The organism is Erwinia sp. MYb375 (assembly GCF_037479175.1).
In the GTDB taxonomy this organism is placed as follows: Bacteria; Pseudomonadota; Gammaproteobacteria; order Enterobacterales; family Enterobacteriaceae; genus Erwinia; species Erwinia rhapontici.
Genome location: NZ_JBBGZS010000024.1, coordinates 57,672 through 173,014, shown reverse-complemented (window position 1 = coordinate 173,014; position 115,343 = coordinate 57,672). Strand labels below are relative to the sequence as shown.

The 115,343-nt window shown below is 55.5% G+C and carries 96 protein-coding genes, 1 tRNA gene and 13 pseudogenes (2 of these 110 cut by a window edge); 62 read left to right on the top strand and 48 right to left on the bottom strand.

Annotated features, from left to right (window positions below):
• The 10 genes and pseudogenes from WH279_RS22605 to WH279_RS22595 form a co-directional block, all read left to right on the top strand.
• Nucleotides 1-73 (top strand): annotated as a pseudogene (locus WH279_RS22605) (ShlB/FhaC/HecB family hemolysin secretion/activation protein) (its annotated part extends 1,382 nt beyond the left edge of the window); the annotation flags it as partial.
• 70 nt (nt 74-143) lie between these two features.
• Nucleotides 144-889, top strand: a pseudogene (locus WH279_RS22840) (two-partner secretion domain-containing protein); the annotation flags it as partial.
• 88 nt (nt 890-977) lie between these two features.
• Nucleotides 978-1,124, top strand: coding sequence for a hypothetical protein (locus tag WH279_RS22835; RefSeq protein ID WP_445235280.1), 147 nt, complete (start codon nt 978-980; stop codon nt 1,122-1,124).
• Nucleotides 1,115-1,192, top strand: coding sequence for a hypothetical protein (locus tag WH279_RS22830; protein ID WP_445235282.1), 78 nt, complete (start codon nt 1,115-1,117; stop codon nt 1,190-1,192). The genes WH279_RS22835 and WH279_RS22830 overlap by 10 nt, the downstream gene beginning before the upstream one ends.
• Nucleotides 1,189-3,153, top strand: coding sequence for a hypothetical protein (locus WH279_RS22825; RefSeq protein ID WP_445235279.1), 1,965 nt, complete (start codon nt 1,189-1,191; stop codon nt 3,151-3,153). The genes WH279_RS22830 and WH279_RS22825 overlap by 4 nt, the downstream gene beginning before the upstream one ends.
• Nucleotides 3,150-3,650 (top strand): hypothetical protein, encoded by a 501-nt coding sequence (locus WH279_RS22820; protein WP_445235278.1) that lies wholly within the window; start codon nt 3,150-3,152, stop codon nt 3,648-3,650. The genes WH279_RS22825 and WH279_RS22820 overlap by 4 nt, the downstream gene beginning before the upstream one ends.
• Nucleotides 3,651-3,765: 115 nt before the next feature.
• Nucleotides 3,766-3,939, top strand: a complete 174-nt coding sequence (locus WH279_RS22815; RefSeq protein WP_445235277.1) for a hemagglutinin repeat-containing protein — start codon at nt 3,766-3,768, stop codon at nt 3,937-3,939.
• Nucleotides 3,940-4,155: 216 nt separating this feature from the next.
• Nucleotides 4,156-6,848: pseudogene (locus WH279_RS22810) on the top strand (VENN motif pre-toxin domain-containing protein); the annotation flags it as partial.
• Nucleotides 6,837-7,268: a DUF6862 domain-containing protein gene (locus WH279_RS22805; protein ID WP_445235281.1), complete on the top strand. Its 432-nt coding sequence runs from the start codon at nt 6,837-6,839 to the stop codon at nt 7,266-7,268. The pseudogene WH279_RS22810 and the gene WH279_RS22805, both read left to right, overlap by 12 nt.
• Nucleotides 7,205-7,591: a hypothetical protein gene (locus tag WH279_RS22595; RefSeq protein ID WP_339459063.1), complete on the top strand. Its 387-nt coding sequence runs from the start codon at nt 7,205-7,207 to the stop codon at nt 7,589-7,591. Before WH279_RS22805 ends, WH279_RS22595 begins: the two co-directional genes overlap by 64 nt.
• Nucleotides 7,592-7,774: 183 nt before the next feature.
• On the opposite strand, the gene WH279_RS22590 is transcribed toward WH279_RS22595, so the two are convergent.
• Together WH279_RS22590 and WH279_RS22585 are read right to left on the bottom strand one after the other, a co-directional pair.
• Entirely contained in the window at nt 7,775-8,044 is a 270-nt protein-coding gene (locus WH279_RS22590; protein ID WP_339459060.1) for a hypothetical protein, read from the bottom strand.
• 14 nt (nt 8,045-8,058) lie between these two features.
• On the bottom strand, nt 8,059-8,952 hold the full coding sequence (locus WH279_RS22585; RefSeq protein ID WP_445235276.1) for a lipid kinase: 894 nt from the start codon (nt 8,950-8,952) through the stop codon (nt 8,059-8,061).
• Nucleotides 8,953-9,006: 54 nt separating this feature from the next.
• Between WH279_RS22585 and gdhA the strand changes: the two genes are divergently transcribed.
• Nucleotides 9,007-10,293 carry an NADP-specific glutamate dehydrogenase gene (gdhA, locus tag WH279_RS22580; RefSeq protein WP_339459058.1) on the top strand — a complete coding sequence of 429 codons (1,287 nt, stop codon included), beginning with the start codon at nt 9,007-9,009 and terminating at the stop codon, nt 10,291-10,293.
• 64 nt (nt 10,294-10,357) lie between these two features.
• On the opposite strand, the pseudogene WH279_RS22575 reads toward gdhA, so the two are convergent.
• Nucleotides 10,358-11,471 (bottom strand): annotated as a pseudogene (locus tag WH279_RS22575) (amino acid permease); the annotation flags it as partial.
• A gap of 63 nt (nt 11,472-11,534) precedes the next feature.
• On the opposite strand from WH279_RS22575, the gene dld reads away from it, so the two are divergent.
• Both dld and WH279_RS22565 read left to right on the top strand, forming a co-directional pair.
• On the top strand, nt 11,535-13,124 hold the full coding sequence (gene dld, locus WH279_RS22570; protein ID WP_445235275.1) for a D-lactate dehydrogenase: 1,590 nt from the start codon (nt 11,535-11,537) through the stop codon (nt 13,122-13,124).
• Between the two features lie 191 nt (nt 13,125-13,315).
• The gene (locus WH279_RS22565; RefSeq protein WP_200643835.1) at nt 13,316-13,762 is read left to right on the top strand and encodes a DUF3828 domain-containing protein; all 447 of its coding nucleotides are present in this window, start codon (nt 13,316-13,318) and stop codon (nt 13,760-13,762) included.
• Nucleotides 13,763-13,768: 6 nt separating this feature from the next.
• On the opposite strand, the gene WH279_RS22560 is transcribed toward WH279_RS22565, so the two are convergent.
• On the bottom strand, nt 13,769-14,701 hold the full coding sequence (locus WH279_RS22560; RefSeq protein WP_339459056.1) for a VirK/YbjX family protein: 933 nt from the start codon (nt 14,699-14,701) through the stop codon (nt 13,769-13,771).
• Between the two features lie 214 nt (nt 14,702-14,915).
• On the opposite strand from WH279_RS22560, the gene gstA reads away from it, so the two are divergent.
• The 3 genes and pseudogenes from gstA to WH279_RS22545 all read left to right on the top strand — a co-directional run bounded on the left by gstA (nt 14,916) and on the right by WH279_RS22545 (nt 17,196).
• Nucleotides 14,916-15,521, top strand: coding sequence for a glutathione transferase GstA (gstA, locus tag WH279_RS22555; protein ID WP_133842660.1), 606 nt, complete (start codon nt 14,916-14,918; stop codon nt 15,519-15,521).
• Nucleotides 15,522-15,589: 68 nt separating this feature from the next.
• A pseudogene (locus WH279_RS22550) lies at nt 15,590-16,126 on the top strand (AraC family ligand binding domain-containing protein); the annotation flags it as partial.
• Nucleotides 16,127-16,240: 114 nt separating this feature from the next.
• Nucleotides 16,241-17,196: pseudogene (locus WH279_RS22545) on the top strand (DMT family transporter).
• Nucleotides 17,197-17,647: 451 nt separating this feature from the next.
• Here WH279_RS22545 and WH279_RS22540 read toward each other — a convergent pair.
• Nucleotides 17,648-17,812, bottom strand: a complete 165-nt coding sequence (locus WH279_RS22540; protein ID WP_339459052.1) for a hypothetical protein — start codon at nt 17,810-17,812, stop codon at nt 17,648-17,650.
• A gap of 88 nt (nt 17,813-17,900) precedes the next feature.
• On the opposite strand from WH279_RS22540, the pseudogene WH279_RS22535 reads away from it, so the two are divergent.
• From WH279_RS22535 to WH279_RS22525, 3 genes and pseudogenes are all read left to right on the top strand, one after another.
• Nucleotides 17,901-18,671, top strand: a pseudogene (locus tag WH279_RS22535) (polysaccharide biosynthesis protein); the annotation flags it as partial.
• 8 nt (nt 18,672-18,679) lie between these two features.
• Entirely contained in the window at nt 18,680-19,177 is a 498-nt protein-coding gene (locus WH279_RS22530; RefSeq protein ID WP_445235274.1) for an ATP-grasp fold amidoligase family protein, read from the top strand.
• Between the two features lie 444 nt (nt 19,178-19,621).
• On the top strand, nt 19,622-20,962 hold the full coding sequence (locus tag WH279_RS22525; RefSeq protein WP_339459049.1) for a diguanylate cyclase domain-containing protein: 1,341 nt from the start codon (nt 19,622-19,624) through the stop codon (nt 20,960-20,962).
• On the opposite strand, the pseudogene WH279_RS22520 reads toward WH279_RS22525, so the two are convergent.
• Nucleotides 20,931-21,194 (bottom strand): annotated as a pseudogene (locus WH279_RS22520) (helix-turn-helix domain-containing protein); the annotation flags it as partial. The gene WH279_RS22525 and the pseudogene WH279_RS22520 overlap by 32 nt on opposite strands.
• A 113-nt stretch (nt 21,195-21,307) precedes the next feature.
• On the opposite strand from WH279_RS22520, the pseudogene WH279_RS22515 reads away from it, so the two are divergent.
• The 4 pseudogenes from WH279_RS22515 to WH279_RS22500 all read left to right on the top strand — a co-directional run.
• A pseudogene (locus tag WH279_RS22515) lies at nt 21,308-21,525 on the top strand (redox-sensitive transcriptional activator SoxR); the annotation flags it as partial.
• Nucleotides 21,526-21,560: 35 nt separating this feature from the next.
• Nucleotides 21,561-21,755 (top strand): annotated as a pseudogene (locus tag WH279_RS22510) (glutathione binding-like protein); the annotation flags it as partial.
• 380 nt (nt 21,756-22,135) lie between these two features.
• Nucleotides 22,136-23,209: pseudogene (locus WH279_RS22505) on the top strand (NCS2 family permease); the annotation flags it as partial.
• Between the two features lie 5 nt (nt 23,210-23,214).
• Nucleotides 23,215-24,699 (top strand): annotated as a pseudogene (locus WH279_RS22500) (Na+/H+ antiporter); the annotation flags it as partial.
• Nucleotides 24,700-25,104: 405 nt separating this feature from the next.
• Here WH279_RS22500 and WH279_RS22495 read toward each other — a convergent pair.
• Complete coding sequence (locus WH279_RS22495; protein WP_133842639.1) at nt 25,105-26,007, bottom strand: LysR family transcriptional regulator; 903 nt, start codon at nt 26,005-26,007, stop codon at nt 25,105-25,107.
• A gap of 107 nt (nt 26,008-26,114) precedes the next feature.
• On the opposite strand from WH279_RS22495, the gene WH279_RS22490 reads away from it, so the two are divergent.
• From WH279_RS22490 to WH279_RS22480, 3 genes are all read left to right on the top strand, one after another.
• The gene (locus WH279_RS22490; RefSeq protein WP_167864298.1) at nt 26,115-26,543 is read left to right on the top strand and encodes a CidA/LrgA family protein; all 429 of its coding nucleotides are present in this window, start codon (nt 26,115-26,117) and stop codon (nt 26,541-26,543) included.
• Entirely contained in the window at nt 26,536-27,234 is a 699-nt protein-coding gene (locus tag WH279_RS22485) for an LrgB family protein (RefSeq protein ID WP_339459047.1), read from the top strand. Before WH279_RS22490 ends, WH279_RS22485 begins: the two co-directional genes overlap by 8 nt.
• A gap of 140 nt (nt 27,235-27,374) precedes the next feature.
• On the top strand, nt 27,375-27,920 hold the full coding sequence (locus WH279_RS22480; RefSeq protein WP_133842636.1) for a YfaZ family outer membrane protein: 546 nt from the start codon (nt 27,375-27,377) through the stop codon (nt 27,918-27,920).
• Between the two features lie 285 nt (nt 27,921-28,205).
• On the opposite strand, the gene actP is transcribed toward WH279_RS22480, so the two are convergent.
• From actP to acs, 3 genes are all read right to left on the bottom strand, one after another.
• A complete protein-coding gene (gene actP, locus WH279_RS22475) occupies nt 28,206-29,864 on the bottom strand; it encodes a cation/acetate symporter ActP (protein WP_133842635.1) in 1,659 nt (552 codons plus the stop codon).
• Entirely contained in the window at nt 29,861-30,172 is a 312-nt protein-coding gene (locus WH279_RS22470) for a DUF485 domain-containing protein (RefSeq protein ID WP_200644061.1), read from the bottom strand. Before WH279_RS22470 ends, actP begins: the two co-directional genes overlap by 4 nt.
• Before the next feature lie 182 nt (nt 30,173-30,354).
• Nucleotides 30,355-32,310 (bottom strand): acetate--CoA ligase, encoded by a 1,956-nt coding sequence (gene acs, locus WH279_RS22465; RefSeq protein WP_339459043.1) that lies wholly within the window; start codon nt 32,308-32,310, stop codon nt 30,355-30,357.
• Between the two features lie 521 nt (nt 32,311-32,831).
• Here acs and gltP point away from each other — a divergent pair.
• The 3 genes from gltP to WH279_RS22450 all read left to right on the top strand — a co-directional run bounded on the left by gltP (nt 32,832) and on the right by WH279_RS22450 (nt 36,908).
• The gene (gene gltP / locus WH279_RS22460) at nt 32,832-34,133 is read left to right on the top strand and encodes a glutamate/aspartate:proton symporter GltP (RefSeq protein WP_133842632.1); all 1,302 of its coding nucleotides are present in this window, start codon (nt 32,832-32,834) and stop codon (nt 34,131-34,133) included.
• Nucleotides 34,134-34,512: 379 nt separating this feature from the next.
• Nucleotides 34,513-36,057, top strand: a complete 1,545-nt coding sequence (locus tag WH279_RS22455) for a methyl-accepting chemotaxis protein (protein WP_339459040.1) — start codon at nt 34,513-34,515, stop codon at nt 36,055-36,057.
• A gap of 86 nt (nt 36,058-36,143) precedes the next feature.
• Complete coding sequence (locus WH279_RS22450) at nt 36,144-36,908, top strand: AraC family transcriptional regulator (RefSeq protein ID WP_200644065.1); 765 nt, start codon at nt 36,144-36,146, stop codon at nt 36,906-36,908.
• Here the strand turns inward: WH279_RS22450 and leuA are convergent.
• Entirely contained in the window at nt 36,890-38,557 is a 1,668-nt protein-coding gene (gene leuA / locus WH279_RS22445) for a 2-isopropylmalate synthase (protein WP_339459032.1), read from the bottom strand. The genes WH279_RS22450 and leuA overlap by 19 nt on opposite strands.
• 598 nt (nt 38,558-39,155) lie before the next feature.
• On the opposite strand from leuA, the gene WH279_RS22440 reads away from it, so the two are divergent.
• Entirely contained in the window at nt 39,156-40,796 is a 1,641-nt protein-coding gene (locus tag WH279_RS22440) for a dihydroxyacetone kinase subunit DhaK (protein WP_339459029.1), read from the top strand.
• Between the two features lie 41 nt (nt 40,797-40,837).
• Here the strand turns inward: WH279_RS22440 and sbmA are convergent, their stop codons facing one another.
• On the bottom strand, nt 40,838-42,037 hold the full coding sequence (gene sbmA / locus WH279_RS22435) for a peptide antibiotic transporter SbmA (RefSeq protein ID WP_200644068.1): 1,200 nt from the start codon (nt 42,035-42,037) through the stop codon (nt 40,838-40,840).
• 455 nt (nt 42,038-42,492) lie between these two features.
• On the opposite strand from sbmA, the gene WH279_RS22430 reads away from it, so the two are divergent.
• The 4 genes from WH279_RS22430 to WH279_RS22415 all read left to right on the top strand — a co-directional run bounded on the left by WH279_RS22430 (nt 42,493) and on the right by WH279_RS22415 (nt 49,524).
• Nucleotides 42,493-45,339 (top strand): EAL domain-containing protein, encoded by a 2,847-nt coding sequence (locus WH279_RS22430; protein WP_339459025.1) that lies wholly within the window; start codon nt 42,493-42,495, stop codon nt 45,337-45,339.
• A 333-nt stretch (nt 45,340-45,672) separates the two neighbouring features.
• A complete protein-coding gene (locus WH279_RS22425) occupies nt 45,673-46,410 on the top strand; it encodes a gluconate 2-dehydrogenase subunit 3 family protein (RefSeq protein WP_339459023.1) in 738 nt (245 codons plus the stop codon).
• A gap of 2 nt (nt 46,411-46,412) precedes the next feature.
• A complete protein-coding gene (locus WH279_RS22420) occupies nt 46,413-48,197 on the top strand; it encodes a GMC family oxidoreductase (protein WP_167864302.1) in 1,785 nt (594 codons plus the stop codon).
• A gap of 10 nt (nt 48,198-48,207) precedes the next feature.
• Nucleotides 48,208-49,524, top strand: coding sequence for a cytochrome c (locus WH279_RS22415; RefSeq protein WP_227535231.1), 1,317 nt, complete (start codon nt 48,208-48,210; stop codon nt 49,522-49,524).
• 239 nt (nt 49,525-49,763) lie between these two features.
• On the opposite strand, the gene araD is transcribed toward WH279_RS22415, so the two are convergent.
• From araD to WH279_RS22360, 11 genes are all read right to left on the bottom strand, one after another.
• Complete coding sequence (gene araD, locus WH279_RS22410; RefSeq protein WP_339459020.1) at nt 49,764-50,462, bottom strand: L-ribulose-5-phosphate 4-epimerase; 699 nt, start codon at nt 50,460-50,462, stop codon at nt 49,764-49,766.
• Nucleotides 50,459-51,316, bottom strand: a complete 858-nt coding sequence (locus WH279_RS22405; protein WP_133842621.1) for an L-ribulose-5-phosphate 3-epimerase — start codon at nt 51,314-51,316, stop codon at nt 50,459-50,461. Before WH279_RS22405 ends, araD begins: the two co-directional genes overlap by 4 nt.
• A 2-nt stretch (nt 51,317-51,318) precedes the next feature.
• Nucleotides 51,319-51,981 (bottom strand): 3-keto-L-gulonate-6-phosphate decarboxylase UlaD, encoded by a 663-nt coding sequence (gene ulaD, locus WH279_RS22400; RefSeq protein WP_200644074.1) that lies wholly within the window; start codon nt 51,979-51,981, stop codon nt 51,319-51,321.
• The gene (locus tag WH279_RS22395; protein WP_339459016.1) at nt 51,978-53,459 is read right to left on the bottom strand and encodes an FGGY-family carbohydrate kinase; all 1,482 of its coding nucleotides are present in this window, start codon (nt 53,457-53,459) and stop codon (nt 51,978-51,980) included. The genes ulaD and WH279_RS22395 overlap by 4 nt, the downstream gene beginning before the upstream one ends.
• A complete protein-coding gene (locus WH279_RS22390; RefSeq protein ID WP_133842618.1) occupies nt 53,456-54,751 on the bottom strand; it encodes an MFS transporter in 1,296 nt (431 codons plus the stop codon). Before WH279_RS22390 ends, WH279_RS22395 begins: the two co-directional genes overlap by 4 nt.
• Nucleotides 54,752-54,763: 12 nt before the next feature.
• The gene (locus WH279_RS22385; RefSeq protein WP_200644076.1) at nt 54,764-55,234 is read right to left on the bottom strand and encodes a YhcH/YjgK/YiaL family protein; all 471 of its coding nucleotides are present in this window, start codon (nt 55,232-55,234) and stop codon (nt 54,764-54,766) included.
• 13 nt (nt 55,235-55,247) lie between these two features.
• Nucleotides 55,248-56,246: a 3-dehydro-L-gulonate 2-dehydrogenase gene (gene yiaK, locus WH279_RS22380; RefSeq protein ID WP_339459014.1), complete on the bottom strand. Its 999-nt coding sequence runs from the start codon at nt 56,244-56,246 to the stop codon at nt 55,248-55,250.
• A 364-nt stretch (nt 56,247-56,610) separates the two neighbouring features.
• Nucleotides 56,611-57,456 carry an SMP-30/gluconolactonase/LRE family protein gene (locus WH279_RS22375; RefSeq protein ID WP_339459012.1) on the bottom strand — a complete coding sequence of 282 codons (846 nt, stop codon included), beginning with the start codon at nt 57,454-57,456 and terminating at the stop codon, nt 56,611-56,613.
• Nucleotides 57,457-57,466: 10 nt separating this feature from the next.
• A complete protein-coding gene (locus WH279_RS22370; RefSeq protein ID WP_339459011.1) occupies nt 57,467-58,567 on the bottom strand; it encodes an ABC transporter substrate-binding protein in 1,101 nt (366 codons plus the stop codon).
• Nucleotides 58,564-59,664, bottom strand: coding sequence for an ABC transporter permease (locus WH279_RS22365; RefSeq protein ID WP_133842613.1), 1,101 nt, complete (start codon nt 59,662-59,664; stop codon nt 58,564-58,566). Before WH279_RS22365 ends, WH279_RS22370 begins: the two co-directional genes overlap by 4 nt.
• Nucleotides 59,665-59,705: 41 nt before the next feature.
• Entirely contained in the window at nt 59,706-61,232 is a 1,527-nt protein-coding gene (locus tag WH279_RS22360; protein ID WP_339459008.1) for a sugar ABC transporter ATP-binding protein, read from the bottom strand.
• 336 nt (nt 61,233-61,568) lie between these two features.
• Here WH279_RS22360 and WH279_RS22355 point away from each other — a divergent pair, with 336 nt between their 5' ends.
• The 3 genes from WH279_RS22355 (at nt 61,569) to WH279_RS22345 (ending at nt 63,977) form a co-directional block, all read left to right on the top strand.
• On the top strand, nt 61,569-62,381 hold the full coding sequence (locus tag WH279_RS22355; RefSeq protein ID WP_212813367.1) for an IclR family transcriptional regulator: 813 nt from the start codon (nt 61,569-61,571) through the stop codon (nt 62,379-62,381).
• Nucleotides 62,382-62,867: 486 nt separating this feature from the next.
• Nucleotides 62,868-63,626, top strand: a complete 759-nt coding sequence (locus tag WH279_RS22350) for a DUF4225 domain-containing protein (protein ID WP_339459004.1) — start codon at nt 62,868-62,870, stop codon at nt 63,624-63,626.
• On the top strand, nt 63,627-63,977 hold the full coding sequence (locus WH279_RS22345; protein WP_227535224.1) for a hypothetical protein: 351 nt from the start codon (nt 63,627-63,629) through the stop codon (nt 63,975-63,977).
• Nucleotides 63,978-64,058: 81 nt separating this feature from the next.
• Here WH279_RS22345 and WH279_RS22340 read toward each other — a convergent pair whose 3' ends face one another.
• A complete protein-coding gene (locus WH279_RS22340; protein ID WP_339458990.1) occupies nt 64,059-64,967 on the bottom strand; it encodes a LysR family transcriptional regulator in 909 nt (302 codons plus the stop codon).
• Nucleotides 64,968-65,062: 95 nt separating this feature from the next.
• Here WH279_RS22340 and WH279_RS22335 point away from each other — a divergent pair, with 95 nt between their 5' ends.
• The 4 genes from WH279_RS22335 (at nt 65,063) to WH279_RS22320 (ending at nt 68,109) form a co-directional block, all read left to right on the top strand.
• On the top strand, nt 65,063-66,127 hold the full coding sequence (locus tag WH279_RS22335) for an SDR family oxidoreductase (RefSeq protein WP_339458987.1): 1,065 nt from the start codon (nt 65,063-65,065) through the stop codon (nt 66,125-66,127).
• Nucleotides 66,128-66,267: 140 nt separating this feature from the next.
• Entirely contained in the window at nt 66,268-67,047 is a 780-nt protein-coding gene (locus WH279_RS22330; protein WP_133842608.1) for an L-threonylcarbamoyladenylate synthase, read from the top strand.
• A 326-nt stretch (nt 67,048-67,373) separates the two neighbouring features.
• On the top strand, nt 67,374-67,916 hold the full coding sequence (locus WH279_RS22325) for a hypothetical protein (RefSeq protein WP_339458984.1): 543 nt from the start codon (nt 67,374-67,376) through the stop codon (nt 67,914-67,916).
• A complete protein-coding gene (locus tag WH279_RS22320; protein ID WP_339458981.1) occupies nt 67,882-68,109 on the top strand; it encodes a hypothetical protein in 228 nt (75 codons plus the stop codon). Before WH279_RS22325 ends, WH279_RS22320 begins: the two co-directional genes overlap by 35 nt.
• 21 nt (nt 68,110-68,130) lie before the next feature.
• Here the strand turns inward: WH279_RS22320 and WH279_RS22315 are convergent, their stop codons facing one another.
• Nucleotides 68,131-69,024: a LysR family transcriptional regulator gene (locus WH279_RS22315; protein ID WP_227535220.1), complete on the bottom strand. Its 894-nt coding sequence runs from the start codon at nt 69,022-69,024 to the stop codon at nt 68,131-68,133.
• A 137-nt stretch (nt 69,025-69,161) separates the two neighbouring features.
• Here WH279_RS22315 and WH279_RS22310 point away from each other — a divergent pair, with 137 nt between their 5' ends.
• Both WH279_RS22310 and WH279_RS22305 read left to right on the top strand, forming a co-directional pair.
• Nucleotides 69,162-70,463: a 3-isopropylmalate dehydratase large subunit gene (locus WH279_RS22310; protein ID WP_339458978.1), complete on the top strand. Its 1,302-nt coding sequence runs from the start codon at nt 69,162-69,164 to the stop codon at nt 70,461-70,463.
• A 2-nt stretch (nt 70,464-70,465) separates the two neighbouring features.
• Nucleotides 70,466-71,011 carry a LeuD/DmdB family oxidoreductase small subunit gene (locus WH279_RS22305; RefSeq protein ID WP_339458976.1) on the top strand — a complete coding sequence of 182 codons (546 nt, stop codon included), beginning with the start codon at nt 70,466-70,468 and terminating at the stop codon, nt 71,009-71,011.
• A 56-nt stretch (nt 71,012-71,067) separates the two neighbouring features.
• Here WH279_RS22305 and WH279_RS22300 read toward each other — a convergent pair whose 3' ends face one another.
• Nucleotides 71,068-71,694, bottom strand: coding sequence for a LysE family translocator (locus tag WH279_RS22300; protein WP_133842604.1), 627 nt, complete (start codon nt 71,692-71,694; stop codon nt 71,068-71,070).
• Nucleotides 71,695-72,442: 748 nt separating this feature from the next.
• Here WH279_RS22300 and treF point away from each other — a divergent pair.
• From treF to WH279_RS22285, 3 genes are all read left to right on the top strand, one after another.
• Entirely contained in the window at nt 72,443-74,077 is a 1,635-nt protein-coding gene (treF, locus tag WH279_RS22295) for an alpha,alpha-trehalase TreF (protein ID WP_325169036.1), read from the top strand.
• Between the two features lie 172 nt (nt 74,078-74,249).
• Nucleotides 74,250-75,029, top strand: coding sequence for an ABC transporter substrate-binding protein (locus tag WH279_RS22290; protein WP_133842602.1), 780 nt, complete (start codon nt 74,250-74,252; stop codon nt 75,027-75,029).
• A 3-nt stretch (nt 75,030-75,032) separates the two neighbouring features.
• Complete coding sequence (locus WH279_RS22285) at nt 75,033-76,127, top strand: DUF2817 domain-containing protein (protein ID WP_339458971.1); 1,095 nt, start codon at nt 75,033-75,035, stop codon at nt 76,125-76,127.
• A gap of 2 nt (nt 76,128-76,129) precedes the next feature.
• Here WH279_RS22285 and WH279_RS22280 read toward each other — a convergent pair whose 3' ends face one another.
• Nucleotides 76,130-76,909 (bottom strand): HalD/BesD family halogenase, encoded by a 780-nt coding sequence (locus tag WH279_RS22280; protein WP_339458969.1) that lies wholly within the window; start codon nt 76,907-76,909, stop codon nt 76,130-76,132.
• A gap of 185 nt (nt 76,910-77,094) precedes the next feature.
• On the opposite strand from WH279_RS22280, the gene WH279_RS22275 reads away from it, so the two are divergent.
• Complete coding sequence (locus WH279_RS22275) at nt 77,095-77,844, top strand: 6-phosphogluconolactonase (RefSeq protein WP_339458966.1); 750 nt, start codon at nt 77,095-77,097, stop codon at nt 77,842-77,844.
• Here WH279_RS22275 and WH279_RS22270 read toward each other — a convergent pair.
• From WH279_RS22270 to WH279_RS22260, 3 genes are all read right to left on the bottom strand, one after another.
• Nucleotides 77,841-78,257, bottom strand: coding sequence for a nucleotide triphosphate diphosphatase NUDT15 (locus WH279_RS22270; protein ID WP_339458964.1), 417 nt, complete (start codon nt 78,255-78,257; stop codon nt 77,841-77,843). The genes WH279_RS22275 and WH279_RS22270 overlap by 4 nt on opposite strands.
• A 103-nt stretch (nt 78,258-78,360) precedes the next feature.
• A complete protein-coding gene (locus WH279_RS22265) occupies nt 78,361-79,545 on the bottom strand; it encodes an alpha/beta hydrolase-fold protein (RefSeq protein WP_167864308.1) in 1,185 nt (394 codons plus the stop codon).
• A gap of 38 nt (nt 79,546-79,583) precedes the next feature.
• Nucleotides 79,584-81,161 (bottom strand): carbohydrate porin, encoded by a 1,578-nt coding sequence (locus WH279_RS22260; RefSeq protein WP_339458959.1) that lies wholly within the window; start codon nt 81,159-81,161, stop codon nt 79,584-79,586.
• Between the two features lie 483 nt (nt 81,162-81,644).
• Between WH279_RS22260 and hglS the strand changes: the two genes are divergently transcribed.
• Nucleotides 81,645-82,979, top strand: coding sequence for a 2-oxoadipate dioxygenase/decarboxylase HglS (gene hglS / locus WH279_RS22255; protein WP_339458957.1), 1,335 nt, complete (start codon nt 81,645-81,647; stop codon nt 82,977-82,979).
• 451 nt (nt 82,980-83,430) lie between these two features.
• Here hglS and WH279_RS22250 read toward each other — a convergent pair whose 3' ends face one another.
• Entirely contained in the window at nt 83,431-84,234 is an 804-nt protein-coding gene (locus tag WH279_RS22250) for a Cof-type HAD-IIB family hydrolase (RefSeq protein WP_339458954.1), read from the bottom strand.
• A 325-nt stretch (nt 84,235-84,559) separates the two neighbouring features.
• On the opposite strand from WH279_RS22250, the gene WH279_RS22245 reads away from it, so the two are divergent.
• The 3 genes and pseudogenes from WH279_RS22245 (at nt 84,560) to WH279_RS22235 (ending at nt 87,208) form a co-directional block, all read left to right on the top strand.
• Nucleotides 84,560-85,297: a DeoR/GlpR family DNA-binding transcription regulator gene (locus tag WH279_RS22245; RefSeq protein WP_339458952.1), complete on the top strand. Its 738-nt coding sequence runs from the start codon at nt 84,560-84,562 to the stop codon at nt 85,295-85,297.
• A gap of 258 nt (nt 85,298-85,555) precedes the next feature.
• Nucleotides 85,556-86,221 (top strand): annotated as a pseudogene (gene fsa, locus WH279_RS22240) (fructose-6-phosphate aldolase).
• A gap of 51 nt (nt 86,222-86,272) precedes the next feature.
• The gene (locus WH279_RS22235; RefSeq protein WP_339458950.1) at nt 86,273-87,208 is read left to right on the top strand and encodes a hypothetical protein; all 936 of its coding nucleotides are present in this window, start codon (nt 86,273-86,275) and stop codon (nt 87,206-87,208) included.
• Nucleotides 87,209-87,317: 109 nt separating this feature from the next.
• Here the strand turns inward: WH279_RS22235 and WH279_RS22230 are convergent, their stop codons facing one another.
• Nucleotides 87,318-88,541, bottom strand: a complete 1,224-nt coding sequence (locus tag WH279_RS22230) for an MFS transporter (RefSeq protein ID WP_234472269.1) — start codon at nt 88,539-88,541, stop codon at nt 87,318-87,320.
• A gap of 99 nt (nt 88,542-88,640) precedes the next feature.
• Between WH279_RS22230 and WH279_RS22225 the strand changes: the two genes are divergently transcribed.
• Complete coding sequence (locus tag WH279_RS22225; RefSeq protein ID WP_339458946.1) at nt 88,641-89,579, top strand: LysR family transcriptional regulator; 939 nt, start codon at nt 88,641-88,643, stop codon at nt 89,577-89,579.
• A gap of 45 nt (nt 89,580-89,624) precedes the next feature.
• Here WH279_RS22225 and WH279_RS22220 read toward each other — a convergent pair whose 3' ends face one another.
• Nucleotides 89,625-91,742: a TonB-dependent siderophore receptor gene (locus WH279_RS22220; protein WP_339458943.1), complete on the bottom strand. Its 2,118-nt coding sequence runs from the start codon at nt 91,740-91,742 to the stop codon at nt 89,625-89,627.
• Nucleotides 91,743-92,259: 517 nt separating this feature from the next.
• Here WH279_RS22220 and WH279_RS22215 point away from each other — a divergent pair.
• The 3 genes from WH279_RS22215 to WH279_RS22205 all read left to right on the top strand — a co-directional run bounded on the left by WH279_RS22215 (nt 92,260) and on the right by WH279_RS22205 (nt 95,316).
• A complete protein-coding gene (locus WH279_RS22215; RefSeq protein ID WP_339458940.1) occupies nt 92,260-93,117 on the top strand; it encodes a hypothetical protein in 858 nt (285 codons plus the stop codon).
• A gap of 31 nt (nt 93,118-93,148) precedes the next feature.
• A complete protein-coding gene (locus WH279_RS22210) occupies nt 93,149-93,490 on the top strand; it encodes a hypothetical protein (protein ID WP_339458937.1) in 342 nt (113 codons plus the stop codon).
• A 434-nt stretch (nt 93,491-93,924) separates the two neighbouring features.
• Nucleotides 93,925-95,316, top strand: a complete 1,392-nt coding sequence (locus tag WH279_RS22205; RefSeq protein ID WP_339458935.1) for a VasL domain-containing protein — start codon at nt 93,925-93,927, stop codon at nt 95,314-95,316.
• A 259-nt stretch (nt 95,317-95,575) separates the two neighbouring features.
• Here the strand turns inward: WH279_RS22205 and WH279_RS22200 are convergent.
• The 5 genes from WH279_RS22200 to aspA form a co-directional block, all read right to left on the bottom strand.
• Nucleotides 95,576-95,651 (bottom strand) — tRNA-Phe (locus WH279_RS22200).
• Between the two features lie 110 nt (nt 95,652-95,761).
• Nucleotides 95,762-96,340, bottom strand: a complete 579-nt coding sequence (dicD, locus tag WH279_RS22195; protein ID WP_339458933.1) for a division control transcriptional repressor DicD — start codon at nt 96,338-96,340, stop codon at nt 95,762-95,764.
• Nucleotides 96,341-96,379: 39 nt separating this feature from the next.
• Nucleotides 96,380-98,095 (bottom strand): protein-disulfide reductase DsbD, encoded by a 1,716-nt coding sequence (locus tag WH279_RS22190; RefSeq protein WP_339458931.1) that lies wholly within the window; start codon nt 98,093-98,095, stop codon nt 96,380-96,382.
• Nucleotides 98,096-98,244: 149 nt separating this feature from the next.
• Nucleotides 98,245-99,546, bottom strand: a complete 1,302-nt coding sequence (locus WH279_RS22185) for an anaerobic C4-dicarboxylate transporter (protein ID WP_339458929.1) — start codon at nt 99,544-99,546, stop codon at nt 98,245-98,247.
• Nucleotides 99,547-99,662: 116 nt separating this feature from the next.
• Nucleotides 99,663-101,099, bottom strand: a complete 1,437-nt coding sequence (aspA, locus tag WH279_RS22180; protein WP_339458926.1) for an aspartate ammonia-lyase — start codon at nt 101,097-101,099, stop codon at nt 99,663-99,665.
• A 368-nt stretch (nt 101,100-101,467) separates the two neighbouring features.
• Between aspA and WH279_RS22175 the strand changes: the two genes are divergently transcribed.
• The 3 genes from WH279_RS22175 to groL all read left to right on the top strand — a co-directional run bounded on the left by WH279_RS22175 (nt 101,468) and on the right by groL (nt 104,139).
• Nucleotides 101,468-101,929: an FxsA family protein gene (locus WH279_RS22175; protein ID WP_200641873.1), complete on the top strand. Its 462-nt coding sequence runs from the start codon at nt 101,468-101,470 to the stop codon at nt 101,927-101,929.
• Nucleotides 101,930-102,154: 225 nt separating this feature from the next.
• The gene (locus WH279_RS22170; protein ID WP_133842582.1) at nt 102,155-102,448 is read left to right on the top strand and encodes a co-chaperone GroES; all 294 of its coding nucleotides are present in this window, start codon (nt 102,155-102,157) and stop codon (nt 102,446-102,448) included.
• Between the two features lie 47 nt (nt 102,449-102,495).
• Nucleotides 102,496-104,139: a chaperonin GroEL gene (gene groL, locus WH279_RS22165; RefSeq protein ID WP_200641872.1), complete on the top strand. Its 1,644-nt coding sequence runs from the start codon at nt 102,496-102,498 to the stop codon at nt 104,137-104,139.
• A 74-nt stretch (nt 104,140-104,213) separates the two neighbouring features.
• Here groL and WH279_RS22160 read toward each other — a convergent pair whose 3' ends face one another.
• The 4 genes from WH279_RS22160 to WH279_RS22145 all read right to left on the bottom strand — a co-directional run bounded on the left by WH279_RS22160 (nt 104,214) and on the right by WH279_RS22145 (nt 109,055).
• On the bottom strand, nt 104,214-106,469 hold the full coding sequence (locus tag WH279_RS22160) for a fimbria/pilus outer membrane usher protein (RefSeq protein ID WP_339458922.1): 2,256 nt from the start codon (nt 106,467-106,469) through the stop codon (nt 104,214-104,216).
• 223 nt (nt 106,470-106,692) lie between these two features.
• Nucleotides 106,693-107,388: a fimbria/pilus chaperone family protein gene (locus WH279_RS22155; protein ID WP_339458920.1), complete on the bottom strand. Its 696-nt coding sequence runs from the start codon at nt 107,386-107,388 to the stop codon at nt 106,693-106,695.
• 71 nt (nt 107,389-107,459) lie between these two features.
• Nucleotides 107,460-108,164: a DUF1120 domain-containing protein gene (locus WH279_RS22150; RefSeq protein ID WP_339458918.1), complete on the bottom strand. Its 705-nt coding sequence runs from the start codon at nt 108,162-108,164 to the stop codon at nt 107,460-107,462.
• Between the two features lie 240 nt (nt 108,165-108,404).
• A complete protein-coding gene (locus WH279_RS22145; RefSeq protein ID WP_339458916.1) occupies nt 108,405-109,055 on the bottom strand; it encodes a hypothetical protein in 651 nt (216 codons plus the stop codon).
• Between the two features lie 359 nt (nt 109,056-109,414).
• Here WH279_RS22145 and WH279_RS22140 point away from each other — a divergent pair, with 359 nt between their 5' ends.
• On the top strand, nt 109,415-109,759 hold the full coding sequence (locus WH279_RS22140; RefSeq protein WP_133842576.1) for a DUF4156 domain-containing protein: 345 nt from the start codon (nt 109,415-109,417) through the stop codon (nt 109,757-109,759).
• Nucleotides 109,760-109,846: 87 nt separating this feature from the next.
• Here WH279_RS22140 and epmB read toward each other — a convergent pair whose 3' ends face one another.
• Entirely contained in the window at nt 109,847-110,875 is a 1,029-nt protein-coding gene (gene epmB / locus WH279_RS22135; RefSeq protein ID WP_339458913.1) for an EF-P beta-lysylation protein EpmB, read from the bottom strand.
• 41 nt (nt 110,876-110,916) lie between these two features.
• Between epmB and efp the strand changes: the two genes are divergently transcribed.
• The 3 genes from efp (at nt 110,917) to WH279_RS22120 (ending at nt 111,911) form a co-directional block, all read left to right on the top strand.
• Nucleotides 110,917-111,483, top strand: coding sequence for an elongation factor P (gene efp / locus WH279_RS22130; RefSeq protein ID WP_133842574.1), 567 nt, complete (start codon nt 110,917-110,919; stop codon nt 111,481-111,483).
• A 61-nt stretch (nt 111,484-111,544) separates the two neighbouring features.
• Complete coding sequence (locus tag WH279_RS22125; RefSeq protein WP_133842573.1) at nt 111,545-111,670, top strand: entericidin A/B family lipoprotein; 126 nt, start codon at nt 111,545-111,547, stop codon at nt 111,668-111,670.
• A gap of 109 nt (nt 111,671-111,779) precedes the next feature.
• Nucleotides 111,780-111,911: an entericidin A/B family lipoprotein gene (locus tag WH279_RS22120; protein ID WP_133842572.1), complete on the top strand. Its 132-nt coding sequence runs from the start codon at nt 111,780-111,782 to the stop codon at nt 111,909-111,911.
• A gap of 41 nt (nt 111,912-111,952) precedes the next feature.
• On the opposite strand, the gene WH279_RS22115 is transcribed toward WH279_RS22120, so the two are convergent.
• The 5 genes in view from WH279_RS22115 to frdA are tightly spaced (at most 44 nt apart) and all read right to left on the bottom strand, a layout consistent with a single transcriptional unit that may run on beyond the window.
• Nucleotides 111,953-112,477, bottom strand: a complete 525-nt coding sequence (locus tag WH279_RS22115) for a lipocalin family protein (protein ID WP_200641866.1) — start codon at nt 112,475-112,477, stop codon at nt 111,953-111,955.
• Nucleotides 112,478-112,521: 44 nt separating this feature from the next.
• Nucleotides 112,522-112,878 carry a fumarate reductase subunit FrdD gene (gene frdD / locus WH279_RS22110; RefSeq protein ID WP_445235198.1) on the bottom strand — a complete coding sequence of 119 codons (357 nt, stop codon included), beginning with the start codon at nt 112,876-112,878 and terminating at the stop codon, nt 112,522-112,524.
• Between the two features lie 9 nt (nt 112,879-112,887).
• On the bottom strand, nt 112,888-113,283 hold the full coding sequence (gene frdC / locus WH279_RS22105; RefSeq protein ID WP_339458909.1) for a fumarate reductase subunit FrdC: 396 nt from the start codon (nt 113,281-113,283) through the stop codon (nt 112,888-112,890).
• Nucleotides 113,284-113,294: 11 nt separating this feature from the next.
• A complete protein-coding gene (locus WH279_RS22100) occupies nt 113,295-114,029 on the bottom strand; it encodes a succinate dehydrogenase/fumarate reductase iron-sulfur subunit (protein ID WP_339458906.1) in 735 nt (244 codons plus the stop codon).
• On the bottom strand, nt 114,022-115,343 hold the 3' portion of the coding sequence (gene frdA / locus WH279_RS22095) for a fumarate reductase (quinol) flavoprotein subunit (RefSeq protein ID WP_339458904.1). The gene runs 469 nt beyond the window's last position; the window shows 1,322 of its 1,791 coding nt (coding positions 470-1,791); its start codon lies off the right edge, out of view; the stop codon is at nt 114,022-114,024. The genes WH279_RS22100 and frdA overlap by 8 nt, the downstream gene beginning before the upstream one ends.

Here is a 115,343-nt window from a genome sequence, read left to right as displayed (position 1 = left end):
ACCGCTGCAAAAACCCGAACAATTCCATACTTCAGGTGCGACGGCAGGTTTCAGCCTCAACCTGGATATTTAACGCGGCCTGCCGCCCTCGCTGCGGCTGCACTATGACGTGAACGGAAAGTGCTCTTTCAGGGACGACTTCTATGAACAAACATTGCTATCGACTTATCTTCAGCCGCACTCACGGGGAACTGCGCGTGGTGTCCGAACTGGCCCGCAGTTGCAGCAGTGAGCCCGGCCAGAGCCGTGGCATCGGCGCGCCGCGTCTGTGGGTGACGGTACGTCGGGTGGTCTGGATGCTCGGCCTGTCACTGTTTGCCGCGCCGACGATCGCCGCCGGAATTGTTGCCGACGGCTCGGCACCTGCGGGCCAGCGCCCGCAGGTGATCGCCACGCAGAACGGACTGCCACAGGTGAACATCGCCGCGCCGAACCGCTCCGGGGTATCGCATAACCAGTACCGCCAGCTTGACGTTGATAAACGCGGGGCGATCCTCAATAACTCCGCGTCGATGACCTCGACCCAACTGGCGGGGATGATCCAGGGTAACCCGAATCTCAAGCTGAATTCAGCCCCGGCGCGGGTGATTCTTAACGAAGTGAACAGCAGCAACCCCAGCGAACTGCGCGGCTTCCTTGAAGTCGCAGGCGGGCGTGCACAGGTCATCGTCGCCAACCCGGCAGGGATCGTCTGCAATGGCTGCGGCACCATCAACGCCGGGCGCATGACGCTGACGACCGGTAAAACCCAGTTGAACGCCGATGGCAGCCTGGCGGGTTATCAGGTGGAGCGCGCCGTACGCATTGAAGGCGGCGGGCTGAATGGCGATGCCCGGCATGATACGGAATACGTTGACTGGCGCGTGCAGTCGACGTGAATGCGGGCGTGGACCGAAGCGGGCGGGGTCAGCTGGCGGCCCGGGACAGCATTGAACCCGCGTCCCTGGCAGCGGCGGGCGACGTCAAAGCAAAACGCGGTGAATAACACCCATGGCACTCTGGGTGGCCTGGACCGCGGAGGCCTGATGGGCGGTACGGTGAGGAGCAGCGACGATCAGCGCATTGTGGCTAACCACATTAATAACCGCCAGGGGCTGTTCAGCGCGGCGCCGGGCTGGAACTGACCGCGCAGCAGCTGGATAACCCGGACGGCACGCTGATCAGCTATGGCAAGGGCGGGCGGATCGGTTGAATAACCGTGACGGTGGCCTGCTGCTGGGCACCACGGACACTGACGTGACGGCCCGTACGCTGGATAACCGCGCCGGGAGCGTACAGAGTGCAGGAACGCTCACCCTTTCACTGCTGGAGACGCTGGATAACCGCCAGGGACGTGTTGTGGCGAATCAGGCGCTGACGATCCAGGGCGGCAATCCGGGCGCACGCAGTGCCGGAGTTCCCGCGCTCGATCTGATCAATCAGGGCGGCGTGGTGCAAAGCGGCGCAACATTAAGCGTTCAGACCCACACTCTCAACAACCAGGGCGGTACGCTGCTCAGCCAGCAGGATCTGAATCTCGCGGTCCGCCAGGACTACACCCACCGTGCGGGCGATACCCTCAGCAGCAACGGCACTGTTACGCTTTCCGTGGCGGGCGTGCTGACCAACCTGACGGATTGGCTGCTGCCTGGCGGCCTGGTCGTTAACAGCCAGGATTTCACGAATCAGGGATCGCTGGTCGGTAAAACGCTACACCTGACGACCGGCCTGCTGCTCAACCGTGGTCGGCTGGAAGCCGACAGCATGACGCTGAACGTGGATACGCTGGACAACCCCGCGACCCTGATTGGCGATAACATCACCGTACGCGGCCGGGTGATCGACAACCACGGCAATGCCGCGGTGATCGCAGCCACCGACCGTCTGGATCTGCGTAGCGGGGAACGCCTGACGAACCGCGATGGCGGCCTGCTCTACAGCAGTGGCAGCCTCTTCCTGGGCAGTGATGATCTGATTGAAAATCGCGCCAGCAGCATCGAAGCGGACGGTGATGTGACGGTGGAGGCCAAACGCCTGAACAACCTGCGCGAAGGGCTGAATATCGCCCGTAATGCGGCCAGCAGTGACTACAGCTGGCATCGCTACAACTACTACTGGCGTTCTTATGGCGAAGATGTGAATACCAATAAAAGCACAGTCGCCTCCACTACCCAGCGGCTAACGTTTCAGAATAATGAAGCAGCGCAAAGCAACCGTTACGGCACCCTGCTGGCTATTGATGCTGGCACTAAACGTGCTCAGGTACGGGTGAAGAACAACCAGGGGATATTAATTGACCTGTGGGTGAATTATCTGGCTCTGAAACCTGCCAGTGACGGCAATTACGATCTCACGTTTTATGAAATGCGAGGCTGGAATCATGACGTGGTACCAACACCTTACCAGCATAGTTTCAGACGTGAACATGATATTGGCGAGCTCGTTCAATGGGATCCAAATCGTTTTATTGATATCGACACTGCTCCTTATGTTTCTGATTACAGTAACTTACGGGAGCGCTCGGTTACCGGCACGGTCACCCGTGACAAACTGGTGTCTGCGGGTGTCGGTGCACATATCCTGGCGGGCGGCAATATGGTGCTGCGCGTGGCCGGGCAGCTGCTTAATGATGCCAGCACCCTCAGCGCGAACGGGGATCTGAATATTGCGGGCGCGAAAAATATCGTTAATAAAGGCTATTCGGTTAACGAACGCCGCCAGGAACATATCGTCGATCACTACGACAGAGCTGAAAGTCACTGGTACCCCACCTTCAATCGTGATGAGACCACTGCGCTGACCACCATTGATGCCATCATGACGGGCAATGGCTCGGTGACGATCCAGGGCGCCAGTATTGAGAACGTGACGGTTAATCAGGCGCAAATCAGCAGCGTGGCGGCGGCGGAGAAAGCCGCGCAGGCCGGGCGCGAAGAGTGGGAACGTAACCCGCTGACGGCCAGTGAAGACGGCACGCAGCCGCTGACGCCGGGTGAACTGGCGCTGGCGAATCAACAGCAGCTTGATCGTGTAGCGACCTCCATTCCCAATAACGGTCTGTTCCGCCAGGATACGGCCAAAGGCAGTCCTTTCCTGGTGGTCACCGACGAGCGTTTTACCAGCCGCAGCAGGTTTATCAGCAGTGATTACTGGGATACGATCCGGCGCTGGTGATCAAGCGCCTGGGCGATGGCTTCTACGAGCAGCGTCTGGTCCGTGAGCAGATGCTGGCGCTGACCGGGCGGCCGTCGGAGAAGGGGGATGATGCCATGGCGCAGTATCAGAACCTGATGAACAACGGCAGCAAAGTGGCACAGGACTTCCACCTGGTGCCGGGCGTGGCGCTGACGCCGGCACAGATAGCCGCCTTACAACAGGACATCGTCTGGCTGGTAAGTGAAACGGTCGACAGCGCAGAAGGCCCGCAGACGGTCTGGGTGCCGAAAGTCTATCTGGCCAACAATACCGTTCGCCTGTCCGGTGACGGGGCGCTGATCGCCGGTGGCAACCTGCAACTCTCGGCCAACAGCCTCAGCAATGCCGGAAACCTGGTGGCTGACCAGGCGCTGAAGATTGATGCCGACCAGTTCCTGCACCAGGGCGGCGATATTCGTGCTGACAGTATTAACGTACAGGCTACTCACCCCTTCAGGACCAGAACCTCAGCCTGAGTGCGCAAAACAGCCTGGAGATTGGCGCGGCCCGCAGCAGCCACACCGGTCTTGAGGTGATTTCCGGGGCGATGGGCAACCGGACGCGCGTGAGCGCCTGAATGCCGGGCAGGACTTGACTCTGCAGGGCAGCCAGGTGAAAGCGGGCGGCACCACCCAACTGCAGGCGGGCGGTGAGATAAAACTGCTGGCAGAAACGACCACCAACACCACACATCTGACTGCCGACAGCAGAACTTCGTCAGTCAGTAACGGAAGATCGTCTGTTGCTCAGTACCCTGAGCGGTGATCAGGGCGTGACGCTGGTGGCCGGTAAAAACCTGCGGGTGGAAGGCGCGCAGGTGGACAGCGAGAAAGGCAGCATCGGCGTGAGCGCGCAGGACGTGATCATCAAAGAGCGCGCCAGGTTGTCATCGACCAGGACAGCGAAAAGAAACGCGAGGGTAAAACCAAAAGCCAGCGTGAGATGGAGACGGTGCGCGACAGCGGCATCGGCAGCACCTTCAGCGGCGAGAAAGGCGTAACGGTGATCGCCCGTGAAAATGATATTACGCTGGCGGGCAGTACCCTGCACAGCGAGGATGGCGCGATTGCGCTGCAGGCGAAACGGGACGTGGTGATTAACAGCGCCACCGATCGCGAATCGCAGTTCTCCGAAGAGCGCAGCGAGAAAAAAGGCTTCCTGTCAAAAAGCAGCAGCCACACGGTAAAAGACGATCGCTCCACCCTTGAACAGGGCTCGCTGCTCAGCGGGGAAAGCGTCAGCATCACTGCCGGACGCGACCTGGCGGTAGTGGGATCGGCCATCGCTGCTGATAATGATGTCACCCTCGCCGCGGGCAACAATGTGGATATCGTCGCGGCCACCGAGACACAGTCGCATTATCTGCTGGAAGAGAAGAAAAAGAGCGGCCTGATGAGCAGCGGCGGCATCGGCTTTACCGTCGGAAGCCAGTCAACGCGCCATGAGATTGACGAGAACGGCACCACGCAGAGCCAGAGCGTCAGCACCGTGGGCAGCAGCCAGGGCAATGTCAGCATCACCGCAGGCAACCGGGCGCATATCGGCGGTGCTGATGTGGTGGCGGGCAAAGATATTGCCATCACCGGCGACAGCGTGCAGATAGATCCGGGCTACGATAAACGCACCAGTACCGAAACCTTCGAATCGAAGCAGAGCGGCTTCACCCTGGCCCTCTCCGGGGCAGTCGGCAGCGCGCTGAATACCGCCGTCAGCACCGCGCAGCAGGCAGGAAAGAGGGCGATGGACGCCTGCAGGCACTCCAGGGAACGAAAGCGGTACTGTCCGGGGTGCAGGGGGCGCAGGCCTGGGATCATGACAATGCTGTAACGGAGCGGCCGATCAAAAAATGCAGAATTGGCGTGGAGAAAGGCGCCGATGGGGCAGAAAAAGGCGCCACCAATACGGTGGGGGTGAATCTCTCTTATGGCAGCCAGTCGTCAAAGAGTGAGACGACCATCAAAAGCAGCCAGTCGCAGGGTAGCCCCTGAACGCCGGGCAAAACCTGTCGATCACCGCCACTGGCAAAGGTAAAGGGCCTGACAGCGGCGATATCAACATTGCAGGTAGCCAGCTTAAGGCGGGTAAAGATCTGTCGCTGGACGCCAGTCGCGATATCCATCTGGTGTCGGCGCAGAATACCGAAAGCACCGACGGTAAAAACAGCAGTAAGGGCGGCAGCGTTGGCATCGGGATTGGAGTGGGCTCTGGCGGCTGGGGCATCAGCGTATCGGCGAGCGTCAATGCCGGTAAAGGCCATGAGAAAGGGAAGGGCCTGACGCATAGTGAAACCACCCTGGACGCGGGCAGCGTGGTCAGCCTGACCAGCGGGCGCGACACCACGCTGAAAGGCGCACAGGTCAGCGGTGAAACCGTGACCGCTGATGTCGGACGTAACCTGACGCTTGCCTCGCAGCAGGACAGTGACAGCTACGATGCAAAGCAGCAGAATGTCAGTGCGGGGGGGAGCTTCACCTTTGGATCCATGACCGGATCGGTGAATATCAACGCCAACCGCGACAAGATGAACAGTGATTTTGACTCGGTGAAGGAGCAGACGGGGCTGTTCGCAGGCAGCGGCGGCTATGCTATTAAAGTAGGTGAGCCGCAGCAACGGCCACGGCGGATAAAAACAGCCTTGATACCGGAACGCTGGGTTGGTCAGATATTCATAATCAGGCTGATTACAAAACCGAGCATCAGAGCGTGGGCTTTAACAGCGGTGGGCCAATAGGGGCCAACCTTTTAAGCAACGTCAGCGCCCTGCCGATATCCGGTTCGGGTAGCGAAGGGCACGCGGAGGGGACCACCAAAGCGGCGGTCAGCGAAGGCAGCATCACCGTGCGTGATACGGCGAAGCAGCAGCAGGACGTCAGCACCCTGAACCGCGATACGGAGCACGCCAACGACGGCAGCATTACCCCGATCTTTAACAAAGAGAAAGAGCAGAAGCGGCTACAGCAGGCGCAGCTGGTCAGCGATATCGCCGCGCAGGCGCTGGATATCTACAACACCCACGAGGCGACCAAAGCCACGCGTGAGGCCACGGCGGCACTGGGCGATAAATCGCGTCAGGCCGGGCTTGAGGAGCGGGCGAAAAAGGCGCTTTCGGAGGAGAAAAGAGTCAATCCGAAGGTGGATGACGGGCCGCAGGCGGTAGCCGGAAAAGCCTGGCAGCTGGCCTATGACGATGCGCTGGCGGCAAATGGCGCGCAGATGGGGGGCAGCGTGAGCACGGGCGTGAATGCGGTGGTGAGTGCGCTGCAGGGCCTGGCGGGAGGTGACATCAGGGCCGCGCTGGCGCGGGTGCGGCGCCGTATCTTGCGGGGGTGGTCAAGACCCTGACGACGCAGGATAAGCAGTACAGCGAACTGAGCGCGGCGGAGAAAGCGAATAATGCGCTGGCGCATGCGCTGCTGGGCGGGGTGGTTGCAGAGCTGAGCGGCGGCAACGCGGCGGCGGGAGCGACGGGAGCGGCCACAGGAGAGCTTGCGGCGCCGGCGATAGCGCTGGCGCTGTACGGTACGGCGGACAGCAGTAAGCTGACGTCGCAGCAGAAGGAAAACCTGAGCGCGCTGGCGACGCTGGCGTCAGGGATAGCGTCAGGCGTGAGCAGCGACAGTACGGCGGGAGCGGTGACGGGCGGGCTGGCGGGTAAGAATGCGGTGGAGAATAACTTCAGAGAGGAAAAGACAGAGCTTGAGATAGCGAAACAGACGCTCAAAAATAGTAAAAATCCGGCAGAGCTTGAGAAAGCGCAGCAGAAGTATGATGCACTGCTTGAGAAAGATATCAGCAGTGACAAGGCAGTTATAGCAGCGTGCAGTAATGGGCAGGCTGCTAGTGCGGCCTGTGCCGGTGAACGACTGAAAGTTATTGAAGCAAAAGAAGGATATGAAAGCTTTGGTAACTACAACTCAAAAGCCAGTCAGATGTATCCCGATGCTTACGGGCAAATAGTAAACCTGTTGAATATCACCAGTGTTGATGCTCAGAATCAGCAACAGGTGAAAGATGCGATGGTAATTATGCTATGGCGCAGCTTGGAGTTGATAAGGCGACAGCAGAACAATATGTGTCCACGTATGAGGGGATGAAGGTTGTTGCGGCTTCCATGACGCCTGCTGCGGCCAGTAAGATAGAGACGCTGGCAGGTAAACAACGACTGTCCAGTAACTTTGAAATAAACTCTTTGCCGGATGCTAACGGGAAAAATCATGTCACAGCCGTGAAAAATGATGCAACAATCCCAGTCGATAAGATTGAACTCTATATTGAAAAAAGAGTACAATTCCATTGTAGTATCTGGTTCGGGCGGAAATGTAAGGATCTATGCGTATGGAAAATTTTACCCGATGGTTCTAAAAGATTAGCTACTGTTAAAACAGGAGCTTACAGACCTTCCTTAGCGTCTGCATAATCTCCGGTTCGGGTGGTAATGCAGGATCCCGTGCGTGCCCAGGTGAGCGGCGAGAAGGTGGGGGTTAACCCACCAAAGCAGCAGTGAAAAACCACTGTATCGTCAAAGTAAAATCGCGAAGGAAATTCAGAGAAGGACAAGAATCAGTTATTCTCCGACTCCGCTTCCTCGCCTTCTTTCTCTTCAAATAAAGTCAGACAGCTTCATCTCACCCAGCTCATTCATTTTTTTCTTCGCCTCTTCTAATGGCTGCGCAGCGTTTAGTTCCGCCACTTTTGCATCGGCCAGATCCGTTGCCTGTTTACGGGTTTCATCCCACTGCGTTTGTGCCGATTCCACCAGGCTGCTTGTGCGTTTGTCGGCTTCTTCTTTAATATTTTCTTTGGTTGCATCATCACAGGCTGAAATTAAGGTGATCATGGCGGTTAATGCGAGAATGCCAAATTTGTTCATAGAAATAACCCTTATTAAACCGACGTCGCTTGCGACGGAGAAAAAACAGTAATGGCATGTGCCTTGATGGCAAACCGGGCAGGCGTCTGCCCAATCAGTTCACCGTCGGCGTTAATATCATGAGGACGCCGCGTACTCAGCGTCATGGCGGTGGTGGATAGCGTACGCACTTTACGCCAGCGCCCGTGTGTGCCGCGCCGCAGCGCGGGCAGCAGGGCGATCATCTCCCACCAGTGCGCCACTTCCAGGCTGTAAACATCCAGGCGACCATCGTCGGGTGCCGCACTCTGTTCCACCGTCATGCCGCCGCCGTAAAAGCGGCCGTTACCCACGGAAACCTGCACGGTTTTGACCTTCTCGGTGATGCCGTCATGCTCCAGCGTGGCGCTGAACGGGCGGCTCTGTTTCAGCAGTTTAAAGGCCGCCAGCGCGTAGCCAAAAGTCCCCCAGCGCTTCTTCGATTCAGCGGTCAAATGGTGGGCCAGCGTGGCGGAAAACCCGATGCTGGAGACGTTAAAAAACAAATGTCCGTTCACTTCACCCAGATCGATAGGGCGCTGGTGCCCGGCGGCGATCACCTTCACGGCCTGAGCCAAATCGTTGGTGATGCCGATGGTGCGGGCGAAATCATTGGCGGTGCCGAGTGGCAACACACCCAGCGGCAGGCCGCTGCGCATCAGCCCTTTCGCGGCAGCGTTCAGGCTGCCATCGCCCCCGCCAACAATCACCAAATCGATGCGGTCAGCGTAGTCGAGGATGATCTCGCTGCTGTCGCGACGGTCGCTGGCTTCAGGTTCAACCACCTGAATTCCCTCTGCGCTGAGCAGGGATAACGCTTCTGGAGGGTCGATGGAATCACAGCTGATTACGATGAGGCAACTCACATTTTTAAGTTTACATTTATACATAAATAATAACAATAACAACATCAGGGTCAGACCATTACGCACAAGGAATTCGTCATGACAGCTTTTCACTCTCTGGAGTCGTTTCACCCCGTCAGCAGCGCGATCCGCCCGCCGAATACGCAAGCGCAATATCAGGAACAGAGCCTGCTGGAACGCCTGGTGGAACCGGAACGTGTGATCCAGTTCCGCGTGGCCTGGACGGATGACAAAGGTCAGGTACAGGTGAATCGCGCATGGCGCGTGCAGTTCAGTTCATCGATTGGCCCGTATAAAGGCGGGATGCGTTTCCATCCGTCAGTCAACCTGTCGATCCTGAAATTCCTTGGGTTTGAGCAGACGTTTAAAAATGCGCTGACCACGTTGCCGATGGGCGGCGGGAAAGGCGGCTCTGACTTCAATCCGAAAGGGAAAAGCAACGCGGAAGTGATGCGTTTCTGCCAGGCGCTGATGACCGAACTGTATCGTCATCTTGGTCCGGATACCGATGTGCCTGCGGGCGATATCGGCGTGGGTGGCCGTGAAGTGGCCTTTATGTCCGGGATGATGAAGAAGCTGTCGAACAACACGGCCTGCGTGTTTACCGGTAAAGGCCTGTCGTTTGGCGGCAGCCTGATCCGCCCGGAAGCCACCGGCTACGGTCTGGTGTACTTCACCGATGCGATGTTAAAACGTCATGGTCTGGGCTTTGAAGGCAGCACGGTCTCGGTATCCGGTGCGGGCAACGTGGCGCAGTACGCCATTGAAAAAGCGATGGAGCTGGGCGCTCGCGTGCTGACGGCGTCTGACTCTCGCGGCACGGTAGTGGATGAAGCCGGGTTTACCCCTGAGAAGCTGGCTCATCTGGCTGAAATCAAAAACGTGCGTTACGGCAGCGTGGAAGACTATGCGCGCGAACGTCAGCTGGTTTACCTCGCCGGGCAGCAGCCGTGGAGCGTACCGGTAGATATCGCCTTACCTTGTGCTACACAGAACGAGCTGGATCTGCCTGCGGCGCGTCAGCTGATTGCTAATGGCGTGAAAGCCGTGGCCGAAGGCGCCAATATGCCGACCACGATCCAGGCGACCGATGCGTTCCTGGATGCGGGTGTATTATTTGCCCCGGGGAAAGCGGCGAATGCCGGCGGTGTGGCAACTTCCGGTCTGGAGATGGCACAGAACGCAGCGCGTCTGAGCTGGAAAGCCGAGAAGGTGGACATTCGTCTGCAACATATCATGCTGGATATCCATCACGCCTGCGTTGAACACGGCGGGGAAGGGAAGCAGACCCACTACGTGCACGGCGCGAATATCGCCGGGTTTGTAAAAGTGGCCGATGCGATGCTGGCACAGGGCGTGTTGTAACGTCCCGTCCCTGGTAGGGGTGACCCTTTTTTCGGTCGCCCCGAATCCTGCCCCTGCATAACCCTTATGCCAGTGCTGTCTGTTCCCGCCGTTGCTTCACCCGCCAGACCCACGCCAGCAAAATAAACCACAGCGGCATCGCACACAGCGCCATCAGCGTATCGCGGTCAAACACCATGACCACCAGTGAAAACAGAAAGAACAGCAGCGTGATCCAGCTCATCAGAACGCCTGCAGGCATCTTAAACGTCGACTGCTGGTGCAGTTCCGGGCAGCGTTTGCGGTACACCAGGTACGCCACCAGAATCATCCCCCAGGTATAAATCACCAGTATCGCTGCCAGCGTGGACACCACGGTGAACAGCGTCATCACGTTGGGCACCAGGAACAGCAGCAGCGTGCCGCTTAACATACAGAAGCAGGAGAACAGCAGGCTGCGAACCGGAATGCGCGTGGTGCGCGACAGAATGCGGAACTGCCAGTGGGCGTGCTGCTCCACTGACAGGCCGTACAGCATACGCGTGCTGGAATAGACGCCGCTGTTGGCGGAAGACATCGCCGACGTCAGCGCCACAAAGTTAATCACGGCCGCGGCGGCAGGCAGCCCGGCTTTAGCAAACAGCGTAACGAACGGGCTGGTATCCGGTGAGATATGCTGCCAGGAGGTGACGGCGATGATCACCACCATCGATAGCACATAGAAGATAATAATGCGCAGCGGGATTGCCCGGATGGCTTTCGGCAACACCTTTTCCGGCGATTTGGTTTCGGCACTCATGGTGCCCAACAGCTCAATGCCGGTATAAGAGAAAATGGCGATCTGAAAACCGGCAAAGAAGCCCACGATTCCGTGCGGCATAAACACCGCCGGGTCGCTGAGATTATGCAGTGAGGCGGTGACGCCATCCGGCGATGTCCAGCCGCTGCCAATCATCCAGATGCCGGTAACAATCAGCGCGATAATGGCGATCACCTTAATAATCGCAAACCAGAACTCGGCCTCGCCAAACATCTTCACCGACAGCAAATTAAACAGACACAGCAGTCCCAGGGTCAGCAGCGCCGGGATCCACGGCGACAGCTCGGGCAGCCAGAACTGCATATACCCGCCGCACACCACCACGTGCAATGCAGGTCAGGAAGAAGCTGGCTTTCGGGCCGAGGTAGTCGGAAACAAAGGGCGACCAGGTCGGCCCGGACAATCTGATCACCGACAGGCGTATTACTGCAAAGGCTTCCGCGTGGGCCAGGGTGATGCGCTGGCCGTTGTGCTGCCGGAAACGCTGCTACAACTGTGGCAGGTGCTCAAGGTGTGCCAGCAAAATGACATCATCATCCTGATGCAGGCTTCTAACACCGGGGTGACCGGTGGCTCCACGCCGCACGGTGATGACTATGACCGCCCGGTGGTGATTGTCAGCACCCGCAAAATCAAGGGCGTGCAGGTGATCGATAACGCACAGCAGATTATCGCGTTCCCCGGCAGCACGCTGACCGAGCTGGAAACCAGCCTGAAACCATGGAACAAAGAACCGCATTCCGTGATCGGTTCCTCCTGTATCGGCGCATCGGTGGTCGGTGGTATCTGTAATAACTCTGGGGGATCGCTGTTACAACGCGGCCCGGCGTTTACCGAAAAATCCCTGTTTGCGCAGATTAGCGACGACGGGCAGCTGCATCTGATCAACCATCTGGGCATTGAACTGGGGAATACCCCGGAAGAGATGATCACCCGACTGGAAGCCGGGGAGTACACCACCGGCACCGCACCGGACTGGGAAGGAAAAATCTGGGCCGATGACTACGCGGCGGTGATCAAAGATGTGGATGCCACCACGCCGACGCGTTTTAACGGCAATCCGCACTATCTGCATGACAGCGCGGGCTGCGCCGGAAAAGTGATCGTCTTTGCCGTGCGCCTTGCCACCTTCGACGCCACCCCGCAGGAAGATACCTTCTATATTGGCACCAACGATGAGCAGGTGCTGCTCGACCTGCGCCGCTATCTGATTGAAAACCTGGAGACGCTGCCGATTCAGGCGGAGTATATCCATCGCAACGCCTTCCGGCTGACCCTGCGCTATGCGCGTCATATGTTCCTGTCGATTAAGCGCCTCGGGCCCGCAGCGTTGCCGGGGCTGATGGCAAAAAAAGCGCGCTGGGACGCACGGCTAAGAAAACTCCGGCTGCTGCCGCACAACACCCTCGATCGGCTGATCCAGTGGGGTAACCGCATCACGCCTTCTACCGTGGCACCGCGTCTGCTCTCGTATCACCGCCGCTATGAACATCATCTGATGATCAAACTGGCCCATGACGAGGTTGCTGCGATGAGTCGCCTGCTGACCGCATTCTTCGCCACACGCAATGGGGAATGGTTCCACTGTACTGAAGAGGAACAGAAGGATGCCTTCCTGGTGCGTTTTGGCGTGGGGGCCTGCACGGTGTTCTACTGCGACTATGCGGGCATCAATACCAACGACAGGCTGATTGCCTTTGATGTGGCGTTGCGCCGTAATGACGATCAGTGGCTGATTCGCCTGCCGCCAGAGTTGCAGGCGCAGGTACTGGAAGACTCCTGCTGTGGCCACTTCTTCTGTCTGGTCAATCACCAGGACTATATTCTGAAACCTGGCGTCGATGGCGCGCAGTTTAAAGCGGCGGTGCTGGCGTATCTGGATCAGCGCGGGGCAAAATACCCGGCTGAGCACAATATTGGTCACCTCTATCACGCCTCCGACGAGCATCAGCATCACTTCCATCAGCTCGACCCGACCAACACCTGCAACCCGGGCATTGGTAAAACCAGTAAGAAGAAGCACTGGGCATGATAATGCCGCTGGCGGCCTGCCAGTATGGCAGGCTGAGTGCAAACGTATCACTGCGATAAACAGTTACTAAAAAAGCAGGCAAAGTGTGGGGGAAGACGCTGGCTTAGCCGGATAAATTCAATACAATCACTGGCGCCCTGTCAGCGTACAGGTGGCAGAAATGAATAGCGGTGTTATCCGGGATGGTTTGCATGAAAAAGTGGTTGCTGATGCTGGTGGTGTCTTTCGTTGCTTTTCAGGCAGCGGCGGCAGCGCATAACGACGATCCCCAGAGCACCAGCCTGGCCTTTTACAGCTGGTATCTGGCGGCGCTGAACAAAGAAGAAAGCCCGATTGATGAACACGACCCGTTATTAAATGAGTATGTTACTGAGCGGCTGCTGAAAAAAATCAATCTGCTGATCAAAAGCCCGGACGGTATGGACGATGATTATTTCCTCCAGGATCAAGACTACAGCGACAGCTGGGTCAACAATGTCAGCGTCAGCCGATTTACGCTAAACGGTAACCGGGCCTCTGGCGATGTCACCCTCGGGCGTGACCCTGCTGACCAGCAGCATCTGCTGGTCACGCTGGTGCAGGATCACGATGGTTGGAAGATTGACGACGTTGAACAGGAAGCCCCTTCTGCCCCCTGACCCCACTCAGTGCAGGCGCATAAACTGCTCGTTGAGGCTCTCCATTAGCCCATAGCGGCGGCGATACTCCGCACGTTTTTTACTGGGGATCTCTTCCATCGTTTTCTGGCTGAACGCCAGCGGCAGTTGCCAGAGGCGACGGCAAAGTGGCACGCCATCCAGTGACTGCCAGAACTCATCATAACTGGCGACAAACACGGCCTTCTTTTTAAAGCGGTAGCGCAGGCTGCGATACGTATGGCCGCGATCGCTGACGGCCTGAATGGCGCTGATACCCATGCCCCGTGCCAGCAGTGATACTCCTTCCAGCAGGACACGTTTCGGGAATAACCCATAACAGGACTTGGTTGCCGAGCGGATCAGCGCATGGGGCGTATCGCTGTGCGCGCCCTGTATTCCTCCGATCAACAGCACCGGCAAGCTGTCACGTTCAACGATGACGAACGTCAGTATCGCCAGCAGCGTTCCATCGCCATGCAGCATCATATTCACTTCACCCTCACGCTCGCAGCGGCCGTTGCAGGTCAGTGTGAGCTGAAAATGCTCGCCCTCTTTGCCACTGAAGCTGGCCAGTGGGGTGGGGTGGGGTGAGAGCAGGGCATGGCGTAATGCCTGGGAAGGGAGCTGTTGCACAAAATGGTAGTGCTGGCTCAGTACCTGTACCCGCTGGCCCGCAGACAGGCCGAGATGCAGATAAGGCCGGTGGATCTTATTGGGCAAGGTCGGCTGCAGATGCAGCGCATCCTGCATCACGGGCAGGGTGGCAATCTGCTGCATGTGCTGGAGAGTGGCCAGAGGAAAGGCCAGTGAGCGCAGTAAAAATTTGGTCCGCCAGGCGGTACTGTGCCAGATCGGGCCTGGGAGCATTCTGCCGTTAAGCAGGTGCTGGAACAGCGATAACCCGTTCTCCGGGCGCGTAAGCGTCAACGTTTCTGACATGATGTGTGATCCGACCTGGTGTAAGAAAAACGTATTCAACCACGGCGATAATCAATGGTGAGTCAATGCCTGTGGGATGCTTCAGGCAACCATGCGGCCGTTTGGCTGGCGTTTAATCTTCAGGATTTGTAAGCATGCGTGGCATCAACCGCTAAAGGCGGCGTAGACTGGCTCGCGTACTCTGACGCTCTCTAATCAACAAGGAATAAGTCTGATGAAATTGTTCTATACCCCCGGTGCCTGCTCGCTCTCCCCGCATATCGCGCTCGAAGAAGTTGGGGCAACGTTCACGCTGGAAAAGGTTGATCTTAAAACGAAAAAAACCGAAACCGGCGCTGACTTCACGACCATTAACAGCAAAGGCTACATTCCTGCACTGCTGCTGGATGATGGCAGCCTGCTGACAGAAGGTACGGTGATTGCGCAGTATGTGGCCGACCTGAAACCGGAAGCAGGCCTGATCCCGGCGGCGGGCACCGCAGAACGTTACAAAGTGCTTGAGTGGCTGAGCTTTATCTCAACGGAACTGCATAAGCCAATGGGTGCGTTGTTTAACCCGGCCCAGACCCCTGACTGGAAGCAGGCGACCGTGGCGACACTCAATAAACGCCTCGACTGGCTCTCTTCCGCACTGGCCGGGAAAACCTGGCTCCAGGGTGAGCAGTTCACCGTGGCAGATGGTTATCTGTTTACCGTGCTGGGCTGGAGCAAAGTGGTTGGCTTCTCGCTCGACAGCTGGCCTGAGCTGCAGGCGTTTGCAGGCCGCGTGGCAGCACGCCCTGCGGTACAGCGAGCACTGAAAGCCGAAGGCCTGATCTAAGGCGTCTGGATCGCTGCGGGTAAAGATCGTAAGCTGGCACCCTCATCATTTTCTTAACGGAGTCGGCTGTGGAAGGGGTTCCTGAGCAGTTCAGCTATGAGCAGGATCGTGCCAGCTTCCGCCATCTTTCCGGGCAGCAGGGCGTCGAACTGTATCGCGCCCATATCACCCGCTACGCGTTTGAACCTCACACGCATGAAGCGTTCGGCATCGGGACTATCGATCGGGGTGCCGAGCGTTTTCGTTATCGCGGGGTGCAGCATGTGGCGCCTGTCGACTCGCTGGTCTTGATGAATCCCGATGAGTTACACACGGGGGAATCCGCCACGGAGGGCGGATGGCAATACCGCATGATCTATATTGAACCTCAGCGCCTTGCTGCCTTAACCGGGGAAACGGGCTGGTGGTTTGAGCAGGCGGTCTGCCATGATCCGCAGCGCGCAGCACAGCTCTCAAGGTTGCTGGAAAACCTGTGGCAGACCGACGATCCGCTGACGACGGATGGCCTGCTGCTCACGCTGTGCGATCTGTTACGTCCTCATGCCCGCATTGCGCGGCCCTTAGCGGCTGAACCCCGCCATCGTTTCGATCAGGTCAAAGCACACTATCATGTGATGCTGATGGCGTTCCGGCTGTATGCGTTGCGCTGATCGCAATTTGCTACAATCTCCTGACCTCCGTTTTTCCCATAATGGTGTTTTCTCTGTCTGGAGTAGACGATGTTATCGGGTATTTTATTTGCACTGAGCGCCGGGTTGATGTGGGGGCTGATTTTTGTCGGGCCGCTGCTGGTGCCTGAGTATCCTGGGACGCTGCAGTCGATGGGCCGCTATCTGGCCTTTGGTCTGATTGCGCTGCCGCTGGCCTGGCAGGATCGCCATCGTCTGGCGGCGTTGACCCGCCGTGACTGGCGGGAGGCTTTTAAACTGACGTTTGTCGGTAACCTGCTCTATTACGCCTGCCTGGCAACGGCGATCCAGCGTACTGGCGCACCGATATCGACCATGATTATCGGTACGCTGCCGGTGGTGATCTCGGTCAGTGCCAATCTGTTTTACGGCGGCGATGAAGGGCATCTGCGCTGGGGTAAGTTCCGGCTCTGTTATTGATCGTCGTCGGGCTGGTGTGCGTGAATGTGGCGGAGCTGACGGGCACCACGCATCCGGTGGACATGTGGCGTTATGTGAGTGGGATGGCGCTGGCCTTTACGGCGGTAGTGTGCTGGACATGGTATCCGCTGCGCAATGCCCGCTGGCTACGCCAGCACGCGATTCGTCCTGCCACCTGGGCCACTGCGCAGGGGCTGGTGACGCTGCCGCTGGCGCTGGTCGGGTATTTGCTGGTTATGGGGCAACTGCATCTTAGCGATGTTTCGTTTGCGCTCCCGTTTGGCCCACGCCCGGCGGTCTTTATTGCGCTGATGCTGGCGATTGCGCTGTTCTGCTCCTGGCTGGGGACGCTGTGCTGGAATGAAGCGAGCCAGCGCTTACCCACAGTCTTAGTGGGCCCGCTGATTGTGTTTGAAATCCTCGCCGGGCTGGCTTACACCTTCCTGTTGCGCCAGTCATGGCCGCCACTGCTGACGCTATGTGGCATCTTGTGCCTGATGGTGGGGGTCGTCAGTGCTATGCGTATAACCAGAAGCGGTCGTAAAGCCATTGAAAATTGCGGATAAAAACGCGGGCAGCCTGACTGACAGCGAGCATCTTCAGTCAGGCGCGGGTCAGGGCCCCGGGCGGATTGCCTGCCATAAGCAGGGATTGTTCGGCTATGAGAATTATCGCTAATCCACATATCGCCTTTTTTTGTACAGTAACCCTCCCTACTCAATGTAAAAACCTCCATTTTTGAGACGACTTTTCCCAGATCAGACCAGTATTAACTCGAATGATGTGAATAAAAAATCGTCGATTATGACAGTGAGACGAAAGAGAAAGAGGCGCTAATGATAAGTAGAAGCGTCATTCAACGGTCACAGGGGGAGGGGTATTCTGATAAATGATAAATGCTGCAAAGATAAACGCGCATTGAAAGCCTTGATGCTATTGAGATTTTAGCTGGTGCCTGGATAAGTTACAGCCAAATAATAGAGCGGGATGACAATTAAATATTTTATTTTGGTACTATTACACGCTGATATCCAGCAGACGACAGCTACGGCGCGTTCCAATGTCGAACGTATCCTGTAAGAAATTAACGGCTTGCCGTTTGTCATTCGTGGTGAAAAAGTTTTTCAGCACGCTTTGTAGCATCTCTTTGTCTGATGACAGCGACTGGAGCTCACGTTCCATATTGTGGACCTTCTCTTCTAATTTCTGCCTCACTGTTTTCAATTATTCAGACTATTGCCATTTTTGGCACGCCAAAAGGAATGCGTGCAAGCTCAGCCCGCTGTGGTTGTCCCTGTCCATTGTCGCCGTCACGCTGGTACCCTACCTGATTAAGCGCAGTCGCTTTTATAAGACCAACACTATCAGCCCACCGCCGCGACATAAGCGTAAGAATTATCTGCGTTATTTACTGCATGCGGGGCTGCCGCTGGCGATTTCCAGCGTCTTTATCGCCGTTCAGGTGAAGACCGCACAGTTCTTTCTTATTGGGGTGAGTTCGGCCCAGGACCTTGGCCTGTTTACCGCAGCGAACACCATTTCCGCCTCATGGATTTTTATTCCGGTGGCGATCATTACATCCTGTTTCTCTGAAATTTTCAGGGAACGTGCGGATGTGGCAGTAAAACTGGCTTCACGGCTTAATGGCTATGTTATGGCAGTTTCACTTTTGATGCTCTCCGTTGTCACGCTGTTTGGTGACAGGATCATTAACAGCCTGTATGGGCAAGATTACACACAATCGGGAAACCTCATTACGTTGTTGTCGTTAGCAACCTGCTTTTCGGCAATGGGGACCGTAGCGTATCGCTACATGGTGAAAGAGGGTGGTTTCAATTACTTACTGGTGAAAGTGATTCTGCTGGTCGTTATTGGTCTGGCAACATCTTACTTCTTTATCCATTCCTGGGGATTAACAGGCGCAGCCTGGAGCGTGTTTATCACCGAACTCCTGTCCCTGACGATAATGAATTATTTCTTTAAGAATGGCGTCATTCTTAAAATACAGCTTTCCTCACTCAACTACAAAACCTACAGATGAGGTAAATCATGTTGAAGCTCAAAGCAGAGTTGAGAAAGGGTTTTGTTTACCTGCTCAAAAAAATGCCTTGGTCTTACCAGGATAAAATTTATTACTTTCAGAAATTCAAACGTATTCCCAATATCCGGGAACCTAAGTTATTCAATGAGAAGATTCTGTATCGTAAATATGTCACTGGTGACCATGTGCGCTATGCCAATTTGTCAGATAAATTACTGGTCAGGGAATATATTGCTGACACCATCGGCGAAGATTACCTGATTCCGCTGATTCATCAGACCGATGACCCGATTTCGTTACTGAGCTTGCCGAGCCTGAAAAACACGGTAATCAAACCTAATCACGGCTCAGGCATGGTGGAAATTGTGCTGGAAGAACCCGACTGCATCCAGAAACAGCTGCTGATCAAGCGCTGTGATGAGTGGCTGCATAAGGACTTCTCGCACCATGCGCGCGAGATCCACTACCGCATATCAGTGCAGACAGCGAGACGCTGGACGTGTTGACTGGTACATCCATGAAGGGCACATCTACTTCGGTGAGCTGACGTTTACGCCAGGCGCAGGTATGGTGACCGGACTGAAAATGGTCTGAATCAGATCATGGGGGATATGTGGTTGCAGGATCGTAAAACGGCAGTGTTGCCGGTAATTGCGTATTATTATCAAGTCAGATTAAACGGTTTAAGAGACTATCGATGATCTGTAGGATTTTGCCAAACATTTCTCCCTGTTTATTATTTCCCTGAATTAGTCCAGGGCGGGTTTTCTATTCCGTAAATCATCCCAAAAAAATATCTTAACTAATAATGCCTCTGCAAGAAGCAGAAAATAATAAAGATTGGTCACTCCTGGCTTTCGGGTCTTTCACATCAACCGCGATCGTGACGGGCAAGTTACCCGCGTGGATGCCGGGCACGTTATCCGCTGAACGGCGGAGGGGGAGTAAGCATGAAGATCAGGCAAAACGAGGCGGTGAATGTGGCGCGTGAATTACCGACCATGCGCCAGTCATTTCAACGCATTCATCTGGTGATTATTGTGGTGTCGCTGCTGTTCAGCGGGTTATCGCTTTCTGCACTGTCAATGTATGTGCTACGCAACTATGCGGAAAACAATATCCAGCTGGTTGCAGCCAGCGTCAGTTACAGCGCCCAGACAGCGGTGATCCAGAACGATGCGGCAAGCGCAGAGAGTATTCTGCGTGAGATGGGGACGCGTACGGAGTTTGCGGTCGGGCGCGTTTATCGCGCTGACCAGCAGCTGCTGGCCCAATGGCAGGCACCGGGCGGCGAAGATCCCCACGGCGTCGGTGCCATCGTGGCTCGCTGGCTTTTCCCGAAGCCGGTCAGTGCCCCCGTGATGCACAACCATCAGGAGGTCGGCCGGGTGTGGATCAGCGGTGATGCTTCACGCGTGCTGCATTATCTGGGGCAGGCGCTGCTGTGGCTCGGTGGCAGTCTGTTGATTACCGCTATTCTGGCGATCTACCTGGCGCGGCGGATGCACGCCGGCATTTTACAGGGGCTGCAAAATATTGCCTCCGTCGCGCATGATGTGCGCAAACGGCGTGCTTTCTCCCTGCGCGTACCCTCTTCCTCGATTGCCGAGCTGGATAAACTGAGTGGTGATTTCAACAGCCTGCTCGATGAGCTGGACCAGTGGCAGCGACATCTGAAAAGTGAGAATGACTCGCTGACACACCAGACGCTGCATGACGCGTTGACCGGGCTGCCCAATCGCAAAGCCTTTGAACAACAGCTGCAGAGGCTGCTGGACGACCCGCAAACCTGCCAGCAGGTCAGCGTGCTGTTTATCGACGGTGATCGTTTTAAGCAGGTGAATGACCGCTACGGTCACGCCGCCGGCGATCATGTGCTGATGGTCACAGCCCAGCGTCTGCGTGAGCGCCTGCGTAAAGGCGATCTGGTGGCACGCCTGGGCGGTGATGAGTTTGCTGTGGTGTTATCGACGGTCGAACGGGAGGAGCAGGTGGCTCAGGTGGCTCGCGATATTATTGAAGCCATGCAGCCGCCCATCGCGCTGCCGGAAGGCGCGCAGGTGGTGCAGTCGTTAAGCGTGGGTGTGGCGTTGGCAAAAAACCACCGCTCGCCGGAGGCACTGATTGCGCAGGCCGATGCGGCGATGTATCACATTAAGGAGCTGGGTGGCGGCTGGTACTTATCACCGTCTTACTGGGGGCAGGAGATACCCGGCTTGCCCCCCCGGTGGCGGTGGCAACGGGTCGTCATTAGCCGCGTTAGCTGCAAGTCGGGCAGGATTTTTCACTGACCCGCTGGCTGAAGCTGCTGGTGGCATAGTCGCTACAGTCGAATGCCCAGCTGCTGCGCTTCAGGGATGCATGGCGCATGGTGTGACGATAGGCGGTCGGTGTCTGTGAAAACTGGCGGCGAAACACGCGTGAAAACGTCTGCTGGGAGTCATAACCGTACTGCATGGCAATATCAAATACCGGACGTTGCGTCAGACGCAGCGCTTCGGCGGCCAGCGTCAGACGGCGTTCTGTCGATCCAGTCAGTCAGGGTGCTGATGATGTCGTCGTCTCTGCGTCAATAGGTCGCGATCTCAATGGAGGCTGAGTATAATTCCTCAAGTTAACTTGAGGTAAAGCGCTAAATGAAAAAAAGTATCAGTAATCCCAACAAGCGCGAGCTGACCCCCGGCGATGTGGCACAGCGTTGCGGTGTGGCGGTTTCGACGCTGCATTTCTATGAGCAAAGGATTAACGCTACACGCGTGACGTGCTGAGGCGTGTGGCGGTGATCAAGATTGCCCAGCGCATCGGCATCCCCCTGGCCACGATCAGCGACAGCCTGATGCAGTATTCCCCCGGCCCGGTGATCACCGATGAAAATCGCGATCGAACAGCATCGCCCGGAATGAATGGTTTGCCGGTAGCCGCTTCAGCATTGCGGATGTGCAGATGAGTTTTCCGCTGCAAGCACTCACCGCACGCGGTGGCGCGGCCGACAGCCCGGCGATTCAGGCCTGGTTGCAGAAGGTGCAAAGCCGTGCGGCCTGGCAGCGCGCACTACAGCAGGGGGGTGAAGTTCGTCTCGACTGAATGCGTTCCTGCTTCAGGTTGCGGATAGCGGTCATAAGAAAGCGCTATTAGAGGGCAGGGGAACCTGCCGCTACCATCAGAAGCATTGATTACCGGCGCGGGTGTAAATCAAGGATTATGCAAATTTAAGCAATAACAGGTGTTGAAAATGCACCATTAAACACAGGATAATCGTTTGCGTTCATCTTTCCTCTTTCTCAGAGGATAAAAATGCACGGCAATTTAGCGATTTTTTGCGAAACGTTTGCCTTTATCCGGTCTGCGCCTCGCCCTGAGGTTTTTGTACCGCGTATATTGCGCCAGGGATGCAAACGTCGACTACCGCTGGGATACAGGGGTACCACGCAGCGATAACTCATAAGAAATCTCAGGGGATTACGATGTCAGCTCCTTCTCAACCGGCCAGCGGCTCTTTAGACGCCTGGTTCAAAATTTCTGCGCGCGGCAGTAGCGTCCGTCAGGAAATCCTGGCCGGTCTTACGACCTTCCTGGCGATGGTCTATTCCGTGATTGTGGTGCCCTCGATGCTGGGCAAAGCGGGTTTCCCGCCAACGGCGGTCTTTGTCGCGACCTGCCTGGTGGCCGGTTTTGGTTCACTGCTGATGGGCTTGTGGGCCAATCTGCCGCTGGCTATTGGCTGTGCGATCTCGCTGACGGCATTTACTGCCTTTAGCCTTGTGCTGGGCCAGCAGATCAGCGTACCGGTTGCGCTGGGTGCGGTGTTCCTGATGGGCGTCCTGTTTACCCTGATCTCCGCAACCGGCATTCGCGCCTGGATACTGCGTAACCTGCCGATGGGTGTGGCACACGGTACGGGCGTCGGCATTGGCTTGTTCCTGCTGCTGATTGCCGCTGACGGTGTGGGCCTGGTGGTGAAAAACCCGGGTCCGGGCCTGCCGGTGGCGTTGGGTCACTTCCCCTCTTTCCCGGTGGTGATGACGCTGGTCGGGCTGGCGGTGATTTTTGGTCTGGAGAAGCTGCGCGTGCCGGGTGGCATTCTGCTGACGATTATTGCCATCTCGGTGCTTGGCCTGATCTTCGACCCGGCGGTGACCTATCAGGGGCTGTTTGCGATGCCAAGCCTGAGCGATGCGCAGGGTAACTCGCTGGTGTTTAGCCTGGATATCCTTGGGGCATTAAAACCGGCGGTGTTGCCAAGCGTGCTGGCGCTGGTGATGACGGCGGTATTTGATGCCACCGGCACCATCCGTGCCGTCGCCGGGCAGGCGAACCTGCTGGATAAAGACAATCAGATTATCAACGGCGGCAAGGCCCTGACCACGGACTCACTGAGCAGCATCTTCTCAGGTCTGGTCGGCGCGGCCCCGGCTGCCGTTTACATTGAGTCGGCAGCCGGAACGGCAGCCGGCGGCAAAACGGGTCTGACAGCCATCGTGGTCGGTGTGCTGTTCCTGATGATCCTGTTCCTGTCGCCGCTGGCGTACCTGGTTCCGGGTTGCTGTTTTTAGTGCTGTTTATCCCGCCGCTGCTGTTTGCTGACGGCTGGAAAACCCCGACCAGTGAGTTTCTGCGCCACGGGCGCGAGATCCTTGGCCTGGCGCTGGTGCTGGTGCTGATTACCGTTGTCGGGATTGGCTACCTGATTTACTGGCTGGTGCCGGGTATTCCGCTGCTGTCGGCCTTTGCACTGGCGGCCGTGTTGTCACCGACCGATGCAGTGGCGCTCTCCGGTATTGTCGGCGAGGGGCGCATTCCGAAAAAAATTATGGGGATACTGCAAGGCGAAGCGTTGATGAACGACGCATCCGGCCTGGTGTCGCTGAAGTTCGCCGTCGCCGTGGCGATGGGCACGATGGTGTTTACCGTGTCCGGGGCCTCGCTGGAATTCGCAAAAGTGGCGATCGGTGGCCTGCTGGCAGGTATCGCCATCTGCTGGTTGTACGGTAAATCACTGCGCCTGTTCAGCCGCTGGAGTGGCGATGATCCGGCCACGCAGACCGTGCTGCTGCTGCTGCTGCCGTTTGCGTCTTATCTGATTGCCGAACATATCGGCGTGTCCGGCATTCTTGCGGCGGTTGCCGCCGGGATGACCATTTCACGCTCCGGGATTATCCGTCAGGCGCCGCTGGCTATGCGCCTGCGTGCTAACAGCGTCTGGCAGATGCTGGAATTCGTGTTTAACGGCATGGTCTTCCTGATGCTGGGCCTGCAACTGCCAGGCATTCTGGAAATCTCCGTGCGCCAGGCCGATGCCGACCCGAACGTTGAGCTGTGGGTGCTGTTTGCCTCGGTGGTGCTGATCTATATGGCGCTGATGATCGTGCGTTTTGGCTGGCTGTGGACCATGCGCCTTATCAGCCGCACGGCGTTAAAAAAACGGCCGATGGAATTTTCCACCTACTCGACGCGTGAGCTGCTGATTGCTTCCTTCGCCGGGGTACGCGGCGCGATTACCCTGGCCGGTGTATTGTCAATTCCGCTGTTGCTGAGTAACGGGAATGACTTCCCGGCGCGTTATGAGCTGGTGTTCCTGGCGACCGGGGTGATCCTGTTCTCGCTGTTGGTGGGGGTGGTCATGCTGCCGCTGCTGCTGCGAGGCGTTGAAGGTGTCGATAAAGCGGGCCACCGCCGTGAGCTACAGATGGCGCGTGCGACGATGGCGAGTGTCGCCATCGACAGCCTGCATAAGATGGAAGAACGCCTGATGGTCGATACGGAAGAGAACATCGACCCCGAGCTGTTGAAAGAGGTCAGTTCACGGGTGATGGGCAATCTGCGTCGCCGTGTGGATGGCAAAGAGGATATGGAGCGCGCGCTGTTTGCCGAAAACCTTGAGCGACGTTTCCGTCTGAGCGCTCTGCGTTCTGAGCGCGCGGAGTTGTATCACCTGCGGGCCACGCAGCAAATCAGTAATGAGACGATGCAGAAGCTGTTGCACGATCTCGACCTGCTGGAAACGCTGTTGATCGAGAAAGAGGAATAACTGCGCACGGGCGGTCCCGTGCGTTTTGTGGGTCGGGCCATGCCCGACCCCTACGATAATCCGCGGTGTCTATTTCGTGTGGTTTTGGTGGGTCGGGCATGCCCCCACCCCTACGATAATCCGCGGTGTCTATTTCGTGTGGTTTTGGTGGGTCGGGCATGCCCAACCCCTACGATAATCCGCGGTGTCTATTTCGTGTGGTTTTGGTGGGTCGGGCATGCCCAACCCCTACGATAATCCGCGGTGTCTATTTCGTGTGGTTTTGGTGGGTCGGGCATGCCCAACCCCTACGATAATCCGCGGTGTCTATTTCGTGTGGTTTTGGTGGGTCGGGCATGCCTGACCCCTACGATAATTAGACGGTGTCTATTTCGTGTGGGGGGGCGGCATGCCCGCCCGGCGGGTTTACAATGAAATGCGCGGTGTTTCGCCCGGCCAGAACTCGCGACAACAGGTAATCCATGCCTGTGCGCTGCGCGACAGATAGCTCCCCTCGCGCCAGATTAATCCCAGATTCCACACCAGATCCGACTCCAGCGGCAGCCACAGAAGCTGGCTTTTATCCAGACGCTGACAGATAGGCTCCGGCAGAATCGCCACGCCCATGCCTGCCTGCACCATCGCCGCCAGAAAATCCCACTGCCCGCTGCGCACCGCAATCTGCGGAGTAAAACCACTGGCTTGAAACGCCCGCATCAGCTGGCGATTAAGGGAAAATTCTTCGTTATAGATCAGGATCGGGTGCCCGGCCAGCTCACTGATCGGCATATGGCTGCGGCGCAACCAGGCCTCGGTACGGGGTACCAGCACGCACAGCGGGTGGCTCATCAGCGACAGCGAATTCAGCGGTAAATCATCAGCGACCGGCAGGGCGGTCATGGCAATATCCAGGCTGCCGGACAGCACGGCCTGCTGCACCGTCAGGCCGCCAAACTCGGATATTTTCAGCTCCACGCCCGGATAACGCTGACGAAATGCGGAGATCGAACCCGCAATCTGCATCCCCACCATCGGGGGAATACCCAGGCGCAGCTCGCCGGTTTTTAGCTCGTTGATATCGCTGATTTCCGCTTCCAGCTGCTTAAACTCTTGCAGGATGGTCACGCCGCGCTGGTAAACCGCCTGCCCGGTATCCGTCAGATGCAGTTTACGCCCCTCACGGATCAGTAAGGTGCAGCCCAGCTCATCCTCCAGCTGGCGCAACATCTTGCTAATGGTCGGCTGTGTGACGTAGAGCTGCTCGGCGGCACGGGTGAAGCTTTGCTGACGAACCACTTCCACAAAGTAGCGCAGGGCGCGAACGTCCATAATTATTCCTGTCTGGCATAGTTGGGATAATATTAAGTCATTTTTTTCACCCTTTGTTACCGCTTTATACTCTTTCCCATAAAAACATTCACATGGGGGAAAACAGCATGGCATTGGCACTTCGTCCACAGGGTTCTGCCTGGCGGCATCGGGTACAGGTTCCGCTACAGGTGGCGCTTTATGTCGGGCTGTTTTTAGTCTCAGAACAACTGGTGAGCTGGCTGCATTTACCCCTTCCCGCCAACATCGTCGGGATGTTGTTGCTGTTGTCGATGATTATGCTGCGCGTGATGCCGCTGGGGTGGGTCAAAGCCGGTGCCAGTTGGCTGCTGGCTGAAATGCTGTTGTTCTTTGTTCCGGCCGTGGTGGCGGTGGTTAACTACGGCGATCTGTTGCGCCTCGAAGGCTGGCGTATTCTGCTGGTGATTGGCGTCAGTACGCTGCTGGTTCTGGGGGCTACCTCGCTGGTGGTGGATCGCGTGTATCGTTTCGAGCTATGGCTGGCGGCACGTAAACAGGGGAAGGGCGATGAATGATTTTATCCTCAGCGTGTTATGTCTGCTGGCCACAGTGGCCGTCTACTTCTGCAATAAACGGCTGTATCGCCGCTGGCACCGCCTGCTGCTGATGCCCCTGGTGATGACACCGATGGTGCTGGTAGCGCTACTGGTGGTGGCCCATATCTCCTGGCAGGACTACATCAGTGAAAGCCGCTGGCTCCTGTGGCTGCTTGGCCCGGCCACACTGGCGTTTGCGGTGCCGGTGTATGAGAACATGGCGATCATTCGTCGTCACTGGATGTCGCTCAGTGCCGGGGTGATCACCGCCACGGCGGTAGCGGTATGCAGTTCGGTGTGGCTGGCGCAGATGCTGGCGTTGCCGGAGAGTATTCAGCGCAGCCTGGCAGTGCGTTCCATCACCACGCCGTTTGCCCTTGCGGCAGCGAAGCAACTGGGCGGGCAGCCGGATCTGGTGGCGTTGTTTGTGGTGATCACCGGGGTGTTTGGCATGGCAGTGGGTGACCTGCTGTTCCTGCGTCTTGCCATCAAACAAGGCCTGGCGCGAGGGGCCGGATTCGGTGCGGCATCTCACGGCGCCGGTACGGCACGCGCTTATGAGCTGGGTCAGCAGGAGGGCGTGGTTTCAAGTTTAGTGATGATGTTATCCGGCGTCGTGACCGTGGTGATAGCGCCTGCTATCGGGCATATCATGTGGGCGGTTGGCTAACAGGGCAGGATTCAGTGCGTTTGTAAGGTTACTCAAATTCAACGTGATTAGTTTGTTTCTCATATAATTTCAGGGACGGTTGGTTTACTCTGCAAGCCCGCCGCATCAAGGCGTGAGTAAAAATTAATCAGGAGAATAAAATGAAAAGAGTGGCAATGACAACTGGCGCACTGGCGCTGCTGGCGCTGGCAGGCTCTGCTCAGGCTATCGAAGGTGGCGTGAGTGTGGGTAAGGATTACACTGATGTTCACGTTGGCCTGGGGACAACAACCCCTGGTTTTGCGCTTTCCGGTGACTGGCTGCGTAGCGATCACGATGGCAATGTAGAGAGCCTGGGTCTGGGTTACAACGTCGCGATTGGCGATGTGTTCCTGTCTCCGACCGTTAAAGCGTTGTCTACTAATCCGAAAGACACGAAAGATGGCTACGCGATTGCCATTGGTGGCGGCGTGAAAGTGCCCGTGACCAAAATGTTTAACGTGTACGGTGAGTATTTCTACTCTCCTGATTCGTTTTCCAGCCACATCGATAACTACCAGGAAGCGTCTGCGGGCGTGAGCTTCCAGCCGATCTCTCTGGTGGATGTGAGCGTGGGTTACAAATATATGACGCTGAACGGCAAAGATGGCCGTAAAGATAATGTCGTTGCTGATGGTCCATACGTGGGCGCCGCGCTGCACTTCTAACGCCCTGCCACCCTGTTTGATACGGACGAGGCGTGCCTCGCCCCTACGGTGATGGTACATATACCCGTAGGGGTCGGGCATGCCCGATCCGTTTGACATAGGCGAGGCGTGCCTCGCCCCTACGATGATGATACATATACCCGTAGGGGTCGGGCATGCCCGATCCGGTTTGACACAGGCGAGGCGTGCCGCCCCCTACGGTGATGGTACATATACCCGTAGGGGTCGGGCATGCCCGACCCGTTTGACATAGGCGAGGCGTGCCTCGCCCGTACGGGTTCCGTGTTAATGCCCTTTCCCACCCTCAATGCCGACACCGGTTTGCGATCGCACAAACTGCGCCTGGAAGCGTTGACGTTCTTCCGCACCCGATGCCGAGTTATCGGTCACCGAGAACAGCCACGTACCGATAAATGCTGCCAGCATGGAGAACAGCGCCGGATACTCATACGGGAACACGGCTTTGGCATGGCCCAGCACCTGCACCCACACCGTCGGGCCGAGGATCATCAGCAGCACCGCCGTCAGCAGACCCAGCCAGCCGCCAATCATTGCCCCGCGCGTGGTCAGCTTCGACCAGTACATCGACAGTAAAATAATCGGGAAATTGCAGCTGGCCGCAATCGAGAACGCCAGCCCGACCATAAACGCAATATTCTGTTTCTCAAACATAATGCCCAGCAGGATCGCCACAATCCCCAGCAGCACCACGGTGATCTTCGACACCCGCAGCTCATCACGCTCGCTCGCCTGGCCCTTACGGAACACGCTGGCATACAAATCGTGTGACACCGCAGAGGCGCCGGCCAGCGTCAGACCCGCGACCACCGCCAGAATGGTGGCGAAGGCCACGGCAGAGATAAAGCCTAAGAACAGACTGCCGCCCACCGCGTCGGCCAGATGCACCGCCGCCATATTATTGCCGCCAATCAGTGCCCCCGTCGCATCCTTAAACGCTGGATTAGCCCCGACCAGCAGAATGGCACCAAACCCGATAATAAAGGTCAGGAAGTAGAAATAGCCCATAAAGCCGGTGGCCCAGAACACGCTCTTACGTGCTTCACGCGCATCGCTGACGGTAAAGAAGCGCATCAAAATATGTGGCAACCCGGCGGTACCAAACATCAGGCCCAGTCCGAGTGACAGCGCCGATATCGGGTCATGCACCAGTCCGCCGGGGCTCATAATGGCGATGCCTTTCGGGTGCACCTTCATCGCTTCGGTAAACAGCGTATTGAAGCTGAAGCCAACGGTTTTCATCACCATAATCGCCATAAAGCTGGCGCCGAACAGCAGCAGCACGGCTTTGATAATCTGCACCCAGGTGGTGGCCAGCATGCCGCCAAACAGCACGTACATCACCATCAGGATCCCGACCAGCACGACTGCCACATGGTAGTCCAGGCCAAACAGCAGCTGGATAAGCTTGCCTGCCCCCACCATTTGCGCAATCAGATACAGCGCCACCACCACCAGAGAACCGCAGGCGGAGAGGGTACGGATCGGCTTTTGCTTCAGACGATAAGAGGCCACATCTGCAAAGGTATAGCGGCCGAGGTTACGCAGGCGTTCGGCAATCAGGAAAAGAATGATCGGCCAGCCCACCAGGAAACCAAGCGAGTAAATCAGCCCGTCATAACCGGAGGTGTACACCAGCGCGGAAATCCCGAGGAATGAGGCGGCAGACATAAAGTCCCCGGCCATCGCCAGACCGTTCTGGAAGCCGGTAATATTGCCGCCCGCCGTGTAGTAGTCGCTGCGTGAACGGGTGCGTTTGGAGGCCCAGTAAGTGATCCCCAGCGTAAAAGCGACGAAAATCAGGAACATGATAATCGCTTCGACGTTGGTCGGCTGGCGCTCTACCGCGCCGCTGATGGCATCGGCAGCCAGTACACCACACGGCAACAGTGCTGCCAGCGCAAAGAACAGATGGCGTGATTTCATCCTTTCACCTCATTCAGCAGTTCGCGGGTCAGACGGTCGAACTCACCATTAGCACGCCAGACGTAAATACCGGTCAGCAGGAAAGAAATGACAATTAAGCCTACACCAATCGGAATACCGCGCGTCACGTTGGTCCCTTCATAAAGCGGCGTACCGAGCCAGCCAGGGGCAAAAGCAATCAGCAAAATAAAGCCGACATACAGCACTAACATAATCACGGACAGCAGGGTGGCAAAGCTCTGGCGTTTTCTCACCAGCTCTTTAAATTTCGCACTTCGTTCTATTCTTTCGTAGAGGACATTGCTCATTGTAATATCTCCAGATACAGGGTTATTCCTTTGATCCTTGAAGCATTAACGTCAACGATCGAGGGAATATATTTTTGTTATATCCTGGTACGGACAATATTAAGACGTGAAGCGATCAGATCTGCTCTGCGGCAGGTTTATGATGTCAAGATGAAAAGCAGGGGCACGGTGGCCCCTGTGGGTTATGGCATTTTAATAGACTGTTTCTCTTCGAGTAATTTCTCCACTACGCCAGGATCGGCCAGAGTAGAGGTATCACCGAGATTACTGGTATCACCGGCAGCAATTTTGCGCAGGATACGACGCATTATTTTACCGGAACGGGTTTTCGGTAATGAATCTGTCCAGTGCAATACATCCGGGGTGGCAATCGGGCCGATCTCTTTACGTACCCAATTGCGCACTTCGGTATACAGCTCGGGTGAGGGTTCTTCGCCATGATTCAGGGTGATATAGGCATAAATTGCCTGACCTTTCAGACCATGCGGAATACCCACCACCGCCGCTTCGGCGATTAAGGGATGTGACACCAGTGCAGATTCGATTTCTGCCGTCCCCAGGCGATGGCCGGAAACGTTCAGCACGTCATCCACGCGCCCGGTGATCCAGTAATAGCCATCCTCATCACGACGTGCGCCGTCACCGCTAAAATACTGATTTTTAAAGGTCGAGAAATAGGTCTGCTCGAAGCGTTCGTGATCGCCATACAGCGTACGCGCCTGGCCCGGCCAGGAGTCGACGATCACCAGGTTGCCTTCAGTGGCCCCCTCCAGCGCATTGCCTTCGTTATCCACCAGTGCAGGCTGCACGCCAAAGAACGGATTCGAGGCAGAACCCGGTTTCAGTGCAGTCGCGCCCGGCAGCGGGGTGATCATAAAACCGCCGGTTTCCGTCTGCCACCAGGTATCCACGATCGGGCAGCGGCCATTGCCAATTTTTTTGTGGAACCACTCCCAGGCTTCCGGGTTGATTGGCTCGCCAACGGACCCGAGAATACGCAGACTCGAGCGGTCAGTCCCTTCAATCGCTTTATCCCCTTCGGCCATCAGCGCACGCACGGCGGTCGGGGCGGTATACAGGATCGTCACCTTATGCTTGTCGACCACTTCCGCCATACGGCTCGGTTTTGGCCAGTTCGGCACGCCTTCAAACATCAGCGTGGTGGCACCGCAGGCTAGCGGGCCATACAACAGGTAGCTGTGGCCGGTCACCCAGCCGACATCGGCGGTACACCAGTAGATATCATCCGCCTGGTAATCAAATACATACTTAAAGGTGGTAGCGGCATACACCAGGTAACCGCCTGTGGTGTGCAGCACGCCTTTCGGTTTCCCGGTTGAACCGGAGGTATAAAGGATAAACAGTGGGTCTTCTGCACCCACCTCTTCCGGTTGGTGATGGGGGCTGGCGTTGTTCGCCAGCTCGTGCCACCACAGGTCACGATCGCTGTTCCAGCCAACCTCTTTACCGGTACGACGAAACACCACCACGTTCCCCACGCTGGTGACGTTGGGATTGTTCAGGGCATCATCCACGTTTTTCTTCAGCGGGATGGTCCGTCCGGCACGTATGCCTTCATCGGCGGTGATCACCAGCCGGGCGTTACAGTCGATAATGCGTCCGGCGACCGCTTCTGGCGAGAATCCACCGAAGATCACCGAATGCACAGCGCCAATACGTGCGCAGGCCAGCATGGCAACGGCGGCTTCCGGCACCATCGGCATATAGATAGCCACGACATCGCCTTTATTGATGCCCAGCGCTTTTAAGGTGTTAGCAAAGCGGCAGACGTCCTGGTGCAGCTCGCGATAGGTGATCGTCTTGCTTTCACTGCTGTCATCGCCTTCCCAGATGATTGCCGGATGGTCGCCACGCGTTTGCAGATGGCGGTCAAGGCAGTTGGCCGCCAGGTTTAGCGTGCCGTCCTCAAACCAGCGGATAGAGACATTGCCGGGAGCAAAGGAGGTGTTCTTCACCAACGTGTAAGGTTTAATCCAGTCGAGGATTTTGCCTTGTTCACCCCAAAACGCATCGGGGTCCTGTACCGACTGCTGATACATTGACGCGTACTGCTGAGCATTGATCTGGGTATTTTCCGCAATGTTCGCGGGAACCGGGTAGGTATGTGATTGGCTCATAGCTGGCCTCCTTGAAGATTGTTAATAATATGTCAATCAAAGGTTAAGTGAAGACGCTGGTTTGGCTTTGTTTTCTTTTTGCGCGGCAGATCACGTCATAACAGAATGTGATGGAATCGGGGGAACTGCCTGCTCTAAAGATATTCATTTACCGTCAGAACCGCTGAGATGCGCACGACATGTCGTGCAAAAAAAGCGCATATAGACCATTTTGTTTCTGCGGGGAATGGCGGGGTTATGCATAGCTATGCTGTTTTTATTCTGAATATTTCTAATTATTACAAAGACTTATTTCCTCATGTTAAAGTTAGCGCTTTATCCTGTTAATAGATAGTAAAGTAGCCACATCTCTCGCAGGGTTGCATTTAGTCCGTTGAAAATGGTACTGATTACGCGCCTGTCAATCAGGTTTCAACTATCCACTACCTGCGAATTGCCCGATCCCGGTCAGCCTCCTTTGAGTGTTATTCACTCCGCATGCCATACGCGGAAAGCAGGTTTTGTTAAGGAAATGACACGTTATGAAAGCCGTAAAGTTCAGCCTTGCCTGGCAAATATTGATTGCGCTGGTGCTGGGGATCGCCGCTGGGGCGATATTGCATAATCAGCCAGAAAATCGTGAATGGTTAGTCACCAACGTTCTTAGCCCGGCCGGTGATATCTTTATTCACCTGATCAAAATGATCGTTGTACCGATTGTGATTTCTACACTGATTGTCGGCATTGCCGGTGTCGGTGATGCTAAAAAACTCGGACGTATTGGTGTGAAAACCATCGTCTATTTCGAAGTGATTACCACCATTGCCATTGTGACAGGAATTACTCTGGCGAACGTGTTTCAACCCGGCTCCGGCATTGATATGTCGACGCTGGCAACGGTGGACATCTCTAAGTATGAAGCCACAACGGCGCAGGTTCAGGGGCAGCCACACAGTCTGGTGACCACTATCCTGTCGTTGATCCCGCAGAATATTTTTGCGGCGATTGCGAAAGGCGACATGCTGCCCATTATCTTCTTCTCGGTGCTGTTCGGCCTGGGTCTCTCTTCGCTGCCGTCTGAACACCGCGACCCGCTGGTGAAAGTGTTCCGTTCAACCTCAGAAGCGATGTTCAAAGTCACCAATATGATCATGCGCTATGCGCCGATCGGGGTGTTTGCGCTGATCTCCGTCACCGTCGCGAACTTCGGTTTCGCTTCACTGTGGCCGCTGGCTAAGCTGGTGATACTGGTGTATGTGGCGATCCTGTTCTTCGCGCTGGTGGTACTGGGTGCGGTGGCGCGCTTCTGTAAGCTGCGTATTACGACGTTAATCCGCATCCTGAAAGATGAGCTGATCCTCTCTTACTCTACCGCCAGTTCGGAAACCGTCCTGCCGCGTATCATGGAGAAGATGGAAGCCTACGGTGCACCTAAGTCGATCACCAGCTTTGTGGTACCGACGGGCTACTCGTTTAATCTTGACGGCTCCACCCTCTATCAGAGCATCGCGGCAATCTTTATTGCCCAACTGTACGGCATTGACCTCTCTCTGGGGCAGGAAATCGTGCTGGTGCTGACGCTGATGGTGACGTCGAAAGGCATTGCGGGCGTGCCGGGTGTGTCGTTTGTCGTGCTGCTGGCAACGTTAGGCAGCGTGGGTATTCCACTGGAAGGGCTGGCATTTATCGCCGGTGTTGACCGTATCCTCGATATGGCGCGTACAGCGCTGAACGTGGTGGGTAATGCGCTGGCGGTGCTGGTGATTGCCAAGTGGGAAGATCAGTTTGATGCCAAACAGGCCGTAGCCTATGAAGCGCAGCTAAAAACGCAGACTTCAGTCTGATAACGCCACGGGCTGGTGGCCCTGATCGCCAGCCCGAATCACCTTTCCCGAAGAACCTCTTCCTTTATCGCTATCATTTTATCTGGGGTATCTGTGGGCATTCCCCTGCATCACCTACCCGCCTGATAAAGATGCATTGGCAATATCATAAATTTTCCCTGAAGAATAAAGGCTTACTAAAACCATGGTCTTTTGTTGTTTCCAGACCGTGATTTGCTGTGGGTCAGCGTCCGTGCGTCGATGTTACAAGCTTTGTTGGTCGGATCACTAAATTTATAAAACCCCTGCTAAAGATCCCCTATTTCGCGCCGAAAATATAAAAAAACGTTACTAATTTTTCCTGGTCCAACTCTCGTTGATCCATTCAAGGATTTAACTCATGCGCAATAATTTGCCCGTTACACAGCAAGAATATGTGTTTGGCGATGACGCCACACTCATGTCGACCACCGATACTAACAGCCATATCACTTATGCCAACGATGCCTTTATTGAGGTGAGTGGTTTTACGCCGGAAGAGATTAACGGTCAGCCCCATAATATGGTGCGTCATCCGGATATGCCGCCGGAAGCCTTTGCCGATATGTGGGCGACGCTGAAACAGGGGGAACCCTGGACCGCGCTGGTGAAAAACCGCCGCAAAGATGGTGACCATTACTGGGTACGTGCTAATGCCATTCCGGTGGTGCGTAACGGCAACGTACAGGGCTATATGTCGGTGCGCACCAAGCCGAGTCAGCAGGAGATCCGCGACACCGAGCGTTTGTATCAGGATTTCCGTAGCGGGCGTGCGAAAGGAAAGCGTTTCCATAAAGGGCTGATTGTTCGTACCGGCCTGATGGCCTGGCGCTCCGTCTTCAAAACCCTGCCGCTGCGCTGGCGTATTCGCACCGCGTTGCTGGCACTGCTGCCACTGGCGACGCTGGGCGTCTGGGCACTCGGGCTGAGTCATGGTGCGCTGGGTATTTTTGCTGCGGGCATGGCGGTGCTACTGCTGCTGGCGTCAGCCTGGCTGGAGCAGCAGATTTCACGACCGATTGAACGCGTTTGCCAGCAGGCGCTGCGCGTGGCCACCGGGGCCGATCATAAAGTTGAGCAGATCGACCGGGTGGATGAGGTGGGCACCACGCTGCGGGCGATTGGTCAGCTGGGGCTGATGTTCCGCTGGTTAGTGGATGATGTCAGCGGCCAGGCAATTAATGTACTGAGCGCGAGTGACGCGATTGCGCAGGGCAACAGCGAACTGAGCCGCCGCACTGAACAGGCCGCCGCCAACGTCCAGCAAACCGCGGCCACCATGAATGAAATGACGGCCACGGTGAAGAGCAATACCGAAACCGCTGCCGAAGTGAAAAGCCTGTCGATCAGCACCAGCAGCGCCGCTGTACAGGGCGGTGAAGCGATGAATGATATGGTCAAGATGATGGCGGAGATCACCGACAGTTCGAAGAAAATTGCCAACATCACCAGCGTCATTGACGGCATCGCGTTCCAGACCAATATTCTGGCGCTGAACGCCGCGGTGGAAGCCGCGCGCGCCGGTGAGCAGGGTAAAGGTTTTGCCGTGGTTGCCGGAGAGGTGCGTAGCCTGGCACAGCGCAGCGCCAAGGCCGCCAGTGAGATCAAAATGCTGGTCGAGAGCAGCGCTGACAAAGTGAAATCCGGCACGCTGCATGTCAATGACGCGGGTAAAACGATGGAAAGCATTGTGTCCCAGGTGCAGAACGTGACGTCGTTGATCGCGCAGATCAGCGCGGCAACTGCCGAACAGGCCACGGCCATCGGCGAGATAAGCCTGGCGGTGGAAGATCTGGATAACATTACTCATCAGAATGCGGCAAAAGTGGAAGAGGGCGCACAGGCTTCCGGGCGTATGACGCGGCAGGCCACGCGTCTGGTCGAAGCCATCAGCGTGTTCCGTTAACCTGTCAGGGAAAATCTGTAGGGTCGGGCATGCCCGACCCGCTTAACATTTGTTATGCTGACTCTCCGTTAATCTGCGAGAACCCCATGTCAGCTACCGTCGATTTCTCCTTTGCCCACCGCCCGCTGATCCCCTATGCGCACGATTACCGTCATGGCGACGTTGAGCCGCTGCATCATCACAACTGTGCGCAGCTGGTTCATACTTTGACGGGCGTGGTACGGATTGAGACGCCGCTCGGGCACTGGGTTGTACCGCCGGGACGCGGCGTCTGGTTGCCTGCCGGGGTGAAACATGCGTTGCAGATGACCGGAGACGTTGCGGCACGCACGCTGTTTATCGACCCTCTGGCGCGCGCCGATCTGCCTGCCAGTTGCCAGGTGGTGCAGGTGTCGCCCCTGCTGCGCGAGCTGATCGTCAACGCTCTCGACCTGCCAGAACGTTATGCCCCCGCCAGTCGTGCTGAACGTATTTATGAACTGATCCTTGATGAAATTCGGGTGATGAGCGTGCTGCCTTTCAACCTGCCGGAACCGCAGAGTGCAGCCCTGGTCGGGCTTTGCCAGGCGCTGAGGGCGGCACCGGGCGAACGCTGGACGCTGGAAAACAGCGCACAACGCATTAATGTCAGCAGCCGTACGCTGGCGCGGCATTTTTATCAGGAGACAGGCTTACAATTCAGCGACTGGGTGCGGCGCGCCCGGCTGATGGAAGCCCTGACGCGCCTGGCCCGGGGCGACTCGGTGTTGACGGTATCACTGGAGCTGGGCTATGAGAGCCAGAGTGCTTTCAGCGCCATGTTCCGCCGTATCCTCGGCGTTGCCCCCAGCGACTACTTCCCGGCCAACTGATCCTGAGCCACGGCATTCAGCAGCGCCTGTAACGACGCCCGCGATACATCGCTGTCAATGCCGACGCCCCAGGCGCTGCGATTGCCTGGGAAGATGCAGCGCAGATAGGTGACGGAGCGGCTGTCACTGCGCTGGCCGAGTGTATGTTCGTGATAATCCTGAATGGTAAAGGAGACATCCAGCGCCTGGCGCAGCGCATCGGCCGCCGCTGACAGCAGGCCGTTTCCCCGCCCGCTGATGCTGTAATGTTTGTCGCCCTGCTGAATGCCTGCGTCGAAACGCAACTGCCCCAGGCTGTCGCTTTCGCTGCGGTACTCACCCAGCTGTAAATGTGCCGCTTCCAGACCGTATACCCGGCGAAACAGCTGCCAGATGGCGGCCTGAGTCATTTCACGGCTTTCCCGATCGGCTATCTGCTGCACCTGCTGACTGAAGTCCTGTTGCAGGGCGCGTGGCAGAGCCAGTCCATGATTCTGCTCGATCATCCATGCCGCCCCACTTTTCCCGGACTGACTGTTGACGCGGATCACCGCTTCGTAACTACAGCCAATATCCGCCGGGTCGAGCGGCAGATAAGGCACTTCCCAGCGCTCCTGCGGCTGACGGGCGGCAAAGCCCTTTTTAATTGCATCCTGATGGGAGCCTGAAAAGGCGGTAAACACCAGTTCCCCGGCGTAGGGATGGCGCGGATGCACCGGCAGCTGGTTGCACTGCTCCACCACATCGACCACCTGTTTCATCTGGCTGAAGTCGAGCTGTGGATGAATGCCCTGGGTATAGAAGTTCAGTGCCATCGTCACCAGATCCACATTCCCCGTGCGTTCGCCGTTACCAAATAAGCAGCCTTCAACCCGATCGGCCCCGGCCAGCAGTGCCAGTTCTGCGGCGGCAATCCCGGTGCCGCGATCGTTATGCGGATGCACGCTGATACACACCTGCGGGCGCTGAGAAAAGTGACGGCAGAAGTATTCGATCTGGTCGGCATACACGTTGGGTGTGCTGACCTCCACCGTGGCAGGCAAATTGATGATCATCGGACGTTCGGCACAGGGCTGCCAGACGGCGGCTACCGCCTCACAGATTTCCAGTGCAAAATCAGCTTCGGTAAAGCAGAAAGTTTCCGGTGAGTATTCAAAGGTCCAGTGCGTGTGCGGCTGCTCCTCACAGCGTTGCCGGATCTGACGCGTGGCGTTCACTGCCAGTGCGATAATCTGCTCACGGCTCTGACGAAATACCAGGCGGCGAAACACCGGTGCGGTGGCATTATACAAATGCACGCAGGCCTGCTTTGCCCCCTCCAGAGAGACAAACGTGCGATCGATCAGATCGGCTCTGGCCTGGGTCAGTACCTGGATCGTCACATCATCCGGGATCATCCGCTCTTCGATCAGTTCACGAACGAAATTGAAGTCAGTCTGTGAAGCTGAAGGAAACGCCACTTCGATCTCTTTGAAACCACACTGTATCAGCAACTGCCAGAATGCTTTCTTACGTGCGCCATCCATCGGTTCGGCCAGTGACTGGTTGCCATCACGCAGGTCGGTAGAGAGCCAGCGCGGGGCGGTGGTCAGCGTGCGGCCAGGCCACTGACGATCGGTCAGTGTGACGGGAGGAAAGGCGTGATATTTGTCGGCAGGTTGGTGCAGCATAGTCAGGCTCCTTGTTGGGTGAGTGCCTATTCTGCGGTGAAAATGCGCTGGCTGGCTGGCGCAAAACTGACAACAGCGGATGGAAAAGTGACAACAAACGATGAAAAAAAAGGAGCAGGGGATTGAGCCTGCTCCTTTTGACGCCCTGGTGATGGCGTGACTGCTGAGATGTGATGCGGGCAGTGATTTGCCTGTAATTGTGTTTGATGGCCTGCCGCGCTGCATCTCGTTAGACTTTTATATCATTGGCTAATCAGCATATTGTTATGTTGTGGTTAGCCGATGACAGTTATATACGCAATGCCTGGGGAATGCATTATATTTAATAGAGAAGTGTGATTGATACTGAAGTTTCATTGACACATCATCTTTGTGGGAAATATGTATTAAAATATTAATGTCGAATTTAATTTGATTATTATCAATTGGTTGGTTTGGTGTTTGGATGGCGATTTTATATAGCGTAATGTTGTCATTGAGGCTGATTTTAATCTTTGGCGGGAACGAGTAAATATCCCCGGGCTATCTCCCTTAATGTAGGGTATTGTTTATTAGTTGAAAGGGTAACTAATATTCTTCATTTAACAAGGAGTGCGCAATGAGTCAGTTTTTCATGAATCAGAAACAGCAGGTGGTGAACGACGCGATTGAAGGGGTGCTGCTCAGTACCCCCCATCACAATCTTGCCCGCCTGGCGCTGGGCCCCCAGATGCGTGTGGTCGTGCGCAATGACTGGGACAAGTCACGCGTTGCGCTGATCTCCGGTGGCGGTTCGGGTCATGAACCCGCTCATATTGGCTTTGTGGGTAAAGGAATGCTGACGGCAGCGGTATGCGGCGATATCTTCGCTTCACCCAGCGTGGATGCAGTGCTGCATGCCATTATCAATGTGACCGGGGAGGCGGGCTGCCTGCTGATCGTCAAAAACTACACTGGCGACCGTCTTAACTTCGGGCTGGCGGCAGAAAAGGCCCGGGGGATGGGTTACCAGGTGGAGATGGTGATGGTGCGCGACGACATTGCGCTGCCGGATAACCCACAGCCGCGCGGCATCGCCGGGACGGCGCTGGTGCATAAAGTGGCGGGCTATGCTGCTGAACAGGGCCAGTCGTTGACGGAAGTGGCCGCGCTGGCACAGCAGGCCTGTGATGCCACCGCCTCCATCGGGCTGGCTTTCACCACCTGCCATGTGCCGGGCGAGGCCCGTGACGATCACCGCGTACCGGAAGGGTGCAGCGAACTGGGTATGGGGATCCACGGCGAACCGGGGGCCTCAACGTTAAAAACACAGAACAGCCGCGAGATCGTCGCTGAACTGGTGCATCAGCTGACGGCGAAAAAGACCGATGGGCCGCTCGCCCTGTTGGTGAACAATCTGGGCGGCTTCTCGGCGCTGGAAATGGCGGTGCTGGTGCGTGAGGCGCTTCATTCGGCGCTGGGCAAACAGGTGAAGCTGCTGATCGGCCCCGCTACGCTGGTCAGTGCACTGGATATGAAAGGCTTCTCGCTCTCGGTGATGCAGCTTGATCCCCCTCTGGAAACCGCGCTGCTGGCACCGGTAGAGGTCAGCGGCTGGAGTCCGGCCATGGCGCCTGCGACGGTTGCCGACCTCCCGGCCAAACTGGCCGACTCGCTACAGTCGTGTTCCCCTTCAGACAACCCGGCGACCGCGGCGATCGTCACGACGATTTGCCAGACGCTGATCGGGCTGGAAAGTGAGCTTAACCAGCTGGATGCCAAAGTGGGCGACGGAGATACCGGATCCACCTTTGCGGCCGGCGCGCGTAGCGTTCTGGAGGCGAGCGAAGCCGGGGAGCTACCACTGAATCAGCCAGAGGCACTGCTGACGGTGGTGGGTGAGAAGCTGGCCACGGTGATGGGCGGCTCCAGCGGAGTGCTGATGTCGATTATGTTTACCGCCGCCGGGCAGCAGCTCACCCAGGGCGCATCGCTGGCACAGGCATTCACCGCGGGTCTGGAGCGTATGCAGCACTACGGCGGGGCGCAGGTCGGGGATCGCACGATGATTGATGCCCTACAGCCTGCCTTTGCTGCACTGCTTAACGGCGACGGTCTGACTGCAGCGGCCACGGCGGCTAAAAAGGGGGCCGACAGCACCAGCACCATGCGCAGCGCACGTGCCGGACGCTCCTCTTACCTCAACCAGGAGAGCCTGGACGGGGTGAAAGATCCGGGAGCCTGTGCGGTAGAAAAGGTGTTTGCCGCGCTGGCAGGCTAATCCTCACGGGCTGGCCTTCTTCTTCGGTCAGCCCGCTCTCCTCAATCCAGCGCGCGCTCAAAGCTGCGCAGACGCTTGTAGATCGACATCAGCTCCACCAACGTGGTCCAGGCATTGATCAGATACTGGAACGCGTTGCGCACTTGATCGAACACATTGGTGATCTGCGTCAGCAGGCCAAGGGTGATCGCGCCGGTGATGATCGAGGGAAACAGCACAAAGATGCTGAATACCGCATCCAGTTGCAGATAAAAAATACGGGCGATATTGAAATAGAGATAGTGAAAGTAGAGGCGAAAATAGTTCTTACGTACGTGGCTGAACAGATCGCGCACCAGCGGTGGGCTGGCACGCTGTGCGTCATCCTCACCGTACACCAGCTCTTTACGGTAAGCGGCTTCCACCCGCTGATTACGAAACGACAGTCCTGGCAGTTTAATCCCCACCACCGCCAGTAGCCCGGTGCCGAACAGTGACCATAGTACCGCGGCTATGACCAACGCATACGGGATTTGGCCGAGGATTGGCACGGTTTTTACATGCACTGATAGTGCCACCAGCACCGGTAAAAAGGCGATCAGCGTCATCACCGCATCAATCAACCTGACGCCCATATCCTCAAGCGTCGAGGCGAAACGCATGGTGTCTTCCTGCACGCGCTGGGCGGCCCCTTCGATGTGGCGCAGGCGCGGCCAGTATTCCATGTAGTAGCTGTTCATCGCGGTTCGCCAGCGGAACACGTAGTGGCTGATAAAAAACAGATTCAGCACATCAATCACCACGGCAATAAACGCGATACTGAGAAAGCCGTTTATCTGGGTATAAAACGCCGAGATCTGAATGGTATTCGGGTGTGCCATTGCCTTTTGTATCAGGTCATAGAACGGCTCATACCAGCTGTTAATCGCCACGCCGACCTGAACGGAAAACCAGGTGACAAAGATAATCAGCGCACTGCCGAGAATTGACCAGCGCTGCCAGGGATGCGGGCTGAAGAAAAACCAGCCTCCGGCAAATAGCAGCGTGGCCAGCAGGTAATAACTGTAGAAACCCAGTTCGCCGGGCGAGATAAAACGCAGTGCGTTGTTGGGCAACGTGCCTGGGGGGATCCAGGTTAAATGGATCATCAGATGAGCGAATTTGCTGTCGGCATAGCCAAACCAGAACAAAACGGCCAGCAGGCTCCAGATCGCCACGCTGCTGAAAAACAGCCCTGGCCTGGGAAAAAAGGATTTAAACATAGGCACTCCGCTGTCAATGTCTGGTGGTTATACCGCGATTGACTGTGAGTAATCTCGTTACGGTTGTATCTATTAATGTCCGTGACGAAAATACTTTATTTCCTTTGGTTATTTATGCCATTAATTGGCCCGTACTCTTTATTTTGTGGAAGCGAAAAAACAAATTTACCTTTAAATTCGCGCTATATAGCGTGGTCTTCTGAAAATTAACGCTGAATATTTTTTAACCAAAGCCGATAACGATCAATGAACTGCTGTGAATCGATTGAATTAGCTTGAATTGGCTGATGTTTTCGGTTTATACCCGTGTGGCTTGAGCACACTGAAAGACAAGAATCCTGCTGCCCGCTGGGCGCGGGGGCGGTATATTTTGCGCCAGCGAATGGCGTTTTGCAGCGCTGAAAGTATTCCCTGCAGCGGGGGAAATGACCATCGGCGTCCAGGCGAAAATAATAATGAATGAAAACTCTGATGTCCTGTACCGGCTGCTGGTACAAAGCGTGGTTGATTACGCAATTTATATGCTTTCTCCGGATGGAACCGTCGTTAACTGGAATCCGGGGGCACAGCGTGCCAAGGGGTATCTGCCTGCTGAGATTGTCGGGAAGCACTTTAGCTGCTTTTACAGCTATGAAGATCGCCAAAAAGGCCTGCCTGAGCTTGGGTTGCGTACTGCGCGTGAGAGTGGCCGCTTTGAGACGGAGGGCTGGCGCTATCGCAAAGACGGCAGCGCCTTCTGGGCCCATGTGGTCATTGATGCCATCCGCAGCGAGAGTGGCGAGTTACTCGGTTTCGCCAAAATTACCCGTGATTGTACTGAACAACAACGGCTACTGAGCGAGCAGCGTGCGCAAGAACAGCGTTTCCGCCTGCTGGTGGAAGGGGTGACCGACTACGCTATTTACATGCTGGATGCGGAAGGCCTGGTGGTGAACTGGAATGCAGGCGCCCGCCGTTCTAAAGGCTATACCGCTGAAGAGATTGTCGGTAAGCACTTTTCCTGTTTTTACAGCTCGCAGGACCGGTTGAATAAACTGCCGGAACAGAACCTGAAAACGGCCTATCGCACCGGGCGTTTTGAAGAGCAGGGCTGGCGTTACCGTAAAGACGGTAGCGCGTTCTGGGCGCATGTGGTCATTGATGCGGTACATGACGATGACGGCAAGCTGCTTGGCTACGCCAAAATTACCCGCGACTGCACCGAGCAGCGCCGTATGCAGCGCGAACAAACCGAACGCGAGCAGACATTCCGCCTGCTGGTGGAAGGGGTGAAAGATTACGCCATCTATATGCTGGACCCGCGTGGCATGGTGATGAACTGGAATACCGGTGCACGACGTGCGAAAGGTTATACCGCTGAGGAGATCGTCGGAAAGCACTTTTCCTGCTTCTACAGCGCTCAGGATCGCCTGTTGCAACTGCCCGAAACCAATTTAAAAATAGCCGCCATCAGCGGGCGTTTCGAAGATTACGGCTGGCGCTACCGCAAAAATGGCAGCGCCTTCTGGGCTCATGTGGTGATCGATGCGATCCGTAATGACGACGATCAACTGATCGGCTTTGCCAAGATCACCCGCGACTGCACCGAAGTCCGTGAGTACGAGCAGCAGATCCTGCGCTCGAAAGATCTGGCCGAACAGAACAGTGAAAAAATGGCCTCACTGTCAAAATTCCTCGATACCATCATTGCCAATATTCCCTCCTGCGTCATCGTTGAAGATGTGGTGTCGCGCGAGATCTTGTTGATCAACAGCAAGGCGGAAAAACTGCTGGGCGGCACGCAGCGTGACTTTATCGGCAAACGTGCGCCGGACTGCATGACGGCAGAGATGGGCGAGTACTTTATGCAGCTCTCCGACACCGCGCAGCGCAAAGAAGGGATGCAGCGCAACGAGCGGCTGCTGACCACGCCGGGCGGTGACCGCATTATCAATGGCAGCGCATCGATCATTCGTGGTAACGATGAGCACCATAACTATGTGTTGCTGATCGCGGATGATGTGACCGATCAACGCGCAGCCGATGCCCGTATTCATCATATGGCGCATCACGATAACCTCACCAGCCTGCCAAACCGTGTTCTGTTCAGCCAGCGCCTGACCGAAGCGCTGCGTGAAGACCGTGATGCGCGCCGTAAGACGGCAATGCTGGGCCTTGATCTGGATAATTTTAAAAACGTTAACGATGCGCTGGGTCACCAGGTGGGGGATGATCTGCTGCGTTCAGTGGCGGTGCGGCTACGCGCGGTATTGCGCGAGCAGGACACGCTGGCACGCAGCGGTGGCGACGAGTTCTCGATTGTGCTGCCAGGGTTGACGCATCAGCAGGAAGCCGAAGCGGTCGCCAGCCGCCTGATTGAAACCCTTCGTCCGCCGTTCAACGTCGATGGTCATAACCTGTCCGTCGGGCTGAGTGTGGGGATTGCGATTGCGGACAACGGCATGACCACGCCGGATGAACTGCTGCGCTGTGCAGATATGGCGTTGTATGAAGCCAAGCGTAACGGCCGTAACCGCTTTGAGCACTTCACCGTGGCCATGAGTGATATGGCACAGAAGCGCCGGGTGATTGAAAGCGACCTGCGTGAGGCCATCACCTGCCGCCAGCTCAGACTCTATTACCAGCCGATCACGAACAACCTGCACCGCGAGATTATCGGCTATGAAGCGCTGATGCGCTGGCATCATCCGGAAAGAGGCATGATTATGCCGATGGACTTTATCCCGATTGCCGAAGAGACCGGGTTGATCCACAGCCTGGGCGCGTATGCCCTGTATGAGGCCTGCCGTGAGGCCGCCACCTGGCCGGGTGAGCAAAGCGTGGCGGTAAACCTGTCGCCATTGCAGTTTAAAAACAGCGCGCTGGTCTCGGTGGTCGAAGCCGCGCTGAAGGATTCCGGTCTGGCACCGCACCGGCTGGAAGTGGAGATCACCGAGTCCGTACTGCTGGATAACACCCTGGTGAATATCCATATCTTGCAGAAGCTGAAGGCCTTAGGCGTGCGTATCGCGCTGGATGACTTTGGTACCGGCTATTCATCGCTCAGCTATCTGCGATCGTTCCCGTTCGACAAAATCAAAATCGACAAGTCGTTTATTAACGATATGCATGACAGTCGTGAAGCACTGGCGATTATCCGTGCTATCACTGGCATGAGCCGCAGCCTGGATATTCAGATCACGGCGGAAGGTGTGGAAAGCAACGAGCAGTTTGAACGCCTGAAAGCAGAAGGTTGTACCCTGTTCCAGGGGTACTACTTTGGCCGACCACAGCCGTCGGAAAGCCGCCTGCAAGAGTTTTAACCTCCCCGGGTCGGGCATGCCCGACCCCTACATCATCCTGTTCACAATGTTATTCCCGCCCGGCATAACCCTGTCCACAACGACTTCCCCTGTAGGGGCGAGGCATGCCTCGCCCTCTGCCTGCCACGTAATTTGTTAATGAAATTGTGCCTTTTTGTTTCTATCCCCTCACACCCTGTGCGTATTACTGTTAAAGTAGCGAATGTTGTTACCGGTAACAAAAACAATCTAAACCGCCGGAGCAGTAAAATACCCCTACACTACATGTGACTAAGAAATCATCCAACCCCCATTTTTACGCTCGCCGATGCGAGCGTTTGAGAAGGCAATGTCATGTCAGAGCAAAAAACAGGCAGTACACGCAGGGATTTTCTGCTGAAAACCATTACCCTCGCCCCGGCGATGGCGATTGGCTCCGCAGGGCTGGGTTCACTGGCCGCCGTCGCCCCTGCGGTGGCGAAAGAGGCCGCCGCCACCGGGCCGCAGAAAGCACGTGACTATCAGCCCACCTGGTTTACCCCGGAAGAGTACGCTTTCCTTCAGGCGGCAGTCGCACGACTGATCCCGGCAGATGAGCGTGGCCCCGGAGCGCTGGAAGCGGGCGTTCCCGAGTACATTGACCGCCAGATGAACACCCCGTACGCCACGGGCAGCAACTGGTATATGCAGGGACCGTTCCATCCGGATGCCGATAAAGCGCTGGGCTATCAGCTGCCGCTGACGCCACGTGAGATCTACCGTCTTGGCCTGGCCGACGCCGATGCGCTGGCGAAACAGCAGCACGGCAACGTGTTCGCGCAGTTGAGCGGCGAGCAGCAGGATGCGCTGTTACAGGCGCTGGAAGCGGGCAGCATTGAACTGCCCCAGGTCCCGGCCAAAACCTTCTTCTCCTTCCTGTTACAAAACACCCGCGAAGGCTTCTTCAGCGACCCGATCCACGGTGGTAATCAGGGCCTGGTCGGCTGGCAGCTGATTAACTTCCCAGGCGCACGCGCCGACTTTATGGACTGGGTAGAACGCGGCGAGCGCTACACGCTGCCGCCGGTATCAATTCGCGGGGAAAGAGCATAACCATGGCAAACGAACAGAAAAAAGTGGATGCAGTGATCGTTGGTTTCGGCTGGGCCGGGGCGATTATGGCGAAAGAGCTGACCGAAGCCGGTCTGAACGTGGTGGCGCTGGAGCGCGGCCCGCATCGTGATACTTACCCTGATGGCGCCTATCCGCAGGTGATTGACGAACTGACCTATAACATCCGTAAAAAGCTGTTCCAGGATCTGTCAAAAAGCACTGTCACCATTCGTCACAATGCCGCGCAGACTGCCCAGCCGTACCGTCAGCTGGCGGCCTTTTTGCCCGGCACCGGCACCGGCGGCGCGGGTTTGCACTGGTCCGGCGTGCACTTCCGCGTCGACCCGATGGAACTGCGCATGCGCAGCCACTATGAAGAGCGCTATGGCAAAAGCTTTATCCCGGATGGCATGACCATTCAGGATTTCGGCGTCACGTACGATGAACTTGAACCGTTCTTCGATCAGGCCGAACGCGTGTTTGGCACGTCCGGTTCGGCGTGGAGTGTGAAGGGCAAAGTGGTTGGCCAGGGCGGCAAAGGTAACCCGTTTGCCCCGGACCGTTCTGCTGATTTCCCGCTGCCTGCGCAGAAGCGCACTTACTCCGCGCAGCTGTTCGCCCAGGCGGCAGAAAGCATTGGCTACCATCCTTACGATCTGCCCTCGGCGAATACCTCTGGCCCTTATACCAATACTTACGGTGCGCAGATGGGGCCGTGCAACTTCTGCGGCTATTGCAGCGGTTATGCCTGCTACATGTATTCCAAAGCCTCACCGAACGTGAATATCCTGCCTGCGCTGCGCCAGGAGCCGAAGTTTGAGCTGCGCAACAATGCCTATGTGTTGCGTGTGAATCTGACCGACGATAAGAAACATGCCACAGGGGTGACCTATGTGGATGGTCTGGGGCGTGAGAACGTTCAACCCGCGGATCTGGTAATCCTCTCCGCCTTCCAGTTCCATAACGTGCATTTGATGCTGCTGTCCGGCATTGGCAAGCCGTACGATCCGGTGACCAACGAAGGCACCGTCGGGCGCAACTTCGCCTATCAGAACATCTCCACCATCAAAGCCTTCTTCGATAAAGACGTCTTCACCAATAACTTTATCGGTGCCGGTGGCGCGGGGGTCGGCGTGGATGACTTCAATGCGGATAACTTTGACCATGCCAAATATGGCTTTGTCGGCGGTTCACCAATGTGGGTTAACCAGGCGGGCGTGAAGCCGATTTCTGGCCTGCCAACGCCTCCGGGCACGCCGAACTGGGGCAGCAAGTGGAAGGCGGCGGTGGCGGATCACTATACCCACCACGTGTCGATGGATGCCCACGGTGCACATCAGTCTTATCGCAATAACTACCTCGATCTTGATCCGAACTACAAGGATGTGCACGGCCAGCCGCTGCTGCGTATGACCTTTGACTGGCAGGACAACGACATCAAGATGTCGCAGTTTATGCATGGCCGGATGCACAAGATTGCAGAAGCGATGAATCCTAAGCTGATCAGTGGTGCGCCGAAAGCGGCGGGAACCCACTTCGATACCACCGTGTATCAAACCACCCATATGAACGGTGGCGCGATCATGGGTGAAGATCCTAAAACCAGTGCGATTAACCGCTATCTCCAGAGCTGGGATGTCCCGAACGTATTTGTTCCCGGTGCCTCGGCGTTTCCGCAGGGGCTGGGCTACAACCCGACGGGCATGGTGGCAGCGCTGACTTACTGGTCGGCGAAAGCGATTCGCGAACAGTACCTGAAAAACCCGGGTCCACTGGTGCAGGCATAAGGATAAGCAGATGAAAAAGTTACTTCTTATTGCCCTGTTGCCGGGCATGGTGGCGTTTAGCGCTCTGGCAGACGACAACAACGATGCCCTGATTCAACGCGGTGATTACCTCGCCCGTGCCGGGGACTGCGTGGCCTGCCACACCAAAGCGGGCGGTGAGCCGTTCGCGGGTGGGCTGCCGATGGCAACGCCGATCGGCACGATCTACTCTACCAATATCACTCCGGATAAGCAGAGTGGGATTGGGGGTTACAGCTACGACGATTTCCAGAAAGCGGTACGTCATGGTGTGGCGAAAAACGGCGATACGCTGTACCCGGCGATGCCGTATCCCTCTTATGCGGTGGTCAGCGACGACGATATGCAGGCGCTGTACGCTTACTTTATGCACGGCGTGAAGCCGGTGGCACAGGCGAATCAGGAGAGCGACATTCCGTGGCCGCTGTCGATGCGCTGGCCGCTGGCGATCTGGCGTGGAATATTTGCCCCGGATGTGAAGGCGTTCCAGCCAATCAAAGGGCAGGATGCGGTGCTGGCGCGCGGCCAGTATCTGGTGGAAGGGCTGGGCCACTGCGGCGCCTGCCACACGCCGCGTAGCATTACCATGCAGGAAAAAGCGCTGAACAATGATGAGGGCAGCGACTTCCTTTCCGGCAGCAATGCACCGATTGACGGCTGGACGGCGAGCAATCTCAGAGGTGACGGGCGTGATGGCCTGGGCCGCTGGAGCGAAGATGATCTGGTGCAGTTCCTGCGTATGGGGCGCAACGATCATACGGCGGTGTTCGGCGGCATGACCGATGTCGTACAGCACAGCCTGCAACACCTGACGCCAGAGGATGCGACGGCGATCGCCCGTTATCTGAAGTCGCTGGGCGCGAAAGATCCGAATCAGGTGGGCTTCACGCCGGACGATACGGTAGCAAAAGCGCTGTGGAAGGGCGATGACAGCAAGACCGGGGCGTCGGTGTATGTCGACAGCTGCGCGGCCTGTCATAAGACCGATGGCAGCGGCTATAAACGCTTCTTCCCGGAACTGCGCGGGAATCCGGTGGTGCTGGCCGAAGATCCCACGTCGCTGATCCATATCGTGCTGAGTGGCGCACAGCTGCCGGGCATGAAAGATGCACCGACCACCATCACCATGCCGGCGTTTGGCTGGCGTCTGAACGACCAGCAGGTCGCCGATGTGGTGAACTTTGTCCGCACCAGCTGGGGCAATACCGCAACGTCTGCGGTGTCGGCCGGTGATGTGGCGAAGGTGCGTAAGGATGAGGCCGTGGTGCATCAGCAGGGGAATGTTGATGTGGAGAAGTTGACGCCGTAACGGGCTGAGCGACACATCATGCTTTCGTAGGGGCGAGGCACGCCTCGCCCTGGACGACAGGAATTCGTAGGGGCGAGGCACGCTTCGCCCTGGACGACAGGAATTCGTAGGGGCGAGGCACGCTTCGCCCTGGACGATAGGATCTCGTAGGGGCGAGGCACGCTTCGCCCTGGACGATAGGATCTCGTAGGGGCGAGGCATGCCTCGCCCTGGACTTCCGGTCCGCCCATTGCAGGCCATTATTGCCCGTAATACGCCCCCGCCCCGTGCTTACGCAGATAATGTTTATCCAGCAGCACCTGCTGCATATCACGCATCCCCGGCGTCAGCTGGCGCGAGAAAATCCCCATATAGGCAATTTCTTCCAGTACCACCGCGTTATGCACAGCGTTATCCGCGCTGCTGCCCCAGGCGAACGGTCCGTGGGCGTTGACCAGCACCGCCGGGATTGCCGTCGGGCTGATGTCGCGTGAGCGGAAGGTGTCGATAATCACTTCGCCGGTGTTGTGTTCGTAATTTTCAGCGATCTCCTGTGGCGTCATCAGGCGCGTGCAGGGGATGGTGCCGTAGAAATAATCCGCGTGGGTGGTGCCCCAGGCAGGCAGATCCAGCCCGGCCTGCGCCCAGATGGTGGCATGGCGCGAATGGGTGTGCACGATGCCGCCGATATCAGCAAACGCCCGGTACAGCGCCAGGTGGGTGGCGGTATCGGAAGAGGGCTTCTTGCTGCCTTCCACCGTGCGGCCGCTTTCCAGCTCCACCACCACAATATCGTCAACGGTCATGCCGTCATACTCCACGCCGGAAGGCTTGATCGCCACCAGCCCGCGACTGCGGTCAATGGCGCTGACGTTGCCCCAGGTAAAGGTCACCAGATGATGGCGCGGCAGGGCCAGATTGGCCTCGAAAACCTGCTGTTTCAGCGTTGATAAGCTCATTGTAAGCCTCCTTCCTGCATTTTTTGTTCAATCCAGCGCCGGGCCTGCACGATCTCGGCCACCGGCTCCTCGGCTTTTTCTGTCCACATCTCAATCAGGAATGCGCCACGATAGTTAAGCTGCTTCAGCGTGCGGAACACGCCGACAAAATCGACGCAGCCCTCGCCAAACGGCACGTCACGAAACTGCCCCGGCGAACTCGCGGTGACAGGCTGGGTATCCTTTAAATGGATAGCGGCAATGCGGTCAATGCCCAGCGCCAGCTCGGCGGCGACGTCGTTGCCCCAGGCCGTCAGGTTGCCGACATCGGGGTAGACGGTGAACCACGGCGAGGCCTGCTGCTTATCCCAGTGTTTCCATTTGCTGATGGCGTTCATAAATTCGGTGTCCATGATTTCGACGGCCAGCATCACCTGCGCCGCAGCGGCGCGATCCACCGCCCACGCCAGCCCTTCGGCAAAGCGTGCCACCGTGCCTTCATCGTGCGGTTCGTAGTAGACGTCGTAGCCCGCCAGCTGGATGGTGCGGATGCCGACGTCTTTTGCCAGCTGGATCGCCTGCTCCATCAGCTTATAGGCCTGCTCACGGATGGCCGGGTCACGGCTACCGAACGGAAAACGGCGATGACCAGACAGGCACATCGAGGGAATGGTCACCCCGGTTTCCATCATCGCGTTGACCAGCGACAGGCGCTGCTCCTTGCTCCACTGTAAGCGCGACAGGCGCAGGTCGGTTTCATCCACCGACATCTCGACGAAGTCGAAGCCGCAGGCTTTCGCCAGGGCAAGGCGTTCCGGCCAGCTCAGATGAGAAGGCAGGGCTTTTTCATAAATTCCCAGCGGGTGTTGGCGCATGGTTAGTGTCCCCAGATGTTGGCAATCGCCTGATGAAACTCGGCGGCGGTGGCCAGCCCGTCGGCACTTTCGCTGAGCGCCCGGCCGACGATAAAGGCTTTCACATCAATCTGTTTAAACTGCGGCAGCTCGTCCGGGGTGATCCCCCCGGTGACCGACAGGGCAAAACCCAGGTCGGAGAGCGCTTTCATCGCGTCCAGATCCTGCGGGCTCCACTGCTGGCCGCTGGCCTGCGCATCGCGGCCGCGGTGGTAGATAGCCTGCGTCAGCCCCAGTTCACGCCAGCGTTTAGCCTCTTCCAGCGTCCAGTGGCCGAACAGCTCAATCTGGATATCGCCCTGGTGCAGATGCGCCACCTCCAGCGCGCTGGCAAAGGTCGCCAGCGGTGCCGCACAGATCACCGTCATCCAGTTGGCGCCCGCTTCAAACGCCAGTTTTGCCAGCGTGGCCCCGGCATCCGCCACTTTAAAATCGGCCACCAGCGTTTTCCCCGGTAGCTGCTGGCGCAGCTGACGTACGGCGTCAATTCCGGCGCTGAAGCAGAGAATGGTGCCTGCTTCCACGATATCGACCTGTTGATGCAGGCGCTGCGCCGTCTCCAGCGCGGCATCCAGCCGGGTGTGATCGAGCGCCAGCTGCAACTGGGGAACCCGTGAATGACTCATGGTGTGACTCCTTGTGCGGCGATCAGCGCTGTGATTAGCTGCTGATAACGCTGGTATTTTTTCTGATACAACGCATGACGTTGTGCGTCCGGCTGATAGCTGGCGATGGCGGGTGCCAGCGCCAGCTGCGCCTGTTGCAGAGAGCCCCAGGCTCCGGTACCCGTCATCGCCGCCAGCGCCGCCCCCAGGCAGCCGCTTTCTTCAATCTGCGGGATCTCGACGGGCAGCCCGCTGGCATCGGCAAACATCTGCATCCACTCTGCGGAACGCGTTGGCCCGCCGCTCAGGCGCAGGGCGCTGACCTGCGGGAAGCGGGTAAGAATGCGGTTGAGATGGGTGAGATGCGAGAACACCACGCCCTCGTAGATCGCCTGCACCAGGTGGCCGCGCTGGTGGCCTGCCTGCAAACCAAAGAAGCTGCCGTGCAGGTCGGCCCCGGCGTTGCAGCCGTAAAGGAACGGCAGGAACAACAGCGAGCTTTGTGCCGGTGGCAGAGCGGCGACCCACTGATTCAGCTGCGCATAGTCGTCAATCCCCCACTGCTGGCAGAACCACTCCAGATTGGCCGCCGAGGTCGGGCTGGCTTCGTGAATGATGTACTGCCCCTCAATGGCGTAGCGCCCGTAAACGAACGGATGGCCACTTTCATCGCTGATGCGGTCGGTAATGCCGCTGGTGACCGACCAGGTGCCCATCACCGCGTTCAGTCGGGTATCGTCATGCAGCCCGGCGCACAGCGCGGCAGACACCACATCAAACAACCCGCCGACCACAGGCGTGCCTGCACGCAGCCCGCACAGTGCTGCGGCTTCCGCTGTCACCTCTCCGGCGATGGCCGTCGGGCCGACAATCGGAGGCAGGGCAGGCAGAATGTCGCCGAGGCCGAGGGTGTCCGCCAGGGCGGCAGACCAGTCACCTTTCTCCATGTCGTAGAGGTTGGATTCAGAAATATTGGTCTCTTCGCAGGCCAGTTTTCCGGTCAGGCAATAGCGCAGATAGTCATGGGCCATCAGCACGCTGCCGATGGCCGCATAGCGCTGCGGCTCATGCTCTTTTAACCAGCGCAGCAGCGACACCGGGTGTCCGGTCCACAGCGTTTGTCGCGTCACCGGGTAGAGCGTCTGCGGCATCCCTTCGCGCTGCCACTGCTGCACCAGCGCCAGCGCCCGGCGATCCGACGAGAGGATACCGTTGCCCAGCGGTTGCTGCTGTTTGTCCAGCAAAAACAGCCCTTTACCCTGAGCGGAAATGCCTACGCCTGCCACCTGAGCAGCCTCCAGCCCGCTGTTTTTCAGCACCTCAGCAATCACGCGGGCAGCCTGCTGCCACAGCAGCGGCATATCGCGCTCTGCACGCCCCGGCTCCGGCACCAGCACCGGCAGAGTCTGCCGTGCCACTGCGCGTTCACGCCCTTCGGCATCATACAATCCGGCCTTAATGAAGGTGCCGCCGCAGTCCAGCCCTAACCAGTAGTTCATGCTGCCTCCCTGTTTTGTGCATCGCAGCGTGCAGGCAGCGTCAGCGCCAGCAGCGAGGCAATCGTCAGTGAGATTGCCAGGCTGTAAACCCCGGCATCTTTGCTGTAAGCGACAATCAGCACGCCGACCATATAAGGACCACAGAAGCCGCCGAGGTTGCCCAGTGCGTTAATCACGCCGCGCGCACCGCCCGCCACTTCGGCATTAAACAGGCGGGGAGGGATACTCCAGAACACCCCGGCTGCCGACTGAATAAAGAATCCGCAGCCGCACAGTGCGGCGTACGACCACCAGATATGAGATTTCAGCAGGACTGACAGCGCCATGCAGAGGGCAAACCCGGCCAGCGGCAGGGCGACGAACAGCTTGCGCCGCCCGGTAGCATCGGACAGCGATGAGAACAGGAACATGCCGAAGATCGCCCCGACATAGGGAAGGATCGCCAGAAAACCGACCTGCTCCAGGTTACCGTTGGTCAGCCCTTTCAGGATGGTGGGCAGCCACAGGGTGTAACCGTAGATCCCGGTCTGGTAGAAGAAATTCACCATGATCAGTCGCCACATCACCGGCTCTTTCATCACCTGGCGCAGCGAGGCTTTACGGGTGTTTTTGCCTTTGATCAGCAGCTGTTCGTCGTGCAGGGTTTTAATCAGATACTGTTTTTCAGCGGGCGAGATCCACTTCGCCTCCTGCGGACGGTTGCTGATGGTGAAATGCCACAGCCCCATGACAAACAGCGACAGCACGCCTTCCACAAAGAACAGCATGCGCCAGTCCCAGGCGGTAATGATCCAGCCGGAAAGTGGGGCGGTGAGGATCCCGGCGATCGGCACAAACATGATCACAATGGCGTTGGCACGGCCGCGTTCGGCATCGGGGAACCAGTTGCCGATCATGGTCAGCACCACCGGCAACATCCCACCTTCGGAAACCCCCAGCGCAAAGCGCAGCGCCAGCAGTTGATACTGATTCGTCGCCAGCCCGGTCAGAAGAGAGATCACTGCCCAGGCCAGCAGCGACCAGCCAATAAAGCGTTTACCATTGCCGTAGACCGCCAGTTTGCCGCCGGGCACCTGCAAGAACAGGTAACCGATAAAGAAGATCCCCCCAGCCAGCCCGGCCATCGAGGCGCTGATGCCGAGGTCGGCGTCCATCCCGCCGGGCATGGCGAAGGCGATATTAACCCGGTCCATATAGGAAATAATGCAGGTGATCAGGATCGGCGGAATGATCCGCAGCCAGCGCAGCGAAGGGATCCCTTCGCGTGAGATCGATGTGGAAGTCAGGCTCATAGTGATCCTCTTTTAGTCAGCGAGATCGGCCGTGGGGATCTTCACCACCACCTTGCGAATGGCTTCGGGAGCATTAACCGCACAGTTCGGGCGGTGAATATCCTGCGGGAAGAACACCGCAAAATGGCCTGGCTGCATCAGCACCAGGGTTTCATGCGGGGCATCCTGGTAAAAGATGATGTCGCGTTCGTCGTCATAGGGCTGGTGGATAGTGGGTTCACACTTCTCCGTTGCCACGCCCATCAGCTCATTACCGGACACCAGGTACTGCACATCGATAAAACGGCGGTGTGCCTCAGGGTAGTTATCGCCGTGCGGGGCAGTGTGCAGATCCAGCACCTGTATCTGCCAGCCGGTGTGATCGTCCTGATAGCGCCCGGCTGCCATGCTGGCCAGATCGTGGCGGGCTAACCAGTCGATGGCGTGTGCAATCGTCGGCGGATAGTGGCGGGCATCGGTGTTGTTGATATGACCAAAAATCATGCGGTTTCCTCCCTTACAGTGCCTGGATGCGTGCCCAGACGCGTTCATCCACCGGAATGCCGAGGCGCTGGTTCTCAGCACGGATACCGGGGAATTTATGGCCGGGCAGACGGATGGCCTGCTGGCTATCGGCGCGCTCGGCTCCGGTGATGGACTCGCGGATGCGTGCCAGCTTGCTGTCGCGGGTGGCGCCGTCGATCAGACGGTCGACGTCAATGGCGATAAACACCTGGGAGATACCGAATTCGTCGCCGTTGTCTTCGGTGACTTCGGTGACGGAGGCACCGTTGGAGAGCAGGGTGGCGACCATATCCAGCACGATGGACAGGGCGGAGCCTTTCCAGTAACCCATAGGTAAAATGCGGCGATTTTCTTCAATTGTGGCGGGATCGCGGGTGTATTCACCGTCATTATCAAAACCGCCGTCGACCGGCAGTGTTTTACCCGCCAGGCGATTCACTTCCAGCATGCCGTAGGAGAACATCGACATCGACATATCGACCATGGTGATCGGTTCACCCGGCACGGCGACGATCAGCGGGTTGGTGCCGATGGCGCAGTTTTTTGCCCCCCACGGCGGCATCACCGCGATGGAGTTGGTCCAGCAGACGCCGATATAGCCTTTTTCCGCTGCCTGCCAGCCGTAGCTGCCGCCGCGCATCCAGTGGTTGGCATTACGCAGCGCCACCAGCCCAATACCGTGGCCGTCGGCCAGCGCAATGGCGCGATCCATCATACTTTGGGCGGTGAGGTTACCGATGGCGCGGTGGGCATCCCACTGTTCGATAGCGCCCAGCGAGAGGATTTTTTCCGCTTCGGCCTGCGGCACGATGTGCCCGGCATCCAGCTGCTGGATAAAGCGGGGGAAGCGATTCACCCCATGGGAGTAGACGCCGTTCTCGCTGGTGTCAGCGAACAGGGTGGCGCAGCTGTCGGCTTTATCCGCCGGCACACCGCGTGCCAGTAACACCCGCAGGAACTCTTGTTTCAACTGCTGATAGCTGATTCTCATACTGCTGTCTCTCCCCGGAGGTGGCTTTATTTCAATATGTGGAATATCGTTCCAAATAAATCCTATGCGCCTGGTGGGAACAAGTCAAAGAAACGGAGTGGAATTTAATCGTTATAAAACAGTGAGATAAAAATAGTATTGGGTTATGTGATCGCCAACACATTGGGTGAAATTGAGGCGTGGGGAAACCGGGTCAGGCATGCCTGACCCCTACACATTAAAAACCGCCGGCACCGTCACCCCAGGGGCGAGGCACGCCTCGCCCGGCTCGAACCGATCCCCGTCACCGTAGGGGCGAGGCACGCCTCGCCCATCCCGAACCGATCCCGTTCACCGTAGGGGCGAGGCACGCCTCGCCCGGGCGTTAACCGATGATTACCCGGTACAGCGAGGTGGTCGCGGTGATATACAGCTCGTTACCGTCCGGGCCGCCGAGGGTGCAGTTCGACACCCGTTCCGGCACGGGGATCTTGCCCCGCGTCTGGCCCTGGCTGTCGAAAATAATCACCCCATTGGCGCAGCTGCAATAAAGGTTGCCGCGGTTATCCACGCAGAAGCCATCCGGGAAACCGGGGGCGACCTCGGCAAACCACCGCCCGGCGCCCAGCTCCCATCCCTCGACCGGATAGACCCGCAGCTGACGGCGGCCCAGCGTCGGGAAGTCGACGATGGACATATCCGCCACATACAACAGACGCTCGTCGGGCGAAAAGGCCAGCCCGTTGGGGCGTTGCAGATCGCTGGCGGCGATAGTCAGTTGTCCGCTGGCCGGGTCGAAGCAGTAGAGGTAACAGCCGATCACCTGGCTGTGCGCGTGATAACCCTCGTCGTCACTGACGATGCCGTAAGGGGGATCGGTGAACCAGATCGTCCCGTCGGATCGCACCACCACATCGTTCGGCGAGTTAAAGCGTTTACCCTCGACCTTCTCCACCAGCAGTGTGACGCTGCCATCATGCTCGGTACGGCTGATAGCACGGCGGCCATGCTCGCAGCTGACCACCCGGCCCTCATTATCGCGGGCGTTGCCGTTGGCATAGTGCGAGGGTGAACGCCAGAGACTCACCTCACCGCTACGCTGCCAGCGGAATATGCGGTTGCCTTTCACATCGCTGAACACCACGGCGTCCTGCTCTGGCAGCCACACCGGACCCTCGGCCCAGATCGCCGGGGAGCAGAGCGTTTCCAGCCTGAGATTATCGGTCTGCATAACGCCTCCGTTACTTCACGCCCCAGATGGTTTTGTAGTGTCCCTGATAGTCGTTCTGCGGGTCGTAATGGTTCTGCGGACCGCCGTCACTGCCGATATTCTCGCGGGTGATCAGGTGCGCCGGGGTGACGTAACCTGACGGCGGCTGCCCGGCAAAGGCACGGTTAAACTCATCCAGCAGCTGCCAGCCGTGCAGTTTCAGCGGCTCGGCCACGGTGCCGATCTGGCTGTCACCGCTGCGGATACGCTGGAAGGCGGAGATCGAGCCGTCCCCGGCGGAGATATTAAACGGCGCATTTTTACCGCCTTTACCGGCGGTTTTCAGCGCGGGGGCCATAAAGTCAAAGTAGAGATCGTTGATTGCCAGCGCGTACTGGAACTTATCGCCGTACTTCTGCAACAGACTGAAGGTCATGGAGGGCATGCGGTTGGCGGTGTCGGCCAGCGGCGTATCGATAAACTCCACCACTTTACAGCCGCTGCACTTCTCAATTTCCTGCTTCATCGCATTGGCCTTATCCAGTGCGATTTGGTAGAGCGAATCGGTGAAGATCAGCACCTGTGCCTTGCCGCCGGACTGTACCACCGCATACTGCGCGGCGAGGCGGGCCACTTCGTTGGAGTCAGAAGTGATGTTGGCGACCACACCGTATTTAGCAATCGGCCCTGGCTGAGGTTCCGCGTGCCAGGCCATCAGCACGATTTTTTGCTGAAGGGCTTTTTTCAGCGGAATTTTGGCAACGTTCGGATTCCAGCCGCCAATCACGATGCCGTCCGGGCGCTGAGCAATGGCCTGGTTCAGCGCGGCCAACTGGTCTTTTACCGAGCCGCCACCGTCGAGGGTTTCCAGCTTCCAGCCTGCGGCAGCGGCGGCTTCACTCAGTCCCTGCTGCACGCCCTGTACGCCGCCATTTTTCATATCAGAGGCGATAAAAATCACCTTCTTATTCTTTTGCAGGACAGGACCGGTGGTGGGGCCGTCCCACTGGGTGACGCTGGCCGTGGCTTTGGTAATGGCGGCGGTGGCCTGATCGAGGTAGCTGTCGGCCCAGGCGGGCAGCGAACCTGCCAGCAGGGTGCCAAGGGTCAGAGCAAGAAGATGACGTTTCATAAGGTACTCCCTGGAGTGATGGTTTTCTGGTTATTGTCAGGAGTGGTAGCCGGGGTGCTTTGACTGCGCACCACGGCCTTTTGGTTCAGCATCCGGCGGCGCTGGGCGTAACCGGCGAGGGTAATGGAGAGCAGTAAAGTGGCACCGTTAAACAGCGGCTCTACCCAGAAATCGCCGCCGAACTGCTGGATACCGGCGATGCCGATCGCGAGGATAGCAATCCCTACCACGGTACCCCAGACGTTGACGCGGCCCGGACGGATGGTGGTGCTGCCGAGGAACGCGCCCACCAGGGCGGGCAGCAGATAATCCATACCCACGCTGGCCTGGCCGACACCCTGTTCAGCCGCGATGAGCACCCCGCTAAACCCGGTCAGTACGCTGGAGGCGATGAAGGCACCGATGGTAAATTTGTTGACGGCAATGCCGTTGAGCCTTGCCGCTGCCGGGTTGCCACCGACGGCATACATGCAGCGTCCGAGCGGGGTGTGTTCGGTGATCAGCCACAGGATGATGGCTACCGCCAGCACGTAGAAGGCACCCACCGGAATACCGAAGATTTCGGTATGGTGCAGGGCGGTGAAGGCATCCGGTAGATCGCCGACAATCTGGCGGCCGCCGGAGTGCCACAGTGCCACGGCATACAGCACGGTGCCGGAACCGAGGGTGGCAACGAAGCTGTCGATATCGGCCAGCGCCACCAGAATGCCGTTTAGCAGCCCGTAGAGCGCGGAGATCGCCAGCACGGTCAGCACCGCCATCTGCCAGGAGAAGCCATATTCCACCTGCAAGGTGATGGCAAGGATGTGCCACAGCACAATACCAAAGCCGACGTTAAGGTCGATTTTGCCGACAATCATCGGGATAGTGGCCGCCAGCGCCAGCAGGGCAATTTTGGCTTTACTGGCGAGGATCGCCTGCAACGTCAGCATGCTGGCGAACGACGGCGATAGCACGGAAAACAGCAGGGTAAGCAGGATACACAGCAGCAGCAGACCGTAGCGGGTGACGATCTGCATCGACCATGCGGCGGCACCATGCTCGCCAAGGCTGACCCGCTGTTCCAGCGCGGTCGATTTCACGGATGTTTTGGACATAACAGCTTCTCCTGCCACCGTCGAAGGGTGGCGTTGACAATTCAGACGGTGGCGACAGGGGTTTCGTGACTGGCCGAAGCCAGTTCGAGCAGGTTGGCAAACGTGACCTGGTCATTTTTCAGTTCGCCGACCACCTGACCGCGGTTAAACACCAGTGCGCGGTTGCAGATATGGGCGATCTCTTCAAAGTCATTGGAAATCACCAGCACCGCAATGCCGTCGGCCAGCGCTTTGTTCAGCAGGTGATAGATCTCTTCGCGTGCGCCGACATCGACGCCTGCGGTGGGGTCTTCGAGGATCAGCAGCGGGGCATTGAGGTGCATCCAGCGTGCCATGACGACTTTTTGCTGGTTACCGCCGGAGAGGGCGCTGATATCCAGGTTGACGTCTTTCGGACGTACATCGAATAACTGCACTTTCCACCAGCTGGCGCCGATTTCAGCCCGGCGACCGTAACGTGACAGCAGCGGGTGGCCGCTGGCACAGGGGTTAAGAAACAGGTTTTCACGCACGCTCATCGACATCACCAGGCTTTCTCCGGTGCGGTCGCCCGCCACCAGTGAGACACCCGCGGCCATGGCCTGCTGCGGCGACTGGGCGTGATAGTCCTTATCACGGAACGTCATGGTGCCACCGCTGCGCGGGCGCAGGCCAAACAGCAGGCGGCCAATTTCTTCCTGTCCGGCACCGCGCAGCCCGGCCAGTGCCAGCATTTCACCGGGTTGCAGACTGAAGGACACCGGGCCGACTTCATCAATGCGCAGCTGGTTGAGCGTCAGCACCGGAGGTTGCCCTTCAGGCAGCGCTTCGCGCTGATCGCCGTCGATGGCTTCCCCGACGATCATTTCGACGAGGTTGCGCAGGGTATATTGCGCCGTCATGCCGCCCGCCACGCGTTTGCCGTCGCGCATCACGCAGACGCGGTCGGCAATCTCAATCACTTCATCCAGGCGGTGTGTGACGTAAATCATCCCGACCTTTTTACTTTTCAGGCGGTTGATCACGCTGAACAGATGGCGCACATCGTTGGCGGGCAACGAGGCGGTGGGTTCATCCAGCACCAGCACTTCGGCATTGACCGCCACGGCGCGGGCAATCGCCAGCAGGGATTTCTCAGTGCGCGACAGCTCAAACACGCGGGCGTCCGGGTCCAGAGCGATGCCGACTTCATCCAGCGCAGCGCGTGAACGTTCGCGCACCGCCCGCCAGTCAATCAACCCCAGACGACGGGTAAACCCCATCACCAGTGCCATATTTTCGGCCACCGTCATCCACTCAATCAGCCCGAGATCCTGATGGATAAAGGCGATGGGTTGCTGGCGCGCCGTTTTTAAACTGGCGGCAGAGGCAATGCTGGCGTTTTGAAAGCGGATATCACCGCTGTCACGACCATAGACGCCCGCCAGCACTTTGATCAGGGTGGATTTTCCGGCACCGTTTTCCCCCAACAGGGCGACCACTTCACCGGGGAAAACCTCCAGACTGACATCGTTGACGGCAATATTGCCACCGAACCGTTTGGTGATATGGCTCAGCGTAAGAACCGGTGTACCGGGTGTATGCTGCATTACAGCCTCCTGCAACTCCTGGTGAGCATCAACAGCGGCGACAGCAAGAAAAAACACCGCAATATTTCAATATGCGAAATCAAGTTTCAAAAATACTATTCTCTGTTGGAACGGAAAGCAAAGATGTGACGATTTTATTTGTTGTTTAAAAACAATGGTTTGTTTTTGATGTTGTGGAATTGTGATGAATAGCTCACTTCTGGATGGGCGTTTTTTGGCAGATTTGTCCCTCAGGAAATGCACTGAAACGTCGTTCCATATTCACAGTGTGGAAAGCATGGGTTAACATCGGGCAACTTCCCGGTACGGGACGCAGGACATTAAGAGGAATCGTGGATGAGCGTAAAAGCGGATAGCGTGAAGGATGATAAGAAAGACAAGCCGCTGGGGACGCAGAGCCTGTTTCGTGGCCTTCAGTTGATTGAACTCTTAAGCAACTACCCTAACGGTTGCCCGCTGGCCCATCTCTCGGAGCTCTCCGGGATGAACAAAAGTACCGTGCACCGGCTCTTGCAGGGGCTGCACAGCAGCGGCTATGTGACACAGGCACCGTCGCCGGGCAGCTACCGTTTGACCACCAAATTTATCTCTGTCGGGCAGAAGGCACTTTCGTCGCTCAACGTGATCCATGTGGCAGCGCCGCACCTGGAAAAACTCAATCTTGAGGTAGGGGAAACGGTGAATTTCTCCAGTCGGGAAGATGATCATGTGATCCTGATTTACAAGCTGGAGCCGACCACCGGAATGATGCGTACCCGTGCCTATATCGGCCAGCATATGCCGTTGTACTGCTCGGCGATGGGCAAAATCTTTATGGCCTGGGGCAGCGAAGAGTATCCGGCGCACTACTGGCAGAGCCATCAGGACACCATTCAGCCCCTGACAAAAAACACCATCATCACGCTGCCGGAAATGCTGGAAGAGCTGAAAAATATTCGCCAGCAGCAGACGGCGATGGACCGCGAAGAGAACGAGCTGGGTGTCTCCTGTATTGCCGCTCCGGTGTTTGATATTCAGCAGCGGGTGCCGTATGCGGTATCCGTGTCCCTGCCGACGGCGAAACTCCAGCAAATTGGGGTGAAAAAGCTGATGGCCCCTGTGGTAGCCACCGCGAAAGCGATCTCTGCTGAATTGGGTTTTCACGGGTAATTAAACGGGTAATGTGGGCACAAAAAATTGTGCCGCTGTGGTTTTAACACTACCACGACAGGGCGATCTCCCGTCGGGGAGGTATCCCCCCATTTCTTCGCTAGAGACGGTGTGACAGGGCTAAGGCCCGTTTGAGCACGCCGGATCGGCAAAAGCCGCATCCATGCGGGCCTCGGCTCGCGCCATCCCTGGCGCGTGACGTCCGGCTTACCTCAAACGAGCCTCATCCCCAATGGCAGAGTGCTCGCTGTGGTTTTAACACTGCCATGCTATGGCAATCCCTCGTCGGGGTCGATTATCGTTTCCGATCGATCCGTGTTGATGGTGTGCACTAGTGGCAGGGTCTGCGCTGCCACACGACATACAACGGCAGGCCGTGCCGGACCAGATAGTCAGTCCCGATTCTGAAAAGCTGATCGTCAACCCAGAACTCAACAAATATCATGGTAAAGTGTATGGGTTTAAAAACATAACAAGGAGAAAGTGATGTTTTCAAGAACGGCTAGTAAAGAGGATTTTAACAGTGCGGTTCAGCAATTAAATAAAGTCAGCAATATAACAGCACTGACTTATCTTCCAACAGGATATGCCCGTGCGGCTTTTTTTTATGAGATAAAAAATTTTATCTCTCATATTACACGTGAAGTAGATATTCAGTGTATGTCACTGAGTGGTGCTATAAAAACATTGAATGAAGAGACTGATAATTTGCGAAATCAGGAATTTCAGTTGATGGCCGGAAGAATGGTGCAGTATGCAGCAGTGAAAAAAGAAGTGCACAATAGAAGAATTGTGCTGGTCCTTAAACAAGTTGGTTTTGTTAGCGGCGGTGTTCAGTTTTTTGGTGGGACTGGGATTTGTGCTGCGTCAATGGGAGGGCTTTGTGCTGCTTATGGGGCATCGTTAGCTGCACATGGATTCAATAATGTCTATGAAAATGGATATTATCTTTTATATCGGAAAAATAAACAGGGTTGCATCCGACAAGCCTACCGGGAACTTGCTAAGGGGTTGGGATACAGTAAAGCTCAGGCTGATGTTGTTTATAGTGTCGTTGATATTGGTCTGTCTGGATATGGTTTGGTGAGAAACATCCCAAAATCTGATTCATTTCGCCTTTTTAGACATATAAATACAGATTTTATTCGTGGCTGGAAAGATTTAGGACCTGTTCCTCTTGCTGCTGAGATAATAGGAGACATAAATACATTGCAAAGTGTTTATCCATCATCAGGAGAGAATTAAATGTACAGGGATGTGGTCATAACGGATAGCTCATGGTTAGTCATAATAGGATATGAATTAGTTTCACTATTATTGATGATCCCACTTTATCTGCTTAGCTCAGAAAAAATTTTTACCTTACGGCGCAAAAAGTTGCTTAACCTGGTGATTGTTTTGATAGTGGGGAGCTGCCAGTTTGGTATTGCCAGGTTTGGTGCCGGGTCACTCTATCGGTTTTTTAATTACGCCGCATGGGATGACAGCATTATTCGATATTCTGCTGTGCTATTTTTCATTTTTTATATTCTGTTCCTGGCTGACTGGAAAAAAATATTCAGTTTAGAAAAGGGCCGCGTTAAAAAAGATAAATAATGATAGTGCGATGCGTAAATGTTCTTACGTTGAATATCACAGGGTGACCGCTGCATTCGCAGCGGCCCAGGCCATCCCTGGTTATCCAATCCTCAACGTCTCCAGTGCACTCAGCAGCGCATCGACCTTCGGCGTGAGCTGCTTTCTGCGTGGCCACACCACATACAGCGGCAGGCCCGGCACCGCCAGTTCCGGCAGGAATCCCACCAGCTCACCGCGTGCCAGTTGTTCTTCCATCAGCCAGGTCGCCATCTGTGCCACGCCCAGCCCGGCCATCACTGCTGAACGCTGCGCTTCGCCATCCCCCAGCGCCATCCGGTGTGGCACGGTGCGTGTGGTAATGCGGCCATCCGGCGAGGTGACATGCCACGGGCTGGTACTGCCGTCGATGCGGTCATACACAATCGCCCGGTGCTGCTCCAGCGCCTCTAACGACTGCGGTGTACCGTGCTGCGCCAGATAGTCAGGTGAGGCGCAAAAGATCAGCTGCTCGCAGCCGAGATAACGCACCGCCAGCGAAGGGGGATAACTGCCTGGCCCGCCGATGCGTACCGCGACATCCACGCCCTCTTCAAACAGGTCCACAAAACGGTCCGAGAACGACAGGTTAAGCTGCATGTCCGGGTGCTGCTGACAGAAGTGATTGAGCAGCGGCATGACATGCAGCCGGCCAAAGGTATGGGGGACGGCAACGCGCAGACGGCCGACAGGAATGGTGCGCTGAGCCGCCAGCACCGATTCGGCTTCGCTCAGCTCCCCCAGCACGCGGGTACAGGTGTCGTAATAGGCCTGCCCGGCATCGGTCAGTGCCAGGCTGCGGGTGGTGCGCTCAAACAGCCGTGAACCGAGGCGCGCTTCCAGCCGTGCCACGCTTTTACTTACGGCAGAACTGGTCAGATGCAGCCGTTCGGCGGCGGCGGTAAAGCTGCCGCTTTCCACCGTGGCAACAAAGGCGGTGATCCCTTTCAGGCGATCTTCAGATGAGGTCATTCGTTCCTCCTGTTCATGAATACTGTGAATTTATACCTGAGATGGGAATTTAATTCTCTATTAAGCTGGAGGCATTACTGAACAGGAGAGAAATTATGCAACAACGAGCTTTGATTGTTGGCGTCAGCGGCGTCACCGGAAGTGCCCTGGCAGAACGCCTGCTGGCGCAGGGTTGGCAGGTTTATGGGTTATCACGCGGTCGCACCCCGGTCACTGCGGGGGTCACTTCGCTGACCGCCGATTTGACGGAAAGCGCATCCGTCCAGGCCGCACTGAAAGAGGTGGTGGTCGATAAGGTGTTCTTCAGCGCCTGGGCACGTCAGGAAAATGAGAAAGAGAATATCCGCGTCAACGGTGGCATGGTGCGTCATGTCCTGGATGCACTGGGCGACACCCTGAAAGGGGGCCATGTGGCGCTGATCACCGGGCTGAAGCACTACCTGGGTCCGTTTGATGCCTACGGCAAAGGCAGCGTGCCGGTGACTCCGTTCCGTGAGGAGCAGGGACGTCAGCCGGTAGAGAACTTCTACTACGCACAGGAAGATGAAGTCTTTGCCGCCGCAGAAAAATATGGCTGCACCTGGAGCGTTCATCGTCCGCATACGGTGATTGGTTTCGCGGTGGGTAATGCCATGAATATGGGGCAGACGCTGGCGGTGTACGCCACGCTGTGTAAAGCGAGCGGTCAGCCGTTTGTCTTCCCGGGTTCACAGGCGCAGTGGCAGGGCGTTAGCGACATGACGGATGCCCGTCTACTGGCGGACCAGCTGATTTGGGCCGCCACCACGCCTTCGGCGCAAAACCAGGACTACAATGTGGTCAACGGTGATGTGTTCCGCTGGCAGTGGATGTGGGGCGAAATCGCCGGATACTTTGGTCTTGAAGTCGCGCCATTCAACGGCGAGCAGCCGCTGGAAGGACGTATGAACGACGCCGCTCAGCAGTGGCAGGAGATTGCCCAACAGCACAACCTGAAAGAGAGCGACGTCACAAAGCTGGCCTCCTGGTGGCATACCGATGCCGATCTCGGTCGCCCGATGGAAGTGTTTACTGACGTCAGCAAAAGCCGCAAAGCCGGGTTCAATGGGTATCAGCCAACGCGCGAAGCCTTCTTTGAGCTGTTTGACCGGCTGAAAGCAGAGCAGTTAATCCCACGCTGACAGGCAACGGTTGTTTCCTCCGGGAAACAATCATGGCTTTTTGATGTTTATTGTTGCGCTAAAAACTGGCTGTGGCAGGATGGTTTCAACGGGTGATTACCCACTTAATTTGAACCGAATCTGAACGCAAAGGTGCTGTTATGAACGATAAAGTGGTTAACTGGAATGGTGGCTTACAGCCGGAAGCCGTGAAGATCCTGTCTGCTAACGGCGGCATGATCGTCTGCCCGACCAAAGTGGGCTACATCATCATGACGTCTGATGCCAAAGGTCTGGAGCGCAAGTTTGACGCCAAGCAGCGTAACCGTAACAAGCCAGGCGTGGTGCTGTGTGGTTCTCTGGAACAGCTGAAAGAACTGGCCCAGTTAAACCCTGAAATCGAAGCGCTGTATCAGCAGCACTGGGACCAGGATGTTCTGCTGGGCTGCATCCTGCCGTGGAAAGAAGAAGCGGTGGCACGTATCCCGGATGACGGTTCTAAAGAGCTGATGATGGACCGTCGTCAGACCAGCTGCTTTGTGATTAAGTTTGGCGTACCTGGCGAGAATCTGGCGAAAGAGCTGTGGGAAAACCACGGTAAGTTCTCCTTCGCCAGCTCCGCGAACCCATCAGGTAAAGGAAACCGTGGCCTGGTAGAAGGCATTGGCGAGCGCATCGAAGCGCATGCAGACCTGATTATTGCTGCCAACGACTACGTGAAATCCATCCAGCCAAACGAGTCTGAAAAGACTCGCTACGAGCAGGGTGTGATGGTGGCGATGGTTGACGATAACGGCAAACTGGTGCCAGAGCAGAAAGGCGAGCGTAACATCACGCCATGCCCGGTGCTGATCCGTAAAGGTCTGGATGTGGATAAGATTATGTCGATCATGTCTGACATCTTTACTACCTGGGATTACCGTCACGGCAACTATTATTAATTTTACCCGTCATACTTGACGCTACAGCGGCGTTGGCTTCATGTGCTCACCCCGGTCACTTACTCCAGTAAGCTCGCGGGGATTCACGCATTCGCCGCCTTGCTGTAACGCCAATTATTTAGGGTAATTTATACGTCATACTTGACGCTACAGCGGCGTTGGCTTCATGTGCTCACCCCGGTCACTTACTCCAGTAAGCTCCCGGGGGGATTCACGCATTTGCCGCCTTGCTATAACGCCAATTATTTAGGGTAATTTACCCGTCATACCTGATTATTATTTTAACTTATTGAATATAAATCACTTTATGCATAGGGAGATGCTAAGTGAATAACAAATTTCAATGGCAGCCGCCATTTGAAGACAAGTACGGCAATGGTATGGTTTATCGTAATTTTCTACTTTGTGGGGAATTATATGGTGTTGGCTTTGAGCAGATAATGTCGCCTCATGACCTGGCTTCAAAAGGCATTGACCTTCTTCATGCCTGCCCAGGATTTACGTTTCCTGCAAATGGGGTCTGGGCAGTGGTCTTTGACTCACTTGATCCTGCCACCGAAGAACCAACAGGTTACAGACATGTTCGGCATCGTGGACTCGCCAGCGGCAGGGTGCTGCTCAACGTTGCAAGTATAATTTATGACCATTATACTATTTGCAATGCAGGTGCCTATATCTTCACCGCCGCAGCTGACCTTGAGCATCAACGCGCTACAGATTTAGCAGTAATCTACTCGCGAGCGCTCGGTCTTGAAGGCCATCCAAAAAGCAAAATATTTAGTCGACTGGAAGGATGGGAGGCATACACAGATGTTGAAGCAGGAGGAAGAGGTTATGTCGTCACAACTCAAAGTTACCACATTGCATAATGCATCAACGGATCGCCTTTTTCATGAGATGGCGCAACGTTTGCAAGCTGCCGCAGGACGTGACATCAAAGATAAATTGGCTACTGGTGATGTCAAGATCGTTAATAGCCGGTATGTGACTACCAATAGTAGCCTCAAGGTACAAAGGGCTTCAGTATTTGGTGTCAGGCCCAAAAACACCCAGCTTAAATAATAAAAAACCCGCAAGGGTTTTTTATTGATGTAACGCCTTCTGCAAATCCTCAATAAACAGTCTCACGCGCGGTGAAATAAAATTATCACTTTTCACCAGAACGTAAGACTTATAAATATCCATTTCCCAGTCGGGTAATAACTGCACCAGTTCCCCACGGGAAACCGCTTCCTGTGCAATATAATTAGGCAGATAGGCGATGCCGGTTTGTGCCACGGCTGAGTTTAATAAAGCGATGCTGTTATTGGCGCGAAAACGACTGCGGACTTCAATGTCTTTCTTCTGCTTTTCTTTACGGAACGGTAATGAAATCGTGTGGGCCGGGCCGCGAAACAGAATAAAGTCATGGCGCGGCAGATCGTCCGGGCTGGCGATAGGCTCGATATTTTTCAGGTAATCCGGGGCGGCATACAGCCCCCAGGCGATGTCCATCAGCGGACGATAATGGCGGTGGTCGGGTAATTCGCGCGTGATGGCAATGGCGATATCACAGCCATCATCCTCCAGATTGACCGCGCGATCGGTCAGGTCGAGATCGACACTGACGTGGATATTGCTGGCAACAAAACTGTTCAGCGCCGGGACAATACACTGACAGCCAAAGGTGACCGGGGCCACCACGCGCAGGCTGCCGGTTGGCTCTTCGTGGAACTGGCGAATAAACAGATCGGCGCTTTTCACCTCATGCAGGATGCGGTAACAGTAGTGATAGTACGTCATCCCGACTTCGGTGACCTGAATCCGCCGGGTGGTGCGTTGCAACAGTTTTGCCCCGAGGCGCACTTCCAGCGACGAGATCTCTTTACTCACCGATGATTTTGCCAGCCCCAGCGCTTTCGCAGCTTCGGTATAGCTCAACGTTTCCACCACCTTGGCAAAAATAATCATCCCGTGCAGGTTTTCAAAATCGCTCATTAATATCCCGGATTGTTCTGAGGCGGAAACAATAGAGGATATTAGCATATTCCCCGTTTACCGCGCAGAGAAAAACGGTAAGGTGATTAAAATTTATTTATTTTCAATGGCCGAAATATCACGCAGAGATAAATAGCATGGGGCAGACAATCAGTCAGAAAATACTCGCTCGTGCCAGCGGGCGGGAAACCGTTACGCCTGGAGAAATAGTCTGGGCGAAAGTGGATATATTAATGTCGCACGATCCCTGCACGCCGGGTGTCGCCAGCGTATTTAAAAAAGAGTTTGGTGAGCAGGCGAAAATATGGGATACCGATCGTTTTATTCTGATCCCGGATCATTTCGTTTATTCGGCTGACCCGCAGGCTAATCACAATATTCGTGTGATGCGCGAGTTCGCTCACGAGCAGAAGATTAAATACTTCTACGATGTTGGTACGCCACAGTATAAGGGCGTTTGCCATATTGGCCTGGCCGAAGGCGGGCATACCCGGCCCGGCGAGGTGTTACTCGGCACCGATTCCCATACGGTCACCGCCGGGGCTTTTGGCTGTTTTGCTGTCGGGCTGGGGATCACCGATGCGGCCTATGCGCTGGGGACCGGCGAAATCCCACTGAAAGTGCCCACCACCATCCGGGTTAACTATCACGGCACGCTGCCGGCGCATGTGCAGGCAAAAGACCTGATCCTGGCGCTGCTGGCTGAGCTGACGGTGGAAGGGGCAACCTATGAAGCGATTGAGTTCGGCGGCAGTGTCATTGATGCCCTGTCGGTGGAAGAGCGTATGACGATGTGCAATATGGTGGTGGAGTGCGGTGGAAAGAACGGCATTATGGTGCCGAACGCAGCGACGCTCGCTTATCTGGCGGAACGCACCGATATCCCCTTTAGTGTGGTGACGGCCGATGCGGATGCGGACTATAGCCGGGTGGTCGAGTTCGATGTGACGTCCATGCAGCCGCTGGTGGCAAAACCGCACTCACCGGATAACGTGGTGTCGATTGATACGCTGAAAAATGTCGCAATATCCCAGGCTTATATTGGCTCCTGTACGGGCGGCAAGCTGGCGGACTTTGTCGCTGCTGCACAGGTGATGAAGGGGCGTAAAGTGTCGATCCCGACCTTTGCCGTTCCGGCCACTAAAGAGGTGTTTCATCGCCTGATCACCACGCAAATTGCAGGGCAGTCGGTGTATCAGATCCTCACCGATGCCGGCGTGCAGCTGTCGTCAGAAGCGGGCTGCGCGGCCTGTTGCGGCGGCCCGGCCGATACCTTTGGTCGCGTGCATCAGCCGATTTCAGTGATCTCCACCACCAACCGTAACTTTGTTGGCCGCATGGGGCACAAGCGCGCCACTATCTATCTGGCCTCCCCTTATGCCGTGGCGGCGGCGGCGGTGACCGGCATGATCACCAACCCTGTTGAATTCGGAGTTTAAGCATGGAATCGATCATAAGCGGCGCGGTATACGTGCTGGGTGACAATATTGATACCGACCAGATTCTGACCGCCGAGTATCTCAAAGTGAATCCTTCGACGCCGGAGGGCTATGCCCAGCTGGCCTCACTGGCGATGTGCGGTCTGCTGGAAGGCGCACTACCGTTTATCGATGTGCAGAGTGGGCGCTCGGCTTATCCGATTATTGTGGCGGGGAAAAATTTTGGCTGTGGTTCCTCGCGTGAGCATGCCGTGATGGCGCTGGGTGCCGCCGGAGTGCAGGCAGTCATTGCCCGGTCTTATGCGCGCATCTTTTTCCGCAACTGTGTTGCGACCGGGGAGCTGCTGCCCGTGGCGACCACCGCAGCGTTGTATCAGCAGTTGCAAACTGGCGACCGGGTGAGTATTGATACCCGCAGTCAGACGGTGACCGTGCTGGCGACGGGCGAACAGCTGGAGATTGATCCGGTGGGGGAGCTGGCGAATATCATTGATGCGGGCGGGTTGTTTGCCTATGCGCGCGCTAGTGGGCGCATTCGTACAGGGTAACGGAGCAGAGCAACGGGCGAAGCCTGCACAGCGGCTTCACCCGGGAGCTGGCAGGATTATTTCGCTGAAATCGCCAGCGCGCCACCGGCAAAGACAAACAGGCTGCCGGTAGAACGGTTGAGGATGCGCAGACGACGTGCGTTGGAGAACACCCCTGACAGGCGTCGTCCGGCGCAGGCATAGCTGAACATAATGCTGAGATCCAGCACCGCCCAGGTGATGGCCAGCGTGGCAAACTGCGCAGCATGTGGCTGGCTGGCATCAACAAAGTTCGGGAACAGTGCCGCGAAGAACAGCAGATCTTTCGGGTTACTGATACCGACCATAAAGCCTTTGCGGAACAGGCGTAATGCACCCGGTGCCTCTTCCAGCTCCACGGCATTCACCGCAGCAGGCTCGCTGTTATCACGCCAGGCCGCAATGCCCAGCCAGATCAGATACGCGGCACCGACCACTTTCAGCACGGTAAAGGCGGTGGTAGACGCCGCCAGGATGGCACCCAGCCCCAGCGCAGAGGCGGTCATCAGCATCATGGCGGCCAGCACGCCGCCCGTCACCGTTGCCAGTGCCTGTTTACGGCCGTAGCGCAGGCCGTGGGTCATACTGATCAGGGCCGAAGGGCCGGGAATGGCAATCAGTGCGGCAATCACACCTGTATAAGCCAGCCAGAGTTGAAGCGTCATCAAATAATCCTTTCTGGTTATCACCCTCAGCCTGAGGGCGCCGGGTCTGTTCTTTTCGTCAAATTACGAAGGTGCAATAGTTTATTTTCCCGGCAATGAGAAGTAAATCACAGTCGGGAAATATTCCTGTGAAGAGGCCTGTCAGCGTTTCAGTACAAGCTCCCCGAACCCCGGGTTTCAGGCGCAAGCGGACGTTGAGTGGGATAAACACCGCAACGGCCTCCAGCCGATCTATCCACTGCATGCGAGCGGGTGCAGCCACCGTGGATAAAGCATTTTCCATCAGGGCTCTCTCTGGGTATTGTCTGAATTAGACAAAAAATGCCCCCATACTCCACTTTTACAAGCCCGTAACATTGCAGCGCGGGCCCAACAGGCACAGCCACACATCATGGGTAAGCGGAAAAATACGCTAATCTTCTGTAAGCGTTGAAGAATACCGTTAAAAACGCCAGAGAAATCGTTTTTGCTTTTTTTTTGCCACCAGCGTCGTTAAGCTGCTGTAATTTCGCGATTAATGAACACTATTTTTAAAAAATAAACAGGCAGTAAAAAATGAAGGGGAAACGGCAATTTTCATTTTTATTGTCAATGAATTTGGCTTATTTTTCTTTCTGTTTATTTTTTGAAATATTTCTTCATTAAGAGTAATGGAAACATCGGGTTGCGTGCTGAGACTACGGTACTATAATAAGTCTCTTAATCCACCAGCGACTTTGCCATAATATTTAGGCATCAGGAGGTTCTTATCACTTTCAACCAAAATGAAGCGATGATTGACAATAACCCTACTGAATATGAAGCCTGGTACGATGATTATGAGGCTGGGCCTGATTCCGCGGTCGAGCCTCAGCCGGAGCCGATCCGTGGGCTACCCGCGTCCGATATTCTCACCCCTTCAGACCGCTATCAGGAGCTGTTCGAAGTGGTGCAGATGTCGCGTATTTTTTCCGACAGTAAAACCTTTGCTGACTGTGCGCCAAGGTTTGAACCGGAACGTATTCTCTTTCGTTATTATATGGCACGTGAGCGGGATGATTTTAACCTGCTGGAATTCGTGCTGGAACATTTTGAGCTGCCACGTGTCCATGACAGCCGCTATGTTTCCGACCCGGAAAACAGCATCGAACAACATATTGATGCGCTGTGGCCGGTATTAACCCGCCAGCCGGAAAAGCATTGCGAGTTTTCATCGCTGCTGCCGTTGCCGAAACCCTATGTGGTGCCGGGTGGGCGATTTGGTGAAACCTACTATTGGGATTCCTATTTCAGCATGCTGGGCTTTGCCGCTGCCGGGCGTGGCGATCTAATGCATAACATGGCCGACAACTTTGCGTGGATGATTGATAAATACGGCCATATTCCTAACGGTAACCGGACTTATTACCTCAGCCGTTCGCAGCCGCCGGTGTTTGCCATGATGGTGGAGTTGTTCGAAAAGAATGATATCCATGAAGCACAGCATTACCTGCCGCAGTTGAAAAGCGAGTATGCGTTCTGGATGGATGGCCAGGACGATCTCTCCCCGAATCAGGCGTATCGCCACGTGGTGATGCTGCCCGATGGTTCGGTGCTGAACCGTTACTGGGATGACCGTGATACGCCGCGTGACGAATCCTGGCTGGAAGATGTGGAAACGGCACGCCAGTCATCACGCCCGTCCAGCGAGGTGTACCGTGACCTGCGTGCCGGTGCGGCATCTGGCTGGGACTTTACTTCACGCTGGCTGGCTGAACCAGGCCGTCTGGAAAGCATCCAGACCACCAGCATTGTGCCGATCGACCTGAATGCGTTCCTCTACAAGCTGGAAACCACCATCGCCCGATTATCGGCCAGCAAAGGCGAGCAGGAGACCGCAGACCGCTACCAGCAGCTGGCACTGCGTCGCCGTGAAGTCGTTGATAAGTATCTGTGGGAAGAAGAAACCGGCCTGTACCGGGACTACAACTGGCGTGAAGGGGAGAAAGCCGCGTTCTCCGCCGCGGCGGTCACCCCGGTGTATGTGGGAATGTCGAGCTATGAGCAGGCCACGCGTACGGCGAAAGCGGTGCGTGACTACCTGCTGGCACCGGGCGGTATGCTGTGCAGTATGGAAGTGACCGGCGAGCAGTGGGACAGCCCGAACGGCTGGGCACCCATGCAGTGGCTGGCGGTAAAAGGCTTCAGCAGTTATGGTGAAGAAGAGCTGGCGAAGGAGATTGCCACCCGCTGGCTGACGACCGTCGATACCACCTGGCAGCAGCATCATAAGCTGGTGGAGAAATACAACATCAGCGGTGATGCCGCGCTGCTCGGTGGCGGTGGTGAATACCCGTTGCAGGACGGCTTCGGCTGGACTAACGGTGTGACGCGCCGTCTGCTTGAGTTGTATCCACGCAGCTGAAGATAAGAGGGTGGCCGCCCGGCCACCCTCATCGACGTCCACCCGACAACACCTCGTATTATAAAACTGGCTTATTAACCCCCGCCTGCCATAAGACAAAAGCCTTATTTCTCCATGAAAAATCATGCTATTACTTGGGGATAACCCGCATGATAATCCCGGAGATCCTGAGATGAAAAAACTGACCCTGACCGCGCTGGCTTTGCTGGCGGGGTTTAGTGCTTCTGCCCTGGCCGCAGAAGAGCTGCGTTTTGGCGTTGACCCGACGTTCCCGCCGTTTGAATCCAAGGCTGCTGACGGATCGTTGCAGGGATTTGATATTGATATGGGTAACGCCATCTGCCAGCAGATGAAAGTGAAATGTGTCTGGGTACAGACCGGTTATGACGGCATTATTCCGGCATTACAGGCCCGTAAGTTTGATGCCATCCTGTCAGCCATGGCGATGACCGAAAAACGCCGTGAGCAGGTGGCGTTCACCGACATGCTCTATAACACCCCGAGCGCGTTGCTGACACGTAAAGACAGCAAGCTGATGCCGGAACTGGCATCGCTGAAAGGCAAGACCGTTGGCGTGGCGCAGGGCACCACTCAGGAAGGCTTTGCGAAAAGCGTCTGGGGCAGCCAGGGGGTTCAGGTGGTGAGCTATCCAAACCAGTCGGAAATTTATCCGGACCTGGCGTCAGGGCGTCTTGATGCCACTTTCACCAGTGCGGCAGCGGCTGAGTCCGGCTTCCTGAAAACGCCGCAGGGTGCGGAGTATCATATCGCCGGGAAACCGCTGTATGACCCAAAATACTTCGGTGAAGGTGTTGGGATCGGCTTGCGTAAAGATGATGGTGCGCGCATCGCCAAAATTAATGAAGCGATGGCTGAACTGCACAAAAATGGCACCTACGATCGTCTGGCGAAGCAGTATTTCAGCTTCGATGTTTATCACCGCCCGGAGTAAGCGATGACGTTAACGACACTGCCTGACTTTCGCCAGCAACGTGCACGCTTTCTGGCGGCAGTGGGGGCGCTGGGAGGCGCTGTTACCTGCTACCCACACCCGCTGAGCGGCCCCCAGGGCGAGCCGCTGTCGACCGATGTGGCGGTGATTGGCCGCGCGGATGCCCCGCAGGTAATGCTGGTGGTTTCCGGCACCCATGGTGTGGAAGGGTATTACGGCTCCGACAGCCAGATCGCCTGGCTGGAAGCGCTGGATGGCAGCACCCTGCCGCAGGATGTGGCGCTGGTGCTGGTGCATCTGATCAATCCGTGGGGTACCGCCTGGCTGCGGCGGGTGAATGAAGACAACGCCGACCTGAACCGTAACTTTATCGACTTCTCGGGAGCGGTACCGCCTAATCCGGCGTACCCGGCGCTGCACAGTATTTATACCTGCCGTGACCTGGACGGCCCAGAGCGTGCGGCAGCCGATGTGCAGATGGCACTGAAGTGCGCGGAGATCGGCTGGGGTGGCGTAAAACGTATTGTGGAAGCCGGGCAGTATCAGTTTGCGGACGGCATCTTTTACGGCGGCAGCGAGGCCAGCTGGTCTCAGCAGATCCTGCAGCAGATTATTGCCAATCATCTGCAAATGGCACGGCGTATTATCAGTTTCGATCTGCATACCGGGGCCGGGGCTTACGGCCATCCCATGCTGCTGGCGATTGCACAGCGCCCTTACCCGGCGCTTGATGAAGCGAAACGTCTGTTTGGCGAGTGGCTGACGGTGATCATCACCGGGGCCAGTGGGGAGAGTGACACCGGCGTGACCGCCACAGCCACCGGTTATTTGTCACAGTTTATGCTGGATCAGCTGCCGGAGACTGAACTGCTTCAGTTGGTGGTGGAATGCGGAACTTACGACGGTCGTGATATGCACCGTCGCGTGCGCGATGACCACTGGCTGCATCTGTACGGTGACCTGGACAGCGAGCAGGGAAGACAGGTGAAACAGCAGCTTTTTGAAGGGTTTTACCCGGCCGATCCGGACTGGCGCGCGCTGGTTGCACTGCGCACCCGACAGATTTTCCAGCGCGGTTGGGAAGCATTACAGCAGTGAGATCACAGGCGCCCGTAGAAGGTCATGCGGGCGCTTTCTGACAGCGACACATCCGGCTGGGCATTGTACGCCAGCACGACCAGCATACGTGTCGTCTCTCCTTCCGTTGGCGTGACGCGGTGCAGGGCATTCCGCCCCCTGAACAGCACCAGATCCCCCGGTTCAATGGCCAGTTTCTCTACCGGATGCTCACCGTCCAGCACGGCACCCACACCGCTGTAGTTCATCTCCCCGGCTTCCGCATTACGCAGATGGCTGACGTATTCAAATACGCCGCCCGCTTCAGGTTTCTGAATCAGCAGTGTGATAGCGAAGGAGGAGTTGTCAAAGTGCCAGCCCAGTTCCTGCCCGGCATGCGCATAGTGAAGATTAATCGACGACAGGCTGTCGGCATAGGGGAACAACTGTTGCTCTTGCAGCACGCCGCAAAGAAACGCCTTGAACGCGTCCGAGTCGTACAAGGTGCGCAGTGCAGAGGCCGCCGGGATCTCTTCATCGGTAATACAGCCTTTCGAGGAAACGACCTGGCGGTTACGCGGGTGATCGGCGGCAAAGGCATCGTCCGGTTTCTGCAAATAGACGTTATGCTGGCTGCTGGCATAAAACGCCAGATGCTGGTTATCCTCCCCTTCCTGCTTGATCGCGGCCAGCGCGGCAGGGGTTAAAAAACCACGCAGCACCAGCGCGCCGCTGGCAGCCAGCTGCTGCTGGCATGTTGCTGTGTAACCGGCATCGGTAATCGGGTGAGCACTCAGGTTAAGCAGGGGAGCAAGAGGATTCATCAGGGTCTCGTTGGCAGAAAAGCAGGTTATTCACTGTACGATGCCGTTGCGCGCTGTACTACTGATTTCTCGGACTTTTTAGCGATAAAAACACAAGAGAATTATCCCTTTAGTTATTATTGTTGCAGTGGTTATCAGAAGCATTCATCTTATTGTCATCCAGTTCATAACAAGGGAATGAAAAAATGAGAATACGGTTATTCGACGATCAGGAAGCCCTCAGCCAGCAGGCCGCGGCAGATATTTTTACTGAGCTGAATCAGGGAGAACGTTGTAATTTCGCCCCGACAGGCGGTTCATCGCCGCTGCGGCTGTATCAGCATCTGGTAGCACGGCTACAGGCGGAAAACGCCGGACAGCAGGTGCATTATTATTTGCAGGATGACGTTCCGCTGCGCGGTCATGAGCAGCAGCCAGGGGTGATTTATCAGCATATTGACCGTCATCTGCTGACCCCGGCGGGCATCCCGCCACAACGCATCCATCCGTTAACCCTGGCCAACGTTGCGCAGCAGGATGCCGCGATTGCCGCTGACGGCGGGCTGGATCTGCTGCTGCTGGGCGTGGGTCAGGACGGGCATATTGCCGCGAACCTGCCGGGCACGCCTTTTGACACGCTGACGCGTGAAATTGAGGTCGACCGCTGCCACGGTGTGCTGATGGCGGCTTTAGTGCAGGAAGTGGGATCGGAGGAAAATGTTCCCGACAGCTACCTGAGCTTTGGCATTCAAACCATTATGCAGGCCCGGCATATCAGGGTACTGATCAACGGTGAAAATAAAGCCGAGATAGTCCGGCGAATGCTGATGGAGCCCCCTCTGGAAGCGCTGCCTGCTTCTGTATTGCAGCGCCATGCCAACTGCACGCTCTATCTCGACGCGGCCGCCGCACGCCTGCTGGATGCGGACTGGCTGGCTGAACGAATGGAACGTTAATTCCCGCGGCTGAGGGCGACCAGATCAACCTGTTTCAGTAATGAACTTAGTGGGGCGAACAACGGCTGCGGCAGTGCTGCCGGATCGCACCACTGCCAGCCTTCACATTTGTCCGGTTCGCGACATTCCGGTGTGCCAGTGGCGTGGTAAGCCAGCATAAACAGCGTGACATAGTGCTTCTGTTCGGCCGGAAAAAAATCGTTGGTAAACGGCCCGGCGACACAGTCACCAATAACTAATCCACACTCCTCCAGCGCTTCACGTTCCGCACACTGCTGCGGTGTTTCCCCAAATTCAAGGTGCCCACCGGGTGCAGACCAGTCGCCTGCGCCGTGGCTGCCTTTACGTTTTCCCAGTAACACCCGGCCATCACGGAAAATTAAGGCTCCGACGCCAATACGTGGTGGTGACATGCTTCTCCCCTCAGTCATTCAGGCGGGCCACCCTGGTGTGACCCGTCGGAAAGCGCAATATAAAGCAACACTCCCTGTTTGTGAAAAGAAACACGGTCGCCGGTTAACGGAACAGTTTCTGGACAAACTCCGCATAGGCCGGTCGCCAGACATCCATTTCGTGCCCCAGCTTCGGCCAGGCGTGATAATCGAACTTCACGCCTTTCTCTTCCAACGTCTGCTTTAGCCCGGCGATATCTTTACCGGTAATGGTGTCATTCTCGCCAACCACAACGGTAAAGTTTTTCAACTGACGGTTAATCTGATCCGGTTTTTCCAGCTGTGCCGCCACCTTGTCATTCGGAACAGTGGTGGTGCTCACACCGCTGAGAGTCGCCAGCGCACTGAAACTGTCCAGATGACTGAGACCCGACACCAGCGCCTGATATCCTCCCTGCGACAGGCCCGCCAGTGCGCGTCCGTTCGCATCATGACGGACATTAAAGCGCTGGTTTATCAGCGGGATAATATCGTGGATCAGTTCACGGTCAGCCGCTGCCGCATTCAGCGGGTAGAACAGCTTACGGCGCTCCTGCGGCACGTACGCTTCCGGCGTGGTGGTGGCGGTATCGGTTTCGGTATCCGGGATCACCACCAGCATCGGTTTGATTTTTCCCTCTGCCAGCAGGTTATCCATCATTTCTGGCACGCGGCCCTGATCGATGGCCGAGCGCAGACTGTCACCAAAGCCGTGATAGAAATAGAGCACCGGTAGCGGGGCGCCTTTTCCGTCGTAACCCGGCGGTGTCCAGACTGCGACCTGACGCTCGCGCTTCAACTGGGGTGAGTGATAAGTCAGCGTACGCAGTTCACCATGAGGCACATTGCGCACATCAAGAATGCTGCCCGGCACCAGGATCAGGCTGGTGTTCACCTGGCGCTGAGGTTTGGCATACGCCGTACCGGTATCGATACTGCGGAAACCATCAACACTGAAGAAGTACTCATACAGATTCGGTGCCTGCACCGCTGAGCGGAAACTCCAGATCCCGCTGGCGTCCTTCACCATCGGATGCGAGACATAGCTATCCGGCGTGGCCCCGGTAAACACCGAGACTTTTTGCGCCTGCGGTGCGAACAACCGGAAGGTGATGCTGTGGTCAGCATTCACCTGGGTCACGTACTGATTCACCGCCCGGTCCTGCGGCGGGAATACAGGGAAATCAGCGGGCAGCGTCGCGGAAAACGCCGGGAGCGATGCGCCCAGTACCAGGCCTGAGAGCAGCAGTGCAACAGCAGACTTCTTCATCAGTTACTTCCTTATCGGTTAAGAAAATCAGGGGTAGATTACCACCAGACTTCCGCCTGAACGCCCAGCGTGAACTGATCGTTTTTGCTGTCCTGGAAGCTGTAATTTGACAGCTCATTATCCAGTACATGCAGATACGTACCGTAGAAACGGATCTCCGGGCGTGAGTTCAGGATGCTGGTATCGACTTTAAGCGCATGATACAGCGTCGTTTTGTAGCCAGATTCTTTCAGGCTCTCACCCGACTGCGTTTTGTTGGTCTGGGTGAACCAGCCCAGCTCCACACCGGTCTGATTGTAGCTGTCCCAGATCCAGGCCGGGCGTACCACGGTACGCAGGCTTTCGAAATCGCTGTGTGAACCACTCTCGTAGCTGTAGACATCGTTACCGCGTGAGTAGACCAGCGCATTCGCCATAATGATCTTATCGCTCAGGTACATTTCACCCTGGGAGATGGCGCGGAACGCGGTGCCGTTAGTGTGGTCGCCATAATAGTAGCCGTTGTAGCTGACATTGGAGCTGGCACCATTGTAATTGGCAAAGCTGCTGGCGAAGGAGTTGTTACCGGCCTGCAGGCTGAAGTCGTTAAAGCCTTTGTTGTAGAGTTGCTGGCGCACGATGGCGGTGGCCAGCCATGCGTCTTTCAGTGTATAGAAGCTGTTGCTGTCTTCATTATTTTTCTGCTCGTCGGTTTTATTCGCCATCGAATATTTACCCATCATGGTCAGCGTTGCGCTATCCCACAGTGGCAGATCTTTGTAGCGAACCTCGACAGAGTTGGTATTCATTTGCGTCTTATTGTCGAGATCGCGCGAATAAACGTCGATATCTTCACGGGTCAGTGACAGATCAACCTTGCCCGGTCCGGCCGCCAGGTTTTCAATACCCACGCCGCCGCCGACGTCGGTGCGCACGCTTTTCCAGTCGAGCATCTGGATTTCATAGACCGGCAGGGTATGTTTACCCACCCAGAAGTCAGCTTCGGGCGCAAACGGCAGGAAACCTTTGGTGGTCAGGTAGATATCGGAGAACTGCAGCAGGTTTTCATTGCCGGTGTTATCGCCAAACCAGCCGGAACCATACTGCTGGCTGACGTTACCATCCAGTTTGACAATGGCTTCGGCGGTTTTTCCATTCTGGTTATACACGCGCTGTTTCAGCAGTAAGTCGAACCAGCCGCTGTGTTCATTACCAAAGCGCCCGACGGAGCCGATAGCATAGGACTGCGGGGAGCCGTTGTTGCCGGTTGCCCAGCCGCTACGCAGGTAGCCGGAGTAGGTGAAGCCGATATCGTCTTTCACATACTGGCTGATGTCTTTCAGGGTGACCGGCTGGCTGCTTTCGCCACCGGCAGAAGTGCTGGCAACGTCAACCGTAGAGCTGGCGCTAACCGCGACAGGGGCGGCATTCGGCGTGCTGGCGGGCGCCGCACGTTTAGCCATAGCGGGTTGTTCATGCTGTGCTTTATATTCGCTGAATTCCGTTTGGGTTCGCTGTAACTCTTTTTCCAGTAATTCCAGACGCTGTTCCAGCGTTAATTTAGCGGCAAGAACATGGTTTGGAAACAGTGCAGAAGTCATAAGAACGGCTATTATTTTTAATGAGTGTGTTTTCATTTTTTAGTTTCCCAGGTGTTGCATGATAAATAAAAGGCATGCGGAATCCCTGCCAGTCGTACCGCTAACGGGCATAAAATTGAGAGTGGGTGCGAAAGCAGGCAACACTCTTTAAATCAACGATTTGCTTTTATTTTTTTTCTTTTCTGAATCCCATTCCTCTTATATTTTCTTGCTGCCAACTTTTCTGAAGGCAAAAAAAAACCTGAATAGCTTTTCTTTCCGCTTTTTCAGCAAGAAGAAAAACCCTTCAGGTTTTGCCTGCCAGCCCGTTAGCGGGCAAACAGTAACAATCCAGAGTGTTTTTTAACGAAATACGGTATGAAATATTTCGTAATAAGAAGATTTTGTCTCAATTATGGCTGCGGCTGCAATGACATTTTCATTCTCTGTCTACAATCTGTGATGAAACTAACACTTAGCCACCGGAGCCATCGCTATCCTTCCTGTGGGATGGTGAACAGCACACTCAGGAGAGCCGCAATGAGTCACAGAGTTATCAGCGCAGACCGTATTCGTGACCGCTTTTCCAAAGCGATGTCGGCGATGTATCAAAAGGAAGTTCCTCAATATGGCTCGCTGTTGCAGCTGGTGCGCGAGGTGAATCAACAGGCATTGGCGCAGGATCCCGGCGCGCTGAATGCAGATCAGTGGCCCCAGGAAGTGAATCGCCTGAGCGTGGAACGCCACGGTGCCATTCGCGTGGGGACGGCGCAGGAGCTGGCCACTCTGCGGCAGCTGTTTGCCGTGATGGGGATGTCGGCGGTGGGGTATTACGATCTTACGGCGGCCGGGGTGCCGGTGCACTCCACCGCGTTTCGCCCGGTGACGGAAGAGGCACTGCAAATCAATCCCTTTCGCGTGTTTACCTCACTGCTGCGGCTGGAGTTGATTGAAGATCCGACGTTGCGCCAGCAGGTGAGTGAGATTCTGGCCCGGCGCGATATCTTCACGCCGCGGCTACGCGAACTGCTGACGCGATGGCAGCGGCAGGGCGGTCTGGACGATGCGCAGGCGGACGAATTTGTCCAGGAGGCGCTGGAAACTTTTCGCTGGCATCATCAGGCTTCGGTGGACCTCCGTACCTATAACACGTTGCTGGCACAGCATCGTCTGATCGCCGATGTAGTGTGTTTCCGTGGGCCGCATATCAACCATCTGACGCCGCGCACGCTGGATATCGACCTTGTACAGCAGCTGATGCCGGAATATGGCATCACGCCGAAAGAGACCATCGAAGGCCCGCCTGCACGGCATTGTCCGATCCTGCTGCGGCAGACCAGTTTTAAAGCGCTCAATGAAGCGATTGATTTTACCGACCAGACGGCGGGCACGCATACTGCCCGTTTTGGGGAAATTGAGCAGCGCGGCGTGGCGCTGACGCGCAAGGGGCGCGAGCTGTATGATCGCCTGCTGCGTGAAGCCTCAGTGGAAAAACACGGGGATAACGACAGTCATCAGCGTCATTTGAGCGCGGTATTTACTGCCTTCCCGGATGATGCTGACCAGTTGCGTCAGCAGCAGCTGGCTTTTTACCGTTATCGTCGTCATCCGGAAATAGCCGCATTACCGGGTGACGATCTGGAGAGCCAGATTGCCCGGGGTGCGGTCATTGCCGAACCGATTATCTACGAAGATTTTCTACCGGTCAGTGCGGCCGGGATTTTTCAGTCGAACCTGGGGAACGACACGAGCAGTATCAGCAGCGGTAACCCGAGCCAGGCGGCGTTTGAGCAGGCACTGGGGGCTCAGGTGCTCGATGAATTTACGCTGTATCAGCAAGTGCAGCAGGATTCCCTCGATCGCCTGTTCCTGTAGGGCCTGACCCTCTGTTTCGGTCAGCCCACCCTGTGGTGGAAATATTCGGCAGGGGGCGACCGGAAAAAGGGGCTTTCCATCAAGGATCCCCACAAATGTTTTCTGGCTGAATGCACAGCACACGGGCTGGGGGCAGTTTGAGCACGCCGGATCGGCAAAAGATGCATCCAAGCGGGCCTCGGCACGCGGCGTCCTGCCGCGTGACGTCCGGCTTACCTCAAACTGGCCCCATCCCCTAAACATTCGTTCCCGCTGTGGGTTTTAAAAACAGCCACGCAAATGCCAGCAGGTGAAGGAGGAAGGGCTGATTGCAGCAGGCTGCCGGCCAGGCCACAGGGACGTGTTTATGCCGGTGCAGCAAGCAGCCCTTCCTCCGGGAACCGGTTAACCGGCTGCCCGCAATGACGCCCTGGTCATTTTTCTGGGATCTCTCAGGGGGCGCCCCCTGCGTTTAACCGACCTGACCGCTTAACACCCGTTCAATCACATTCAGCACGCCTTCATGGTTGTTACTGTCAGTCTGATAGCGCGCCACCTGCTTCACGGCGGGTTGCGCATTCGCCATCGCAAAGCCATAACCGGCGTGTGCCACCATCTCAATATCGTTACCGCTGTCACCGACCGCCACGACCTCACTGTCGGCAATCTGCCACTGACGTTGTAGCAGCGCCAGTCCGTGCGCTTTGTGGATGCCCGGAATGATCAGGTCAACAAACCCGAAGCCGCTGGAAACCGGTGTGACGATGCCATCGAGCGCATGGCCGATATGAGCCATCAGTTCCGGGATTTTTTCATCGGCCAGATTGAGAGAGAACTTGAAGATGGTGTCATCCAGTGCGCTGAAATCATCACGCAGTTCCAGGCGGTGATAGTGCTGCGCCATCAGTGTTACCAGAGATTCGGGGGCGCTGTTGAGCATATAGGCGCTGCGTGGCCCGCAGACCACGGTATGGGCGTAAGGCAGCCCGGCCAGCACCGCCAGCACTTTTTCCAGATGCGCTTCACTTAACTCGCCACAGAACAACGTCTTACCACAGTCGACAATATTGGCCCCGTTTTCGGAGACAAAGGCGATCTCATCCCGTATTTCCGGGAAGAAGCTGATGAGCTGGTAATACTGGTTGCCGCTGGCGACCACAAACTTGATGTTCTGCTTTTTCAGTTGCTGATACTGCGCTAAAAATCGCGCTTTGTTGTAGGTTTTGTTGTCATCGAGGAAGGTGCCGTCCATATCCACAGCAATCATTTTAATCATTGGGTCCCCTGAGTAAAAAAGAAAAATATTGCCCATCATCGTTGGAAAGACTGAAGGTAAAAAGAGGCAGCTTTTTCCCGTACGTTCCCCTTTTATTTGTGTGTCTGCTGATTCTGAGCCGTTATTGGTTTATTTATCCCCTGTCTGATGGGTTTTATACTGCTACTGGACGCTGGCAGCGATGAAAGTGCCCGTAAGGGGAAAAAACTACCCGGAAAAGAGGCAGTGATTTTCGACGGGCATCAGATTGTGATCCACGCGCTGCTTACATAATATGAAAGGAAAGGGTTACTGATGAAAGTGGCCGCAGACGGAGAGGGTCCCTATGAAACAGCGTCACCGGCGTATTCTCGATCGGGTGGAAGAGAAGGGAAAGGTCAGCATTAATGAGCTGGCGCAGATTAACGGTGTCTCTGGCGTGACGATCCGCAAAGACCTGGCCGAACTGGAAAGCCTGCATTATCTCAGCCGTGCTCACGGTTATGCGGTGTCACTTAATGATCTCTCTGAGCGCGTCAGCAGCAACTTTTCCACCAAAGAAGCCATGGCAAAGCGGGCGCTGGCACTATTGTCAGAAGGGGACACGCTGTTTATTGAAGCTGGCAGCAGCAATGCACATTTCGCCCGCGAGATTGGACGCTCCGGCATGGATGTCACGGTGGTGACCCCTTGTGTCTACGTGGCCAACGAGTTGAAAAACTGCCATCAGGATGTGGTGTTGATCGGCGGGGTGCTGCAAAAGCGCAGCGAATGTCTGGTCGGGCCGCTGACCCACCTGTGTATCAACAACATCAATTTCAACAAGGTATTTATCGGTATTGATGGCTACAACCCGGATTACGGCTTTACCGGGCGTGACATTATGCGTGCTGAAAACATCCGGCTGGCGATAGAGAAGCGGGTGCAGAATTACGTGATTGCCGAGTCGGGCAAGTTCGGCAAGTTGTTCCCGTATAACGTGGCGAAGCACAGCGATATCGACACGGTGATCACTGACGCCGGGCTGCTGCTGAGCTTTGAAAACGCGCTGATTCAACAGGGAGTGAGGGTGCTGAAGGCCTGATACCGCTTTCATATTCGCGCTGCTTTGTTACGTTATTTCCCGCCTGGTGAAAGGTCACTTTCACTAATCGCAACCCGTCACAGCCATCATTATCTAACATAATGTTTTAAAACGGTTTGTTTTGCTTTTTTTAATGTTTTTTTCTGCCTTGATAAGCGTGACGGCGATCAAATTTCATCGGGAATATTTCATTTATCGTACTGCGAAAGCAAAAAAGTTTCATATGAAACTTACCAGCGTGGTCTCCCGGAGGATGTGATGGAATTCTATTTAGATACGGCAGATGTGGCAGTGGTAAAGCGCCTGGCAGCAGTGCTGCCGATAAAGGGTGTGACCACCAATCCCAGTATTGTCGCGCGCAGTAAGCGCCCCCTCAGCAGCGTGTTGCAGGAGCTGGAGGCGATTCTGCCTGCCGACAGCACGCTGTTTGCTCAGGTGATTGCGCATGAGGCATCCGCCATGGTGGATGAGGCGTTACAGCTGCGTGAAATCGTGCCATCGCTGGTGGTTAAGGTGCCAGTAACCCACCAGGGCCTGACCGCAATTAAATTACTGACGCAGCAGAATATCCCGACGCTGGGCACGGCAGTATACGGAGCCGGGCAGGGCTTTTACGCGGCGCTGGCCGGGGCCAGTTACATTGCTCCCTATGTTAACCGCATTGATGCGCAGGGCGGCGACGGCATTGCGCTGGTCAGGGAGCTGCAAACCCTGCTGGACCTCCACTGCCCACAGAGCAAAGTGCTGGCCGCCAGTTTCCGTACGCCGCGCCAGGTGCTGGACTGTATGCTCGCCGGGTGTCAGGCGATCACCGTCGATCCGGATGTGGCGTAACTGTTCCTGCTCGACCCGGCGGTGGACAGCGCACTGCAGCGTTTTGACCACGACTGGTCATCGGCCTACGGTAGCCTGACGCTGTCATAAATTGTCTGCTGAATGTCAGGATTCTGACGTTATTGGGTAAAGAATCCTTACATGTTGCCGATTAATTGCTCTACCGAAGAAAAAACCGTAGAGGGCATTATGGGCGTTATCAGTGGAGTGACCGACAGCGTGGCAAGAGGGTACATCGCCACAACCGCAGTGGAAGCAGCAACCTCTTCCCAAACCGAAAGTATTACCGGAAAAACGTTGCCCGCCAGCGTGGTGGTGATCTCGCCGGAAGCGCGCGAGCGGCTGGCGCAGGCCGTCATCGCTGAACCTGTCACGGCGGAACAGCAGGCGGAAAATAGCAAGGACCTGCTGGCCAGTAAATCAGCCAACCAGACCCCGTCGATAAACCTGGGGTATGCGTTGTTTAACGATCCGCAAACCAACTGGGATGCCCGCACTTTCAGCCCACTGCTGAAGATGACCGCTGACCATACCCAGGCCAGCATGGACAGCTTTGCCGCCGCGCTGCATCAGGTGATAACGGATGGTCAGGTGGGGCGCAATCAGTACGATAATTCAGACACCTCGGAGGCGATGGCCCTGACGTTAACCCAGGCCAAACTGCATAAGCTGGTGGAGAAATATGTCTCACCCGATAACCAACAGCAGGCAACCGATATTGTTGACGCGATGATTGATGACAAAATTGCCTTCCGCGAAGAGCGAACGCTCCTGTCGGCACAGGGGACGCTGGATATGGCTAACCAGTACGGCACCCGTGCGATGCAGGCGGATGCCCGGGACTATCTTGAGCAGGTGAAAAGCGGCACCGCACGACCACAGCTTGAACTGGCGGCGATGATGGCGGCGACGACACTCAGTAAAAATATGGAGGCGGCGTTCAGTGCCTTTGCCGATGTGATTAACAACACGCCGAATCCTGACAAGATGGCGCAATCTTCTATCGAGGGCGGGCTGAAGCAGCTTGATGTCTATCGTCAGCAGTGGGATGACTTCTACAAAAAACTCGCTGAGTAACAGCCGCACGGGTCGATCATTTTTTCCGATCGACCCGTGCTGAGGGTTTGTACCAGGATTCAGGTCAGCAATACTGGCTGATCTGAACAAAGGGTCAGCCATGACGGATTTATGCTTGTCTTGTTTTATGGGCAGACTTCACCAGGCGACGGGCATTCATCCGCACGATAAAACTGCCCGCTCCGGCCAGTGTCAACAGGGCGACCACGCCCGGCCAGCCCGCTTTTTCCAGCAACAGACTGCCCAGCGCCGAACCGACCGCCATACCGATAAATACCCCGGTAAACATCAGCGCATTCAGGCGGCTGCGGGCGGCGGGTTCAAGCCCGAAGATCAGCGTCTGATGGGAAACCAGCGTCGCCTGCACGCCAAAATCAAAGCCGATAGCCGAGATAACAATCAGCGCCAGCTGGGCGGGAACCGGCAGCAGCGGCAGTAAAAACAGCGCAGCAAAAGAGAGCGTGGCGAGGGCAGTGCTGAACTGCGTAACCAGCGCTGGGCCGCGGCGGTCGGCCATCATTCCCGCCAGCGGTGCCGCCATTGCGCCTGCGGCACCCGCCAGGCCAAACGCCCCCGCTGTGGCGCTGCCCAGGCCATAACGGCTGTGCAGCATCACCGCCAGTGTCGACCAGAACGCGCTGAAACCGACAGAGAGTAACCCCTGTGCCAGCGTGGCGCGGCGCAGTTCACCGTGGTGCATCCACAGGTGGCGCATCGATGCCAACAGCGCCGGGTAACCCAGCGAGGTACTGGGGGCGATATGCGGCAGGCGACGCCACAGTACCAGGGTGATCATCAGCACCAGTACGGCGGCCAGCACAAACATGACGCGCCAGCCGAAGTACTGCGCCACCAGCCCGCTTACCACTCTGGACAGCAGGATGCCCAGCAGCAGCCCGGTCATCACCGTGCCCACCGTTTTACCGCGCTGTGCCTCCGGTGACAGGCTGGCCGAGGCAGGGACGATGTCCTGTGCCATTGTCGCGGTAATGCCAATCGCCAGGCTGGCGGCCAGCAGCACCATCATATTGCCAGCGGCCGCGCTGAGCAGCAGGGAAAGTGTCAGCAACACACCTTTGAGGGTGATAATGGTGCGGCGATCGTGGCGATCCCCCAGTGGCGCCAGCAGCAGAATGCCGAGGGCATAACCCATTTGCGTCAACGTCGGCACCAGGCCGCTGGTGGTGACGCTGGCATGAAGCTGGCGCGATAAAATTTCCAGCATCGGCTGGCTGTAGTAGATGGATGCCACGCTAAAGCCAGCGCCGCTGGCCAGCATCAGCACGGTGGGGCCGGAGAGCGGCTGCGGTAAAGAAGCGGTGTGAGTCGACATGGTGAACAGCCTGTGTGTCAGTGAAGTTGGCGCTATTATTATGCGCCGCTGCGTTAGAGGGTAGTCGCCTGCCTGGTAGAACTGTTATACGATAGGCGTATGAACACATCTCAATTTCCCGGCGTTGACCGTATAGAACTGATGCAGACCTTTGTGCGCATTGTGGAAGCCGGCAATCTGTCGGCGGCGGCTGCACGTCTGGGGACCAGCCAGCCCACCGTCAGCCGCCGCCTGCAAACCCTGGAAAAACTGCTGGGGCTGAAGCTGTTACAGCGTACCACGCACGTGATGAAGCTGACGGAAGATGGCGAACGCTGTTACACCCATGCCAGAACGCTGCTGGAAAGCTGGCAGGGCATTGAGGACGATCTGCGCAGCGTAACGGAAGAGCCGCAGGGCGTGCTGCGCGTGCTGGCCCCGCATGCCTTTGGCCAGGACCAGATGATTGGACCTTTACAGCGCTACTTACAACGCTATCCGCAGATGACCGTCGAGTGGATGCTCAGTGATCGGCACCCGGACTTTATTGCCGAAGGGATTGATTGTGCGGTGCACGTCGGTCCGGTGACGGAACCCTCGGTGGTGGCCCTGCTGGTGGCCGAAGTGCCGCGCATCGTGATTGGGGCGCCGTCTCTGCTGCCTCCGGGGGGGCTGCCCCGGCATCCGCAACAGTTGCAGGATCTGCCCTGGCTGGCGCTCAGCACTTTTTACCGTCACAGCGTGTCGCTGACGCAGCTTCCGAGTGGGGAGAACCAGCGTTTTGATATCCGGCCGCGTTTGCTGACCGACAGTCTGTATGCGCTGCGCAATGCCGTACTGGCAGGAATGGGGGTGGGGATTGCATCGTCATGGGTGGTACAGGAGGATCTTGCCCGTGGGGACTTGCTGCATCTGGCTCCGCGGTGGCAGGCCGCTGCGTTGCCGGTGTATCTGGTCTATCCGCATGCCCGTTATTATCCGGCACGATTGCGGATGTTTCTGGCGATGATGCGCGAAGCGATGCCGGTCCTGTCGGGGACGCAGCACCCGGTGCGCTAAATAAAAAAGGCACTCCCGCCAGGAGAGTGCCTGCAGAGCGCGGGATCAGAAGCTGTAGCTGACGCCCGCCTGCCAGGTACGGTCACGACCGATCCAGCAGTTGTAGGTGTCGTAGCAGGTGAAGGTTTCTTTGTTGGTCAGGTTCTGCGCGCTGGCTTTCAGCGTCACCCCGGCCAGCTGCGGAGACACCGCCGCCATATTGTAAGACACGGCCATATCCCAAAGCGTGGTGCCGCCCAGTTTCCCCTGATCGTTCGCCAGTGAAATTTCCATTGGGCCGACATAACGTGCCCCGCCACCGACGGTCAGTCCGCGTACTGCACCGCTGTCGACGGTGTAGTCACCCCACAGGTTGAAGGTATTCTCCGCCACCTGAGTCGGGCGTTTACCCTGATATTTATCATCTTCCGTATTCAGCGCGTGGGTGTAGGCGTAGTTGGCGATGAGATTAATATTCTCGGTCGGACGACTGATCACCGACAGCTCTGCGCCTTTTGACTCCACTTCCCCGGTCTGGCGATAGTTCAGGAAGGTAAGATCCGAGGTCAGCACATTTTTCTGACGAATATTAAATACCGAGGCGGTCACCGTGGTGGCGTAATCGGCCAGCAGGTATTTCACCCCGCCTTCCAGCTGACGGCTGGTGGTCGGTTTGGCGGTGGTCAGGTTGCCCGTGGGTGAAACCGGTTTGAAGCCTTCCGAATAGCTGATAAACGGCGCAATGCCGTTATCAAAGGTGTAGAGCGCGCCGAGACGTTTGGTCAGGCGGTGCTGATCAACCCAGGTTTTGGTGTTATTGGCAAAATAATCGGTATTGGTTGAGCGGTAGTCGTCGTAACGCAGCCCGGCGATCAGGCTCAGATTGCCGTATTCGACCTGATCCTGGAAGTAGTAGCCGGTTTGATTAAAACTCAGGCGGTTAAGCTGCGCGGTGTTCAGGCCCAGCGCTGACTCATTGACCTGATTGTAATCCGGGTTGCTGATATCAATACCCGGTGAGGCGGCAGAAGCATATTTATAGTGGAAGTGGGAATCCATGCGCTGATAGTCCACACCCGCCAGCAGGTGGTGGTTCCAGTCGCCCAGATCCCACTGCTTCGTCACCTGGTTGTCGATATTGAAACTTTTCAGGTCTTCATCGGTGGTATAGGCAAAACGACTCAGTTGCGTGTTGCTGACCGCCGGATCGGTGATGCCGGTCGCGTAGATGCTTTGCTGATGGGTGTCGACGTCAAAGTAGCGTGCCTTCTGGGCAACGGCCCAGCCGTTATCGAACTCATGTTCAAAGCTGTAACCCAGCATCCACTGGCGTTGTTTAAAGCCGCTCCAGCGATCGCCCGCGTAGGCGCGGTGTGAGGAATCTAAGGCTTTCAGCGCGGCCAGCGGCATCGTATCCGACGGCGTCAGGCTGGGGATATCCTGGTACTGCGCATCCAGTGTCAGGCGGGTTTTGTCCGACGGCTGCCAGGTCAGGGACGGGGCCACCAGATAGTTTTCTGATTTAGTGGTGCGCGGCTGGTCATCGCCGGCGCTGGCTTTACCCATGAAGCGGTAGCTCCAGTCGCTATCGGCAATTGCCCCGGTGCTGTCGATATAGCCTTCGCGCAGTTTCCGGCTACCGCTGTTAAAGCCGACCTCGGTTTTCTGCTCTTTCTGCGGCTTCTTACTCTGGATATTCACCAGACCGCCCGGTGAACCATTGCCGTACAGCACTGAGGCCGGGCCTTTCAGAATATCAACATGGTCGATCAGAAGCGGGTCAATATTGGCTTTGGTATTTCCGGTGACGTTATACGGCAGCTGCAGGCCGTCATAGAACGAGTTATCTACCGCAAAACCACGAATTTTATATTCGCTCATGTACGAGGTGGCACCACGGGTTTCTGTGGAGACGCCCGGGGCATAGCGCAGAATTTCATTCAGTGAGTTGGCGTGGCGTGCAGCAATCTCTTTGCTGCCCACGGTGTTAATCACCTGCGGCGTTTTACTTTCCGGCACCGCCGACTTGGTGGCGCTGTTGGTGTAAGCGGGCAGGGATGCAGCACCTGAATCTGACGCGCTGACCACCAGCGTTTTTTCGTCAGAGGGGGTGGCGGCGTGAGCGAAGGTGGCACAGGTGCTGGCAATCAGTACAGAGAGCAGGCAGGGCTTGGTGTTAAACATAGATTCAAATGCCAATGAGAATGTTAAAGATAACGACAATTATTATCATTGGGCGTAACTATGCAATAACTTCCGAAAAATTAAATTTTCATCGCGAAATAACGCCTACAAGCCGTAGTGTTTTTATGTGCAGCTCTCTACGGCAATATAAAAATTTGTCTTTAGTTAGAACGTTACCTGCCTGTTACGTATTTAAGGCGACGATATGCCTGGATCGTGTGATTTACAGGGTTAATTCTATTAGTAACGGGTAGTTAAATATGATGCGAAAGCGCATTCAGACTCTGTAAGGATATTGTTATAAGAAGATTCCGAAGCGGCCAAATAGTAGAACATTTAAAGTAAAGCGGTCAATAACGCGGGGAGGTGAGCGTCCGAAGGTGGAAAACAAAAAAGGAGTCATTACGATGATAGCTGCCTTCATGAACATGTTGCGATTCATCTCCGGGCAATCGTGTAAGCGCATCATAAGAGTGGTATCTTCCTCCCTCCTTTTTTGCTCATTCAAGGTCAGTGGATGATGAAGCATCGTTATGTGAGTTGTTTTGTGTTCTCTCTTTTGGTTTCTGGAACAAGCCATGCCGGGGTGATGATTCAATCCCCTGGGGGCGGCGTATTAACCTTTTCCCAGGCGAAAAAAGGGGAGCATTACGATGCCAACGCATGGGCGAAAATCGTCTTCTCAAATAAAAATGCTCAGGCAGACCTCAGCCAGGACGATCGCTATTACACGGAAGACGGTTCTTCCCGGGTGTCACCCTCCGGGCGTTATCTGATCGTGAATAGCGTCTCTGGTGGGGAGCTGTGGCAGGAAGATGGCACGGTGACCTGGACCGACCGCGCCTATTGCAGTGTGGTCGATATGAAGAATGGCTGTATCACCAGCGACTGGAGCGGTGAGGCGTGTGGTTACACGTGGGTTGGAGGCAAAGATATCCTCGCCAGTTCAGAAAAACCCAACGCAGACACGTTTAACTTCACCGCAATGCGCCCTACGCTGCGTGAGTCGAAAGGGGATTTTTCCCTGATGGAAAATGCCCGGGTAATGAATCTGATGCGCTGTGATGTACCGGGAAAAGATAATATCAATGACTATCAGAAACTGGCCACCTTAAATAAATCCTCGGCAAAGGCCGTTCGCAGCCAGATAGTTAATTACGTCAATAGCCTTACGATGGCGGCATCGATAGAGTCCAAAGCCTTATTATTCACCGGGCCAGATGAACACAGTCAAACTAAAGCCTATCTTGTGGCGGGGGATAAAATAAAGATCATACAACGTTCACCTGATAATCAATGGGTGAATGTGGGTTACATCAATGCAAAAGGCTCTCCCCTTGTTGCCTGGATCAAGGCAAATACGCTAATAAAGTGAAGGTAAATGGTTCCAAAGGAGGAAAGTAACAATGTTACCCAGTAAGAAAGTCGTTAAAGAGAACGATGCCCGGTGGAGGGAGAAACTGAAACGTCGGGATAATCTGGCCGCCATATTCTTCTTTGTTATTCCTGCAGGCTTATTTCTGGCTGGCGGGCGCGATCTGGCCAGGCTGACGCCAATCTTGTGGGTGCTTTACTGTATTGTCTATCTCTTTGTCTTCCGTCGCTCATTACAGGGTTTTTCGACTGACGAGCTGCGTTTTATCGCAAGACACGGCAACAATCACCCTTTTTATGCGCTGTGCTGGATAGTGGTGATAGGCGTTGGTCTGATGCTTATTGCGTTTATCGTACAACACCTCACGGCTTGATCTTGCAAAGTCTCATATCTGTTCTTCCTGCCGTTAATTTCTCTGTTTAAAACAGTCAACATGGCTCTCATGCCCGACGATTTGGTGCTAATCCGTCATCTGAGGATACAATATCTTGATATTAAAACCCTGTTATGAATAATCGGTGGGGTATTTTTTGGGATATTTAATGGACTAATAGGATTTAACTTATAAAAGGAGGTTTCGTGAGCCTGTTTCCCAGACCGCTGTCAGAATGTGTAGCGATGACTATTTCCTCCGTATGGGTTTCCGATTGTATATCAATAAGTAGTTCAAAAAATATCAGTATTTATGAAGAAAACAGCACGCGCAAGGAACGTGGTGAGGCCTGTCTGCCCGTTTTTATTTAAACGATATTTTTATGTGAACTTTTTTAAATATATAAATACATTTTCTCAACTCAGAAGCCCATTATGAAAAAATTATCTGAACGTTACCTGAAAACCGGCGGTGATCCGACTATGCTGCCGGAGTATATTTCCCTGAACGATGAAATGAGTAAGTTCGCCCATTCTGCACGGCCGGACGTGGACTGGACTCGCGTGCAAAAATTGTGCCTGGCGCTGTTTGAACGCAACGGCGTGGAATTACAGACAGCGGCCTGGTATACCCAGGTTCGCATTCAACTTGCCGGGTTATCCGGATTGAACGAAGGTCTGGCTATCCTCGAGGCACTGATTAGCCACAAGTGGGGGGCGCTGTGGCCTAAACAGGGACATGTGCGGATGGAAATCCTCATTAGCCTGAGCCGACGTATCCAGCAACTGATGCGCACGCTTCCCATTAACTATAGCGACCTTAACCTCAGCCAGTTGTACCAGGCAGAGCATCTGCTCGCGCGTCTGAATGAAGTATTGGATCAGCGGGAATTAAAACAGTTGAGCCAGTTTGATGTACTGGCTTCGTTGATGCACAGCATTGCAATCCGGCTGGAAAACAGTGACGTAGCGGGAAAAAACAGTACGTCAGTGGCCGGAACCCCTGTGGCGAAAGGCATCAATAGTACGGTGGCTAAACTGGGTGTGGTGTTACCCGAGGCGGTGGCAGAATCCCCTGTGTTGACACCGAAGGAAACGGAGGAACCCGTAAAATTGGTCTATGTGGCGCAGCCGAAGGCAGTGATGCAGATACCGTTTAAAAATATGCCCTGGAAGCCCTTTGCAGCGGGGATGTGCGCCATGCTTGTGGTGGGCAGCGCGGTACAGCTGGGCTGGGATAAAGTCTTTCCTCCGAATCCACTGTTGTTACAGTTGGAAGCGTCCGTGATGCCTCTTGCCACCCCTTTATCGCATGGTCAGCGTCAGGTTTTGCTTCAGAGTCAGCCACTGCTGGCGGAAAACTTTGTTGAGCAAACGCAGCAGCAGCTGGAGCGGGTAGAGGGCTACAGCCCTGATTGGTCTTTATCCTACGGCCAGGGGTTAATCAATCAGTTGCAGTCATTCAGGCCGGAAGATGAGGTGGCGAAACAGCTGGTACAGAAATGGCAACAGCAGCTCAATGCAGCAGCGTTACCCGCCGATGTCATGAGCGGCTGGCATCAGGGGATGTCGAAGTTGCAGCAACTGAGTGCGAAGCTGAATACGCTCGACAGCGAGCGTGGGAAATACATTACGGTCAGCGAGCTGAAGTCGGTGATATACAGCGCAAGGCAGGCGTTTAACCGTTCGATCCCGGTTGAGGAACAGCTGCGTCTTTACTCGGTCAGCCCTTCTGATATTCAGAAACGGCAGACAGAGATGGCGCTGGAGCAGTTGCAGAGGCGTTACTTCTTGCTGAGTCAGGAAAAAGGACACGAGAACCTGTAACCCAGAAAGCAAAAAACCCGCCATTGGCGGGTTCTTTTCAATGCGCTGGAGCGTATGCCCCCTAGAAAGCAAAAAAACCGCCATTGGCGGTAGGGTGCCCGGACTCGGACAAAAACGCCGGGAGCGTTTTTGCATGGCGCTTTAGCGCCAGCCCCGAAGGGGCGAGTCTCATGGATGAGACGAGTAATCGAACGCAGTTCGATGGAGAGTCCGTGACGCAGAAAGCAAAAAACCCGCCAATGGCGGGTTCTTCTAAATATGGTGCCCGGACTCGGAATCGAACCAAGGACACGGGGATTTTCAATCCCCTGCTCTACCGACTGAGCTATCCGGGCAACGGGGCGCATTAAACCGTAAAGGCCGTTCGGCGTCAACGGCTTTGTCATAAAAAAGTCGTAAAATCCTGCCAACTGCCTGCTTTTTGCCCGGATACGGGCAAAGTGCTTTAGCTTAACGCCCCATTCTTGCGGCACAGAGCAATGCTCAGAACGTCTTCTGCCAGGCGGCGGGCATTCTCCACTTCCTGCACCTTGCGCTTGACCAGCAGCCGCGACAGGCAGCCTTCCAGAATCAGCTCCATCTGATGTGCCACCAGCTCAGGATTATCGGTTTCCAGCTCGCTCAATAGGGCATGAGTATATTGCCAGGATGCCTGTTTTTGCAGTTCCGCAATTTCGTGGATCGGGTGGTCCGGTTGCGGGTAGAAACTACAGGCGGCAATAAACAGACAGCCGGGATAACGTTGATTATTGACGGCTTCTGCCAGCACCTGATAGCGGGCCATCAGTTTCTTCTCCGGGCTGAGGCTGTCGTCCAGCAGCAGCTTACGTCGCCAGACTTCAATCTGCTGCCCGTGATAGCGTAGCGCGTCATACAGCAGCGCATCGCGATCCGGCCAGAAGCGCTGAAGTTCCTGTTCACTGCACCCCAATTCATCCGCCATCATGGCAAGAGAAGTGGTGGCGGCGAGTCCGTTCAGCTCAAGGATGCCAAGAGCCTGTTCCAGTACCTGTTCACGCTGCACGTCCTTCTCCTCGTTAGCTTTATCAAAACCTAGTGTCGTTTACTGCGCCAGTTTATGCAAATGCGCCCGAAACGCAGCCGGTTTCATAAACCCGGTTACGCGTGAGCCCGGGATTTCATGGCCCTGTGCATCAAAGAAAAGTAGGGTAGGCAAGCCCAGAACATTCAGATGGTTCAGCAGGGCGCTGTCGCTGACGTTATTGGCAGTGACATCTGCCTGCAATAACTGCATGTGGCCAAAGGCCGCCTGCACTTGCGGATCGCTGAAGGTGTATTTCTCAAATTCTTTGCAGGCCACGCACCAGTCGGCATACAGGTCGAGCATGGTGAGGTTGCCCGCACTGCTTGTCAGCCGTTGATTGAGCTGCTCAACGTTACTGATGCGGGTGAACGTTAACTGCGGGCCCGCTTCGTGCTGGGCAGCACTGCCAAACGCCCAATCCTGCAAGGGACGGGCAGCAATCAGCATGATGCCCAACAGCAGAATTTGCAGCACGCGTAGCCAGCCACGCTGGCTTTTCAGGCTGCTGATAAACGCCCATCCGAAAAAGGCGACGGCCAGCAGGCTCCACAGGCGCAATCCCCAGGTGTCGCCGATCACCCGCTCCAGCAGGAAGACCGGGAGAGCCAGGATCACAAAGCCAAAACCCTCTTTTACCGTCTGCATCCACGGGCCACTTTTCGGCAGCAGTCGGTTGCCGAACAGCGTAATGGCGACCAGCGGCAGACCCATACCCAGCGCATACAGATACAGCGTACCGGCACCGGCCAGCATATTGCCACTCTGGGCGATGTACAGCAGGATAGCGCTAAGCGGGGCGGTGGTGCAGGGCGAGCAAATCAACCCGGCCAGCGCGCCCATCAGGAAGACGCCCGGCAGCGAGCCGCCCTGCTGACGGTTACTCCACAGCGTCAGACGGGTCTGCAATGAAGAGGGGAGTTGCAGAGTGAACAGGCCAAACATCGACAAGGCCAGCAGAATAAACAGCACGGAAAGCCCGATAAGCACGGCGGGAGCCTGAAGCGCGGCCTGGAAGCGTAGCCCGGCGGCCGCCACGACAATGCCCATCAGGGTGTAGGTGAGCGCCATGCCCTGTACATAGACCATCGCCAGCGCAAACAGGCGGGCCAGACTGTAGCGGCGATTGCCGCCAAGGATAATCCCCGAGATAAGCGGGTACATCGGCAGTACGCAGGGCGTGAACGCCACGCCAATACCGATGAGCAGTGCCCAAAGCGGTGAGAAGGGCAGGCTGTTGCTGTCGGACGTCTCTGAGGCAGTGACAGATACAGGTGTTGCTTCCTGCGTGCTATGCGCCGCCACCGCGTCCAGCGGTACGGTGCGTGTCTCCGGCGGATAACAGAAACCCGCTGCGGCACACCCCTGATAAACCACCGTCATCTGCGCGCCTGTCACGGCCTGCCTGAGGGTGAAAGGTAGCGTCAGGCTGTCCGGGTAAATCTCTGTTTTGCCATAGAACTCGTCTTCATGCGGTTTGCCTGCGGGCAGGCCCCACTCGGCGAGCGTCGCGCCCTGCACGCTGATCTTTATCTGCTGGCGATACAGGTAGTAGCCCGGCTTGATCTGCCAGTTGAGGGTGAGAATGTCGTTTTTCTGTGTGAAATCAAAAGCGAAGGCCTGATTGACCGTCACAAACTGGCTGTTGTTATTCTGGCCGAACAGCGACGCGCTGGCGTTCACGCTGAACAGGCTGGCAAACAGCAGGAAAATAAAGGGGATAAGTCGCTGAGTCATAACGGGTCTTGCTCTCTCCATGTGGGACCGGCCGGACGGCAAAGGGAGATGATAGCATGGCACCGTGAGTTTCGGGGGGCCGGGGTCGGGCAAGTCGGCCTCTACAGGATGCAGGGGCCGATCATTTTTTCGATCGGCCCGTAGAGATATTAGAGAATAATGCCACCCAACAGGAAACCAAACGCCACCGACAGCACAATGGCCAGCGTGCCAGGGATCAGGAACGAGTGGTTAAAGACAAAACGGCCGATTCGTGTGGAGCCGGTATCGTCCATTTCAACTGCGGCCAGCAGTGTAGGATAGGTTGGCAGCACAAACAGTGCGGATACCGCAGCAAACGACGCCACTGCCGTGACCGGGGAAACACCCAGCATCAGGGCTGCCGGCATCAGCGCTTTGGTGGTTGCCGCCTGCGAGTAAAGCAGCGTTGAGGCGAAGAACAGGATGACTGCCAGCATCCATGGATAATCGTGCAGCAACTCGCCTGCCACCTGCTGAATATCGCCGATGTGAGCTTTGACAAACGTATCCCCCAGCCAGGCAACGCCGAGTACGCAGACACAGGCGCTCATGCCGGATTTGAAGGTACTGGCACTGAGGATTTCACCGGTATCAATCTTGCAGGTTAAGCAGATCAGCGCGGCGACGGTCAGCATAAACACCACGATGGCTTCATTACGCGGCAGCACTGGGTTTTGAATCAGGCCAACCGCATCGCTGATCGCGGTGGCGTACAGCACCACGGCGACAATGCCGATCAGCAGCAACAGCACTGAGCGCCTGGCTCCTGGTTTTTCTTTAAACTTGCTGGCCCCACGCAGGGCCACTTCGCCTTTTGCCAGCCGGGCCTGATATACCTCATCATCCTTCAGCTCTTTGCCAAGGAAGTTGGTGAGCAGCGCAGCGATAAAGATAGCCGCCATCGTGGAGGGGATCGCAACCGCCAGCAGCATCAGGTAGCTGATGCCTTTGGGTTCGAGGATGCCCGCCATAAACACCACGGCCGCTGAAATTGGCGAGGCGGTGATGGCAATCTGCGAAGAGACCACGGCAATCGACAGCGGGCGGGAAGGGCGTATGCCCTGTTCTTTGGCCACCTCGGCAATCACCGGCAGCGTGGAGAACGCGGTGTGCCCGGTCCCCGCCAGCAGGGTCATCACATAAGTCACCAGCGGTGCCAGCAGGGTGATATAGCGCGGATGTTTACGCAACAGGCGCTCGGCCAGATTGACCAGATAATCCATCCCTCCGGCAACCTGCATCGCGGCGATAGCGGCAATAACGCCCATGATGATTTCGATAACGTCGAACGGGATGGCACCCGGTTTGATTTGAAACCCCAGGGTGAGAATCAGCACCCCGAGACCTCCGGCAAAGCCGATGCCGATCCCTCCCAGTCGACTGCCCAGATAAATCGCGGCAAAGACGACGATAAGCTCAGGTAATAACATTGGGTGTTCCTTAATTTTTTTGCTAATAAACCGTTAAAATTTTGTGTGCTGTGAAAAATAAAAAGGCACGGTGTTCGGGTGAACAACGTGCCTTAAAAAGTTAGATATCCGGTCTGTTATTGTTCGTTTTCATCGGTATAGCGTTTTGCTTTGTACACCGGGAACATCAGGTTCTGCGTAGAGAAAATATCATCCAGCTCGCTTTCGGTCAGTAAACCGCGCTCCAGGACCACTTCACGCACGCTCTTACCGGTTTCGGCGCAGATCTTGCCGACAATATCGCCATTATGGTGGCCGATATACGGGTTGAGGTAGGTGACAATGCCGATGGAGTTAAACACGTAGGCCTCGCACACCGCTTTGTTGGCGGTAATGCCATCGACGCATTTTTCCAGCAGGTTATAGCAGGCGTTGGTCAGAATATGAATGGACTCAAACATCGCCTGGCCGATGACCGGTTCCATCACGTTAAGCTGGAGCTGGCCGGCTTCAGAAGCCATCGTCACTGTAATATCGTTGCCGATGACCTTGAAACATACCTGATTGACGACCTCAGGGACGACCGGATTAACCTTGGCAGGCATGATTGAAGAGCCCGCCTGCAATTCCGGCAGGTTAATTTCGTTCAGGCCAGCGCGTGGGCCGGAGGAGAGCAAACGCAGGTCATTACAGATTTTCGACAACTTAACCGCCAGGCGTTTCAGCGAACTGTGCACCATGACGTAGGCACCGCAGTCGGAGGTGGCTTCGATCAGGTCTTCCGCCGGCACGCAGGCCAGGCCGCTGACTTCCGCCAGCTTCTGTACGGCCAACTGTTGATAGCCGTCCGGGGTATTCAGACGTGTACCAATGGCGGTCGCGCCCAGGTTGACTTCCAGCAGCAGTTCGGCGGTGCGAAGAATGCTGCGGATCTCTTCATTCAGCAGCACGTTAAAGGCATGGAATTCCTGACCAAGTGTCATCGGTACGGCATCCTGAAGCTGGGTACGGCCCATTTTCAGGATGGTGTTAAATTCCACCGCTTTTCGCTGGAAGCCTTCACTCAGCTGGCCGATAGCGTCCAGCAGTTTCAAAATGGAGCTGTAAACGGCAATGCGGAACCCGGTTGGGTAGGCGTCGTTGGTGGACTGGCATTTGTTCACGTGGTCATTCGGATTGAGGTACTGATACTCCCCTTTCTGATGCCCCATCAGCTCAAGGCCAATATTGGCCAGCACTTCGTTGGTGTTCATATTCACCGAGGTGCCAGCGCCGCCCTGGTAAACGTCGATCGGGAACTGATCCATACACCGGCCGTTGTTCAGCACTTCATCACAGGCACTGATAATGGTGTTTGCCACGTTGCGCGGGATAGTTTGTAACTCTTTGTTCGCCAGCGCTGCCGCTTTTTTAACCATGACCATACCGCGTACAAATTCAGGGATGTCACTGATTTTGCTGTTACTGATATAGAAGTTTTCAATCGCACGCAGAGTATGAACACCGTAGTAAGCATCCGCGGGGACTTCACGCATACCTAACAGGTCTTCTTCGATACGAATGTTATTAGTCATGAGAACCTTCTTTAAAGGAATACCGGTAAAATCATCACAATTTAAGTGCCTGTTTCTGCGGTCGACATCCAGAGAATATCGGGCCGGAGAACGGCTGCCGCAAGATTTTATCTGTTTGCGTCATACCGAGCACGATCATATTCTGTCGTGATGCAAAAGCCTGAAGCCAGATCACTTAAACTGTCTGCCATATCAAACAGTTTCAATGATATGTGATCGTACTCACAATGAAAGGTGTCGCATCTATTTCAACATTTCCCGTTGAAAAAGGGGGCCGTCGCTCCCACCTTCTATACTATCGGTCACTACGATCGCCATTTTATGCCGCCATGCACTCTGCAGGGTGGCCATTGATACAGGAGAATACGGTGCGCTGGTTACCGTTCTTAGTAATTTTTGCCCTGGTATGGATCGAGATTTCTCTCTTCATTCAGGTTGCCCATGTGATGGGTGTGTTGATGACCATGTTACTGGTGATCTTCACATCCTGCATCGGCATTTCTCTGGTGAAAAACCAGGGGATGAAAAACTTTATGCTGATGCAGCAGAAGCTGAATGCGGGCGAAAGCCCGGCGGCAGAGATGATCAAGAGTGTCTCACTGGTGCTGGCCGGTTTCCTGCTGTTGCTGCCAGGCTTCTTTACCGACTTCATTGGTCTATTGCTGCTGTTGCCTCCGGTACAAAAGCATTTGACGCTGAAGCTGATGCCGCATCTGAAAGTCTGGGGCGGGAGAGGAGCTGCGCCTGATAGCGGGTTTACCGTTGATGGTGAATATGAGCGTAAAGAATCAAATCTGATTGAGCATGACCGCAACGACGACAGGCGTTAATGTTTTGTCAGTCAATCACGGTGCTTTCCTGACGGGGCGCCGTTTTTTTTGCCTGCCGAACAGGATGTACAAAAAAACACCTAACGAGGCAGTTAACAAAAAAAATTACATCTGGCCCTTGAAAGGCCTCTTCGGCGGCCGCATCTCTTCCGTCACGAGGCCGGTAGCCAATGTAGCCCGGCTTTCATCCCAAAACTGATTGGACTTCTCAAAGGAGAGCTAACAATGAAAATTCGTCCATTGCACGATCGTGTTATCGTCAAGCGTAAAGAAGTTGAATCCAAATCTGCAGGTGGCATCGTGCTGACCGGTTCTGCGGCGGGTAAATCTACTCGTGGCGAAATCCTGGCTGTTGGCAACGGTCGCATCCTGGAAAATGGTGAAGTGAAGCCATTGGACGTGAAAGTAGGTGATGTGGTCATCTTCAGCGAAGGCTACGGCGCGAAAACTGAAAAAATCGACAACGAAGAAGTTCTGATCATCTCAGAAAACGACATTCTGGCGATTGTTGAAGCGTAATTAACGCGTAATTCACTGAACGTAACGAATTTAAGGAAAAAGATAAAATGGCAGCTAAAGACGTAAAATTCGGTAATGACGCGCGCGTAAAAATGCTGCGCGGTGTGAACGTACTGGCAGATGCAGTAAAAGTTACCCTGGGCCCGAAAGGCCGTAACGTGGTTCTGGATAAATCTTTTGGTGCACCGACCATCACGAAAGATGGTGTTTCTGTTGCGCGTGAAATCGAGCTGGAAGACAAGTTCGAAAACATGGGCGCTCAGATGGTGAAAGAAGTGGCTTCCAAAGCTAACGACGCTGCGGGTGACGGTACCACCACTGCTACCGTACTGGCACAGTCTATCATCACCGAAGGCCTGAAAGCCGTCGCTGCGGGTATGAACCCGATGGATCTGAAACGCGGCATCGACCAGGCGGTTATCGCTGCGGTTGAAGAGCTGAAAAAACTGTCTGTGCCTTGCTCTGATTCTAAAGCGATTGCTCAGGTAGGGACTATCTCTGCTAACTCCGATGAAACCGTGGGCCAGTTGATTGCTCAGGCGATGGAAAAAGTCGGCAAAGAAGGCGTGATCACCGTTGAAGAAGGCACCGGCCTGCAAGATGAGCTGGACGTGGTTGAAGGTATGCAGTTTGACCGTGGCTACCTGTCCCCTTACTTCATCAACAAGCCAGAAACTGGCGCAGTTGAGCTGGAATCTCCATTCATCCTGCTGGCTGACAAAAAAATCTCCAACATCCGTGAAATGCTGCCAGTGCTGGAAGCCGTTGCGAAAGCTGGTAAACCACTGCTGATCATCGCTGAAGATGTTGAAGGCGAAGCCCTGGCAACGCTGGTGGTGAACACCATGCGCGGCATCGTGAAAGTGGCTGCGGTTAAAGCACCAGGTTTCGGTGACCGTCGTAAAGCCATGCTGCAGGACATCGCTGTTCTGACCGGTGGTACCGTGATCTCTGAAGAAATCGGTATGGAACTGGAAAAAGCCGTTCTGGAAGATATGGGCCAGGCGAAACGCGTTGTGATCAACAAAGACACCACTATCATCATCGATGGTACCGGTGAAGAAGTGGCGATCAACGGCCGTGTGACTCAGATCCGTCAGCAGATCGAAGAAGCAACTTCTGATTACGATCGTGAAAAACTGCAGGAACGTGTAGCGAAACTGGCAGGCGGCGTTGCCGTTCTGAAAGTGGGCGCAGCGACTGAAGTTGAAATGAAAGAGAAGAAAGCGCGCGTTGAAGATGCTCTGCACGCAACGCGTGCAGCAGTAGAAGAAGGCGTGGTTGCTGGTGGTGGTGTTGCCCTGGTACGCGTGGCGTCTAAACTGTCTGAACTGCGTGGCCAGAACGAAGACCAAAACGTGGGTATCAAAGTTGCGCTGCGCGCAATGGAATCCCCACTGCGTCAGATCGTTGCTAACGCCGGTGAAGAGCCATCTGTTGTAACCAACAACGTGAAAGCAGGCGAAGGTAACTACGGTTACAACGCGCAGACCGAAGAATACGGCGACATGATCGACTTCGGAATCCTGGACCCAACTAAAGTGACCCGTTCTGCTCTGCAGTACGCGGCTTCTGTTGCTGGCCTGATGATCACCACCGAATGTATGGTGACTGATCTGCCTAAAGGCGATGCGCCTGATTTAGGCGCTGGCGGCATGGGTGGTATGGGTGGCATGGGCGGCATGATGTAATGCCCCCTCTCCACTGCCGTTAAGCGGCACGTGATGCAGAACGCCCCGTCAGTTTGCGCTGACGGGGCGTTTTTTTATTGGCAGGTCACATCAAGCCTTTTGTACAGGGTACGATCGTCGTCGTCATCATCATCGACTTGGTAATTGATGTTGCACTCCTCTTTACTGCGCGCGATTTTTACCCGCATACTGGCCTGATCGGCTGCATTACTCAGAAACACCACGCCCTCATCGACAGCCTCTGCGACAATCCCTCCCTCCTGCCATAGCGTACTGCCTTTCGGTAACATTTGGCCATCCGCAAGCCTGATGGTGAGAAGCAATCGGGTGCCGGAGAGTAGTGCTATCTGCACTTTTTTTACCGTACCTCGTGCCAGATGCAGTGTGCGGTGACCATTAATCACATCGATATTTTTAGGGAGTTTATCCACATCGATGTTCAGCGAACTATCCTGCCATGGCGGTATCGAAGGGAGGACTGCCTCTCCACGCCAGTCCGTCCACGCGGTCCCGCCTGGTGTGATGATCGGGATCCCTGCGACAGGACGATTGAGTGACAGCAGACCAAAGGTATCCGATACCGGATTGTTGCTGAAACCCACACCGTAAGGATAAAGGATGACTGCACCCTGGCCGCTCACGCTGTAGTTGCTATTGTGCTGAGTGTCTTGCTGGGTATTAAGGCTAAGGCGGGTATAGCGCAGATCGCTGTTGAGCGAGGCCTGGATCGAGCGGCTATGATCGCTGTTGATTTGTTCAAGAGCCAGGTTGTAATCACTGTAGTCTGAAAGTGGCGCACTGACTTCACTCCCCACTACTTCGCGATGATTATAAGCGCGGTAGTAGTGCCGAGAATGCGTCTCCCCCAGCGACCAGTTGACATTCAACGAGATATTTTTATTTTTCTGCTTTCCGCCGCTGCCCTGCGACGCACTCAATGACAGCCGAAAATTCTTAGTGAAACGACGGTTCCAGGACAGCATGGCATAGCGCCATAACTGATTGTTCTGATAGCTACGCGTGCGGCTATAGCTCAGAGACAGTGTGCCCAGCCATTGCGGAGACCAGTTAGCAGAGAGGCTGAGTTCGTTGTTTTGCTGGTCGTTGTGCTGACTATTGCGCTGTTTTGCTTCATTCAACGTGATAAAACCCGGACTATTTTTACTCATTCCCAGTGACAGGGAAAGATCCTGCGACAGATTATGGCTACCCGAAAGCTGCAATTTAGCGCCGTTACTGCGGGGAGAATCGTTCTGTTCCACGATAGCCTGCAGTGAAAGTGAGCTGCTGTTTGCAAGGATTCCAGGCACGCCGTTAAGCGATATAGCAAGGGAATGGTAGGTTTTGCTGAGCAGTGCTCCGCTGCGCAGTGACCAGCTGGGGCCGGGTTGCCAGTTCTGATTTAGCGTCAAAATAGCAGGTGTAGCACCGTCCTGTGCGACTCTCTTTACACTGCCTATCGCCAGGCTAAAACCGGGGCTGCTGCGGCCATTAAAACGGGTAAGCTGGGTGACAGGAACCACAAAGTGCTGATTCTCGCCATGATTTTCTACCACCGTAACATCAAGTGAGGTATTGAGATTTTGTACTGGAATATTCTCCAGATTGAACGGACCTGCCGGAACCAGGGTGCTGTAAATGATTTGATCATACTGTCGCACTTCGACACGAGCCTGAGGGGTATTAGCAATGCCCTCAATATTTACGCCACTTCCACCCTCTCCTTGAGATAACACATCATCCGGCGAGAGCTGAAAGCCATTTAATGTGTCCAGTGAGAATAGGGTATTTTTAACGTTAATTTCCCCGGCCTGTAGGGTCTTGTTCAACTTGCTCACATAGCGTTCAAGATAGGTGGAGTTGACCGTCGCCGTCAGACCCTGTTTATCCTGTTGAAAGTTTTGCTGACTGCGTAACATCCAGTTGGCCAGATTGATACCGCTATCCAACGCCAGCCAGCTGTAACGTTCCTGAGAGTTACGGGAACGGTTGATGCTGGAAAAGTAGTTGTAGTTAACGTGGATAGCGCTACCGCCATATTCGCCCTCATGACGCTGGCTGACAAGCCATGAAGAGGGCACTACGATACTGAGCGACTGTGTTTCCTGTTGCCAGACGAGGCTAATCTGGCTATCACTGGCTGCCCAGTCATAACATTTTTGAGAGCGTGCGGCATCAGGAACGCTCAGGCCCAGTTCTTCAAGCAGTTCTGGCGTGAAACACATCGCTCCCTGGGGAGTGACCTGTAATTGGAAGGAGCCGATAAAATCACCGTTAAGGCTGATATCGACCACATTCATTCCGGCAGGGATCTTGCCCAACCGATCCAACTTTTCCAGTGCATTTGGGTCCAGACCGTGGCGTTTTTATGTCTCAATGTCCCAGTCTTCAGGTGAGGTTTCACCCGATAAAGAAGCGGAAGGTGTTTAGTTGGCGGTGGCATGACCATTTACCGCCACAAAAATCAGACTGGCGGGCAGTAAAAAAATGAGCTTCCACATTATTCCATTTCATTTTGTAATGAGTGCGGTAAATTTCCTTTTACCGCCGGGGTCAATGTGTCACCGACATTTCAACATTGCCAGTGTCGAAGCCATATTTCGACACGGTTTCAATACTGACCTTTTGCGTGGCAGAGAGCTGCCCGGCTTCTTTCACCATCACGGGTACCGTCTGCTGCGGCAGAACATAGGTTTTGGTCAGCAGCCCGTTTTTCCCCTGCGGCAGTAGCTTGATCTGCTGTGACAGCCTGACCACATAAGGGCTGGGATTGTGTACCGTCAGCTTATCGCCGTTGACGCTCCAGACCAGTGCTTTCCATGGATCGGCGTTCATGGCTAATCCTTGCGGATGAATAATCACCGGAATATTTTGGCGAATATTAACGTCAATTCTGTTTTCATCATTGCCTGTTTTCGGCCGGATCCCTTCGAAGGTGACACGTTTCAAATGCTCAACCTGAAGTGGGCGCTCGCTATTAAGAATAAAACGTACCAGCTGGGTTTTCCCGGCGGCCAGGCGCATGACAGGCTGTGTGGCGTACAATTTCGGCTTTGGGTCGTCAGGTAAATCGTGAATTTTGACATACAGCAGTTCTGTCTGCTCGTCAGTATTGGTGACATTGATGCTGCCGCCGCCATCCTTTTCAAGAATAAACAGCATGGGGGTTTCTGGTTTCATGGTGGCGTAAGACGCTGCTGTCCAGGTGCAGCAGAGTAGGGCGAGTGTAGTAAGGGTAAAGGAGCGCATAGTACCTCTGAAATGAGAACGGAGTGCTACAGGTCGTAACACTCCGGTATTTAAGCGAAATTAACTTGGGATTACAGGTAAACCAGGTCGTAAGTCGCTTCACCTTTGATATCGATATTTTCAGAGGTTTTCAGCGTGGATGCCGGGGAAATAAATGGGGTGAATTCCAGCCCGATGGTATGGACTTTACCCATAGCAGGGGCATTGCTTTTACTGCCTCTTGTCCAGGAATACATCTTTTGGCCAGTACCTGAAATCATATGGGCGTTATCAAAAGAACTCCAGACGTTAGACCCCACAGGAGCGCTGATAAAATTGTTCACGCCCAGCTGGTCTACATTTGTGCTATTGGTGTCGAGCTTCACCATATAACCGCCGATCACCGCGCCGTCAGAGGTTGCTCCCAGACTGAAAGCATCGACCATTTTTATGCCCCGATAGGCAACCTGGCCCGCTTTTTCTGCCACATCAGTGGGTTGGATGGCAACGGCTGTGGCTGATGGGCAGTCAATCCTGAGCTGCATTTTTTTGACTGGTAGCATGGTTTCTGAATCCGTGTTCAGCTTATCGGCTAACAGTTTTCCTAACTGAACGGTTGTTGAGTCGCTCCCGTTACCGATATCGCATGACGCAGGAACAATCATGCCATCAACTTTTACAGTGAACTGTGAGCCTGCATTGGCCATGCCCGATGCTGCGATAGCGGCCAACAGAGTGACGTTCAGCGCGGTCTTTTTAAAATTCATGTGTGTATAGTCCTTATACGTTTTATTCATGAAGAAATGACTCTCCTGTGAGAATCGGGGTGATGCTTAATTCTTAATACGGTTTTATTGAATTCCAGGGAAACCTAAACATTCCCTTTTTATCCTAACATCTGAAAGGCAGAATTAAATATCGCATGTTTGCCTTTTTACCTTATCAAAGGTTGCTTGATGCATTTTGGAAACTTATTTTTATATCTTTAGGTGTAATGTTAATTAATGCCAGAAAACAAATGTAGAAAATGAGATTTCTTACAGATAAACAATTTCAAAAGTTGCCATTCCATCGAGTTTTATGGTATCTGCCTGATTTAAACTGAAGATGAAAGGCTTCAGGATAATATCAATATTAACCTGACGTGCGCTGCCTGGCGTTGTCTGGCTACCCCATGAGTAAATGCTTTCACCGGAGGGAGTCAGCCTGAACTGCCCACTGCGCCAGCTAACCCCTTCGTTATCAGAAACCAGCACGTTAGGTATGACTCTTCCGTCCATTCGCGAGTGCTCTGAGTCAATCAGGGCGAGATAGCCTCCAATCGCATGTCCTTTATTTGTCAGGCCAAGACTGAAAATATCACGCTGCTGTTCACCTGCCAGCTGAACGTTGCCGGCATTCGGCGCAATGTCTCTGGCCCGGAAAGCAAACGAAGTCGCCCCCTGACATTGAATAATCAACCCTAATTTTTTTTCGGGTAGTAGCGTTTTTCCAGAACGGGTGCTGCCCTGGCCTGCGTAGGGATTTAACTTAATGCTTCCTGCGCTATTCATGCCGATATCGCACGAACTGGGTGTAATCTCCCCCTGCAACTTTACGGTTGTTTGGGAGGATGCGAATATCTCATCAGAGCCTAATGCAAGCAGTATCATCACGGCAAATGAGAGAAGTGATCTGATTTTTTTCATGCATAGTCCATTATTTATTATGTGTGATAGCAGCCCGACTTGTTATCCTGGCGTAGTGGTGGGCGTCTCGATTATACACAGTGATCTTTTTAATAAAAGTTTGTCTTTATAGTTATTTTGTTTTTCTGTGTGTTTTATCTTGGTATTTTGTTTTTTTTAATTATTTATTTGGAATGATTGTTGTTAATATATGGTTATTAATTGGAAGTATATCGCTTAATTGGTGCTAATTATCACTCTAATTGTGTGTTCAAAAAGTAATCAGCTGCGGGCGCGAGAAAATCAGTAAGGATGTTTTTCTTTTGCCAGTTAAAAGGGTATAAATGAGGTCGTATAATTTTACAATTTTGAGGAAAAGCATGCGTATTCACGTACTGGGATTCTCGGCCCTCGCGCTGCTACTGGCAGGCTGTAGTTCATCCAACACACTGAGCTCAGCTGGCGAGCGCGTCACCTTTACCGATCAGCAACCCGCAAGTAGCTGCCAGCTGCTGGGCAATGTGACCGGCGCACAAAGTAACTGGTTCTCAGGTTCCGGTGGCGAAGGCAGTTCACTGCGCGGCGCGGCCAACGATCTGCGTAATCGTGCGGCAGAGATGGGCGGTAACGTCATTTACGGTGCCACCAGCCCAACCCAGAACATCTGGTCCAACTTTGCACCACTCGACAGCAAAATGAGTGGTCAGGTGTATAAGTGCTCGTGATCGTTATGGCCTGATGGGCATTCTGACGATGAATAAAAAAGGGTGGCTTTAAGCGCACCCTTTTTTATTACTGCAATGCCGCCGCATCTACTCCTGACGTAGCTGTAAATCCAGCGGCGTTTTGCTCGGCTCTCCGCCAATCTCGCGCGCCAGTTTCGGCACCATATAACCCGAAACCCTACCCAATAGCTCACGCATAATGGCACGTGCGCGCTGGTCATCAACGTAGAAATGCGCTGCGCCCTGCACTTTATCCAGCACATGCAGGTAATAAGGAAGTATTCCGGCATCAAACAGCGCATTGCTCAGTGCGGCCAGCGTGGTGGCATCATCGTTAATGCCCCGCAGCAGTACGCTCTGATTCAGCAGCGTCACACCTGCACGTTTTAGCATAAGCATACCGTGGCGAAGGTCGTCGTCGATCTCCTGCGCATGGTTGATATGGGTGACCATCAACGTTTGCAGGCGTGACTGTGCAAGCCGCTGGCACAGCGTTTCGGTAATGCGTTTGGGGATCACCACCGGCAGGCGGCTGTGGATGCGCAGGCGCTTAATATGTGGGATCTGTTCCAGTTCTGCGATCAGCCAGTCCAGCTCGTGATCCTTTGCCATCAGCGGATCGCCGCCGGAGAAAATAATCTCATCCAGTTCTGGCTGTTGTCGGATATACTCCAGGGCTTGCTGCCAGTTGCGTTTATTGCCCTGATTATCAGAGTACGGAAAATGGCGGCGAAAACAGTAACGGCAATTGACGGCACAGCCGCCTTTGACCAGCAATAGCGCACGATTACGATATTTATGTAACAGACCCGGCACCACACTGCTCTGCTCATCCAGCGGATCGGTACTGTAACCCGGTGCATCAACGAACTCCTGCTGCGAGGTAATAACCTGTAGCAGCAGAGGATCCTGCGGATCGCCTTTGCGCATGCGTGCAGCAAAGGCCCGGGGGACGCGCAGGGCGAAAAGACGCCGTGCGTCATGGCCTGAAACCAGATCAGGGTGATGTTGCAACGCTAAAAGTTGCAGTAATTCATTCGGATCAGTGATTACATCGGCAAGTTGATGCAACCAATCTTCTCGCACAGGGGTATTTAGGGTTACAATGTGTGCCATTTTTTTGGCTAAGTACCAGTAATAAATTGTAGAGGGCCTTTATGGCGACTTATTCTAGCAACGATTTCCGTCCCGGTCTTAAAATCATGTTCGAAGGCGAGCCTTATGCCATCGAATCAAGCGAGTTTGTTAAGCCGGGTAAAGGCCAGGCATTCGCACGCGTAAAAATGCGTCGTCTGTTGACCGGAACGCGTGTTGAGAAAACTTTTAAATCTACCGACTCCGCTGAAGGCGCTGACGTAGTAGATACTAACCTGAACTACCTGTACAACGACGGCGAGTTCTACCACTTCATGCACCCGGAAAGCTTCGAACAGCATCCTGTTGAAGAGAAAACCGTGGGTGATGCAGCAAAATGGCTGCTCGACAACGCTGAGTGTATCGTGACCCTGTGGAACGGCAAGCCGATCCAGGTGTTACCACCGAACTTCGTTGAGCTGGAAATCACGGATACTGATCCTGGCCTGAAAGGTGATACCGCAGGGACTGGCGGCAAGCCAGCGACACTGTCTACCGGTGCGGTAGTGAAAGTGCCACTGTTCGTGCAGATTGGCGAAGTGATCAAAGTCGATACCCGTTCTGGCGAATACGTTTCACGCGTAAAATAAGCCCGAACCAGTGAGGGCCTGCCCGTCAGGCCCTTATCCTTGACGATGTGAGTTTAAGTATATGTTGAAATTCATAGCTGTTGCATTGTTGATGACCTGCGCGCTCAGCGCCTGTAATACCTTCCACGGCTTTGGCGAAGATGTGCAGCATCTCGGCGGCGCCATCACTGACGCAGCCAATAAGTAGCGTCTTCCGGTCTGAAAAATTTCCTTTTTGCTTTGTCATACAGGCAAGCGCATAAATTACAGCTATGCTTACATCGCTGTGCTTTATCTCTAATTAAAAGGAAATTGCTATGAAGAAAAGTATTGTTGCCCTTCTTTCTGTTCTGGTGCTCTCTTCCGTACTCTCTGCCTGTAATACTACGCGTGGCGTGGGTGAAGATGTTGAGGCGGGTGGTAAGGCAATTCAGAAAAGCACGAATTAATCTGTGTGAAACGCCGGTGCGGTGCACCGGCGATAGCATGGCTAGTGCTGCTTGACCCAAATCAGTTTATCCACGGCAAAGCCTGCACTGCGTGCTTTAGCCAGTAACTCTGTTTTTACCCCGGCTTCCAGCTGCGGCGTCCGTGATAAAATCCACAGATAGTCCCGATTCGGCCCGCACACCAGCGCGTGCTGGTAATTATTATCCAGCGCGATCACGTTATAGCCGCCATAAAACGGCCCGAAAAATGACACTTTGAGTGCGGCCAGATCAGAAGGGCCGGTAAAATACGCCTTACCCACACTCTCCTGCCAGCGCTGTTTGCGGGTATTAAAGCCACGGTTAACCACTTTCAGTCCGCCATCGTCGCGTTTGCTGTAGGTGGCCGTCACCTGCTCCAGGCCGCGTTCAAAACGGTGGTCCAGGCGCGCAATCTCATACCAGCTTCCAAGATAGCGTTCGGCATTGAATCCAGAAATGGGGGTAACGCCTTGCGGCGGAGTGGTAGAGCAGGCAACCGAGAGCAGCGCTCCGGCACCTGCGGTAAACATTTTCCATAGCGACATATAAATAAGCCATTCCTTAATGATCGAATGGCTTGAGTATAGGTTTACACCGCGATCACGCCAATTAATGCTACTACGCTTAACAGCGAGGCAATGCCGTAGCACAGCAGCTTGCTGGCAGGGATATGCAGTTTCAGGTCATGCAGGCTATGGTGCAGGCGGTGCAGGGCGCACCACAGTGGCAGCACAATCACCAGCAGCAGGATGACTCGGCCAGGCAATGACTGAGCAAACCCCAGAACCCGCTCATAGCTGAAAGGCTCTGCTGGTGCCCAGCCCAGCGGCAGCAACAAGCCGACCAGCAGAACGATCACCGGGCTGACCAGCGCAGCCCACATGCCCCCGGCACCAAACAGTCCCCAGAAGATAGGTTCATCAGAACGTTGCGGTTGTGTGTTCATTATCACTCCTTAAGCCAGCAGCGACACGGCCAGTACAACGCCGCTTAAAATAAGCATTACGATCCAGAGCCCTCTAATGATCGGTTCCGGCGGGAGCTTCTCCCCTTTAACGATAATAATTTGTGCTTTCGGGGCGAGGTCAAACCAGGTTTTGCTGTGATGCAAGGCGGCGACGAATGTCACCAGATTCAGTAACAGGACGATGGGGTTCTGCAGAAAGGTGACAAAACCTTGCCAGCTTTCCGGTCCCATCTTCAGGGCAAACAGGCCGATAATCAGCTCAATACTGAACCACAGCGCTGGAATGGCGGTGCCCTCACGCAGCATATACAGACGATAGAACGGCAGCGACTGCCACCAGCTTCCTGACACAGGGCGAATATAAGCATTACGTTTCGTGGTCATTCACAACCTCCTTAATGGGGTTTCAGGGTGGCGATCAGGAAGTCTTTACTGCTCTCCACTTTGCCCTGCTGGATAGCTGCTGCCGGATCGACGTGTTTCGGGCAAACTTCAGAGCAGAAGCCGACAAACGTACAGCTCCAGACGCCATTAATGCCATTAAGCTGCGGCATACGCTGTGCTTTACCCCGGTCGCGGCTGTCGAGGTTATAGCGGTGGGCAAGGGTGATCGCCGCGGGTCCAATAAACTCAGGATTCAGGCCAAACTGGGGGCAGGCGGCATAGCACAGGCCGCAGTTGATACAGCCGGAAAACTGATGGTATTTCGCCATCTGCGCCGGGGTCTGCAGGCCCGGGCCTTCGCTGGCCTCGCGCGGGTTGCCGATCACCCAGGGCTTAATGGCCTCCAGGCTTTCCATAAAGTGAGTCATATCAACCACCAGATCGCGTTCGATCGGGAAGTTTGCCAGCGGTTCTACTTTGACACCGGACGGGTAATCGCGCAGGAAGGTTTTGCACGCCAGTTTGGGGACGCCATTCACCATCATCCCGCACGAACCACAGATCGCCATGCGACATGACCAGCGATACGACAGGTCAAAAGCCAGGTTGTCTTTGATATAGCCGAGGGCATCAAGCAGCGAGGTGGTTTCATCCCAGGGGACGTCAAAAATCTCGTTACGCGGGACACGGTCGGTTTCCGGGTTGTAGCGCATGATGTTGATTTGACGGCTTTTGCTCTCACTCATGACCAGGCTCCTTGTGGGTGCTGCCCTCAGAGGCCGCGCCATACACGCGCGCAGCAGGCGGCAGATGGGTAATGGTCACCGGATCGTAAGCGACCGAAGGCGCTCCCTGCGGGTTGAAGAAGGTCAGGGTATGCGCCAGGAAGTGTTCGTCGTCGCGTGTGGTGCAGCCTTCATCCAGCCGCTGATGTGCGCCGCGAGACTCTTTGCGCTGAATGGCTGAATGCGCCATACACTCCGCCACATCCAGCCCGTGGGCCAGTTCAACGGCGTACAGCAGTTCGGTGTTGAACACGCTGGAGGTGTCGGTCACACGCAGGTTAGAAAAACGCTGCTTCAGCTCTGCCAGCTTATCGATGGTTTTTTGCATCAACTCCGTGGTGCGATATATGCCGCAGCCTTCTTCCATCGCCATGCCCATCTCATCACGCAGCGTGGCCGCATTTTCGCTGCCCTGCTGATTCACCAAACCGTGCAGTCGTTTTTCAATGTCGTTGCGCTGAGCGCTGAGCGCGGCATCCCGCACCGGATGTGGCTGGGAAGCGCGTTGTGCGGCTTGCTCTCCCGCCAGGCGCCCGAACACCACCAGTTCTGCCAGCGAGTTAGAACCGAGACGGTTCGCGCCGTGCAGTCCGACGGAGGAACATTCACCCACGGCAAACAGACCCTGGATACGGGTTTCACACTCGGCGTTGGTTTCAATGCCGCCCATGGTGTAGTGCGCGGTCGGGCGTACCGGGATCGGGGCAGTAATTGGGTCCACGCCGACATAGGCTTTGCTCAGTTCGCAGATAAACGGCAGGCGTTCACGCAGCTTTTTCTCACCAAGGTGGCGCAGATCAAGATAGACGACGTCTCCGCGTGATGTTGCGATGGTGCGTCCGGCGCGCCATTCGTGCCAGAAAGCCTGGGAAACCTTGTCGCGCGGGCCCAGCTCCATATATTTGTTTTTCGGCTCCCCGAGCGGGGTTTCTGGTCCCATGCCGTAATCCTGCAGGTAACGGTAACCGTCTTTATTGACCAGAATACCGCCCTCACCGCGGCAGCCTTCCGTCATCAGGATGCCGGAACCCGGCAGGCCGGTGGGATGGTACTGAACAAACTCCATATCGCGCAGCGGCACGCCATGGCGAAACGCCATGCCCATGCCGTCGCCGGTGACGATGCCGCCATTGGTGTTGTAGCGATAGACGCGGCCAGCGCCGCCGGTTGCGAGGATCACTGACTGTGCGCGCACTTCCAGCAGCGTGCCTTCCATCATGTTGATCGCGACCAGGCCGTGCGCCACGCCATCGTCCACCAGCAGGTCGAGGACAA

Excerpts from the sequence above, each read along its gene's own strand:
- WH279_RS22595 (WP_339459063.1), top strand. The coding sequence starts at position 7,205 with ATGGCGCAGCTTGGAGTTGATAAGGCGACAGCAGAACAATATGTGTCC.
- WH279_RS22590 (WP_339459060.1), bottom strand. The coding sequence starts at position 8,044 with ATGAACAAATTTGGCATTCTCGCATTAACCGCCATGATCACCTTAATT.
- WH279_RS22585 (WP_445235276.1), bottom strand. The coding sequence starts at position 8,952 with ATGTATAAATGTAAACTTAAAAATGTGAGTTGCCTCATCGTAATCAGC.
- gdhA (WP_339459058.1), top strand. The coding sequence starts at position 9,007 with ATGACAGCTTTTCACTCTCTGGAGTCGTTTCACCCCGTCAGCAGCGCG.
- WH279_RS22565 (WP_200643835.1), top strand. The coding sequence starts at position 13,316 with ATGAAAAAGTGGTTGCTGATGCTGGTGGTGTCTTTCGTTGCTTTTCAG.
- WH279_RS22560 (WP_339459056.1), bottom strand. The coding sequence starts at position 14,701 with ATGTCAGAAACGTTGACGCTTACGCGCCCGGAGAACGGGTTATCGCTG.
- gstA (WP_133842660.1), top strand. The coding sequence starts at position 14,916 with ATGAAATTGTTCTATACCCCCGGTGCCTGCTCGCTCTCCCCGCATATC.
- WH279_RS22540 (WP_339459052.1), bottom strand. The coding sequence starts at position 17,812 with ATGGAACGTGAGCTCCAGTCGCTGTCATCAGACAAAGAGATGCTACAA.
- WH279_RS22530 (WP_445235274.1), top strand. The coding sequence starts at position 18,680 with ATGTTGAAGCTCAAAGCAGAGTTGAGAAAGGGTTTTGTTTACCTGCTC.
- WH279_RS22525 (WP_339459049.1), top strand. The coding sequence starts at position 19,622 with ATGAAGATCAGGCAAAACGAGGCGGTGAATGTGGCGCGTGAATTACCG.
- WH279_RS22495 (WP_133842639.1), bottom strand. The coding sequence starts at position 26,007 with ATGGACGTTCGCGCCCTGCGCTACTTTGTGGAAGTGGTTCGTCAGCAA.
- WH279_RS22490 (WP_167864298.1), top strand. The coding sequence starts at position 26,115 with ATGGCATTGGCACTTCGTCCACAGGGTTCTGCCTGGCGGCATCGGGTA.
- WH279_RS22485 (WP_339459047.1), top strand. The coding sequence starts at position 26,536 with ATGAATGATTTTATCCTCAGCGTGTTATGTCTGCTGGCCACAGTGGCC.
- WH279_RS22480 (WP_133842636.1), top strand. The coding sequence starts at position 27,375 with ATGAAAAGAGTGGCAATGACAACTGGCGCACTGGCGCTGCTGGCGCTG.
- actP (WP_133842635.1), bottom strand. The coding sequence starts at position 29,864 with ATGAAATCACGCCATCTGTTCTTTGCGCTGGCAGCACTGTTGCCGTGT.
- WH279_RS22470 (WP_200644061.1), bottom strand. The coding sequence starts at position 30,172 with ATGAGCAATGTCCTCTACGAAAGAATAGAACGAAGTGCGAAATTTAAA.
- acs (WP_339459043.1), bottom strand. The coding sequence starts at position 32,310 with ATGAGCCAATCACATACCTACCCGGTTCCCGCGAACATTGCGGAAAAT.
- gltP (WP_133842632.1), top strand. The coding sequence starts at position 32,832 with ATGAAAGCCGTAAAGTTCAGCCTTGCCTGGCAAATATTGATTGCGCTG.
- WH279_RS22455 (WP_339459040.1), top strand. The coding sequence starts at position 34,513 with ATGCGCAATAATTTGCCCGTTACACAGCAAGAATATGTGTTTGGCGAT.
- WH279_RS22450 (WP_200644065.1), top strand. The coding sequence starts at position 36,144 with ATGTCAGCTACCGTCGATTTCTCCTTTGCCCACCGCCCGCTGATCCCC.
- leuA (WP_339459032.1), bottom strand. The coding sequence starts at position 38,557 with ATGCTGCACCAACCTGCCGACAAATATCACGCCTTTCCTCCCGTCACA.
- WH279_RS22440 (WP_339459029.1), top strand. The coding sequence starts at position 39,156 with ATGAGTCAGTTTTTCATGAATCAGAAACAGCAGGTGGTGAACGACGCG.
- sbmA (WP_200644068.1), bottom strand. The coding sequence starts at position 42,037 with ATGTTTAAATCCTTTTTTCCCAGGCCAGGGCTGTTTTTCAGCAGCGTG.
- WH279_RS22430 (WP_339459025.1), top strand. The coding sequence starts at position 42,493 with ATGAATGAAAACTCTGATGTCCTGTACCGGCTGCTGGTACAAAGCGTG.
- WH279_RS22425 (WP_339459023.1), top strand. The coding sequence starts at position 45,673 with ATGTCAGAGCAAAAAACAGGCAGTACACGCAGGGATTTTCTGCTGAAA.
- WH279_RS22420 (WP_167864302.1), top strand. The coding sequence starts at position 46,413 with ATGGCAAACGAACAGAAAAAAGTGGATGCAGTGATCGTTGGTTTCGGC.
- WH279_RS22415 (WP_227535231.1), top strand. The coding sequence starts at position 48,208 with ATGAAAAAGTTACTTCTTATTGCCCTGTTGCCGGGCATGGTGGCGTTT.
- araD (WP_339459020.1), bottom strand. The coding sequence starts at position 50,462 with ATGAGCTTATCAACGCTGAAACAGCAGGTTTTCGAGGCCAATCTGGCC.
- WH279_RS22405 (WP_133842621.1), bottom strand. The coding sequence starts at position 51,316 with ATGCGCCAACACCCGCTGGGAATTTATGAAAAAGCCCTGCCTTCTCAT.
- ulaD (WP_200644074.1), bottom strand. The coding sequence starts at position 51,981 with ATGAGTCATTCACGGGTTCCCCAGTTGCAGCTGGCGCTCGATCACACC.
- WH279_RS22395 (WP_339459016.1), bottom strand. The coding sequence starts at position 53,459 with ATGAACTACTGGTTAGGGCTGGACTGCGGCGGCACCTTCATTAAGGCC.
- WH279_RS22390 (WP_133842618.1), bottom strand. The coding sequence starts at position 54,751 with ATGAGCCTGACTTCCACATCGATCTCACGCGAAGGGATCCCTTCGCTG.
- WH279_RS22385 (WP_200644076.1), bottom strand. The coding sequence starts at position 55,234 with ATGATTTTTGGTCATATCAACAACACCGATGCCCGCCACTATCCGCCG.
- yiaK (WP_339459014.1), bottom strand. The coding sequence starts at position 56,246 with ATGAGAATCAGCTATCAGCAGTTGAAACAAGAGTTCCTGCGGGTGTTA.
- WH279_RS22375 (WP_339459012.1), bottom strand. The coding sequence starts at position 57,456 with ATGCAGACCGATAATCTCAGGCTGGAAACGCTCTGCTCCCCGGCGATC.
- WH279_RS22370 (WP_339459011.1), bottom strand. The coding sequence starts at position 58,567 with ATGAAACGTCATCTTCTTGCTCTGACCCTTGGCACCCTGCTGGCAGGT.
- WH279_RS22365 (WP_133842613.1), bottom strand. The coding sequence starts at position 59,664 with ATGTCCAAAACATCCGTGAAATCGACCGCGCTGGAACAGCGGGTCAGC.
- WH279_RS22360 (WP_339459008.1), bottom strand. The coding sequence starts at position 61,232 with ATGCAGCATACACCCGGTACACCGGTTCTTACGCTGAGCCATATCACC.
- WH279_RS22355 (WP_212813367.1), top strand. The coding sequence starts at position 61,569 with ATGAGCGTAAAAGCGGATAGCGTGAAGGATGATAAGAAAGACAAGCCG.
- WH279_RS22350 (WP_339459004.1), top strand. The coding sequence starts at position 62,868 with ATGTTTTCAAGAACGGCTAGTAAAGAGGATTTTAACAGTGCGGTTCAG.
- WH279_RS22345 (WP_227535224.1), top strand. The coding sequence starts at position 63,627 with ATGTACAGGGATGTGGTCATAACGGATAGCTCATGGTTAGTCATAATA.
- WH279_RS22340 (WP_339458990.1), bottom strand. The coding sequence starts at position 64,967 with ATGACCTCATCTGAAGATCGCCTGAAAGGGATCACCGCCTTTGTTGCC.
- WH279_RS22335 (WP_339458987.1), top strand. The coding sequence starts at position 65,063 with ATGCAACAACGAGCTTTGATTGTTGGCGTCAGCGGCGTCACCGGAAGT.
- WH279_RS22330 (WP_133842608.1), top strand. The coding sequence starts at position 66,268 with ATGAACGATAAAGTGGTTAACTGGAATGGTGGCTTACAGCCGGAAGCC.
- WH279_RS22320 (WP_339458981.1), top strand. The coding sequence starts at position 67,882 with ATGTCGTCACAACTCAAAGTTACCACATTGCATAATGCATCAACGGAT.
- WH279_RS22315 (WP_227535220.1), bottom strand. The coding sequence starts at position 69,024 with ATGAGCGATTTTGAAAACCTGCACGGGATGATTATTTTTGCCAAGGTG.
- WH279_RS22310 (WP_339458978.1), top strand. The coding sequence starts at position 69,162 with ATGGGGCAGACAATCAGTCAGAAAATACTCGCTCGTGCCAGCGGGCGG.
- WH279_RS22305 (WP_339458976.1), top strand. The coding sequence starts at position 70,466 with ATGGAATCGATCATAAGCGGCGCGGTATACGTGCTGGGTGACAATATT.
- WH279_RS22300 (WP_133842604.1), bottom strand. The coding sequence starts at position 71,694 with ATGACGCTTCAACTCTGGCTGGCTTATACAGGTGTGATTGCCGCACTG.
- WH279_RS22290 (WP_133842602.1), top strand. The coding sequence starts at position 74,250 with ATGAAAAAACTGACCCTGACCGCGCTGGCTTTGCTGGCGGGGTTTAGT.
- WH279_RS22285 (WP_339458971.1), top strand. The coding sequence starts at position 75,033 with ATGACGTTAACGACACTGCCTGACTTTCGCCAGCAACGTGCACGCTTT.
- WH279_RS22280 (WP_339458969.1), bottom strand. The coding sequence starts at position 76,909 with ATGAATCCTCTTGCTCCCCTGCTTAACCTGAGTGCTCACCCGATTACC.
- WH279_RS22275 (WP_339458966.1), top strand. The coding sequence starts at position 77,095 with ATGAGAATACGGTTATTCGACGATCAGGAAGCCCTCAGCCAGCAGGCC.
- WH279_RS22270 (WP_339458964.1), bottom strand. The coding sequence starts at position 78,257 with ATGTCACCACCACGTATTGGCGTCGGAGCCTTAATTTTCCGTGATGGC.
- WH279_RS22265 (WP_167864308.1), bottom strand. The coding sequence starts at position 79,545 with ATGAAGAAGTCTGCTGTTGCACTGCTGCTCTCAGGCCTGGTACTGGGC.
- WH279_RS22260 (WP_339458959.1), bottom strand. The coding sequence starts at position 81,161 with ATGAAAACACACTCATTAAAAATAATAGCCGTTCTTATGACTTCTGCA.
- hglS (WP_339458957.1), top strand. The coding sequence starts at position 81,645 with ATGAGTCACAGAGTTATCAGCGCAGACCGTATTCGTGACCGCTTTTCC.
- WH279_RS22250 (WP_339458954.1), bottom strand. The coding sequence starts at position 84,234 with ATGATTAAAATGATTGCTGTGGATATGGACGGCACCTTCCTCGATGAC.
- WH279_RS22245 (WP_339458952.1), top strand. The coding sequence starts at position 84,560 with ATGAAACAGCGTCACCGGCGTATTCTCGATCGGGTGGAAGAGAAGGGA.
- WH279_RS22235 (WP_339458950.1), top strand. The coding sequence starts at position 86,273 with ATGTTGCCGATTAATTGCTCTACCGAAGAAAAAACCGTAGAGGGCATT.
- WH279_RS22230 (WP_234472269.1), bottom strand. The coding sequence starts at position 88,541 with ATGTCGACTCACACCGCTTCTTTACCGCAGCCGCTCTCCGGCCCCACC.
- WH279_RS22225 (WP_339458946.1), top strand. The coding sequence starts at position 88,641 with ATGAACACATCTCAATTTCCCGGCGTTGACCGTATAGAACTGATGCAG.
- WH279_RS22220 (WP_339458943.1), bottom strand. The coding sequence starts at position 91,742 with ATGTTTAACACCAAGCCCTGCCTGCTCTCTGTACTGATTGCCAGCACC.
- WH279_RS22215 (WP_339458940.1), top strand. The coding sequence starts at position 92,260 with ATGATGAAGCATCGTTATGTGAGTTGTTTTGTGTTCTCTCTTTTGGTT.
- WH279_RS22210 (WP_339458937.1), top strand. The coding sequence starts at position 93,149 with ATGTTACCCAGTAAGAAAGTCGTTAAAGAGAACGATGCCCGGTGGAGG.
- WH279_RS22205 (WP_339458935.1), top strand. The coding sequence starts at position 93,925 with ATGAAAAAATTATCTGAACGTTACCTGAAAACCGGCGGTGATCCGACT.
- WH279_RS22190 (WP_339458931.1), bottom strand. The coding sequence starts at position 98,095 with ATGACTCAGCGACTTATCCCCTTTATTTTCCTGCTGTTTGCCAGCCTG.
- WH279_RS22185 (WP_339458929.1), bottom strand. The coding sequence starts at position 99,546 with ATGTTATTACCTGAGCTTATCGTCGTCTTTGCCGCGATTTATCTGGGC.
- aspA (WP_339458926.1), bottom strand. The coding sequence starts at position 101,099 with ATGACTAATAACATTCGTATCGAAGAAGACCTGTTAGGTATGCGTGAA.
- WH279_RS22170 (WP_133842582.1), top strand. The coding sequence starts at position 102,155 with ATGAAAATTCGTCCATTGCACGATCGTGTTATCGTCAAGCGTAAAGAA.
- groL (WP_200641872.1), top strand. The coding sequence starts at position 102,496 with ATGGCAGCTAAAGACGTAAAATTCGGTAATGACGCGCGCGTAAAAATG.
- WH279_RS22155 (WP_339458920.1), bottom strand. The coding sequence starts at position 107,388 with ATGCGCTCCTTTACCCTTACTACACTCGCCCTACTCTGCTGCACCTGG.
- WH279_RS22150 (WP_339458918.1), bottom strand. The coding sequence starts at position 108,164 with ATGAATAAAACGTATAAGGACTATACACACATGAATTTTAAAAAGACC.
- WH279_RS22145 (WP_339458916.1), bottom strand. The coding sequence starts at position 109,055 with ATGAAAAAAATCAGATCACTTCTCTCATTTGCCGTGATGATACTGCTT.
- WH279_RS22140 (WP_133842576.1), top strand. The coding sequence starts at position 109,415 with ATGCGTATTCACGTACTGGGATTCTCGGCCCTCGCGCTGCTACTGGCA.
- epmB (WP_339458913.1), bottom strand. The coding sequence starts at position 110,875 with ATGGCACACATTGTAACCCTAAATACCCCTGTGCGAGAAGATTGGTTG.
- efp (WP_133842574.1), top strand. The coding sequence starts at position 110,917 with ATGGCGACTTATTCTAGCAACGATTTCCGTCCCGGTCTTAAAATCATG.
- WH279_RS22125 (WP_133842573.1), top strand. The coding sequence starts at position 111,545 with ATGTTGAAATTCATAGCTGTTGCATTGTTGATGACCTGCGCGCTCAGC.
- WH279_RS22120 (WP_133842572.1), top strand. The coding sequence starts at position 111,780 with ATGAAGAAAAGTATTGTTGCCCTTCTTTCTGTTCTGGTGCTCTCTTCC.
- WH279_RS22115 (WP_200641866.1), bottom strand. The coding sequence starts at position 112,477 with ATGTCGCTATGGAAAATGTTTACCGCAGGTGCCGGAGCGCTGCTCTCG.
- frdD (WP_445235198.1), bottom strand. The coding sequence starts at position 112,878 with ATGAACACACAACCGCAACGTTCTGATGAACCTATCTTCTGGGGACTG.
- frdC (WP_339458909.1), bottom strand. The coding sequence starts at position 113,283 with ATGACCACGAAACGTAATGCTTATATTCGCCCTGTGTCAGGAAGCTGG.
- WH279_RS22100 (WP_339458906.1), bottom strand. The coding sequence starts at position 114,029 with ATGAGTGAGAGCAAAAGCCGTCAAATCAACATCATGCGCTACAACCCG.